This window comes from Pelomonas sp. Root405, from assembly GCF_001425165.1.
Classification (GTDB): Bacteria; Pseudomonadota; Gammaproteobacteria; order Burkholderiales; family Burkholderiaceae_C; genus Pelomonas.
This window is the reverse complement of the sequence record NZ_LMDU01000016.1, coordinates 220594-331916: the sequence shown is the minus strand read 5'-3', so window position 1 is coordinate 331916 and position 111323 is coordinate 220594. Positions and strand designations below refer to the sequence as shown.

General features: G+C 69.0%; 107 protein-coding genes and 2 pseudogenes (1 of these 109 running past the window's edge). 71 read left to right on the top strand and 38 right to left on the bottom strand.

Features of this window, described 5'->3' with window-relative positions; genetic code table 11:
- The 5 genes from ASC81_RS24360 to ASC81_RS24340 form a co-directional block, all read left to right on the top strand.
- On the top strand, nucleotides 1-182 hold the end of the coding sequence (locus ASC81_RS24360) for a hypothetical protein (RefSeq protein WP_056273327.1). The gene continues 625 nt to the left of window position 1, outside the view; only the last 182 of its 807 coding nucleotides appear in the window; the start codon falls outside the window, past its left edge; it ends in the stop codon at nucleotides 180-182.
- A 216-nt stretch (nucleotides 183-398) separates the two neighbouring features.
- A complete protein-coding gene (locus ASC81_RS24355) occupies nucleotides 399-998 on the top strand; it encodes a PEP-CTERM sorting domain-containing protein (protein ID WP_056273322.1) in 600 nt (199 codons plus the stop codon).
- Nucleotides 999-1400: 402 nt separating this feature from the next.
- Complete coding sequence (locus ASC81_RS24350; protein ID WP_056273319.1) at nucleotides 1401-1694, top strand: hypothetical protein; 294 nt, start codon at nucleotides 1401-1403, stop codon at nucleotides 1692-1694.
- Between the two features lie 11 nt (nucleotides 1695-1705).
- The gene (locus ASC81_RS24345; RefSeq protein WP_056273317.1) at nucleotides 1706-2539 is read left to right on the top strand and encodes a DUF692 domain-containing protein; all 834 of its coding nucleotides are present in this window, start codon (nucleotides 1706-1708) and stop codon (nucleotides 2537-2539) included.
- Nucleotides 2536-3303 (top strand): DNA-binding domain-containing protein, encoded by a 768-nt coding sequence (locus tag ASC81_RS24340; protein ID WP_056273314.1) that lies wholly within the window; start codon nucleotides 2536-2538, stop codon nucleotides 3301-3303. Before ASC81_RS24345 ends, ASC81_RS24340 begins: the two co-directional genes overlap by 4 nt.
- A gap of 203 nt (nucleotides 3304-3506) precedes the next feature.
- Here the strand turns inward: ASC81_RS24340 and ASC81_RS24335 are convergent, their stop codons facing one another.
- Both ASC81_RS24335 and ASC81_RS24330 read right to left on the bottom strand, forming a co-directional pair.
- A complete protein-coding gene (locus ASC81_RS24335) occupies nucleotides 3507-3827 on the bottom strand; it encodes a hypothetical protein (protein ID WP_056273311.1) in 321 nt (106 codons plus the stop codon).
- Between the two features lie 220 nt (nucleotides 3828-4047).
- Nucleotides 4048-5322, bottom strand: coding sequence for a DUF4010 domain-containing protein (locus ASC81_RS24330; protein WP_056273308.1), 1275 nt, complete (start codon nucleotides 5320-5322; stop codon nucleotides 4048-4050).
- 395 nt (nucleotides 5323-5717) lie between these two features.
- Between ASC81_RS24330 and ASC81_RS24325 the strand changes: the two genes are divergently transcribed.
- Nucleotides 5718-6083, top strand: coding sequence for a TraR/DksA family transcriptional regulator (locus ASC81_RS24325; RefSeq protein ID WP_056273306.1), 366 nt, complete (start codon nucleotides 5718-5720; stop codon nucleotides 6081-6083).
- A complete protein-coding gene (locus tag ASC81_RS24320; protein ID WP_156392407.1) occupies nucleotides 6080-6571 on the top strand; it encodes a c-type cytochrome in 492 nt (163 codons plus the stop codon). The genes ASC81_RS24325 and ASC81_RS24320 overlap by 4 nt, the downstream gene beginning before the upstream one ends.
- Before the next feature lie 28 nt (nucleotides 6572-6599).
- Here ASC81_RS24320 and ASC81_RS24315 read toward each other — a convergent pair whose 3' ends face one another.
- A complete protein-coding gene (locus ASC81_RS24315) occupies nucleotides 6600-6797 on the bottom strand; it encodes a DUF2892 domain-containing protein (RefSeq protein WP_056273443.1) in 198 nt (65 codons plus the stop codon).
- 156 nt (nucleotides 6798-6953) lie between these two features.
- Here ASC81_RS24315 and ASC81_RS24310 point away from each other — a divergent pair, with 156 nt between their 5' ends.
- The 3 genes from ASC81_RS24310 to adhP all read left to right on the top strand — a co-directional run bounded on the left by ASC81_RS24310 (nucleotide 6954) and on the right by adhP (nucleotide 12097).
- Complete coding sequence (locus tag ASC81_RS24310) at nucleotides 6954-9560, top strand: HAD-IC family P-type ATPase (protein WP_156392406.1); 2607 nt, start codon at nucleotides 6954-6956, stop codon at nucleotides 9558-9560.
- Nucleotides 9561-9691: 131 nt separating this feature from the next.
- On the top strand, nucleotides 9692-11047 hold the full coding sequence (locus ASC81_RS24305; RefSeq protein ID WP_056273440.1) for an MBL fold metallo-hydrolase RNA specificity domain-containing protein: 1356 nt from the start codon (nucleotides 9692-9694) through the stop codon (nucleotides 11045-11047).
- 27 nt (nucleotides 11048-11074) lie between these two features.
- Complete coding sequence (gene adhP / locus ASC81_RS24300) at nucleotides 11075-12097, top strand: alcohol dehydrogenase AdhP (protein WP_056273297.1); 1023 nt, start codon at nucleotides 11075-11077, stop codon at nucleotides 12095-12097.
- Between the two features lie 3 nt (nucleotides 12098-12100).
- Here the strand turns inward: adhP and ASC81_RS24295 are convergent, their stop codons facing one another.
- Together ASC81_RS24295 and ASC81_RS24290 are read right to left on the bottom strand one after the other, a co-directional pair.
- Nucleotides 12101-12688 carry an NAD(P)H-dependent oxidoreductase gene (locus ASC81_RS24295; RefSeq protein ID WP_056273294.1) on the bottom strand — a complete coding sequence of 196 codons (588 nt, stop codon included), beginning with the start codon at nucleotides 12686-12688 and terminating at the stop codon, nucleotides 12101-12103.
- Nucleotides 12689-12700: 12 nt separating this feature from the next.
- Complete coding sequence (locus ASC81_RS24290) at nucleotides 12701-13150, bottom strand: universal stress protein (protein ID WP_056273292.1); 450 nt, start codon at nucleotides 13148-13150, stop codon at nucleotides 12701-12703.
- Nucleotides 13151-13291: 141 nt separating this feature from the next.
- Here ASC81_RS24290 and ASC81_RS24285 point away from each other — a divergent pair, with 141 nt between their 5' ends.
- The gene (locus ASC81_RS24285) at nucleotides 13292-15949 is read left to right on the top strand and encodes a bifunctional acetate--CoA ligase family protein/GNAT family N-acetyltransferase (protein WP_056273436.1); all 2658 of its coding nucleotides are present in this window, start codon (nucleotides 13292-13294) and stop codon (nucleotides 15947-15949) included.
- A gap of 33 nt (nucleotides 15950-15982) precedes the next feature.
- On the opposite strand, the gene ASC81_RS24280 is transcribed toward ASC81_RS24285, so the two are convergent.
- Entirely contained in the window at nucleotides 15983-16480 is a 498-nt protein-coding gene (locus ASC81_RS24280; RefSeq protein WP_056273290.1) for a hypothetical protein, read from the bottom strand.
- A gap of 200 nt (nucleotides 16481-16680) precedes the next feature.
- On the opposite strand from ASC81_RS24280, the gene ASC81_RS24275 reads away from it, so the two are divergent.
- From ASC81_RS24275 to ASC81_RS24265, 3 genes are read left to right on the top strand one after another with little or no spacing between them, the layout of a single operon-like run.
- Nucleotides 16681-17460 carry a Crp/Fnr family transcriptional regulator gene (locus ASC81_RS24275; RefSeq protein WP_235533758.1) on the top strand — a complete coding sequence of 260 codons (780 nt, stop codon included), beginning with the start codon at nucleotides 16681-16683 and terminating at the stop codon, nucleotides 17458-17460.
- A gap of 51 nt (nucleotides 17461-17511) precedes the next feature.
- A complete protein-coding gene (locus ASC81_RS24270; RefSeq protein WP_082536782.1) occupies nucleotides 17512-19500 on the top strand; it encodes a bifunctional diguanylate cyclase/phosphodiesterase in 1989 nt (662 codons plus the stop codon).
- Nucleotides 19469-21079: a methyl-accepting chemotaxis protein gene (locus tag ASC81_RS24265; protein ID WP_056273285.1), complete on the top strand. Its 1611-nt coding sequence runs from the start codon at nucleotides 19469-19471 to the stop codon at nucleotides 21077-21079. The genes ASC81_RS24270 and ASC81_RS24265 overlap by 32 nt, the downstream gene beginning before the upstream one ends.
- On the opposite strand, the gene ASC81_RS24260 is transcribed toward ASC81_RS24265, so the two are convergent.
- On the bottom strand, nucleotides 21066-23159 hold the full coding sequence (locus ASC81_RS24260) for a PAS domain S-box protein (protein ID WP_056273283.1): 2094 nt from the start codon (nucleotides 23157-23159) through the stop codon (nucleotides 21066-21068). The two genes, ASC81_RS24265 and ASC81_RS24260, sit on opposite strands and share 14 nt — an antisense overlap.
- Nucleotides 23156-23905, bottom strand: a complete 750-nt coding sequence (locus tag ASC81_RS24255; RefSeq protein WP_056273280.1) for a winged helix-turn-helix domain-containing protein — start codon at nucleotides 23903-23905, stop codon at nucleotides 23156-23158. Before ASC81_RS24255 ends, ASC81_RS24260 begins: the two co-directional genes overlap by 4 nt.
- Before the next feature lie 158 nt (nucleotides 23906-24063).
- On the opposite strand from ASC81_RS24255, the gene ASC81_RS24250 reads away from it, so the two are divergent.
- On the top strand, nucleotides 24064-25086 hold the full coding sequence (locus ASC81_RS24250) for an alpha/beta fold hydrolase (protein ID WP_056273278.1): 1023 nt from the start codon (nucleotides 24064-24066) through the stop codon (nucleotides 25084-25086).
- Between the two features lie 14 nt (nucleotides 25087-25100).
- Here the strand turns inward: ASC81_RS24250 and ASC81_RS24245 are convergent, their stop codons facing one another.
- The gene (locus ASC81_RS24245; RefSeq protein ID WP_082536781.1) at nucleotides 25101-26612 is read right to left on the bottom strand and encodes a YdiU family protein; all 1512 of its coding nucleotides are present in this window, start codon (nucleotides 26610-26612) and stop codon (nucleotides 25101-25103) included.
- 436 nt (nucleotides 26613-27048) lie between these two features.
- Here ASC81_RS24245 and ASC81_RS24240 point away from each other — a divergent pair, with 436 nt between their 5' ends.
- Complete coding sequence (locus ASC81_RS24240) at nucleotides 27049-27417, top strand: hypothetical protein (protein ID WP_156392405.1); 369 nt, start codon at nucleotides 27049-27051, stop codon at nucleotides 27415-27417.
- Between the two features lie 203 nt (nucleotides 27418-27620).
- On the opposite strand, the gene ASC81_RS24235 is transcribed toward ASC81_RS24240, so the two are convergent.
- From ASC81_RS24235 to ASC81_RS24220, 4 genes are all read right to left on the bottom strand, one after another.
- Nucleotides 27621-29114, bottom strand: coding sequence for a tripartite tricarboxylate transporter permease (locus ASC81_RS24235; RefSeq protein ID WP_056273268.1), 1494 nt, complete (start codon nucleotides 29112-29114; stop codon nucleotides 27621-27623).
- A 12-nt stretch (nucleotides 29115-29126) separates the two neighbouring features.
- Entirely contained in the window at nucleotides 29127-29645 is a 519-nt protein-coding gene (locus ASC81_RS24230; protein WP_056273265.1) for a tripartite tricarboxylate transporter TctB family protein, read from the bottom strand.
- A gap of 151 nt (nucleotides 29646-29796) precedes the next feature.
- Nucleotides 29797-30759 (bottom strand): tripartite tricarboxylate transporter substrate binding protein, encoded by a 963-nt coding sequence (locus ASC81_RS24225; protein ID WP_056273262.1) that lies wholly within the window; start codon nucleotides 30757-30759, stop codon nucleotides 29797-29799.
- Between the two features lie 25 nt (nucleotides 30760-30784).
- On the bottom strand, nucleotides 30785-31804 hold the full coding sequence (locus ASC81_RS24220; protein WP_056273261.1) for a porin: 1020 nt from the start codon (nucleotides 31802-31804) through the stop codon (nucleotides 30785-30787).
- A gap of 126 nt (nucleotides 31805-31930) precedes the next feature.
- On the opposite strand from ASC81_RS24220, the gene ASC81_RS24215 reads away from it, so the two are divergent.
- From ASC81_RS24215 to ASC81_RS24195, 5 genes are all read left to right on the top strand, one after another.
- Nucleotides 31931-32614, top strand: coding sequence for a response regulator transcription factor (locus ASC81_RS24215; RefSeq protein WP_056273258.1), 684 nt, complete (start codon nucleotides 31931-31933; stop codon nucleotides 32612-32614).
- A 141-nt stretch (nucleotides 32615-32755) separates the two neighbouring features.
- The gene (locus ASC81_RS24210; RefSeq protein WP_056273430.1) at nucleotides 32756-34165 is read left to right on the top strand and encodes a sensor histidine kinase; all 1410 of its coding nucleotides are present in this window, start codon (nucleotides 32756-32758) and stop codon (nucleotides 34163-34165) included.
- Nucleotides 34166-34286: 121 nt separating this feature from the next.
- Nucleotides 34287-34832, top strand: a complete 546-nt coding sequence (phaR, locus tag ASC81_RS24205; protein WP_082536780.1) for a polyhydroxyalkanoate synthesis repressor PhaR — start codon at nucleotides 34287-34289, stop codon at nucleotides 34830-34832.
- Between the two features lie 27 nt (nucleotides 34833-34859).
- Nucleotides 34860-36257 carry a 30S ribosomal protein S12 methylthiotransferase RimO gene (gene rimO, locus ASC81_RS24200; RefSeq protein ID WP_056273256.1) on the top strand — a complete coding sequence of 466 codons (1398 nt, stop codon included), beginning with the start codon at nucleotides 34860-34862 and terminating at the stop codon, nucleotides 36255-36257.
- Nucleotides 36257-37444: a PLP-dependent transferase gene (locus ASC81_RS24195; RefSeq protein WP_056273254.1), complete on the top strand. Its 1188-nt coding sequence runs from the start codon at nucleotides 36257-36259 to the stop codon at nucleotides 37442-37444. Before rimO ends, ASC81_RS24195 begins: the two co-directional genes overlap by 1 nt.
- A 51-nt stretch (nucleotides 37445-37495) precedes the next feature.
- On the opposite strand, the gene smpB is transcribed toward ASC81_RS24195, so the two are convergent.
- The gene (smpB, locus tag ASC81_RS24190) at nucleotides 37496-37966 is read right to left on the bottom strand and encodes an SsrA-binding protein SmpB (protein ID WP_056273251.1); all 471 of its coding nucleotides are present in this window, start codon (nucleotides 37964-37966) and stop codon (nucleotides 37496-37498) included.
- Nucleotides 37967-38013: 47 nt separating this feature from the next.
- Here smpB and ASC81_RS24185 point away from each other — a divergent pair, with 47 nt between their 5' ends.
- Together ASC81_RS24185 and ASC81_RS24180 are read left to right on the top strand one after the other, a co-directional pair.
- The gene (locus ASC81_RS24185) at nucleotides 38014-38475 is read left to right on the top strand and encodes a type II toxin-antitoxin system RatA family toxin (RefSeq protein ID WP_056273248.1); all 462 of its coding nucleotides are present in this window, start codon (nucleotides 38014-38016) and stop codon (nucleotides 38473-38475) included.
- A complete protein-coding gene (locus tag ASC81_RS24180) occupies nucleotides 38465-38785 on the top strand; it encodes an RnfH family protein (RefSeq protein WP_056273246.1) in 321 nt (106 codons plus the stop codon). Before ASC81_RS24185 ends, ASC81_RS24180 begins: the two co-directional genes overlap by 11 nt.
- On the opposite strand, the gene ASC81_RS24175 is transcribed toward ASC81_RS24180, so the two are convergent.
- Entirely contained in the window at nucleotides 38786-39292 is a 507-nt protein-coding gene (locus ASC81_RS24175) for a DUF4124 domain-containing protein (RefSeq protein WP_056273242.1), read from the bottom strand. It lies immediately after the preceding gene.
- A 90-nt stretch (nucleotides 39293-39382) separates the two neighbouring features.
- On the opposite strand from ASC81_RS24175, the gene guaB reads away from it, so the two are divergent.
- The 8 genes from guaB to ASC81_RS24135 all read left to right on the top strand — a co-directional run bounded on the left by guaB (nucleotide 39383) and on the right by ASC81_RS24135 (nucleotide 49822).
- A complete protein-coding gene (gene guaB / locus ASC81_RS24170; RefSeq protein WP_056273424.1) occupies nucleotides 39383-40852 on the top strand; it encodes an IMP dehydrogenase in 1470 nt (489 codons plus the stop codon).
- 58 nt (nucleotides 40853-40910) lie between these two features.
- Nucleotides 40911-42143, top strand: coding sequence for a TCR/Tet family MFS transporter (locus ASC81_RS24165; protein WP_056273240.1), 1233 nt, complete (start codon nucleotides 40911-40913; stop codon nucleotides 42141-42143).
- A gap of 7 nt (nucleotides 42144-42150) precedes the next feature.
- Nucleotides 42151-43737 (top strand): glutamine-hydrolyzing GMP synthase, encoded by a 1587-nt coding sequence (guaA, locus tag ASC81_RS24160; RefSeq protein ID WP_056273237.1) that lies wholly within the window; start codon nucleotides 42151-42153, stop codon nucleotides 43735-43737.
- Nucleotides 43738-43803: 66 nt separating this feature from the next.
- Nucleotides 43804-46779 (top strand): tetratricopeptide repeat protein, encoded by a 2976-nt coding sequence (locus tag ASC81_RS24155; protein ID WP_056273234.1) that lies wholly within the window; start codon nucleotides 43804-43806, stop codon nucleotides 46777-46779.
- A gap of 79 nt (nucleotides 46780-46858) precedes the next feature.
- Complete coding sequence (locus ASC81_RS24150) at nucleotides 46859-47134, top strand: DUF1127 domain-containing protein (protein WP_056273233.1); 276 nt, start codon at nucleotides 46859-46861, stop codon at nucleotides 47132-47134.
- 97 nt (nucleotides 47135-47231) lie between these two features.
- A complete protein-coding gene (locus tag ASC81_RS24145; protein WP_056273230.1) occupies nucleotides 47232-48068 on the top strand; it encodes a class I SAM-dependent methyltransferase in 837 nt (278 codons plus the stop codon).
- Between the two features lie 66 nt (nucleotides 48069-48134).
- Nucleotides 48135-48629, top strand: coding sequence for a DUF3455 domain-containing protein (locus ASC81_RS24140; RefSeq protein ID WP_056273227.1), 495 nt, complete (start codon nucleotides 48135-48137; stop codon nucleotides 48627-48629).
- A 2-nt stretch (nucleotides 48630-48631) separates the two neighbouring features.
- A complete protein-coding gene (locus tag ASC81_RS24135) occupies nucleotides 48632-49822 on the top strand; it encodes a vanadium-dependent haloperoxidase (RefSeq protein ID WP_056273224.1) in 1191 nt (396 codons plus the stop codon).
- 10 nt (nucleotides 49823-49832) lie between these two features.
- On the opposite strand, the gene ASC81_RS24130 is transcribed toward ASC81_RS24135, so the two are convergent.
- From ASC81_RS24130 to ASC81_RS24120, 3 genes are all read right to left on the bottom strand, one after another.
- Nucleotides 49833-50777, bottom strand: coding sequence for a PEPxxWA-CTERM sorting domain-containing protein (locus ASC81_RS24130; protein WP_056273221.1), 945 nt, complete (start codon nucleotides 50775-50777; stop codon nucleotides 49833-49835).
- Nucleotides 50778-50847: 70 nt separating this feature from the next.
- Nucleotides 50848-54270, bottom strand: coding sequence for a BTAD domain-containing putative transcriptional regulator (locus ASC81_RS24125; RefSeq protein WP_056273218.1), 3423 nt, complete (start codon nucleotides 54268-54270; stop codon nucleotides 50848-50850).
- Nucleotides 54271-54286: 16 nt separating this feature from the next.
- Complete coding sequence (locus ASC81_RS24120) at nucleotides 54287-54499, bottom strand: hypothetical protein (RefSeq protein WP_156392404.1); 213 nt, start codon at nucleotides 54497-54499, stop codon at nucleotides 54287-54289.
- Nucleotides 54500-54648: 149 nt separating this feature from the next.
- On the opposite strand from ASC81_RS24120, the gene ASC81_RS24115 reads away from it, so the two are divergent.
- Nucleotides 54649-55122, top strand: coding sequence for a helix-turn-helix domain-containing protein (locus ASC81_RS24115; RefSeq protein ID WP_056273213.1), 474 nt, complete (start codon nucleotides 54649-54651; stop codon nucleotides 55120-55122).
- Between the two features lie 4 nt (nucleotides 55123-55126).
- Nucleotides 55127-56395 carry a type II toxin-antitoxin system HipA family toxin gene (locus ASC81_RS24110; RefSeq protein WP_056273209.1) on the top strand — a complete coding sequence of 423 codons (1269 nt, stop codon included), beginning with the start codon at nucleotides 55127-55129 and terminating at the stop codon, nucleotides 56393-56395.
- 14 nt (nucleotides 56396-56409) lie between these two features.
- Here the strand turns inward: ASC81_RS24110 and ASC81_RS24105 are convergent, their stop codons facing one another.
- Nucleotides 56410-56814 (bottom strand): DUF1761 domain-containing protein, encoded by a 405-nt coding sequence (locus tag ASC81_RS24105; RefSeq protein ID WP_056273206.1) that lies wholly within the window; start codon nucleotides 56812-56814, stop codon nucleotides 56410-56412.
- 84 nt (nucleotides 56815-56898) lie between these two features.
- On the opposite strand from ASC81_RS24105, the gene ASC81_RS24100 reads away from it, so the two are divergent.
- Together ASC81_RS24100 and ASC81_RS24095 are read left to right on the top strand one after the other, a co-directional pair.
- Nucleotides 56899-57948, top strand: coding sequence for a sensor histidine kinase (locus ASC81_RS24100; protein WP_056273203.1), 1050 nt, complete (start codon nucleotides 56899-56901; stop codon nucleotides 57946-57948).
- A 79-nt stretch (nucleotides 57949-58027) separates the two neighbouring features.
- Nucleotides 58028-58783, top strand: coding sequence for a LytTR family DNA-binding domain-containing protein (locus tag ASC81_RS24095; protein WP_056273200.1), 756 nt, complete (start codon nucleotides 58028-58030; stop codon nucleotides 58781-58783).
- Here the strand turns inward: ASC81_RS24095 and ASC81_RS24090 are convergent.
- From ASC81_RS24090 to nirK, 3 genes are read right to left on the bottom strand one after another with little or no spacing between them, the layout of a single operon-like run.
- Nucleotides 58761-59324 carry an SCO family protein gene (locus ASC81_RS24090; protein WP_056273197.1) on the bottom strand — a complete coding sequence of 188 codons (564 nt, stop codon included), beginning with the start codon at nucleotides 59322-59324 and terminating at the stop codon, nucleotides 58761-58763. The two genes, ASC81_RS24095 and ASC81_RS24090, sit on opposite strands and share 23 nt — an antisense overlap.
- A complete protein-coding gene (locus ASC81_RS24085) occupies nucleotides 59321-60037 on the bottom strand; it encodes a formylglycine-generating enzyme family protein (protein ID WP_056273194.1) in 717 nt (238 codons plus the stop codon). The genes ASC81_RS24090 and ASC81_RS24085 overlap by 4 nt, the downstream gene beginning before the upstream one ends.
- A complete protein-coding gene (nirK, locus tag ASC81_RS24080; protein ID WP_056273190.1) occupies nucleotides 60037-61476 on the bottom strand; it encodes a copper-containing nitrite reductase in 1440 nt (479 codons plus the stop codon). The genes ASC81_RS24085 and nirK overlap by 1 nt, the downstream gene beginning before the upstream one ends.
- 149 nt (nucleotides 61477-61625) lie before the next feature.
- On the opposite strand from nirK, the gene ASC81_RS27445 reads away from it, so the two are divergent.
- From ASC81_RS27445 to ASC81_RS24065, 3 genes are all read left to right on the top strand, one after another.
- On the top strand, nucleotides 61626-61841 hold the full coding sequence (locus tag ASC81_RS27445; RefSeq protein ID WP_162245958.1) for a hypothetical protein: 216 nt from the start codon (nucleotides 61626-61628) through the stop codon (nucleotides 61839-61841).
- Between the two features lie 4 nt (nucleotides 61842-61845).
- Complete coding sequence (locus ASC81_RS24070) at nucleotides 61846-62388, top strand: 2'-5' RNA ligase family protein (RefSeq protein WP_056273185.1); 543 nt, start codon at nucleotides 61846-61848, stop codon at nucleotides 62386-62388.
- Nucleotides 62389-62496: 108 nt separating this feature from the next.
- Entirely contained in the window at nucleotides 62497-62721 is a 225-nt protein-coding gene (locus tag ASC81_RS24065; RefSeq protein WP_056273181.1) for a hypothetical protein, read from the top strand.
- A 1-nt stretch (nucleotide 62722) separates the two neighbouring features.
- Here the strand turns inward: ASC81_RS24065 and ASC81_RS24060 are convergent, their stop codons facing one another.
- The 4 genes and pseudogenes from ASC81_RS24060 to pxpB all read right to left on the bottom strand — a co-directional run bounded on the left by ASC81_RS24060 (nucleotide 62723) and on the right by pxpB (nucleotide 65995).
- Nucleotides 62723-63706 (bottom strand): DUF72 domain-containing protein, encoded by a 984-nt coding sequence (locus ASC81_RS24060; RefSeq protein WP_056273422.1) that lies wholly within the window; start codon nucleotides 63704-63706, stop codon nucleotides 62723-62725.
- 5 nt (nucleotides 63707-63711) lie between these two features.
- On the bottom strand, nucleotides 63712-64434 hold the full coding sequence (pxpA, locus tag ASC81_RS24055) for a 5-oxoprolinase subunit PxpA (protein WP_369820876.1): 723 nt from the start codon (nucleotides 64432-64434) through the stop codon (nucleotides 63712-63714).
- Nucleotides 64391-65351 (bottom strand): annotated as a pseudogene (locus ASC81_RS24050) (biotin-dependent carboxyltransferase family protein); the annotation flags it as partial. The pseudogene ASC81_RS24050 and the gene pxpA, both read right to left, overlap by 44 nt.
- The gene (gene pxpB / locus ASC81_RS24045; protein WP_056273172.1) at nucleotides 65348-65995 is read right to left on the bottom strand and encodes a 5-oxoprolinase subunit PxpB; all 648 of its coding nucleotides are present in this window, start codon (nucleotides 65993-65995) and stop codon (nucleotides 65348-65350) included. The gene pxpB and the pseudogene ASC81_RS24050, both read right to left, overlap by 4 nt.
- Before the next feature lie 35 nt (nucleotides 65996-66030).
- Here pxpB and tadA point away from each other — a divergent pair, with 35 nt between their 5' ends.
- The 13 genes and pseudogenes from tadA to ASC81_RS23985 all read left to right on the top strand — a co-directional run bounded on the left by tadA (nucleotide 66031) and on the right by ASC81_RS23985 (nucleotide 81447).
- Nucleotides 66031-66576, top strand: coding sequence for a tRNA adenosine(34) deaminase TadA (tadA, locus tag ASC81_RS24040; RefSeq protein ID WP_056273168.1), 546 nt, complete (start codon nucleotides 66031-66033; stop codon nucleotides 66574-66576).
- Entirely contained in the window at nucleotides 66573-67535 is a 963-nt protein-coding gene (locus ASC81_RS24035; protein ID WP_056273165.1) for an LD-carboxypeptidase, read from the top strand. The genes tadA and ASC81_RS24035 overlap by 4 nt, the downstream gene beginning before the upstream one ends.
- A 149-nt stretch (nucleotides 67536-67684) precedes the next feature.
- A complete protein-coding gene (locus ASC81_RS24030; RefSeq protein WP_056273164.1) occupies nucleotides 67685-69880 on the top strand; it encodes an ABC transporter substrate-binding protein in 2196 nt (731 codons plus the stop codon).
- Complete coding sequence (locus ASC81_RS24025; RefSeq protein WP_056273160.1) at nucleotides 69880-70863, top strand: ABC transporter permease; 984 nt, start codon at nucleotides 69880-69882, stop codon at nucleotides 70861-70863. Before ASC81_RS24030 ends, ASC81_RS24025 begins: the two co-directional genes overlap by 1 nt.
- Before the next feature lie 7 nt (nucleotides 70864-70870).
- Entirely contained in the window at nucleotides 70871-72307 is a 1437-nt protein-coding gene (locus ASC81_RS24020; protein WP_056273158.1) for an ABC transporter permease, read from the top strand.
- Complete coding sequence (locus ASC81_RS24015; RefSeq protein WP_056273156.1) at nucleotides 72300-74132, top strand: dipeptide ABC transporter ATP-binding protein; 1833 nt, start codon at nucleotides 72300-72302, stop codon at nucleotides 74130-74132. Before ASC81_RS24020 ends, ASC81_RS24015 begins: the two co-directional genes overlap by 8 nt.
- Nucleotides 74133-74380: 248 nt before the next feature.
- Nucleotides 74381-74791 (top strand): annotated as a pseudogene (locus tag ASC81_RS28315) (TonB-dependent receptor plug domain-containing protein); the annotation flags it as partial.
- 333 nt (nucleotides 74792-75124) lie between these two features.
- Nucleotides 75125-77134, top strand: a complete 2010-nt coding sequence (locus ASC81_RS24010) for a TonB-dependent receptor domain-containing protein (protein ID WP_369820875.1) — start codon at nucleotides 75125-75127, stop codon at nucleotides 77132-77134.
- A 505-nt stretch (nucleotides 77135-77639) separates the two neighbouring features.
- The gene (locus ASC81_RS28205; RefSeq protein ID WP_056273151.1) at nucleotides 77640-78284 is read left to right on the top strand and encodes a hypothetical protein; all 645 of its coding nucleotides are present in this window, start codon (nucleotides 77640-77642) and stop codon (nucleotides 78282-78284) included.
- Between the two features lie 79 nt (nucleotides 78285-78363).
- Entirely contained in the window at nucleotides 78364-79188 is an 825-nt protein-coding gene (locus ASC81_RS24000; RefSeq protein WP_056273149.1) for a MotA/TolQ/ExbB proton channel family protein, read from the top strand.
- Between the two features lie 27 nt (nucleotides 79189-79215).
- A complete protein-coding gene (locus ASC81_RS23995; protein WP_056273146.1) occupies nucleotides 79216-79644 on the top strand; it encodes a biopolymer transporter ExbD in 429 nt (142 codons plus the stop codon).
- A 15-nt stretch (nucleotides 79645-79659) separates the two neighbouring features.
- Entirely contained in the window at nucleotides 79660-80097 is a 438-nt protein-coding gene (locus tag ASC81_RS23990) for a biopolymer transporter ExbD (protein WP_200946966.1), read from the top strand.
- A gap of 90 nt (nucleotides 80098-80187) precedes the next feature.
- Nucleotides 80188-81447, top strand: a complete 1260-nt coding sequence (locus ASC81_RS23985) for a hypothetical protein (RefSeq protein ID WP_156392402.1) — start codon at nucleotides 80188-80190, stop codon at nucleotides 81445-81447.
- Between the two features lie 65 nt (nucleotides 81448-81512).
- Here the strand turns inward: ASC81_RS23985 and ASC81_RS23980 are convergent, their stop codons facing one another.
- The 7 genes from ASC81_RS23980 to ASC81_RS23950 all read right to left on the bottom strand — a co-directional run bounded on the left by ASC81_RS23980 (nucleotide 81513) and on the right by ASC81_RS23950 (nucleotide 86205).
- The gene (locus ASC81_RS23980; protein WP_056273139.1) at nucleotides 81513-82271 is read right to left on the bottom strand and encodes a 3-hydroxyacyl-CoA dehydrogenase; all 759 of its coding nucleotides are present in this window, start codon (nucleotides 82269-82271) and stop codon (nucleotides 81513-81515) included.
- Between the two features lie 176 nt (nucleotides 82272-82447).
- Entirely contained in the window at nucleotides 82448-83101 is a 654-nt protein-coding gene (gene adk, locus ASC81_RS23975) for an adenylate kinase (RefSeq protein WP_056273138.1), read from the bottom strand.
- Nucleotides 83102-83211: 110 nt separating this feature from the next.
- Entirely contained in the window at nucleotides 83212-83949 is a 738-nt protein-coding gene (gene kdsB, locus ASC81_RS23970) for a 3-deoxy-manno-octulosonate cytidylyltransferase (protein WP_056273135.1), read from the bottom strand.
- Entirely contained in the window at nucleotides 83946-84152 is a 207-nt protein-coding gene (locus ASC81_RS23965) for a Trm112 family protein (protein ID WP_056273132.1), read from the bottom strand. Before ASC81_RS23965 ends, kdsB begins: the two co-directional genes overlap by 4 nt.
- Complete coding sequence (lpxK, locus tag ASC81_RS23960; RefSeq protein ID WP_235533757.1) at nucleotides 84152-85195, bottom strand: tetraacyldisaccharide 4'-kinase; 1044 nt, start codon at nucleotides 85193-85195, stop codon at nucleotides 84152-84154. Before lpxK ends, ASC81_RS23965 begins: the two co-directional genes overlap by 1 nt.
- Nucleotides 85161-85577, bottom strand: a complete 417-nt coding sequence (locus ASC81_RS23955) for a biopolymer transporter ExbD (protein WP_056273131.1) — start codon at nucleotides 85575-85577, stop codon at nucleotides 85161-85163. Before ASC81_RS23955 ends, lpxK begins: the two co-directional genes overlap by 35 nt.
- A 10-nt stretch (nucleotides 85578-85587) precedes the next feature.
- Nucleotides 85588-86205, bottom strand: a complete 618-nt coding sequence (locus tag ASC81_RS23950; protein WP_056273129.1) for a MotA/TolQ/ExbB proton channel family protein — start codon at nucleotides 86203-86205, stop codon at nucleotides 85588-85590.
- 362 nt (nucleotides 86206-86567) lie between these two features.
- Between ASC81_RS23950 and xseA the strand changes: the two genes are divergently transcribed.
- Together xseA and ASC81_RS28010 are read left to right on the top strand one after the other, a co-directional pair.
- Nucleotides 86568-87869 carry an exodeoxyribonuclease VII large subunit gene (gene xseA, locus ASC81_RS23945; RefSeq protein WP_056273416.1) on the top strand — a complete coding sequence of 434 codons (1302 nt, stop codon included), beginning with the start codon at nucleotides 86568-86570 and terminating at the stop codon, nucleotides 87867-87869.
- A 57-nt stretch (nucleotides 87870-87926) separates the two neighbouring features.
- Nucleotides 87927-88514 (top strand): superoxide dismutase, encoded by a 588-nt coding sequence (locus tag ASC81_RS28010; protein WP_056273126.1) that lies wholly within the window; start codon nucleotides 87927-87929, stop codon nucleotides 88512-88514.
- Nucleotides 88515-88697: 183 nt separating this feature from the next.
- Here the strand turns inward: ASC81_RS28010 and ASC81_RS23935 are convergent, their stop codons facing one another.
- The gene (locus ASC81_RS23935) at nucleotides 88698-89912 is read right to left on the bottom strand and encodes a polyhydroxyalkanoate depolymerase (RefSeq protein ID WP_056273122.1); all 1215 of its coding nucleotides are present in this window, start codon (nucleotides 89910-89912) and stop codon (nucleotides 88698-88700) included.
- Between the two features lie 103 nt (nucleotides 89913-90015).
- On the opposite strand from ASC81_RS23935, the gene ASC81_RS23930 reads away from it, so the two are divergent.
- Nucleotides 90016-90747 (top strand): glutathione S-transferase family protein, encoded by a 732-nt coding sequence (locus tag ASC81_RS23930; RefSeq protein ID WP_082536792.1) that lies wholly within the window; start codon nucleotides 90016-90018, stop codon nucleotides 90745-90747.
- A 1-nt stretch (nucleotide 90748) separates the two neighbouring features.
- Here ASC81_RS23930 and ASC81_RS23925 read toward each other — a convergent pair whose 3' ends face one another.
- On the bottom strand, nucleotides 90749-91201 hold the full coding sequence (locus ASC81_RS23925; protein ID WP_056273120.1) for a cupin domain-containing protein: 453 nt from the start codon (nucleotides 91199-91201) through the stop codon (nucleotides 90749-90751).
- A gap of 110 nt (nucleotides 91202-91311) precedes the next feature.
- Between ASC81_RS23925 and ASC81_RS23920 the strand changes: the two genes are divergently transcribed.
- The 9 genes from ASC81_RS23920 to ASC81_RS23885 are packed head-to-tail and all read left to right on the top strand — an operon-like array spanning nucleotide 91312 to nucleotide 98762.
- A complete protein-coding gene (locus ASC81_RS23920; RefSeq protein ID WP_156392401.1) occupies nucleotides 91312-93513 on the top strand; it encodes a cation-translocating P-type ATPase in 2202 nt (733 codons plus the stop codon).
- Nucleotides 93513-93662 (top strand): cbb3-type cytochrome oxidase assembly protein CcoS, encoded by a 150-nt coding sequence (gene ccoS, locus ASC81_RS23915; RefSeq protein WP_056273113.1) that lies wholly within the window; start codon nucleotides 93513-93515, stop codon nucleotides 93660-93662. Before ASC81_RS23920 ends, ccoS begins: the two co-directional genes overlap by 1 nt.
- 46 nt (nucleotides 93663-93708) lie before the next feature.
- Nucleotides 93709-95154, top strand: a complete 1446-nt coding sequence (ccoN, locus tag ASC81_RS23910) for a cytochrome-c oxidase, cbb3-type subunit I (protein ID WP_082536774.1) — start codon at nucleotides 93709-93711, stop codon at nucleotides 95152-95154.
- A 10-nt stretch (nucleotides 95155-95164) separates the two neighbouring features.
- Nucleotides 95165-95824 carry a cytochrome-c oxidase, cbb3-type subunit II gene (ccoO, locus tag ASC81_RS23905; RefSeq protein WP_056273109.1) on the top strand — a complete coding sequence of 220 codons (660 nt, stop codon included), beginning with the start codon at nucleotides 95165-95167 and terminating at the stop codon, nucleotides 95822-95824.
- Nucleotides 95811-95942, top strand: coding sequence for a cbb3-type cytochrome c oxidase subunit 3 (locus ASC81_RS27255; RefSeq protein WP_156392400.1), 132 nt, complete (start codon nucleotides 95811-95813; stop codon nucleotides 95940-95942). The genes ccoO and ASC81_RS27255 overlap by 14 nt, the downstream gene beginning before the upstream one ends.
- The gene (gene ccoP, locus ASC81_RS23900) at nucleotides 95939-96832 is read left to right on the top strand and encodes a cytochrome-c oxidase, cbb3-type subunit III (protein ID WP_056273106.1); all 894 of its coding nucleotides are present in this window, start codon (nucleotides 95939-95941) and stop codon (nucleotides 96830-96832) included. Before ASC81_RS27255 ends, ccoP begins: the two co-directional genes overlap by 4 nt.
- Nucleotides 96833-96840: 8 nt before the next feature.
- A complete protein-coding gene (gene ccoG / locus ASC81_RS23895; RefSeq protein WP_056273104.1) occupies nucleotides 96841-98232 on the top strand; it encodes a cytochrome c oxidase accessory protein CcoG in 1392 nt (463 codons plus the stop codon).
- An 18-nt stretch (nucleotides 98233-98250) separates the two neighbouring features.
- Complete coding sequence (locus tag ASC81_RS23890) at nucleotides 98251-98472, top strand: nitrogen fixation protein FixH (RefSeq protein WP_156392399.1); 222 nt, start codon at nucleotides 98251-98253, stop codon at nucleotides 98470-98472.
- Nucleotides 98469-98762, top strand: a complete 294-nt coding sequence (locus ASC81_RS23885; protein WP_056273098.1) for a hypothetical protein — start codon at nucleotides 98469-98471, stop codon at nucleotides 98760-98762. Before ASC81_RS23890 ends, ASC81_RS23885 begins: the two co-directional genes overlap by 4 nt.
- On the opposite strand, the gene ASC81_RS23880 is transcribed toward ASC81_RS23885, so the two are convergent.
- Nucleotides 98704-100059: an NAD(P)/FAD-dependent oxidoreductase gene (locus tag ASC81_RS23880; RefSeq protein WP_056273095.1), complete on the bottom strand. Its 1356-nt coding sequence runs from the start codon at nucleotides 100057-100059 to the stop codon at nucleotides 98704-98706. The two genes, ASC81_RS23885 and ASC81_RS23880, sit on opposite strands and share 59 nt — an antisense overlap.
- 144 nt (nucleotides 100060-100203) lie before the next feature.
- Between ASC81_RS23880 and ASC81_RS23875 the strand changes: the two genes are divergently transcribed.
- The 4 genes from ASC81_RS23875 to ASC81_RS23860 all read left to right on the top strand — a co-directional run bounded on the left by ASC81_RS23875 (nucleotide 100204) and on the right by ASC81_RS23860 (nucleotide 104134).
- Complete coding sequence (locus tag ASC81_RS23875; protein WP_156392398.1) at nucleotides 100204-101736, top strand: HAMP domain-containing sensor histidine kinase; 1533 nt, start codon at nucleotides 100204-100206, stop codon at nucleotides 101734-101736.
- Entirely contained in the window at nucleotides 101720-102169 is a 450-nt protein-coding gene (locus ASC81_RS23870; protein WP_056273093.1) for a hypothetical protein, read from the top strand. Before ASC81_RS23875 ends, ASC81_RS23870 begins: the two co-directional genes overlap by 17 nt.
- Complete coding sequence (locus ASC81_RS23865; protein ID WP_056273090.1) at nucleotides 102166-103584, top strand: sigma 54-interacting transcriptional regulator; 1419 nt, start codon at nucleotides 102166-102168, stop codon at nucleotides 103582-103584. Before ASC81_RS23870 ends, ASC81_RS23865 begins: the two co-directional genes overlap by 4 nt.
- A gap of 199 nt (nucleotides 103585-103783) precedes the next feature.
- Nucleotides 103784-104134: a BON domain-containing protein gene (locus ASC81_RS23860; RefSeq protein WP_056273089.1), complete on the top strand. Its 351-nt coding sequence runs from the start codon at nucleotides 103784-103786 to the stop codon at nucleotides 104132-104134.
- A gap of 61 nt (nucleotides 104135-104195) precedes the next feature.
- Here ASC81_RS23860 and ASC81_RS23855 read toward each other — a convergent pair whose 3' ends face one another.
- Entirely contained in the window at nucleotides 104196-104945 is a 750-nt protein-coding gene (locus tag ASC81_RS23855; RefSeq protein WP_056273407.1) for a helix-turn-helix domain-containing protein, read from the bottom strand.
- A gap of 113 nt (nucleotides 104946-105058) precedes the next feature.
- Here ASC81_RS23855 and hemN point away from each other — a divergent pair, with 113 nt between their 5' ends.
- From hemN to ASC81_RS23835, 4 genes are all read left to right on the top strand, one after another.
- Nucleotides 105059-106465 carry an oxygen-independent coproporphyrinogen III oxidase gene (hemN, locus tag ASC81_RS23850; protein ID WP_056273086.1) on the top strand — a complete coding sequence of 469 codons (1407 nt, stop codon included), beginning with the start codon at nucleotides 105059-105061 and terminating at the stop codon, nucleotides 106463-106465.
- A 162-nt stretch (nucleotides 106466-106627) separates the two neighbouring features.
- Nucleotides 106628-107254, top strand: a complete 627-nt coding sequence (locus ASC81_RS23845; RefSeq protein ID WP_056273083.1) for a sulfite exporter TauE/SafE family protein — start codon at nucleotides 106628-106630, stop codon at nucleotides 107252-107254.
- Between the two features lie 60 nt (nucleotides 107255-107314).
- The gene (gene icd / locus ASC81_RS23840; protein ID WP_056273080.1) at nucleotides 107315-108571 is read left to right on the top strand and encodes an NADP-dependent isocitrate dehydrogenase; all 1257 of its coding nucleotides are present in this window, start codon (nucleotides 107315-107317) and stop codon (nucleotides 108569-108571) included.
- Between the two features lie 57 nt (nucleotides 108572-108628).
- Nucleotides 108629-108904 carry a hypothetical protein gene (locus ASC81_RS23835; RefSeq protein ID WP_056273079.1) on the top strand — a complete coding sequence of 92 codons (276 nt, stop codon included), beginning with the start codon at nucleotides 108629-108631 and terminating at the stop codon, nucleotides 108902-108904.
- Between the two features lie 75 nt (nucleotides 108905-108979).
- On the opposite strand, the gene ASC81_RS23830 is transcribed toward ASC81_RS23835, so the two are convergent.
- Nucleotides 108980-111217, bottom strand: coding sequence for an NADP-dependent isocitrate dehydrogenase (locus ASC81_RS23830; RefSeq protein WP_056273076.1), 2238 nt, complete (start codon nucleotides 111215-111217; stop codon nucleotides 108980-108982).
- Nucleotides 111218-111323: the final 106 nt, after the last annotated feature.

Genomic DNA, 111323 nt, shown 5'->3' with positions numbered 1-111323 from the left:
AGGCCAGGCGCAAGCCGCTGGCGCAGGAAGACCAGGCGCCGGCAGACGATGCGGCGACTGGTGCAACGCCCGCGTCCGACGCCACGCTGGCATCGCTGCGCCAGCGTGTCGCAGCGCTGGAGCTTGAGAACGCGACGTTGCGGCTGGAGCTGTCGGCGCTGCGCGCGAGCGCGGGGCAGTAACGGCAGCAGGCGGCGCCGCGGTGCGGGCTTGTCGGGAATGCTTACAAGCCGCCGCGCGTAGACCACGTCGCCATTGAGCCTTGCACCGCACGCTGCGCCGGTATCCCATGGGCGAACCGCGCTCGATCCGGCGGCTTGGCGGGTGCTGTGGCTCGGATCGTGCTTCAACGCAGGTGCAAGTTCGCGCCGCGGACTGCGCCTGCAAAGGGAATTCCCATGTTGATGGCAAATGTCCGTTCGGCGCTGGTCAGCGCGCTGGTCCTCGCTGGAGCGTCTGCGACGCAGGCCGGCATCGTGTACTTGGAGATCGGCGATGCGGGCGGCACGTTCGCGACGGCGCAGAGCGCTTTCACGCCGGTCAGCCAGTCCCTGGACGCGATCTCGGGCACGCTCACCACGGGCGACGTCGACTACTTCCGCTTCCTGTACACGGGCGCCGGCGGGCTGACGATCGCCGAAGGTCCTTACGTGAACACGCCGTTCCCAGGCAACACCTTTCCGGCATTCGAGCTGTACTCCGGCACCGGTGTCGATCTGGGCGGATTCACGGGCATCGGTCCTTCAGGCTTCATCAGCTATGCCAACGCCACGGCGACGTTGAGCTATTTCGGGCTCATCAGCGGCAATGAATATGTACTCGCCATTGACGGCGCAGGCCAGGCCAACCCGCCCAATCCGCTTTACGTCGGAAACTATTCGATCCAGCTGAGCGGCGGCGCAGCGACCCTTGTGCCCCAGCCCTTGCCCGAGCCCGCCAGCCTGGCACTCGCTGGGCTGGCGTTGGCAGGCGTCTGGGTGGCGCGTCGCCAAAGGTAAGGCGTCGGTCTAGAACTGCTGCAGGGGTCGGGCGCTCCAGCGCTGGCCGCCACTCTGACGCTGCATCCGAGCTGGCCTCCCCGCCCGCGCGGGAGACACCGACGCTGGGCTTGTCCCGCGTCGCCGCCGTGCACTGCTATTGCATGCTCACGTTCGCACAACACCGGCCGTGTGCCCGCTAAGAAGGGCACAGCGCATTTGGCGCCTGGCTCCAGGCCCCGCCACCAATGTCTGCTGCGCCTGAGCTTGGTCGAAGAGCCGCGCGTGCGGCTGGGCGAGTTGAGCGGACTCCAACGCCGCCTGTAAGGAGTGCGCACCTTCGACGACTACCGTCTGCGGCCCTCAGCCGTCGCCAGCGCGGGCCACACGGTCTGCCGGTGCAACCCGCATGGAGTTACTCGCATGACCAAGACCCAATCCGCTGGCTCACTGGCCGCCGCCGCCGCCCTGTTCGCCCTGTCCGCCGCCGCTATCGCAGCCGCGCCGCCTGCTGGAAGCAGCGGCCTGGCCGTGGCCGCCAGCGACAAGGTGCATTGCTATGGCGTCCATGAGTGCAAGGGCAACAGCGACTGCAAGACGACCGAGAACGCCTGCAAGGGCCAGAACGCCTGCAAGGGCCATGGCTTCAAGGGCATGACGGCCAAGGAATGCCTGGGCAAGGACGGCACCATCGGCGACCTGGCCGCCAAGAAGTAAGGCGCGCCGCGATGATCTCCAGCGACAGCTTCGGCCTCGGGCTGCGGACGGCGCACTACGGTGCCTTCCTCGCCGCGCCCCAGCGCGTGGACTGGCTGGAGATCGTCAGCGACAACTACATGGTCCCCGGCGGCAAGCCGTTGGCCATGCTGGATGCGCTGCGTGAGCGCTATCCGATGGTGATGCACGGCGTGTCCCTGTCGATCGGCTCGGCGCAGGGCGTCGACCAGGGCTATCTGCAGACCCTGGCCGCACTGGCGCGGCGCGTGCAGCCGGCCTGGGTGTCCGACCACCTGTGCTGGACCGGCACCAACGGCCACCAACTGCATGACCTGCTGCCCTTGCCCTGCACGGATGAAGCGCTGCGCATCGTGGCCGGCAATGTGCGCCAGGTGCAGGACGCGCTGGGCCGGCGACTGGGGCTGGAGAACGTGTCCAGCTATGTCGAGTTCGAGCATTCGACGATGGACGAAGCGCAGTTCCTGAGCGCGCTCTGCGCCGAGGCGGATTGCGAGCTGCTGGTCGACATCAACAACATCCACGTCAGCGCCGTCAACCACGGCTTCGACGCGTTGGACTACTTGCGCCAGCTGCCGCCCGCGCGCGTGCGCCAGGTCCACCTGGCCGGCCACACCGACCATGGCGACCACCTCGTGGACACGCACGACCACCCGGTGGCGCCCGCCGTCTGGTCGCTGTACCGCGAGGCGCTGCGGCGCTTCGGCCCGGTGCCGACGATGATCGAACGCGACGACCACATCCCGCCGCTGCCCGAGCTGATCGCGGAACTGGACATCGCCCGCGGCATCGCCGCCGAGGTCACGGCTTGGCGTGATGCCGCATGACTTCGCTGGCACAACTGCAAGTGGACTTTCAGCGGCATTTGCTGACCGGTGACGCGGCCATTGCCACGCACATTCGCGCAAGCGGCATCGGCACCGCGCGCCGTTTGCACATCTATCACCATGCCTACCGCATGCGCCTGGTCGACACGCTCCGCGACAGCTTCGGCCACACGCTGCTCTACCTGGGCGACGAGCACTTCAACGCGGCCGCGCTCGCGCATGTCGAAGGCCATGCCTCGACGCATGCGAGCCTGCGTTGGTACGGTCACGACTTTCCCGACACGCTGGCCGCCCGCTTCGTCGAAGCGCCGCAGGTGGCCGAGCTGGCACAGCTCGACTGGGCCCTGCGCCGCGCCTTCGACGGGCCCGACGCACCGGTGCTCACGCTGGCCGACCTGGCGGCGCTCGCGCCCGAGCGCTGGGCCGATGTCGGGTTCAGCCTGCATCCCACCTATGCCCGCTTGCAGCTGCGTCAGAACACGCTGGCCATCTGGCAGGCGCTGGACCAGGACCGCGAGCCGCCCGAGGCGGAGCCGCTGGACGAGCCGGGCGAGCTGCTGATCTGGCGCCGCGGCCACCAGCCGCATTTCCGCAGCCTGCAACCGCTGGAATCCGCCGCGCTTGCGGGCCTGCACGCCGGCCTGGGTTTCGCCGCCGTATGCGCGGCAATGTCCGAGCAGTTCCCATCCGAGGACGCGGCCGCCGCCGTCGGCGGCCTGCTGCGGCGCTGGGTCGACGAAGAGTTGCTGAGTGCGGTGCGCTGAGGAAAGAGTGCATCGATCATGCCGCCGCCCGAGCTGTAGGCCTGCGGGCCGCGCGGTGAATCACGTTGCGAGCTGCCTCGTCGATGCCTCTCTGGGCCTCCTAGCGCTCAGCTCGCGATGCGTCGCTTCAAGCGCCTGCACCAGCCTTCCACGCTGCGCGGGTGGGCGTGGGATCATTGCGGTAGATACCGGCGAAGCTGCAGTCATAACTCAGCGTGTCGGCGGACACCGCGGGCGACAAAGGGCTTGGCGTCGTGGTCGGGGAGCAAACCTACAAACCAGGCGGTCAGGATCAGCGTGATGACACCCTCCTGGTCAGACGCCGAGGCCGAGCGCTCCAGCTTGCGGCGGTGCGTGAGCGCTAGGTTGGGTGAGTGATAGCCCAGGCCAGCGAGCTGCTGGCGCCGCAGGTCGGCCGATGTCCACGGCATCGTCGTCTTGAACCAGGGGTGGCCGCTGCCGGCGTAGAGGTGCATGGCGTACACGCCGCCGCTGAAGCGCGCCCGCGTGACGAGCCGCTTCAAGGAGCTGCTCGAAGCGCATGCTGACACCATCTGCCGCCTCATCACAGACGAGCACGGCAAGGTGCTGGCGGACAGACGCCCGGCATGCGCAACAGGAAGAAATCTTCGGCCCCGTGCTCGGCATCGTCCGCGTCGACAGCCTGCGGACCGCGGTGGTTTGTGTTGACGCTTCTGCGAAGAAACGCGTCAGACAGCAGGTCAGAGTTGGATCAAGCACGGCTCAGAGCCAGGCCCAAGCGGCACCGCCGCCGATGCTGCATATGACCACACTTGCCAGGGCCATGCTCCGGCGCACATCGCCGCGCGCAGCCAGCATCACCATGCCCATCTTCACCACCGTGTTGGCGAGCAGGGCGGCCAGCACGGCCCACGCGGTCAGGGCAGGCGTCGCGGCGGCGTCGTTCTGGCCGCTGAGAGACAGGACGATGGCGTCCACGTCTGCCGCGCCGGCAAGCGCCGAGACGGCGAGCAGGCCGCCGGCGGGGAACTGTTGCTGGGCCAGCTTCACGATGACCAGAACGACGGCAAACAGCGCGCCGAAGCGGATTGCCGCGCCCAGGCTGAACGGATTCTTCAGCGGTGCGGCAGTGGCCGTGCCCGTGCTCGCGACTGCAGCGCCGGCTAGGTAGTGCCGCAGGGCCAGTGCGCCGGAGACCACGCTCATCACGAGCAATGGCGACCAAAGGGCGGCAAGCAAGCTCCGGTTGAGCAGGGCGACGATGGTCGTCACGCGCAGGAGCATCACCAGCCAGGCGCACAGGATGCCGGCGGTGATGGCGCTGCCGTTGGCGGCGGCGCCGGCCCTGCGGCTGTCGCGCGCGAAGTTCAGCGTGGTGGCCGTGGACGACACCAGGCCGCCGGCCAGGCCGGTGATGGCGGCGCCTCGTGCAGGCCCCAGCCAGCGCATGCCGATGTAGCCAGCCAGCGAAAGCGCCAGGATCAGCACGACCATCAGCCACAGCTGGTAGGGGTTGAGGGCCTGCCAGGGGTCCATCGTCTCGTTGGGCAGCAGGGGCAGCACGATGACGGAGGCGATCAGCAGCTTGAGGCCCGCCAGGATGTCGTCGAGGCCCAGGCGTTCCACCAGCGCATGCAGCGGCTGCTTGAAGGCCAGCACCGCCGACAGCGTCACCGCCAGCGCGACGGCCAGCGCCTGGTTGCCTGTGGCCGCCATGCCGCCCAGCAGCACGACCAGCACGGCGGCGATCTGGCTGGTCATGCTGGGCGCGGCCTCGCGGCCGTCGTGGCGCCACAGCACATGGCGTGTGATGGCCATTGCGCCGACGGCGGCAAGCACCACGACGAAGAGCCACTGCAATTGCAGCGCCTGCCCCAGCCAGGCCGAGGCCGCACCCGCCAGTGCCAGCAGGGCATGGGTGCGAATGCCGCCGAGGGTGTCGGCGGGTCCGGCGGGTCGCCTCTTCTCCCGCTCGATGCCGACCAGGACGCCGATCAGCAGCGCGGCGAGGAAGCGGCCGGCGAGTTCGGGCGTCATGCCTGAAGCCGCCGCTTCAGTCGCGCGTGACGATGAGCAGGACGATGCGCAAGGCAAGCCACAGCCCGGCGACGGCAGCGCCCAGAACCAGCCAGATCGCGACTTTCATGTTGGCGGTCGCAGCGGCTCACCGGCGGGCCGGGCAGCGGTGCGTTGGTGGCGAGGCTGAGTTCAGCGGCATGGGCGGCTCCGGTCGAAGGGTCGGGCTGCGGGGCAGCCGTTGCGACGCGAATCTATGCGGCTTCGCTGGCAGCGTCGTTGATCTGAATCAGTCGGTGCTCGTCGCCGCTTACGCCGTTCGGCTTGATCCAGCGCAAGCCGGCCGCCATCGCACTGCCTAGCATGGGGCGACGCCGGAGTTCGGCGTTGCCGAGCCCAGCCGAGGACCGAACAAGATGGAACTCCAGACCCAAACCCACCTGCCCATGCTGCGGCAACTGCTGCTTCACCGCCAGACCGAGCTGCGCGCCGAGGTGCATGCCGCACAGCTGGCGCGTCAGGCCGAGCCGGATGGCAGCCCTGAGGTGAGCGACCTGAAGGACGGCGCCGAGCGGTTGCAGCGCCAGCAGACCGAGGACTTCCAGGCCGCGCGCGACCTGCAGGAGTTTCAGGACGTCGACGACGCGCTTGGCCGCCTGGATGCCGGCACCTATGGCGACTGTGCAGACTGTGGCGAGGCGATTGCGGACTCGCGTCTGCGCGTGCTGCCGTTTGTGCGCCTGTGTGCAGGCTGCCAGGCTGCCCGGGAGCGCCGGCCATGAGGGCGCGCCGTCGCCTTGCCCTCGCGTCGCTCAGCGCGGCTGCGCTGGTCGCCATGGCCGCGGGTTGCGCCGTGGAGTTGCAGAACATCAAGCCCGCGCAGGCGCTGGCGCGTGAGGCCCTGCCGGAGGGCGAGCGCTACATCGGCTGGCGGGTGTTCCAGCAGAAATGCGCCAGCTGCCATGGCGCGGCGGCGACCGGTTCGGCCGCCGCCCCCGACCTGCTGCCGCGGCTGCGCGAGATGGGCTCGCACCAGTTCGTCGGCCTGGTGCTCAGGCGCTACGACTGGATCCTCGCCGCCGCGGAATCCAACCCGCAGGCCGCCGGGCAGAGCGCCATGGTTGAAAAAGTCCTGCTGGGCCGGGAAGCCGCGCTGGTGATGCCGGCCTGGCAGGGCGACCCCACCGTCACGGCACACATCATCGACCTCTATGCCTACCTCGCGGCCCGCGCCGATGGCACCCAGGGGCCAGGCCGGCCGGCTCCCTAGCCAGCCAGCCAGCGGGAGGGCCCCGCAGTCATCGCCGGTCTTTCACCGCGCAGCTGCTGAACCCGAATGGCACATAGGCCGGGCAGGTGCCGACCAGCCCGGTCAGCAGCGGCAGCAGGCCGATCCAGCCCCAGCTGCCGACGACGCCCAACCAGGTGGCCGCGATCAAGCACAGCCCGATCAGCACGCGTGCGCTGCGGTCGATGAGGCCTACGTTCTTCAGCATGGCTTTCTCCTTGAAGTGCTGCCGATCTTCGGCAACCCGCGATGCACTGCCCTTGATCGGGATCAAACATGGGTGGCGGGCGCTGTTCATTGATGACGATCAAGGCGGGGGAATGGGGCGGCTGCTCTCATCGACTGAACGCTGAAGGAAAGCCGCATGCTGCAGGGACAGACCGCCCTCGCCAGTCCACCTGCATCTCCATCACCTCCACCATCCGCGCCGTTCGGGGGCCTTAGCGATGCCGAGGCCGTCCGGCTCTTGGCCAGCCATGGCGCCAACGACGCGCCGGATGAAGACGCGCACGGCTTGCTGACCACGCTGCGCAGCGTGGCCAGCGAGCCGATGTTCCTGTTGCTGCTCGCGGCGGCGGCCATCTACCTCGTACTGGGTGATCTGGGCGAGGGCCTGTTGCTGGCCTTCTTTGCCCTCGTCACGGTGGGACTGGTGGTGCTGCAGCAGCGGCGCAGCGAGCATGCGCTGGCGGCCCTGCGGGTGCTGGCGGCGCCGCAGGTGCGCGTCAGGCGTGGCGGGCAGGTGCGGCGCATCGCGGCGCGCGAGCTGGTGCCCGGCGACATCTTCCTGGTCGGCGAGGGCGAGCGGGTCGCCGCTGATGGCATCGTGCGCGAGACGGTGGGGCTGGCGGTCGACGAGTCGCTGCTGACGGGTGAGTCCGTTCCGGTCGGCAAGCGCCGCTGGCAGGCGCGGGACGGCCTGGCCATGCAGCCCCCCGCAGGCAATGACGGCGCCTTTGTCTATGCCAGCACGCTGGCAGTGTCCGGTCATGCCGTGATCGAAGTGCTCGGTACGGGGGGCGACACGCAGGTCGGTCGCATTGGTGCATCGCTTGCCGCCATCGAGGCGGCGCCGACGCCGCTGGAGCGGCAGCTGCGCCGCCTGGTGCGCAGCTTCGGCATCGCGGCGGCCGCGCTCTGCTGCGTCATCGTCATCGGCCACGGCCTGCTGCTCGGGGAGTGGATGCAGGGCTTGCTGTCGGCCGTCGCCATCGGCATGGCCATGCTGCCCGAGGAGTTTCCGATGGCGCTGGCCGTCTTTCTCGCCCTGGGTGCCTGGCGACTGGCGCGCATCCAGGTGCTGTCGCGGCGCCCGGCGGTCATCGAGGCGCTGGGCGCCGCCACCGTGCTGTGCGTGGACAAGACCGGCACGCTGACCGAGAACCGCATGAGCCTCGCCCGCCTGGTCACCGACGACGCCGACATCCAGGTCCAGCCCGGGCAGCCCCTGCCCGAGGCGGTGCAGCGGCTGCTGGCGTTCGGCATGCTGGCTTCGCGCCGCGACGGTGTCGACGCGATGGACCGGGCGCTGCTCGCGCAGGGCGACGCGGCACTGGCGGGCAGCGCGCATCTGCATGCCGACTGGCGCCTGACGCGCGAGTTCCCGCTCAGCCCCGAGCTGCTGGCCATGTCGCATGAATGGACAGATGCCGCGGGCCGGCGCCGCCTCGCCACCAAGGGCGCGCCCGAGGCGGTGGCGGAACTGTGCCGGCTGGGGCCGCAGCGCACCGAGGCGCTGCTGGGCCGGGTCAGGCAGTTGGCCGACCTGGGCCTGCGCGTGCTGGCGGTGGCCGAGGGCAGGGTGCCCGGCAGCGGCAACGTCGTCGACCAGCGCGACCACGACTTCAATCTGCTGGGCCTGGCCGCATTCCAGGACCCGCTGCGCGCCAGCGTGCCCCTGGCTGTGGCGCAGGCGGGCGAGGCCGGCATTGCGGTGGCGATGATCACCGGCGACCACGCTGCCACGGCGCTGGCCATTGCCAGGCAGGCCGGCATCGACGTCGACGCCGGCGTGCTGACCGGCGCCGACCTTGAGGGCATGGACGATGCCGCGCTGGCGCGCGCGGTGCGGCGGGTGCGCGTGTTTGCCCGCGTGATGCCGCAGCAGAAGCTCCGCCTGGTGCTGGCGCTGCGCGGCAATGGCGAGGTCGTGGCAATGACGGGCGACGGCGTCAACGACGCACCCGCGCTGAAGGCCGCCCACATCGGCATTGCGATGGGCGTGCGCGGCACCGATGTCGCGCGCGAGGCCGCCGGCCTCGTGCTGCTGGACGAAGACTTCGGCCGCATCGTTGGCGGCGTGCGCATGGGCCGGCGCATCTTCGACAACCTGCGCAAGGTCATGACCTACATCACTGCCATCCACGTGCCGGTGGCCGGGCTGGCACTGCTGCCGCTGCTGTTCGGCCTGCCGCCGCTGCTGTTGCCGGTGCATGTGGTGCTGACCGAGATGGTGATCGACCCGATCTGCTCGCTGGCCTTCGAAGGGGCCGCCGAGGCGCCGGGCCTGATGCAAAGGCCGCCGCGCCGCAGCGACGACGGCATGGTCGGCTGGCCGATGCTTTGGCAGGGCCTGCTGCAAGGCGGCTGCCTGCTGGTGGCGACCCTCGGCATCTACCTGCTGGCGCTGCAGGCCGGCCGCGGTGCCGACGTGGCGCGCACGCTGGGCGTCATCGGTCTGACGGTCGGCAACCTGCTGCTGGTGGCGACGAACCTGGCGATGGGCAGCGGCTGGCGCGTGCTGACGGGTGCCAGCACGCGGGCTTTCTGGGCCGTGGCCGGCGTGGCCACCGCGGCGCTCGCGACGGCCGTGCTGCTGCCCGGACCCCGGCGCCTGCTGCACTTCGGCCTGCCGCTTTACGGCGACCTGATGTTGGCGGTGTTCGCTGTCGCCGCCGCGGCGGGCCTTGGCGCCTCGCTCAGCGCAGGCCTGCATGCGCGCCACGTTGTCGCCGTTCGCAGCGCAGCTTGATCTCGCGCAAGGCCACGCGACAGGTCGCTGGCTAGGCTGGTGCCACTGAGCAAGGAGACCTCGATGCCGATCACGCCGCGACATGAGCCAACAGCGCTTCACCGGGCGGGCGCATGAGCGCGCCGGACGGGCTGAGCCTGCGCTTTCTGGGCGCCACCGGCACGGTGACCGGCTCGCGCTACCTCGTCGAATGGCAAGGCCGCCGCCTGCTGGTCGACTGCGGCCTGTTCCAGGGCCTCAAGCAGCTGCGCCTGCGCAACTGGGCACCCTTCGCCGTGCCGGCGGCGTCCATCGATGCGGTCGTGCTGACCCATGCCCACATCGACCACAGCGGCTACCTGCCGCGCCTGGTCAGCGAGGGCTTTCGCGGGCCCATCCATGTCACGCCCGGCACGGCCGAGCTGCTGTCCATCCTGCTGCCCGACTCGGGCCGGCTGCAGGAGGAGGACGCGCGCTATGCCAACCGCCATGGCTTCAGCCGCCACACGCCGGCCCTGGCGCTTTACACCGAAGCGCAGGCCTTGCAGAGCCTCAAGCAGGTGCGCCGGCACGAGTTCGGCCAGGGCTTCGAGCCGCTGCCGGGGCTGACCGCGGTCTTCAGCCATGCAGGCCACATCATCGGCGCGGCCAGCGTGCAGCTGGCGACCGCGGCGGGGTCGATCAACTTCTCTGGGGACCTGGGGCGGCCCGACGACCCGGTGATGCTGCCGCCTGCGGCTGCGCCGGATGCCGACATCGTCATCATCGAATCGACCTATGGCGACCGGCGCCACGCCGGATCACCCAACGCCGATGCGCTCTGCGACGTGGTCGCCCGCACGGCCGCGCGCGGCGGCACGACGCTGATCCCGGCCTTTGCCGTCGGTCGGTCGCAGGCCATCCTGCATGCGCTGCTGCGCCTGAAGGCTGAGCGCCGCATTCCCGATCTGCCGCTTTACCTGAACAGCCCGATGGCCACGCAGGTCACGCGGCTGGTTCAGACCCATGGCGATGAGCATCACCTGACCGAGGCCGACCGGCGTGACCTGGTCGAGAAGGTGCATTACGTTCGCACCGAAGACGAATCGCGCCGGCTCAACCGGCCGTCCTACCCCAGCGTCATCGTCGCGGCCAGCGGCATGGCCACGGGCGGCCGGGTGCTGCACCACCTCGAAGCCCTGGCCCCCGACCCGCGCAACGCCGTCGTCTTCGTCGGCCACCAGGCCGCCGGCACGCGCGGCGCCACGCTGCTGGGCGGGGCCGAAAGCATCCGCATGCACGGCAAGTGGGTACCGGTGCGCGCCCAGATCGCCGCCATCGACGGCATGTCCTCGCATGCCGACCAGGCGCAGCTGCTGGACTGGCTGGCCACGCGCAAGCGCCCACCCCGCCATGTCTACGTGACGCACGGCGAGCCGCAGTCCGCCGACGCCCTGCGCCAGGCCATCGAAGAGCGCTTCGGCTGGCCCGCCTCGGTGCCCGACTACCTCGACACCGTCACCCTCTGAGCCCATTGCCCGCCCCAAGGAGTTGCCATGCCCACCATGAAGGCCGCTGTCGTCCGCGCCTACCGTGAACCGCTCAGCCTGGAGGAGGTGGCCATTCCGGATGTGCCACCCGGCCAGATCCTCGTCAAGGTTGCCGCCTGCGGTGTCTGCCACACCGACCTGCATGCGGCCGACGGCGACTGGCCGGTCAAGCCGCCGCTGCCCTTCATTCCAGGCCACGAGGGCGTCGGCCACGTGGCGGCGCTGGGTGCGGGCGTCAAGGGCATCCGCGCGGGCGACCGTGTCGGCGTGCCCTGGCTGCACACCGCCTGCGGCCATTGCGAGCATTGCCTGACCAGCTGGGAGACGCTCTGCGACGAACAGCAGATGACGGGCTACACGGTCAATGGCAGCTTTGCCGAATACGTGCTGGCCGACCCGGCCTATGTCGGCCATCTGCCGGCCAACGCTTCGTTCGAGGCACTGGCCCCCATCCTCTGCGCCGGCGTCACGGTCTACAAGGGCCTGAAGGTGCTGGACGTGCGCCCGGGCCAGTGGGTGGCCATCGTCGGCGTGGGCGGGCTGGGCCACCTGGCCGTGCAATACGCGCGTGCCATGGGCCTGCACGTCGTCGCCGTCGATATCGACAGCGCCAAGCTCAAGCTCGCCGCCCAGTTGGGCGCGGAGCTGTGCATCAACACCGCCGAGGAGGACCCGGTAGCCCTGCTGCAAAAGCAGCTGCGCGGCGTGCACGGCGCCCTCGTCACCGCGGTGTCGCGCGAGTCCTTCGGCCAATCGCTTGGCATGCTGCACAAGCGCGGCACCATGTCCATGGTCGGCCTGCCGCCAGGCGACTTCGCGTTGCCGATCTTCGATGTCGTGCTGAACGCCAAGACCGTGCGCGGCTCCATCGTCGGCACGCGCCAGGACCTCGCGGAAGCGCTGCAGTTCGCCGCCGAAGGCCTCGTGCATGCGACCACGACGACGTACCGGCTGGCAGACATCAACCGCATCCTCGACGGCCTGCGCCACGGTCGCATCGAGGGCCGCGCGGTGTTGAGCTTCGCCTGAACTTCAGTCGGCTTTCGCGCCGCTGCGGCGCATCTGCCGCAGCCACTTCGCGACGCCGGCCTCGCCGAGCGCCTCGACCGAGCCGACCAGGGTCTCGCGGACCGGTGCGAAGCCGACGAAGCCGAGGATGTTGCGCTCCAGCGACTTCAGGCTGTGGGCGCGGAAGTACCAGCGGTAGACCAGGGCCGGCATGCCCATCGTGACGACCACCCGCGCGGAGCGCCCCTTGAGCAGCTTGCCGCCCAGGCCGCCCTCGCCCGGCTTGCCAAGCGCAAAGCCTGGCCGGGCGACCTGTTCCAGGAAGCCCTTCAGCAGCGCCGGCATGTCGCCCAGCCACAACGGGAAGAACAGCACGACATGGCCGGCCCAGAGGATGTCCTGCTGCGCCGGCAACAGTGCGGCGGGCGCACTGCCGTGGTCCCAGTCGTCCTTGCTGCGCAGCAGCGGGAAGTCCAGCGCCGCCACGTCTATCACGCGCACCGCGTGGCCGGCGGCGCGCGCGCCGTCGGCATAGGCGTCGGCCAGCGCGTGGCAGAGGTGGCGCCGGGCGCCGTCGGGGTGGCCGAGGATGAGCAGGATGCGGTTTGGCATGGCGTCGGGGTTTCAGCGCGCGACCAGCACCGGCAGTCGGGTCAGCGCCAGCACGGCGGCCGACTGGCTGCCCAGCAGGCCGGCAAGCCGGCCACCCATGCCGTGGGACGCCATGACGATGAGATCGCAGCCCTCGCGTTCGGCCGTTGCCAGGATCTCGTGGCTGGGCGAGCGGTCGCTCAGCACCACGCGCTGCGCGATGCGCCCGGCGTCGCCGCCGGCCCGCGCGATGGCCTCGCTCAGCCGCTGCCGGCCCTCGGTGACGATGGCTTCGCGCAGGCCCTTGGCGTCGACCGGGTGGCCGCATGCCGCCCGCAGGTATTCGGGCAGGCCGTAGTCATGCACCACCAGCAAGGCGGTCATCGGCGCAGCGGGGGCCACGCGCAGCGCCAGCTTGATCGCCTCGTCGGCCAACAAGGAGCCGTCGGTGGCCACCAGCAGATGTTTGAATTCAGCAGCCATCTCGGGCACCTCCGGCTTTCACGCGAACACCGCCCATCCTGCGGTTGCGTTGGCGATACCGACTTGCGCTCGATCAAAGGCGCACGCATCCGATTGATGCTGCGCAAGGCGCAGGCCCGCGCTTGTCGCGACGATGTGCCGATGACCCAACGCCACCTCGACCGCCTGCTCACGCCACAGTCCGTGGCCGTTTTCGGCGCCTCCGACAAGCCCGGGCGCGTCGGCACGACGGTGTGGCGCAACCTGGTTGCCGGCGGTTTCAAGGGGCCGGTGGCGCCGGTGAACCCGCGGGTGCAGCGCCTGGACGGCGCGCCTTGCTATCGCGACGTGGCCGAGCTGCCTTTCACGCCCGACCTGGCCGTGCTGTGCACGCCGCCGCACGGCATCGCCGCGCTCGTGCGCCAGCTCGGCGAACGCGGCACGCGGGCCGTCGTCATCGTGACCGCCGGCCTGAGCCCGCAGCAAAAGCAGGCCGCGCTGGACGCCGCACGGCCGCACATGCTACGGCTGCTCGGCCCCAACTGCATCGGCCTGCTCAGCCCGCACATCGGGCTGAACGCCAGCTTCACGCAGGCGGCCGCGCTGCCCGGCGAGCTGGCCCTGGTGTCGCAGTCCGGCGCGCTGGTCACGGCCTTGCTCGACTGGGCCAATGCCGAGCGCATCGGTTTCTCCCACCTCGTCTCGCTGGGCGAGCATGCCGACGTCGACTTCGGCGATCTGCTGGACCACTTGGCCACCGACAGCCACACCCGCGCCATCCTGCTTTACGTGGAGTCCATCAGCTCGCCGCGCAAGTTCATGTCGGCGGCGCGGGCGGCGGCGCGCGCCAAGCCGGTCATCATCGTCAAGGCCGGCCGTGCGCCGGCGGGCATGCGGGCGGCGGCCTCGCACACCGGTGCGCTGGCAGGTGAGGACATCGTGTTCGACGCCGTCATCCGGCGCGCCGGCATGCTGCGGGTGGACACTCTGAAGGACCTCTTCATCGCCGCGGAGACGCTGGCGCGCTTTCGGGACAACCGCAGCGACGAGCTGATGGTCGTGACCAACGGCGGCGGCGCGGGCGTGATGGTGGCCGACGCCACCGCCGCGCTCGGCGTGACGCTGGCGCGACCGGGCTGCGCGCTGATGCAGCGGCTCAACGCCGTGCTGCCGGCCAACTGGTCGCACGCCAACCCCATCGACATCATTGGCGACGCGCCGGTGCAGCGCTATGTCGACGCGCTGACGGCCCTGCTGGCGGCGCCCGAGGCGGGCGCGCTGCTCGTCGTGCACGCGCCGACGGCCATCGTCGCCAGCGAGGACATCGCGCGGGCCTGCGCGCCTCTCATCGCGGCGCGCCCGGGGCGGGTGCTGAGCTGCTGGCTGGGGGGCGAGACGGTGGCGCCGGCGCGGCGCATCTTCGAGGCCGCCGGCATCGCCAGCTACGACACGCCCGAGGAGGCGGTGCGCGCCTTTGCGCTGATGCAGACCTACCGGTGCAACCAGGTGGCGCTGCGGCAGACGCCGTCGGCCAGCAGCAATGCCGAGCCCGACCGGGCCCGCGCGCGACGGGTCGTCGACGCCGCACTGGCCGCCGGCCGCGAATGGCTGGACGAGGTCGATGCCAAGGAGGTGCTGGCCGCCTATGGCATCCCGGTCGTGGCGACCTTGCGCGTGGCGGCGTCGCCCGATGCGGCGGCCGACGCGGCGCGTCGCATCGACGGGCCCGTGGTGCTCAAAGTGGTGTCGCCCGCCATCCTGCACAAGTCCGACGCCGGCGGCGTGCGCCTGGACCTGCACGGCGAAGCGGCCGTGCGCACGGCCGCGCAGCAAATGCTCGCCCACCTGCAGGCCACCCGGCCGGAGGCGCGCGTCGAAGGCTTCAGCGTGCAGGCCATGGTGCGGCGGCCGCATGCGCAGGAGCTGATCGTCGGCGCCCATATCGACGCCATCTTTGGGCCGGTGCTGCTGTTCGGTCAGGGTGGCACGGCGGTGGAGGTGCTGGGCGACCGCGCCGTGGCACTGCCGCCGCTGAACCGCACGCTGGCGCGCGACCTCATCGGCCGCACCCGCGTGGCGCGCCTGCTGGGCGGCTACCGCGACCACCCGCCGGCGCGCATCGACGCGCTCTGCGACGCGCTGATCGCAGTGGCGCAGATGCAGGCCGACCTGCCCGAGCTGGCCGAGCTGGACATCAATCCGCTGTTGGCCGATGAACAGGGCGTCGTCGCCCTGGATGCGCGACTGCGCCTGTCGGCGCTGGCGCCATCCGGCGTGGCGCGTTTTGCGGTGCGGCCCTATCCCGCCGAATGGGACCGCCCGCTGTACTGGCAGGGCCAGCCGCTGCGCATGCGGCCGATCCGGCCCGAGGACGAGGCCTTGCACCGCACCTTCCTGGAGGCCTGCAGCCCCGAAGACCTGCGCATGCGCTTCTTCCAGGCGCCGCATCCGCTGACGCATGACGATCTGGCCCGCTGGACGCAGATCGACTACGAGCGCGAGATGGCCTTCGTCATCGTCGACGAGGCCTGCGCCGACGGGCCCTGCTCGCTGGGCGTGGCGCGGCTGGTGCGCGACTCCGACAACATCGACGCCGAATTTGCGGTCATGGTGCGCAGCGACCTCAAGCGCCGGGGCTTGGGGCGCGTGCTGATGCAGGCGCTGCTGGGCTATGCCGTCGCGCGCGGCACGCAGCGCCTCGTCGGCCATGTGCTGCACGAGAACGGCGCCATGCTGCATCTGCTGGCGTCGCTGGGCTTCGAGCGCCAGGCCGGGCATGACCAGCCGGACGTGATCACCATGAGCCGCCGCACGGCATGACGCCGCGGCCACGCACGGCTCAGGGCCGCTTGCTCACCGGTTCACGGCCAGCAGCAGGGCCGCCTGCAGGATGCAGCCTCGCCTGACGGCCAGCGGCAGGCTGCCGTCCAGCTGGCCGGCCAGGACAGCGGTCGGGTGGCCGGGGAGGGCCAGCCCGAGGAAGACAGGAATGCCCGTGCTTCGGGCGATGTGGCGTACGAGAGTCTCGGGCAGGTGCTGGCATTCGACGGCGTCGTAGAGATGGCTGAGCAGCCCCGCCACGGCGTCGATCTGCGCCGCGCTGCTGCTTTCGTCCAGCCCCGGCGCGACGAGGGACACCTGCGCGCCCAAGGCGATGGCGGCGGCGTTGAAGTCGCGCTGACCTTCATCGCCCGACATGGGCGACAGCAGTGCCAGGCGCCTGCCGTGCAGGGGCTTCAGCGTCCGAGCATCTGGATCGGCCAGGGCGCAGGCCTGCGCCACCAGCGCGGCGGCGGTTTCAGGCGCGGTGAGATCGGCGCTGAAGGCGCGATGACGGGCAAGGGAACACATGTGGCGTCAGCGTAGCGAAGGCCATTGCGTTCGCCTTGATCAGCGTCAACCCGCTTGAATCTCGTTCCGTGCTGAACTTCTGCGACCGTTCGTTCACCGAGTGTTACGCACCGCGACGCACTGAGGCGGCGCATTGCTACGGCATTGGCGTGGGCTTCCTAGCATGCACTGCATCGAGCCACACACCACGAAAGAGCGCCATGCAGACGACCGCAGCACAACTCGCCACCCCGACCACCAAGCGGCATGACATCGCCGCCGTCGCGGGCCTCGGCATGCCAGCCGCGCTGCCGACGAGCGCCGGCCAGCGCATCGCCGAGCGGCTGCGGTTGATCGAGACGGTGCTGGGCCCGAAGCGCCGCGTCGTGAAGGCAGGCGATGTGATCTACCGCTCGGGCGAGGCCTTCTCCCACCTTCACGTGCTGAACTCTGGCTTCTTCAAGCTCATCAGCGTGTCGGCCGACGGCCGCGAGCAGGTGGTGGGCCTGAAGTTCCGCGGCGACTGGCTGGGCTTCGGTGCCATCGCCCGCAACGCCCATGCCTGCGACGCCGTGGCAATGGACACGGCCGAGGTTTGGTCGGTGCGCTACGAAGACCTGCTGCGTGCGTGCGCTGCGCATCCCGCACTGATGGAGATGGTGCACGAGGCGATGAGCAGCGAGATCATGCGTGACCGCGAATCGATCATGGCCATCTCCACGCTGCCCGCCGACGCGCGCGTGGTCGCCTTCCTGCACTACTGGGCCGACTCACTCGCCGTGCGCGGCCTCAGAGCTGACCAGTTCAGCCTGCGCCTGAGCCGCGCCGAGATCGGCAATTACCTGGGGCTGACGCTGGAGACGGTCAGCCGCGTGCTGTCCAAGTTGGTCCGCGCGCGGCTGATCGCATTCAACCAGCGCAGCCGCCGCGACATCTGCATTCCGGACTTCCATGCGCTGGAGGCCTTCGTCCAGCGCCGCACGGCACGCGACCTTCATTGAGTTGTCCAACGCCCGCACGAGGCGGACATCAGAGCAGGGAGAAGAAGATCCATGAAAAACATGCTTCACAGCGCGGCCACGCCCATCGCCATGGGTTATGCAGCATTCGGGCTGACCTGGATCGTCGTGTCCGACCGACTGCTGCAATGGGCGGTGCCCAACGCAGCGACGCTGTTCGCAGTCGGGCAGGGCAAGGGCATCGCGTTCGTGCTGGCCACCAGCGGCTTGATCTACATGATCGCCCTGCGCGCCCAGAAAAAAGCTGCGGAGGCCGCCGCATCGCTGCACTTCTCGCAGGACATGCAGCGACATCTGCGCCATTGGGCCACCGCCTTCGAGAACATCCGCGACGGGGTCGTCATCACCGACGCGCAGGGCTGCATCCGTTCCGTCAACGTTTCGTTCACGACCATCACCGGCTACACCGCCCAGGAGGCTATCGGCGCCACCATACAGCTGCTGCACTCGGGTCGACATGGCGCGCCGTTCTATCGGCAGATGTGGGCCGCACTCGGCATGGACGGCCATTGGCAGGGCGAGATCTGGAATCGCCGCAAGGACGGCACGACCTACCCCGAGTGGCTGACGATCAGCGCCGTGCGCGACGACAACGCGGCGGTCACCCATTACGTGGGCGTGTTCACCGACATCAGCCGCCTCAAGAACAGCGAGGCGCAGACGGACTGGCTGCTCCACCATGACCCGCTGACGCGCCTGCCCAACCGGGCGCAATTGCAGCAGCGGCTGGAAGCGACGCTCGCACGGGCGCAGCGGCGCGAGTGCAGCGCGGTACTGCTGGTCATCGACCTTGACGGCTTCAAGACCGTCAACGACAGCCTGGGGCACCCGGCCGGTGACGAGCTGCTGGTCTGCGTGGCCGGCCGCCTGCAGGCGCGCCTGCGACATGAGGACTTCCTGGGCCGGCTGGGCGGCGATGAGTTTTTGGTGATCCTGGAGAGCAGCACCGACAGCGCCGGCGTCGCCGTGCTGGCGCGCCACCTGCTGGCGGCCGTCTCGGCGCCGATGGTGCTGTCGGGCGGGCAGGAGGCCTACCTGACGGCCAGCATCGGCATCAGCATCTTTCCCGAGCAGGGCCACCCGACGGCGGTCGAACTGCTGCGCGATGCCGACGCCGCCATGTACCGCGCCAAGGAGCAGGGCCGCAACCAATTCTGCTTCTACACGGGCGACATGAACGCAGAGGCCCGCACCCGGCTGGAACTGGAGGCGGCACTGAGCCGCGCCATCGAGCGCCAGGAGCTGCTGCTGCACTACCAGCCCAAGGTCGATGCGCGCAGTGGCGCCATCGTTGGCGCCGAGGCCCTGCTGCGTTGGCAGCGCAGCGGCAGCGGGCTGGTGTCGCCGGCCCAGTTCATCCCGCTGGCCGAGCGCAGCAGCCTGATCCTGGACATTGGCGCCTGGGTCGTGGACGAGGCCTGCCGCCAGGTGCGCGCCTGGCAGGATGCCGGCCAGCCGGTGGTGCCCGTGGCCGTCAATGTGGCGGCGCGGCAGTTCGCGGCGGGTGACCTCGACCAGGTCGTGGCGCGCGCCCTGCAGCGCCACCGCGTCCACCCGCAGTGGCTGGAGATCGAGATGACCGAGGGCATGCTGATCGTCGAGCCGGGCGCCGCGATCACCATGCTCAAGCGGCTCAAGGCCCTGGGCGTGAAGCTGTCGCTCGACGACTTCGGCACCGGCTACTCCAGCCTGGCCTATCTGCAGCAGTTCCCCATCGATGCTCTGAAGATCGACCAGTCCTTCACCCGCCGCATCGGCGACCAACCCGACGGCGAAGCGCTGGTCGACGCCGTCATCGCGCTGGCGCACCGGCTGAACCTGCGCGTGGTTGCCGAGGGCGTCGAGACCGCGCAGCAAGGCGACTACCTGCGCCAGCAGGGCTGCGACGAGATGCAGGGCTACCACTTCGCACGGCCCATGTCGGCCGATGCACTTCAGCTCGGCCTGGCCGCCCCCGGCGCATGGAACCAACAAAACTACCGGAGAGATCATGCGCAGCAATCTGCCTGTCACCCAGCGTGAATACCTGCTTCCCACCGACCAGAACCTGGTCTCGACCACCGACCTCAAGGGCCGCATCCTGCATTGCAATGCCGCCTTCGTGGCCGCGAGCGGCTTTGCACGCGACGAGCTGCTGGGCCAGCCGCACAACCTGATCCGCCACCCCGACATGCCGCCCGAGGCCTTCCGCGACCTCTGGGCCACGGTCGGCGCCGGCCGACCCTGGTCGGGGCTGGTCAAGAACCGCCGCAAGGATGGCGACCACTACTGGGTGCTGGCCAATGTCACGCCGCTGATGGAGGAAGGGCGGCCGGTGGCCTTCCTGTCGGTGCGCTCGCGCGCCGGCCGGCCGCAGATCGAAGCCGCCGAGGCCCTCTATGCGCGCATGCGCGACGAGCAGCGGTCCGGCAAGCTGGTGCATGCGCTCGACGGCGGCCAGCTGCAGCGGCGCGACTGGCGCGGGCGGCTGGCCGGCGCGCTGGCGCGGCTGTCGTGGCTGAGCCGGGCCCCGGGCTATGCCGCCATCGGTGCCGTGGGTCTGATGCTCGCAGGCCAGGGCACTTGGCTCTCAGGCTTGGCGGTGCTGCTTGCTGCGGCCGTGGCCGCGGCGCTGGCCCAGCAGCGCCAGGGCCAGGGCCTGGCCCACGTCGAGCGCTATGCCAACCAGCTGGCCGCCGGCGACCTCAGCCGCAACCTCGAACCCAGCGGCAGCCGCCACAGCCGCGCGCTGGAGAGGGCGCTCGCGCAGCTGGCCGTCAACATCCGCTCGCTGGTGGCGGACACGCGTGTCGAGCTTGAGCAGATGAACCGTGTCAGCCGCGAGATCGCCCAGGGCAACCAGGACCTCGCCCAGCGCACGGAGTCGCAGGCGGCCAGCCTGGAGGAGGCGGCGGCCAGCATGGAGGAGATCACCGCCACCGTGCGACAGAGCACCGACACGACCCACAAGGCCAGTGGCGTGGCCGGCGAACTCAGCGAGGTGTCGCGGCGCAGTGCCGAGGTGGTGCATTCGGTCACCGGCACCATGGGTGGCATCACGCGCTCGTCGCAGCAGATCGCCGAGATCATCCAAGTCATCGACAGCATCGCCTTTCAGACCAACATCCTGGCCCTCAACGCCGCTGTCGAGTCGGCCCGTGCGGGCGAGCACGGCCGGGGTTTTGCGGTGGTGGCGGGCGAGGTGCGTGCGCTGGCGCAGCGCAGCTCCACCGCGGCCCGCGAGATCAAGCAGCTGATCCAGGCCTCCACCGAGCAGGTGCAGGCGGCCGAGCGCCAGACTGGCAGCGCCAGCGCCAGCATCGACACGACGCTGAAGTCGGTCGAGAGCTTCACGGTGATGATTGGCGACATCGACCGGGGCGCGCAGGAACAGCTGCTGGGCATCTCGCAGATGCACGAGGTCATCCAGCAGATGGACGGCTTCACGCAGCAGAACGCCGGCTTGGTGGAGCAGCTGGCCGGCTCGGCGCAGCAGATGGTGGCGCAGTGCGACGAGGTGAGCGCGGCGCTGCGCGTGTTCCGGCTGGAGCGCCGGGCCGCCGCGGCGGCTCAGCCCGATGCGGTCGCGCTGCGGCGCGCCGCGAAGCTCAGCGCGGCTTAGGACTGCCTTCAGCCGCCAGCACGCGCGCAATTGCCTGTGCGAGCTGCCCACGGCTGTAAGGCTTGGGCAGCAGCTCCCAGCTCGGTGGCGAGTAGCGGTCGGCGTCGAGCAGCTCGGCCGAGAAACCCGACATCAGCAGCACGGCCAGCCCGGGCTGGCGGGCCTGCGCCAGCCGCGCCAGCTCGGTGCCGCGCATGCCGGCGCCCAGTGCGATGTCGGTCAGCAGCAGGTCGAAGCGGGCCTCCGGCGTCAGCAGGAGCAAGGCCTGTTCGCCGGTGGGGCTGGCGGTGACTTGGCAGCCCAGCGTGCCGAGGAACTGCCGCGCCACGGCGCGCACTTCGGCATCGTCTTCCACCAACAGCACCTTCAAGCCGGCAGGGACCACGTCAACGTCGCGCGCTGACTCATCGGCGTCGATCCGTTCGGTCCATGGGCGCGGCAGGTAGAGCGAGATGGTCGTGCCGGCGCCCGGCGCCGACTCGATGGCCACCGCGCCGCGCGACTGCTTGGCAAAGCCGTAGACGGTGCTGAGCCCGAGGCCTGTGCCGCGGCCGGCCTGCTTGGTCGTGAAGAAGGGTTCGAAGGCGCGCTCCCTGACTTCCTCGGGCATGCCGGTGCCGGTGTCGGCGATGGCGATGCGCACGAAGCGCTCGTCCTGGGCGCTGGCGTCGTCGATCTCGCGCCGGACCTCGGCCGGCAGCGTGCCGGCCAGCGCGGCCGTGAAGCGCAGCGTGCCGCCCTCGGGCATGGCGTCGCGGGCATTGATCGCGATGTTGAGCAGGGCTGCTTCGAGCTGGCCGGGGTCGGCCAGCGCGGCCGGGCAACCGTCGGGCAGCTCGACGCTGATCGCGATGCGCTGGTCCAGCGTGCGGCGCAGCATGTCCGACAGTGACTGCAGCAGCGCCCCCACGTCGACGGCGGTGGGCTGCAGCACCTGGCGGCGCGAGAAGGCCAGCAGCTTGCCCGTCAGCTCAGCGCCGCGGCGCGAGGCGCGCGTGGCGGCGCTGACGAGCTGCTGGGCGAACTCCGCATTCGCCAGCGCCGGCAGTTCCTCCAGCACCTGCAGATTGCCCTGGATGACGGTCAGCAGGTTGTTGAAGTCGTGGGCGATGCCGCCGGTCAACTGGCCTACGCTCTCCAGGCGCTGGGCGTGGTTGAGGGCTTCCTCGCTCTGGGCGCGCTGCAGGCAGGTGGCCAGCAGGTTGGCCATCGATTCGAGAAAGCGTGTCTCGTCCTGGCTGAACTGCCGGGCACTGCGCGACTGCACCGCCAGCACGCCCACCATGCGGCCGCGGTCGGACAGCGGCACGGCCAGCATGCTGACGATGCCCGCGTCGAGATAGACCTGCGGCACTTCGAAACCGCCCTCCTGGCCCAGGTCGTCGACGACGACCGGGCGGGCGGCCGACAGCACATGGCCGGCAGGCGTGTCCGGGCGGTTGGCCATGCGCGTGCCGACCTGCGCACCGGCAATCTCGCCAAAGCAGCCCACCACCTTGAACTCCAGCCGGTTAGCTTCCATCAGCAGCACGCTGGCGAAATCGACTTCGAGGGCCTGGGCCGCGATGGCCGGGCCCTGCATCAGCAATTGCTGCGGGTCGCGCTCGTCGACAGCGATGCGGCCAAGCTGCGCCAGGTGCTCGCTGTGCCGGGCGCGCTGCAGTGCCTGCCGCACGCGCGGATAGGCGCCGATGTCGCGGATGGCCGCCACGACGAAGGGCAGGCCCTGGTTCTGCAGCGGGCTCAGGGCGATCTCGACCATGACCTCGCTGCCGTCGCGCCGCTTGGCGACCAGCTCCATCTGCGTGCCCATCGGCCGCGAACGCGGCGCGCCGCCGTAGGCCTGCCGGTAGGCGGCATGGCGTGGGCGAATGCTGTCGGGCACCAGCTCGTCCACGCCCAGGCGCATCAGCTCGTCGATGGAATAGCCCAGCAGCTTGGTAGCGGCCGGGTTGGCCAGCACGATGCGGCCGTCAGCGTCCACCAGCAGCAGCGCGTCGGGGTAGGCGGAGAACAGCGAGCGGTAGACGGTCAGGTCGTCCACGGCGCTCGTCGGCTCATTGGGGGCTGATGTCGTCACGGCACCGCCTTGGCCGGCGTGACCGGCGGGATGAAGATGTAGCCGGCGCCGCGCACCGACTTGATGATCTGCGGATTCTCGGCATCCGCTTCCAGCTTTTTGCGCAGCCGCCCGATCTGGACGTCGATCGTGCGGTCGAAAGGCGCCGCCTCGCGGCCGCGCGTCTGCTCCAGCAGGAAGTCGCGCGACAGCACGCGCCCCGGGTTCTGAACGAGCGTGGCCAGCAATTCGAACTCGCCGGTCGTCAGGCGCACCTCGTTGCCATCAGGCCCGTCCAGGCGGCGGGCGGCCAGGTCCAGCTGCCAGCCCAGAAAGCCCACGCAATGGCCGCCGGCCGGCGGGGCCGCCGCAGCGGCCGGGGCAGCCGGCGCAGATGCGGCCGGCGCGACGCGCCGCAGCACGGCCTTGACGCGTGCGACCAGCTCGCGCAGGTCGAAGGGCTTGGTGACGTAGTCGTCGGCGCCGATCTCCAGGCCCACGACCTTGTCGACGGCGTCGCCCCGGCCGGTGATGATGACCAGACCGCAGCGCCAATGTTCACGCAGCTGCCTGGCGATCACGAACCCGTCCTCGCCGGGCAGCCCCAGATCCAGCAGCACCAGCTCGGGCGGGTCGCTGGCCATCAGCGCCATCAGGTCGCGGCCCGAATGGCGCTGCGTCACACGAAAGCCGTGGCCCGCGAAGTAGTGGGCCAGCAGTTCGGTGATGGCCGACTCGTCATCGACAACGGCAATGTGCTGTGGCATCGCGGCGTCGGCTGAGCCGACGTGTTGTGGCGTTAGAGGGATTCTCACACCGTATCCGAGCCGACCCGGGGTTCGCATCAGGCTCGCAATCGCCCGCAAAACGCGGACTGGGAACGGTCTTTGCCGCGAAGCGCTGCTCAGCTGCAAGGAACTGCCCGATGTACCGCCTGCCCTCAACACCACCTCCTGCCAGGGCCTCGGCCTGGCCCCTGCTGCTCGGTGCAGCTGCCCTGCTCGGCGCCTCCGCCTGGGTGTCGCGCCGCATGGTGCGACGCGCCCAGGCCAGACACCCGGCCCGTGGCAGCTTCGTGCTTGTCGACGACGTGCGCCTGCACGTCACCGTGCACGGCCAGACCAGCAACCCGCCGCTGGTGCTGCTGCACGGCAACGGCGGTTCGGCCGACGAGATGGCATTGAGCGGCCTGGTGGAGGCGGCGTCCGAGCGTTACTGCGTCTACGTGTTTGACCGCCCCGGCTACGGTCATAGCGCGCGGCCAGCTCATCGCGCCTTCACGCCCGACGCGCAGGCGGGGCTGTTCCTGCATGCGCTGCGGCTGCTGCAGGTGCGCCAGCCCATCGTGATGGGGCACAGCTGGGGCTCGCTGGTGGCGCTGGCCATGGCGCTGCGCGAGCCGGAAGCCGTGCGCGCGGCGGTGCTGGCGTCCGGCTACTTCACCCCCAGCCTGCGGCTTGACACGCTGCTGACGTCTCTGCCGGCGCTGCCTGTCATCGGCACCTTGATGCGCCACACGCTGTCGCCGCTGATCGGGCGGCTGATCTGGCCGCTCATGCTGAAGCGCGTGTTCGCGCCGGCCCCCGTGCCTGAACGCTTCCGCAGGGGCTATCCGGTGTGGCTGTCTCTGCGGCCGCTGACCTTGAAGGCCAGCGCGGCCGAGTCCGCCATGATGCAGTGGCAGGCGACGCGGCTGCTGCCTCGCGAGAAGGCCGTGGCTTTGCCGGTCGTCGTGGTGGCGGGCGAAAGCGACCATCTGGTCATGACGAACTGGCACTCCCGTCGCGCGGCAAGGCGCATTCCCAACGCCCTGTTGACGACGGTGCCGGGCGCCGGGCACATGGTTCATCACACGGCCACGCGGGAGGTGCTTGCAGCCATCGACAGTGCAGCGCGACGCGCCGGCCTGCCGATGCACGCACACCCCTCACCCCCCGAGGGGGCGTAGCGACTCGCGGCGGCTCAGGTGCCGCAGAAGGTGCGATATCCCGCGGTCACGTCCGTCGCGGCGGGTGCCGCATAGCGGGTCAGCAGGGCGGCTTCATCCCAGGGGTTGCGCAGCACGGCCAGCAGCGCTTCGAAGGGCGCCAGGTCGCCCGCGGTGGCGGCGGCCAGCGCTTCTTCGACGAGGTGGTTGCGCGGGATGATGGCCGGGCTGGCGCGGCGCATGCGCTGTGCGCGCTCGGCGCCCGGCATGCCGTCGCTTGCGCAGCGCGCCTGCCAGCGTGCCAGCCATGCGTCCAGCGCGGCGCGGTCGGCGAAGCGGTCCCGCAGCGGCTCGGGCTGCCCTTCGGCGGCGGACGCCAGCAGGCGCCAGGCCAGCGTGAAGTCGACCGCCTGGGTGTGCAGCAGCGTGAGCCAGTCGGCTGCCAGCGCGGCGTCGGCCGCGTCATCGGCTGGTGTTGCAGCAAAAAGGCCGAGCTTGTGTCGCTGGCCTGCCAGCAACGCGCCGTCCAGCGCTGTGGGGAAGGCGTCGATGACTTCCATGGCGTCGGCCACCGCGCGCTCGATGGCCGGCTCGTCGTCGGCGTCTGCCATCAGTGGCAGCAGGGTTTCAGCAAAGCGCGCGAGATTCCAGTGCGCGATGGCCGGCTGGTTGGCATAGGCGTAGCGGCCGTTGTGGTCGATGCTGCTGAACACGGCGGCCGGGTCGTAGGCTTCCATGAAGGCGCAGGGGCCGTAGTCGATGGTCTCGCCCGACAGCGCCATGTTGTCGGTGTTCATCACGCCGTGGATGAAGCCCACGTTCAGCCATTGCGCCACCAGCCGCGCCTGGCGCTCGGCCACCGCGCGCAGGAAGCCCAGTTGACGATCAGGCGCGCCGATGAGGTCGGGGTCGTGGCGCGCGATGGTGTAGTCGGCCAGGCGGCCCAGCATGTCGAGTTCGCCGCGCGCCGCGAAGAACTGGAAGCTGCCCACGCGCAGGTGGCTGGCGGCCACGCGGGTCAGCACGGCCCCCGGTAGCGCGGTCTCCCGGCGCACCAGCTCACCGGTGGCCGCCACGGCCAGGGCCCGCGTCGTCCGAATGCCCAGGGCGTGCATGGCCTCGCCCATCAGCACCTCGCGCAGCATCGGGCCGACGGCGGCCTTGCCGTCGCCGCCGCGCGAGAAAGGTGTTCGGCCCGACCCCTTGAAGGCGATGTCGCGGCGCTGGCCGGCGCGGTCGATCAGCTCGCCCAGCAGCAGCGCGCGGCCGTCGCCCAGCTGCGGCGAAAAGCCGCCGAACTGGTGCCCGGCATAGGCCTGGGCGATGGGCTCGGCGTCGGGCGGCAGCAGATTGCCGGCAAACAGCGCCGCGGCATCGGGGCCTTGCAGCACCTCGGCCGGCAGGCCGAGTTCCTCGGCCAGCGCGAGATTGGCGAACAGCAGCCGCGGCGCGGGCGCCGTGGCGGGCTTGCCGGGCGCGTAGGTGCCCGGCAGTTCGCGGGCGTAGGTGTTGTCGAAGCCAAAACTTTGCATGGGTATCTCTGCCATGAGCGGTGTGCCAGTGTGCGGGCAATCGGGGCATGTGGCGGGCGACTAACGGGCAATCGGCGGGCCGACCGCCGGCAGCGGCTGCTGCTGTAACAGCGGCCCGGAACGGAATTCTTTACCTCGTCCAGATTCACAACAGCCGTCATGTAAGCGGCACAACGTCCTACATTGGCAGGCGCAGCGTCATTGCATCGTTGCGTTAGCGCACAAGGTCGTGCGAGTCGAGCCGCCGGTATGAGATACCCCTTCAGATTTGCAGTGCCGAACTGGTTCGGCGAGTCGGACCCAGCGCTGGTCGGCCAGCGCGCCGTGCCGCGTCCGCTGTGGCGCCGTGCCTTCGGTCGCTCGCGTGCAGCATCGTGGGTCTGTCATCGAGCGCCGGTCCACGCCCAGCCCAAGGCTGGCTAGCCGCCCCGAGCGACCCGGCAAGGCAGGCATGAGTTTCTGGATTTCCACGCCGTTCTCTCAGGAACCCAGGATCGTGCTCGTCCGGTGGCGGGCCTGGGAAGTACAGGTGCCAAACTACGACGCGCCGACCTGGCATCTGGTGGGCTACCTGGTCGAGGAGCACTGCGCCAAGGTGTCGTCGGCGGTTGCCTTTGTGCACGCGGACACCGAGGAAGTCACCACCAAGACCGGCCGCACCTATGCGCTCAGCGGCTCACCCGGCGTCGATCCCGATGTGGCCGCGCTATGGGAATCCTGGCAGCGGACGCACGCCGTCGTCGTGCTGCGCGAGGTGACGACCGACATCCTGGACGGGCGCCAGCCGGTGCCGGTGAACCTGATCCGCGCCTCCGGTTAGAAGCCGGGGCGCCGGCTCTGCGCGGCCTGCCTTGTTTTAGGGCACCGGGATGCCCGCCCTTTGAGAACAACGGCTTAGCCGCCAGTCAGCGCAGTTATCAACAGACTTGCCCACGGTTCGGGCGGAGAACATTGGCCTGCGATAACCGGCTTGTAGGCCGCACGGTGGGCCGAAACCTGTTATGGCGTGCGGGCTGATGGGTCCTACCCGCGCACCGCCGTGCGCCAGCGCCACAGGCGGGGCAGCACCAGCACGGCGGCCAGCACCGCCAGCAGGCCCAGCGACAGCGGCCGCTCGACGAACACGCCCCAGTTGCCGCTGCCGATGGACAGGGCATTGCGACCCTGGGCCTCGGCCAGGGGCCCGAGGATCATGCCGACGACGACGGGCGCGGTCGGGAAGTCGAAGCGCCGCATGACAACGCCCATCAGCCCCAGCCCCAGCATCAGGAAGAGGTCGAAGGCGCTCTGCCGCATGCCGTAGACGCCGACGGTCGCGAAGATCAGGATGCCCGCATAGAGCTGCGGCTTGGGGATCTTCAGCAGCTTCACCCACAGGCCCACGAGCGGCAGGTTCAGCACCAGCAGCATCACGTTGCCGATGTAGAGCGAGGCGATCAGCGCCCAGACCAGCGTCGACGAGGTCGTGAACAGTTGCGGGCCGGCCTGGATGCCGTAGTTCTGCAGCGCGCTGAGCAGGATGGCCGCCGTCACCGAGGTCGGGATGCCCAGGGTCAGCAGCGGTACCAGCGTGGCCGTCACGGCGGCGTTGTTGGCGGCCTCCGGGCCGGCCACGCCCTCGATGGCGCCCGTGGTGCCGAACTCATCCTTGTGGTCGCTGAGCTTGCGCTCCGTTGCGTAGCTGAGGAAGGTCGGGATCTCGGAGCCACCCGCCGGAATGGTGCCGAAGGGAAAGCCGATGACCGTGCCGCGCAGCCAGGCGGGGATGGAGCGCTTCCATTCCTTCTTGGTCATGTGCACGCTGCTGAGCTTGTTGATCTCGGCCTTGCTGCGGCCTTCGTAGAGCGCCATGTAGAGCGTCTCGCCGACGGCGAACAGGCCGACGGCGACCAGCACGGTCTCGATGCCGTCCATGAATTCGGGCACGCCCGCGGTGTAGCGCACCTGGCCGGTGATCTGGTCCAGCCCGACCAGGCCCAGGCCCAGGCCGATGAAGAGCGACGTCATGCCGCGCAGCGTGCTCTTGCCCAGCACCGCGCTGACGGTGGTGAAGGCCAGCAGCATCAGCAGGAAGTATTCCGGCGGGCCCAGCGTCACGGCGAAGTCGGCCACCACGGGCGCGAACAGCGTGACCAGCACCGTGGCGATGGTGCCCGCCACGAAGGAGCCGATGGCCGCCGTGGCCAGCGCGGCACCGGCGCGGCCGCTCTTGGCCATCTTGAAGCCCTCCAGCGCCGTCACCATCGTGCCGGTCTCGCCGGGCGTGTTGAGCAGAATGGAGGTCGTCGAGCCGCCATACATCGCGCCGTAATAGATGCCGGCGAAGAAGATCATCGAGGCCGTGGGCTCGACCTGCGTGGTGATGGGCAGCAGCATGGCCACCGTCACCGCGGGGCCCAGGCCGGGCAGCACGCCGATGGCGGTGCCGATCACGCAGCCGAGGAAGGCCCACAAAAGATTGACGGGCGTGCCGGCGGTGGCAAAGCCGCCCATCAGTTGGTTCCAGAGGTCGAGCATGGGATGCCTTGTTTACAGCCAGCCGGTGGACGTCAGCCCGGGCAGGTTGATGGCCAGCAGCTTGCTGAACATCCAGAACACCGGCGCCGAGATCGCGATACCGGTCAGCAGGTCGTTCAGGCTGCGCCGCAGCCCGCCGCCGGCCTTGCCCTCTGCCATGCGCAGGCCGCGCACGGCGAGTGCAAAGCACAGCGCGCAGGACAGGATGAAGCCGATGGTCGTGATCAGGCTGGCGTTGGCCACGACGCCGGCCACCACCCACGCCACTGCCCGCCAGTCGCCGCCGGCGGCACCCGAGGGCGCTTCCAGCTCGCGATAGCCGCCGCTGCGCGCCTCATACACCAGCCAGGCGCCGCAGATCATCAGCACGACCGACACCAGCCAGGGCAGGGCGTTGGGGCCGACGCCGGCATAGCCGGCCTCCGACGGGATGAACGTGGCGCCCCAGGCCATCACGGCACCGATGAGCAGGACGCCGATGCCCACCACTGACTGGCTCTGCGTAGAAGAAGGACTGCTCATCGAGGGCATCTCCGTGTTGATTTCGGGCCGAGCGCCGGGCCGCTCCCAAGCCGGCCCATTTGGCGATGTGCTTGGCGGTCGATCCGCCAAGCATCGCCGTCCCCTCGGGGGACCGACCAGGCTTGCCGGCGTTCAGCCGAAGCAAGACTGGGCGAGGGGCTCAAATCATCCCGGACTTGACCATGACAGCCCGCAGCGTCGCGAACTCGCGGTCGACGAAGGTGTCGAACTCGGGCCCTGCCAGCAGCGCTGGCGTCCAGCCGTTCTTCGCAATGGACTCTGCCCAGCTCTTGCTTTTGGTCGCCTGCACGACCGCGTCGGTCAGCGCCTTGCGCTGCTCGGCGCTGATGCCCGGTGGCGCGTAAACGCCGCGCCAGTTGCCGATCTCGACGTTGATGCCAAGTTCCTTCAGCGTCGGTGCGTCCAGGCCCTTGATGCGAGCGGGTGACGTGACGGCAATCGCGCGCATCTTGCCGCTCTCCAGGTAGGGCTGGAACTCGCTGAAGCCGCTGCCGCCGATGGTGACGTTGCCGCCCAGGATGGCGGCTGTCGCCTCGCCGCCGCCGCGGAAGGGCACGTAATTGATCTTGGCCGCGTCCACGCCCACGTCACGGGCGATCATGGCCGCGGCGATGTGCTCGGTGGCGCCGCGCGAGCCGCCGCCCCACTTGACGCTGCCGGGGTCTTTCTTGAGCTGCTCGACGACGTCCTTCATCGTTTTCAACGGTGAGGCCGCATGCACGACGAAGACGTTGTATTCGCTGATCAGCCGCGCAATCGGCGTGGCCTGCGACAGGCTCACCGGCGGCTTGCCGGTGATGATCCCGCCCAGCATCACGGCGCCCATGACGAGCAGCGCGTTCGGGTCGCCCTTGCTGGCGTTGACGAACTGGGCCAGCCCCAGGGCGCCGGCCGCGCCGCCCTTGTTCTCGTACTGCACCGAGGACGCGGCGCCCGCGTCCTGCAGCGCCTTGCCGAAGGCGCGGCCGGTGGTGTCCCAGCCGCCACCCGGGTTGGCGGGAATCATCAGTTTCATGGGCACCCCGGCCGCCTCCGCCGCCAGGGGCAAACCACCGGTGGCGGCGAGGGCCGCGAGGGACTTCAGGAATGTGTCGCGACGCATGGTTGTCTCCGTGTCGTCTTGAAGATTAGAACGAGTGATAGATGCCGGCCTCGACGCCACTCGAACCCTGTCCGGGCGTGATCGTCGAACCGCCAGGGATCAGGAAGCGGCCGGTCGAGCTATTGTTCACCTTCGACAGCGTCGTGTAGAGCGAGGTGCGCTTGGACAGGTTGTGCACATAGCCGATGGCGTAGAGCTTGCCCGTGTAGTCCTGGCCGTTGGCGCTGTTGCTGGAATGCGCGTTGACGAAGCTGGCGCGGATCAGACCGGAGCCGACGGCGTAATGCGCGCCGACGACGTAGTTCTTCTGCTCGCGCGTCGTCAGCTTGCTGATGTGCACCAAGCCCAGCAGCTTCAAGGCGCCCATCGTGTAGCTGCCGCCCAGGTTGGTGACCTTGAACTTGTCGCCGCCATTCGTGTTGACCGTCTCCGACACCGCCACGGCGACGTCCACGCCGTTGCCTGCATAGCCGATGCGCCCGCCGACGTAGCGGCCGGTCGTGCCCTCGCCGGCGGCAACCATGGCCTGGCCGTAGACGCCGCCCAGGCCGTCGGGGAGGAAGTAGCCGACCGAGTTGTCCGAGCGGATCACCGTCTTGGACGTGCCCGACACGCCGTCGAAGCCGTAGACCAGGTTGCTGGCTGCGCCGACGCCGTTGGTGCCGAAGGCGTTGAAGCGGCTGATGCTCCAGAAGGTGGGGGTGTAGTCGCGGCCCAGGCGCAGCTCGCCCGCGGTCTTGCTGGCCAGGCTGACCGTCGCCCGGCGGCGCCAGTCGCCGCCGGCGCCGACGTCGGGGCCGATGGCGCCTTCGAGGTGGAAGCTGGCGCTCAGGCCGTTGCCCAGGTCCTCGCGGCCGCGGAAGCCCAGGCGGCTGGTCTGCATGCCGTCGATGCTTTCCAGGTTCAGGGTCTTGTCGCCGTTCTTCAGTCGCTGCACGCCGACGTCGAGCACGCCGAAGATGGTCACGCTGGAGGTCTGGGCCGCGGCCAGCGCCGATGCAGCCGCCAGTGCGGCAGCGGTGAGCAGCTTCACTTGGAAGTTCATGCTTGTCTCCTGTCTTATTGATTGGGAAGTCCATGCTCGACAGCGAGGCTGTCAATCCGCTGTCGAATCCGTCGGGGTAAACCTCAGCTCCGGCAACGGCCCACCCCGGTGCTAGCCTGCCGGCCCATGAAGCTGCTGGTCATCGAAGACAACGCCGCGATGCAGACCACGCTGCAGCGCTCCTTCGAGCGGCGCGGCTTTCGCATCGTCATCTGCGACGACGGCGCCAAGGCGCTGAGCCGCTGGCGCGCGAGCGTGCCAGACGTCGTGTTGCTGGACCTGTCCATGCCGGGGCTGGACGGCCTGGATGTGCTGGGCCTGGCGCGGGCGGAAGGGCTGACCACGCCGGTCATCATCATCACGGCGCGCGGCACGCTGGGCGACAAGATCCTGGGCCTGAACACCGGGGCCGACGACTACCTGCCCAAGCCCTTCGACCTTGATGAGCTGGAGGCGCGCATCCGTGCGCTGGTGCGCCGGCAAGGGCAGGCGAGCGAGGGCTTCAAGCCGCTTGATGCGCCGAGCTTCTGCGGCCTGCGCGCCGACCTGGAGAGCGGCGCCGTCTACCACCATGACCAGCCCCTGGACCTGCCACCGCGCGAGGCCGCGCTGCTGCGTGCGCTGCTGGTGCGGCCGGGCCAGGCGGTGGCCAAGGACAAGCTCTTCGACCTGGTGTTTGCCGATGCCGCCGACGCGCTGCCCGACGCGATCGAGGTGGTGGCCTACCGGCTGCGCAAGCGCCTCGCAGCGAGCGGCGCCAAGCTGGTGACGCTGCGCGGCCTCGGCTATCTGCTGCAAGCCGATGACTGAAGCCCCTCGCCCAAGGAGTACCTTGGTCGGTCCCCGGCGGGGACCGCGATGCACGCGGCATCCAGCCGCATGCACATCGCCAGCGCGGGCCGGCTTGGGAGCGGCCCGGCGCTCGACCCGCATGATGAACGTGCCACCAGCATGAGCGGATACCTTGCGGGCGTGTCCATGCGCAGCCGGCTGCTGCTCGGCATCTTGCTGCCGGTCGGCCTGTTGATCGCCATCAACACGGTCAGCCTCTACCGCGAGACGCTGCGCGCCGTCGACACGGCCTACGACCGCACGCTGCTGGCCTCGGCCAAGGCCATCGGCGAGCTGCTCGGCGTGGACGGCAGCGGCGAGCAGGCGCGCCTGGTGGCGGCGGTGCCCTATGCCGCGCTGGAGGCCTTCGAGACCGACAGCCGCAGCCGTCTTTACTTCAAGGTTCGGGGCTTCAAGGGCGAGATGGTCTCCGGCTACGAGGACCTGCCCGACTGGCAGGGCAAGCTGCCCGACCAGAGCGCGTATGCCGCGTTGGTCGACTTCTACGACGACCGTTTCCGTGGCGAGCCGGTGCGCATGGCCGTGCTGCTGCAGCCTGTCTCGGGGCAGACCGGCATGGGCCTGGCCACCATCCAGGTCGCCGAGACGCTGGATCTGCGCCGCAGCCTGGCGCGCCAGGTGCTGTTGCACACCGTGTGGCGGCAGGCGGCACTGCTGGCTGTCATCGCCATCGTCGTCTGGGCCGTGGTGCAGCGCGCGACACGGCCGGTGCGCGAGCTCAGCGCGGCGCTGCAGGCCCGCGACGCCGAGGACCTCAGCCCACTGCAGGCCCCGGAGATGCCAGCCGAGCTGGCGCCTCTGATCGTCGCGACCAACGACGCGCTGGCCCGCCAGGCCCGGCTGCTGGAGCACCAGAAACGCTTTGTGCGCGACGCCTCCCACCAGCTGCGCACGCCGCTGGCCGTGCTGAAGGTGCAGGTGCAGTCGGCCCGCCAGGGCGACGTGGAACCCATGCAGGCGCTGGCCGAGATCGACACGACGGTGGCCCGCGCCACCCAGCTTGCCAACCAGATGCTGGCCCTGGCGCGCGCCGAGCAGATGCGCCAGCAGGGCGAGGCCATGCCGACGCAGGACTGGGCCGAAATCGTCCGCGCCGTGGCGCTGGACCTGGCGCCGCTGATCGCCAAGCAGGGGCTGGACTTCGACATCCGCACCGAGCCCGCCGCGATTGACAGCCATGAATGGGCGCTGCGCGAGCTGACGCGCAACCTGCTTCACAACGCCATCCAGCACACGCCGGCCGGCGGGCGGCTGGACATCGGGCTCAGCGTGGACGCCGGCTGGGCGCGGCTCGTCATTGCCGACGGCGGACCGGGGCTGACGCCACAACAGCGCGACAGGCTCTTCCTGCCCTTCTCGGCCGGCGAGTCCGGCGGCGGCTCCGGGCTGGGTCTGGCGATCTGCCAGGCGCTGGTGCACTCGCTGGGCGGGCAGATCGAGCTGAGCAACCGCCTCGACGGCAACCGCATCGCCGGCCTGGATGCGGTCGTGCGGCTGCCGCTGCGGTGACGGCAGGCGAACGCAGGGCGCGGCTGCAATCGCCCTCGGCCCCCTAGGCTCAAGGTAAACCCGTCCGACGGTGGCGTCAGGCGTCTGCCAGAATTTGCTGCACTGCACAGGAGATTCCCGCATGGCGACTGCCCGCAAGAAAGCGGCAACGACGACTGACCAAGCCGGCGATGCCACGCCCGGCCTGCGCATCCTCAAGAAGTACCCCAACCGCCGCCTCTACGACACCCAGACCAGCAGCTACATCACGCTGGCCGACGTGAAGGCCATGGTGCTGGACGGCACCGCCTTCGAGGTGCACGACGCCAAGACCCACGAGGACCTGACCCGCGCCATCCTGCTGCAGATCATCCTGGAGGAGGAAACTGGCGGCGTGCCGATGTTCTCGGCCAACTCGCTGGCGCAGATCATCCGCCTGTACGGTCATGCGATGCAGGGCGTCATGGGCGGCTTGCTGGAGCGCCAGATGCAGGCCTTCACCGACATGCAGCAGCGTTTCACCGAGCAGACGCCCGGCGGCATGCCCTTCACGCCCGAGGCCTGGACGGGCCTGATGGGCGGCTACGCCGAGCAGAGCAAGTCGCTGATGACGCAGTGGCAGGAACAGCTGAAAAATGCCGGCGTGATCTTCCCTTTTGTCGCGCCGCCCGGCCCCAAAAAGCCCTGATGCGGTGACATCGCCGAAAATGCGGCGATGAATGAACCTGTCACCCTCGCCGCGCCAGCCGCGGCGCCCAAGATCGGCTTTGTGTCGCTGGGCTGCCCCAAGGCCCTCACCGACTCCGAGCTCATCCTCACGCAACTGCGCGCCGAGGGCTACGAAACCTCCAAAACCTTCGCCGGCGCCGACCTGGTGATCGTCAACACCTGCGGCTTCATCGACGACGCGGTCAAGGAGAGCCTGGACACCATCGGCGAGGCGCTGGCGAAGAACGGCAAGGTCATCGTCACCGGCTGCCTGGGCGCCAAGGCCGGCGCCGCCAGCAGCGATGCCGGCAGCCTGGTGCGCGAGATGCACCCGAGCGTGCTGGCCGTCACGGGCCCGCATGCGACCCAGGAGGTCATGGACGCGGTGCACATCCATGTGCCCAAGCCCCACGATCCCTTCGTCGACCTGGTGCCCAGCTACGGCGTCAAGCTGACGCCCAAGCACTACGCCTATCTGAAGATCAGCGAGGGCTGCAACCACCGCTGTTCCTTCTGCATCATCCCGAGCATGCGCGGCGACCTGGTGTCCCGTCCGATCGGCGACGTGCTCAACGAGGCCCGCGCGCTGTTCGAAAGCGGCGTGAAGGAGTTGCTGGTCATCAGCCAGGACACCTCGGCCTATGGGGTGGACGTGAAGTACCGCATGGGCTTCTGGGATGGCAAGCCGGTCAAGACGCGCATGCTGGACCTCGTCGCCCAGCTCGGCGAGATCGCCAAGCCCTTCGGCGCCTGGGTGCGCCTGCACTACGTCTACCCGTATCCGCATGTGGATGCCGTGCTGCCGATGATGGCTGAGGGGCTGGTGCTGCCCTATCTGGACGTGCCTTTTCAGCATTCCCACCCGGACGTGCTCAAGCGCATGAAGCGCCCCGCCAATGGTGAGAAGAACATGGAGCGCATCTTGCGCTGGCGCGAGAGCTGCCCGGAGCTGGTCATCCGCTCGACCTTCATCGCCGGCTTTCCCGGCGAGACCGAGGCCGAGTTCCAGCATCTGCTGGATTTCATGCATGAAGCGAAGATCGACCGTGCGGGTTGTTTCGCCTATTCGCCCGTGGAGGGCGCCAGCGCCAATGACATTCCCGGCGCGCTGCCGACGGAGGTCCGCGAGGAGCGCCGCGCACGCTTCATGGCGGTGGCCGAACAGGTGTCGGCCGCCAAGCTGCAAAGCCGTGTCGGGCAGACCTTGCAGGTGCTGGTCGACGCCGCGCCCGCCCTCGGCCGCAAGGGCGGCGTCGGCCGCTCCTACGCCGATGCGCCGGAGATTGACGGCACCGTGAAGATCCTGCCGCCCGAGAAGGCCAGCAAGACGATGAAGGTGGGCGACTTCGTGCGTGCGCGCGTCGTGGCGGCGGATGGACATGACCTCGTGGCAAGCTTGGTCTGATGAGTAAGAAAGCACTCAGCACCACATTGATCCACCACCCCTACCGCGCGCCCGAAGGCTGGGACGCGGTGCCCGTGCCGGTGGCCAAGGCGTCGACCGTGCTGTTCAAGAACACGGCCGACCTGCACAAGCCGCGGCCACGAGACGGGCTGACCTACCGTTACGGCCTGCATGGCACGCCGACCAGCTACACGCTGGCCGCGCGCATCGCGACGCTGGAGCACGCCGAGCATTGCCTGCTCGTGCCCAGCGGCCTGGCCGCCGTGACGCTGCCGTCGCTGGCCGTGCTGCGCCCAGGCGACGAGGTGCTGGTGCCAGACAACGTCTACGGGCAGAACCGCTACCTCACCGAGTCCTGGCTGCCGCAATGGGGCGTCACGCACCGCTTCTACGACCCGCTGACGGTGCCGGCGCTGCGCGACAACACCAAACTGGTCTGGCTGGAGGCGGCGGGTTCCATCACGCTGGAGTTCCCCGACCTGCTCGGCACGCTGGCGGCCTGCCGCGCGCGCGGCATCACCACGGCGCTGGACAACACCTGGGGCGCGGGTCTGGCCTTCAACGGCTTCGAGCCGGCGCCGGCGACACACCCGGGCTTGGGCGCCGACATTGTCATGCAGGCGCTGACCAAATATCCCAGCGGCGGTGCCGACGTGCTGATGGGTTCGGTCTGCACGCGCGACCGCAAGTTGCACGACAAGTTGAACCATGCGCATGAGCACCTGGGCTACGGCCTGGGCCAGAACGACGTGGAACTGGTGCTGCGCGGCCTGCCGACGCTTCAACTGCGCTACGAGGCGCAGGACCGCGTCACACGCGAGCTGGCGAGCTGGATGGCCGCCCGGCCAGAGGTGGCGCACGTCTTCCATCCCGCGTTGCCGGATTCGCCGGGGCACGAGCATTGGCTGGCTGTCGGTGGCGCAGGCGCTGCCTGCCTGTTCTCGGCTGTCTTCAAGCCCGAGTACAGCGCTGCACAGGTGGACGCCTTCGTCGATGCCTTGCAGCTGTTCGGCATCGGCTACTCGTGGGCCGGCCCGATGAGCCTGGCCGTGCCCTACGACATGGGCCACAGCCGCAATCTGCCGCTGCCCTTTGACGGTGGCACGCTCGTGCGCTTTGCCATCGGCCTGGAAGACGGTGCCGACCTCATGGCAGACATCGAGCAGGCGCTGTCAGCTCTTGTTTGACACCTTGTGCCGCATGAGCTGGCCACGTTGGCGAAAGTGCCAACGCGCCGCTTACGCGTCTCGGGCCTTGCGGCCGGTTGCTGCGTGCCGCATCAACTGGCCCTTTTCCCGTTCCCAGTCGCGCTGCTTCTCGGTGTTGCGCTTGTCGTGCTCGGCCTTGCCCTTGGCCAACGCGATGTCGGCCTTCACGCGGCCGCCCTTGTAGTGCAGGTTCAGCGGCACGAGGGTGAAGCCGCGCTGCTCGACCTTGCCGACCAGCCGCTTGATCTCGGCCTTGTGCATCAGCAGCTTCTTGGTGCGGTCGGCTTCGGGCGTGACGTGGGTGGAGGCGCTCCGCAGCGCGTTGATGCGGCAGCCGATCAGGAACAGCTCACCGTTCTTGATCATCACGTAGCCATCGGTCAGCTGGACCTGGCCGGCGCGGATGGCCTTGATCTCCCAGCCCGAGAGCACGACACCGGCCTCGAACTGTTCTTCGATGTGGTAGTCGTAACGGGCGCGGCGGTTCTCGGCGATGGACATGGGGTCGCAAATGGGGGCGATGCCCCTCAATACAATTTGTGGATTCTATGAAGCAGGTCAAAAAGTCAGTTCTGCTCTGGTACACGCCCCGCGAGATGTACGAGCTGGTCACCGCGGTGGAGCGCTATCCCGAGTTCCTGCCCTGGTGCGACAAGGTCGATGTGCTGGGGCGGGAGGGTGACGCCGTCACGGCCCGGTTGCACCTGGCCTATGCAGGCGTGCGCCATGCCTTCACCACGCGCAATCGCAATGATGAAGCGGCGCTCAGCGTCGACATGGAACTGGTCGACGGCCCCTTCTCGCATCTCGACGGCGTCTGGCAATTCCTGCCGCTGAACAAGCCCGGCACGGAAGGCGAGCCGACCGCCTGCAAGATCGTCTTCGAGCTGAAGTACGCTTTCAGCAGCGGCGCATTGGAGGCCGTCGTCAGCCCCGTGTTCGACCGCATCGCCAACACCTTCGTCGACAGCTTCGTGCAGCGCGCGGAAAGCCTCTACGGTGCGCGTTGAGCTGGTCTGGAGCTTGGCAGCAGGCGATGTTCAGCACCACTGGCTGGAGGTGGGGGAGGGCGCCACGCTGGAGTCCGCGCTGCGGGGCTGTGCCGACTTCATGGCGGCCTACGGGAATGGCCCGCCGCTCGATCAATTGCGCATCGGCATCTGGGGCCGCGTGCGGCCGCTGCAGACCGCCTTGCGCGAACGTGACCGCATCGAGCTTTATCGCCCGCTCACCGTCGACCCGATGGAAGCGCGCCGGCTCCGCTATGCCAAGCGCGGTGAGCGCATCGTGTCGCGCCACCGGCCCAAGCATTCAGGCTGATCAGCGGCACTCGCTGGTGATGACGTCTCGCGCACGGGCCACCTCGACGGAGAGCTGGGATTCATCCATGAAGACGCGCTCACCCTTGTCGTTGGTGCGCGTGATGCGCTGGCCGCTCTGCAGGTCGCGCAGATTGGCCTGAGCGCGCGCGCAGTTCTCGCGGCGCTGCGCGGCGATGCGGCGCTCCTCTTCCTTGCGCTTGGCGGCCTCGCTGTCCTGCTCTTGCTTCTGACGCGCGGCGGCTTCCTGCTCGGCCTTGGTGGGCGCGCTGGCGGCCGGCTTGGGCGCTGAGGCGGCAGCCCCTTGCTGGCCCGGTGGCGCAACGACGATGGTCGGCCGGTTGGCCGCCGCTGGGCGCTGCAGGATGTCCTTGTCCGGCGTGCCGGGCGGCGGCGGCAGGTCGCTGTACTGGACGTTGCCGCGGGCGTCGCGCCACTTCCATTGGGCCTGGGCGGACGCGGCCAGAGCCAGGCCAATCAGCGCGATGAAGAGGGGCTTGAGACGCATGCCGGCAGTTTAGGGCCTGTTGATCCAAGGGCAACGGGCGCTCCTGAGGCCATCCGTATAATGCCGCTTTGCGTCTGGAGCTTCTCCATCATGCGCCTTCTCGGCAAAGCGCTCACCTTCGACGACGTTCTGTTGGTGCCAGCGTTCTCCCAGGTGTTGCCCCGCGACACCAGCCTTGCGACCCGACTGTCGCGCAACATTCCCCTGAACCTGCCCCTGGTGTCCGCTGCCATGGACACGGTGACCGAAGCCCGCCTGGCAATCGCCATCGCGCAGGAAGGCGGCATCGGCATCGTGCACAAGAACCTCAGCGCCGAAGCGCAGGCGCGTGAAGTCGCCCGGGTCAAGCGCTATGAGAGCGGCGTCGTCCGCGAGCCGCTGACCATCGGCCCCAATGCCACCGTGCGCGAGGCCGTGGAACTGACCCGCCAGCACGGCTTCTCCGGCTTCCCGGTCGTCGAGGGCAAGCGCGTCATCGGCATCGTCACCGGCCGCGACCTGCGCTTCGAGACGCGCATGGACGCCCGCGTCAGCGAGATCATGACGCCGGCCGAGAAGCTCATCACCGTCAAGGACGGCGCGTCCACCGACGAGGCCAAGGCGCTGATGCACAAGCACAAGCTGGAGCGCGTCGTCGTCGTCAACGACGCCTTCGAGCTGCGCGGCCTGATGACCACCAAGGACATCACCAAGCAGACCAGCTTCCCGAACGCCGCCCGTGACAGCCACGGCAAGCTGCGCGTCGGCGCGGCGGTCGGCTTCGGCGACGACACCGAGCAGCGCGTCGAACTGCTGGTGCGCGCCGGCGTCGATGCCCTCATCGTCGACACCGCCCACGGCCACAGCGCCGGCGTGCTGGAGCGCGTGCGCTGGGTCAAGAGCCAGTATCCGAACGTCGATGTCATCGGCGGCAACATCGCCACCGGTGCTGCGGCGCTGGCGCTGGTGGAAGCCGGCGCCGACGGCGTCAAGGTCGGCATCGGTCCCGGTTCCATCTGCACGACGCGCATCGTCGCGGGCGTGGGCGTGCCGCAGATCACGGCCATCGACAACGTCGTCACGGCCCTCAAGGGCACCGGCGTGCCGGTCATCGCCGACGGCGGCGTGCGCTATTCCGGCGACCTGGCCAAGGCCATCGCCGCCGGCGCCGACTGCGTGATGATGGGCGGCGCCTTCGCCGGCACCGAAGAAGCGCCGGGCGAGGTCATCCTCTACCAGGGCCGCACCTTCAAGAGCTACCGCGGCATGGGCTCCATGGGTGCCATGGCCAAGGGCAGCGCGGACCGCTATTTCCAGGACACGTCGGCCAACAACCCGAACACGTCCAAGCTGGTGCCCGAGGGCATCGAAGGCCAGGTGCCCTACAAGGGCTCGGTGGTGCAGGTCATCTTCCAGATGGCCGGCGGCCTGAAGGCCTCGATGCATTACTGCGGCTGCGGGTCCATCGCCGACATGCAGGAGAAGGCAGAGTTCGTCGAGATCACGACCGCGGGCATGCGCGAGAGCCATGTCCACGACGTGCAGATCACGAAGGAAGCACCGAACTACCGCAGCGAGTGAGCTGCCGACCGGGACAACGGGGCGAGCCGATCGCCCCGTTTCTCTTTTCAGAAGCGCAATGAGTTCACCATCCCCCCGCACCCCGGCCATGGGCTTCATCATGGCCGCGGTGCTGATCGACATGATCTCCATCGGGTTGATGGTGCCGGTCCTGCCGCACATCGTGGGCACCTTCACGTCGAGCAACGACGAGCAGACCGCCGCCTTCCTGGTCGTGTCGATGGCCTTCGGCATCGCCAACTTCATCGGCTCGCCCATCCTCGGCGCGCTGTCCGACCGCTTCGGCCGCCGGCCCGTGCTGCTGATCGGCTTTGCCGGCCTGGGCCTGAGCTTCTTCGTGACGGCGATGGCGACGGCGCTGTGGATGCTGGTCGTCGTGCGGCTGTTCTCGGGTGCGATGCAGGCCAACATCGCGATTGCCAACGCCTACGTCGCCGACATCACGCCGGCCGAGGACCGTGCGCGCCGCTTCGGCCAGCTGGGCGCCATGTTCGGCGTCGGCTTCATCCTCGGCCCGGTCATCGGCGGCTGGCTGGGGCACTACGACATCCACTGGCCCTTCATCGCGGCCGGCTGCATGGCCGTCCTGAACTGGTGCTACGGCTTCTTCGTGCTGCCGGAATCCCTGCCGCCCGAACGGCGCACCGCCTTCAACTGGCGCAAGGCCAACCCGGTCTCGGCGCTGCGCGGCCTGGCGGCGCTGAAGGGCGTCGGTTCGCTGGTGGTGGTGATTGCGCTGGCGTCGCTGTCGCAGTTCATGCTGCACATGACCTGGGTGCTCTACACCAAGTTCAAGTTCGGCTGGGGGCCGCTGGAGGTCAGCTGGTCGCTGTTCGCCGTCGGCATCGTCTCCGTCATCAGCCAGGGCGTGCTGCTCAAGCCGCTGCTGGCGCGCTTCAGCCCGCAACGCATCGCCCTCATCGGCATGGGCTCGGCCACGCTCGCCTATCTGGGTTTCGGCCTGGCCACCGAGGGCTGGATGATGTACGCCGTCATCGCCTTCAACCTGCTCGGCGGCGTCGCGACGGCGGCTGTGCAGAGCATCATCTCCAACGCCGCGGGCGCCAACAGCCAGGGTCAGGCCATGGGGGCGGTGTCTTCGCTGAACAGCCTGACGGCCGTGCTCGCGCCCATCATCGGCCTCACGCTGCTGGGCTGGGTCTCGCACCTGCCAGCCGAGGACCCGCGCATGGGCCTGCCCTTCTTCACCTGCGCGGCGCTGCAACTGATCGGCCTGGTCCTTGCCTACCGCTTCTTCCATCGCCAGCGCACCGCCTTGCAAACTGCGTGAGAACCACATGCAACACGACAAAGTCCTCATCCTCGACTTCGGCTCACAGGTCACCCAGCTCATCGCGCGCCGCGTGCGCGAGGCGGCGGTCTACTGCGAGATCCACCCGAACGACGTGTCCGACGACTTCATCAAGTCGTTCGCGCCCAAGGCCATCATCCTGAGCGGCAGCCACGCCTCGACCTACGAGGACCACGAGCTGCGCGCGCCGCAGACGGTGTGGGACGCCGGCGTGCCGGTGCTGGGCATCTGCTACGGCATGCAGACCATGGCCGTGCAGCTGGGCGGCACCGTCGAGTGGAGCGACCACCGCGAGTTCGGCTACGCCGAGGTGCGCGCCCACGGCCACACCAAGTTGCTGGAGGCCATCCAGGACTTCGAGACCCCGGAGAAGCACGGCATGCTCAAGGTCTGGATGAGCCATGGCGACAAGGTCACGGCGCTGCCGCCGGGCTTCACGCTGATGGCCTCGACGCCGAGCTGCCCCATCGCCGGCATGGCCGACGAGGCGCGCGGCTTCTACGCCTTCCAGTTCCACCCCGAGGTCACGCACACGCTGCAGGGCGCCGCCATCCTGACCCGCTTCGTGCGCGACATCGCCGGCTGCAAGGGCGACTGGGTCATGGGCAGCTACATCGACGAGGCCGTCGCCCGCATCCGCGAGCAGGTCGGTGACGAGGAGGTCGTCCTCGGCCTGTCGGGCGGCGTCGATTCATCGGTGGCCGCGGCCCTGATCCACCGCGCCATCGGCGACCAGCTCACCTGCGTCTTCGTCGACCACGGCCTGCTGCGCCTGAACGAAGGCCAGATGGTCATGGACATGTTCGTCGGCCGCCTGCATGCCAAGGTGATCCGCGTCGATGCCAGCGAAGTGTTCCTCGGCAAGCTGGCCGGTGTGACCGACCCCGAGCGCAAGCGCAAGATCATCGGCGCCGAGTTCGTCGAGGTGTTCCAAGCGGAGGCCTCGAAGCTGAGGAACGCGAAATGGCTGGCCCAGGGCACCATCTATCCTGACGTCGTCGAGAGCGGTGGCACCAAGACCAAGAAGGCCACGACCATCAAGAGCCATCACAACGTCGGCGGCCTGCCCGAGACGCTGGGCCTGAAGTTGCTGGAGCCGCTGCGCGAGCTCTTCAAGGACGAGGTCAGGGCGCTGGGCGTGGCCCTGGGCCTGCCGCCCGACATGGTGTACCGCCACCCCTTCCCGGGTCCAGGCCTGGGCGTGCGAATTCTGGGTGAAGTCAGGAAAGACTTCGCCGACCTGCTGCGCCGTGCCGACGCCATCTTCATCGAGGAGCTGCGCAGCACGCTCGACCCGATCACTGGCAAGAGCTGGTACGCGCTGACCAGCCAGGCCTTCGCCGTCTTCCTGCCCGTCAAGAGCGTGGGCGTCATGGGCGACGGCCGCACCTACGACTACGTGGTGGCGCTGCGCGCCGTGCAGACCAGCGACTTCATGACCGCCGACTGGGCCGAGCTGCCCTATGCGCTGCTGAAGAAAGTGTCCAGCCGCATCATCAACGAGGTGCGTGGCATCAACCGCGTGACCTACGACGTCAGCAGCAAGCCACCGGCGACCATCGAGTGGGAATGACGGCGCGATAGCGCTTTGCAGGAGCCGTTCCTTGGACGCGCCCCGCCGGTGCTTTCACAATGCCGCATGAGCACCCGCATCCTGTTGTTCGGCGCGCCGTCCGTGGTGTTGGATGGCGTTGCCACTGCGTTGCCGCGCGAGCGTGGCAGCCAGTTGCTGGTACTGCTCGCGCACCGGCGCGGCTGGGTGGCGCGGCACGAGCTGGCGGCGCTGCTCTGGCCCGACCATGAGACCAAGCTCGCGCTGACCAACCTGCGCAAGGCGCTGTTCCGCTTGCAGGAACGCCCCTGGGGCGCCGCGCTGGAGGTGCTGCCGGGAACAGTGCGGCTGGATGCTGACACGGACGTTGCTGCCTTCGATGTGGCGGTGCAGGCCGGCCGGCATGCTGAGGCGCTCGCGCTGCGCCGTGGCGAATGGCTGCAGGGCTTCGACGACGATGCCAACGAGGCGTGGACGGCCTGGCTGCATTTCGAGCGCGATCGCCTGCGCGCCGCCTGGCGGGCCGCCGCGCTGGACCACCTGGCCGGTGAAGCGAGCGACGCGGCGGAAGGCGTCGCGCTGGCGTCACGCCTGCTCGACGCCGATCCGCTGGACGAGGCGGCCCTGCGCGCGCTGATGCAGGCGCTGGCGCGCAGCGGTCAGGCGGCGCGGGCGCGCCAAGCCTATCGCGAGTTCACCGCACGCATGGCCGATGAACTCGGGCTGGCGCCGGGCGCGCAGCTGCAGGCCCTGCACGACGAGCTGGGCACAGCCAGCACCGCCACGGTGTCACCGCTGCCGGCACTGGGCCTGGCCGGCTTCATCGGCCGCGCCGGCGAGCGGCGGCGCATTGCCGAGCTGCTGGCGCGCGACGACGTGCGCCTGGTCAGCCTCACCGGCCCGGGCGGCATGGGCAAGACCAAGCTGGCGCGCTGCGTGCTGCACGACCTGGCGCCGGCACATGGCAATGATGTGGCCTTCGTGCCGCTGGAAGATTTGTTGACTCTGCAGGACGTGGCCACGCGGATCGCGCGCGAGCTCGGGCTGGTGCTGCAGGGTCGCGCGCCGCCGCTGGAGCAGCTGAGCGCCGCGCTGCGTGATCGCCGCACGCTGCTGGTGCTGGACAACTTCGAGCAGCTGGTGGACGTGGCGCCGCCGCTCGACGCCCTGCTGACTGGCTGCCCGCGCATCAAGCTGCTGGTCACCTCGCGTGTGCGGCTGGGCCTGGCCGGCGAGCAGCTCTACCCCCTCGAAGGCCTGCCATGCCCGGAGCTGGAGGACGCCGACCGGCTGGAGGCCTTTGACGCGGCGCGCCTGTTCGTCGCCGCGGCGCACCAGGTCCAACCTTCGCTGGTGCCCGCAGCCGAGGCCGGAGCCATCGTCGACATCTGCCGCCAGCTCGACGGCATGCCATTGGCGCTCGAGCTGGCCGCTGCCTGGACACGCCTGCTGCCGTGCGCCGAGATCGCGGCCGAGTTGCGCGCCGGCACCGACCTGCTGCGCGCCGATGGCGCGACCCACCCGCCGCGCCACGCCAGCATGGAGCTGGTGTTCGAGCATTCGTGGCAGCGGCTGGTGCCGGCCGAGCGCGACACGCTGGCGCGGCTGTCGGTGTTCCGCGGCGGCTTCCAGGTCGAGGCCGCGCGCGCTGTGGCCGAAGCGGCGTTGCCGGTGCTGAGCGCGCTGGCCGACAAGTCACTGCTGCGCAAGGACGGCCCGCGCTTGGCCCTGCACCCGCTCGTTCAGCAACTGGCGGCGCACAAGCTCAGCGAAGCCGGCTACCAGGCGGCGCGGGCCGCGCACGCCGCCTACTTCCAGCATCGCCTGGTCCAATGCCAGGCGGCGGTCGAGGCCGGCGAGCGCGCCAGCCTGCGGGCCATCGACGCCGACCTGGAGAACCTCCGCCTGGCCTGGCAGTGGGCGCTCGAAGCCGGTCCGACCGAGGCGATGCCGGGCTGCGCCGCTGCGCTGCTGGCCTATTTCGACCACCGCGGCCTGATCGAGGACGGCCTGCGCTGGATGCGCGAAGCCGTCGACGCGCCGCGCGTGCAGGGCGACGCCGCGCTGCACGTGCTGCTCGAAAGCCGCCTGTCGCACCTGTGCTATCGGCTGGACCGTTATGCAGAAGCCGAGGGCCTGGCCGCGCATGCGCTGGAGCGCATCGACCGCGAGGAGCCCGAAAGCGTGGCGCGCATCCAGGCCTTGACCGTGCTGGCCGCCTGCGCGTTGCGCTTTGGTCGGCTGGATGAAGCGCAGCGGCGCTACGAGCAGTTGCTCGCGCGCGTGCGTTCGGAGGGCCGGCCGCCGCAGATCGCCGGCACGCTGGACAACCTCTCGCTGGTGCACAAGCGGCTCGGCCACTACGACGAGGCGCTGCGCCTGTCGCTCGAATCGCTGGAACAGCACCGCCGCATCGGCCATGTCGCCGGCATCGCGCTGTGCCTGAACAACCTCGGCTCGCTCTACATCACGCGCGGCGAGCCGGCCGCAGCGCAGGCGCCGCTGCGCGAGGCGCTGGCGCTTTGCGAGCGCGACGGCCTCGTCAACACGGCGGCCCTGGCGCACGCCAACCTGTCGCAGACGGCGATGTACCTCGGTGACCTGCCCGCCGCGCGCCAGCATGCGCAGCGCAGCAGCGAGAGCGCCCTGGCCAGCGGCAACCGCAGCATCGGAGCCTGGACCCGTTCGTACCAGGCGCGCCTGGCGGTGCGCGAAGGCGCTTTTGCCGAGGCGCGCACGGCGCTGGCCGAGGGCCTGTCGGCGGCGGTCAGCCTCGGCGCGCCATCTTTGCTCGCGCCGGGCTTGATGGCCTTCGCCGAGCTGCTGGACGCGCAGGGCCACGCCCTGCTGGCCCGCCGCTGCCTGGCCTTCTTTGGCGAGCTGCCGGAGCTGACGCAGTCCGACCGCGACGAGATGCTCGGCAAGCTGGCCCATTGGGGCGGCCTGCCATCTGACGCCGCGCCCTGGCCCGGCATGGCCTTGCCCGAGCTGCTGCAGCGCATCGCCACCGAAGCGCCGCTGCAGCATGCGGCCTTGATCTCGCTGCTGGATACGTCGCACTGATCCGGCGCCCGCCGGGCGTGGAACGCTCGCGGAACGCCCCCTTTTGCACAGTTCGTTTCCTCACAGGGACAGACGAACGATGCACATCACCACCATCCCCCTCAGGCCCGGCCTGATCACCCAGGCGCACCGGGCCTTACAAGGCGCGGCACTCGGCCTGGGCCGCCTTTTGCACCGCCGCCTGCGCGCCCACCAGGCCCAGGCGACCGCCCGCGTGCTGAGCCAGCTTGATGACCGCGTGCTGCGCGACCTCGGCTTGAGCCGCAGCGAGCTGCTGTCGGCCGCCGCAGAGCTTCACGGTCTGGCTGCCCGCGACCGCCGCCCCAGCCTGTTCGGCGCGCTGCTGCCGCGCTGACGCGCCGCCCCCTTCACCAGCCCCCTGCTTCGGCAGGCCATTTCCGTGCGGCCGTTGGCTGCGCTTCTTTCAGAAAACCACCTCCATCGAGATCCTCATGAACACCGTCACCGACCCCATCAAACCCCAGACCCCCGACTACACCGCCATCAAGCAGCGCCAGCAGGCCGCCTGGTCCAGCGGCGACTACGCCGTCGTCGGCACCACGCTGCAGATCGTCGGCGAGAACCTCGCCGAAGCGGTCGACGTGCGTGCCGGCGAACATGTGCTGGACGTGGCTGCCGGCAACGGCAACGCCACGCTGGCCGCCGCCCGCCGACTCGCCCAGGTCATCTCCACCGACTACGCCCCCTCGCTGCTCGACAAGGGCCGTGCCCGTGCCGAGGCCGAGGGCCTTGCGGTCGAGTTCCAGGTCGCCGACGTGGAAGCGCTGCCGTTTGCCGATGGCAGCTTCGACATCACGCTGTCGACCTTCGGCTCGATGTTCGCCCCCGACCATGAGCGCACGGCCAGCGAGATGCTGCGCGTGACGCGCCCGGGCGGCCGCATCGGCCTGGCCAGCTGGACGCCGGACAGCTTCATCGGCCGCCTGTTCAAGGTGATCGGTGCCCACGTGGCGCCGCCCGCCGGCGTCAAGCCGCCGTCGCTGTGGGGCAGCGAGGAGCACCTGCAGGTGCTGTTCGGTGCGCAGGCGACGCAGATCCACTGCCAGCGGCGCGTCTTCAACTTCCGCTATGCGTCGCCAGCGCATTTCGTGCAGGTCTTTCGCGACTACTACGGCCCGACGCACAAGGCCTTCGCCGCGCTCGACGCCGCTGGCCAGCGCGCGCTGGAGCGTGACCTGACCGCGCTGATCGACTCGATGAACACGGCCGGCGCTTCGTCGCTGATCGTGCCCAGCCACTACCTCGAAGCTGTCATTACCAAGCGCTGATCGCGCGTGGGCGTGGGCCGTGCGATCCACGGTGCCACTCCCTCCATTTCCTAGGGATAGAACAACATGAACCTGAGAACCTTACTCGCCGCGGCAAGCCTGGCCCCCGCGCTGGCTGCCTGCAGCGCCATGCCCGACGCGCTGCACCCCGGCCCGGGCGCCACGCTGGCGCTGACCGCCAGTGCGCGTGGCGTGCAGATCTATGAATGCCGTGCCGGCCAGTGGGCCTTCGTCGCGCCCCAGGCCGAGCTGTTCGACAGCGCCGGCCGCGCCATGGGCACGCACGGCGCCGGCCCGTTCTGGCAGGCCGCCGACGGCAGCCGCATCGTCGCCAGCGTCACCGCCCGCGCCGATGCGCCCGCGGCCGGCGCGATTCCGTGGCTGCTGCTGGCAGCCCGCCCGGCCCCAGACAGCCCCGTGACACACGGCCTGCTGGTGGGCGTCACCCACATCCAGCGCGTCAACACCGCCGGCGGCAGCGCGCCCACCGGCGCCTGCCAGCCGCAAGGCCACCCGCTGCGCGTGCCCTACCGCGCCGACTACCACTTCTACAAGAGCTGACCATGAAGATGAACCGTACCCCCCTCGTCATCGGCATCCTGTCGATCGCCGCTGCCTTCGCCACGCCCCAGGTGCGTGCCGATGCCGTCACCGACTGGAACACCAAGTCCGGCGAACTGATCACCGAGGCCAAGATGGGCACGCCGCCCGCCGTGCGCGTGATGGCCATCGTGCAGACCGCTGCGCTGCAGGCCGTCGACGCCGCACAGAAGGCCAACGCCTCGCCCGAGGCCGCGCTGGCCGCCGCGCACCGGGTCTCGCTGACCAGGCTGATGCCAGCGCAACAGCCGGCCATCGACGCCGCCTACCAGGCTGCGCTGAATGGCGTCGCCGATGGCGCCGCCAGGACCCAGGGCATCGCCACCGGCGAGGCCGCCGCCCAGGGCGTGCTGGCCGCGCGCCTTGACGACGGCGCCGCCACGCCCGAGGCCTACCGGCCCAAGACCAGCCCGGGCGCCTACGTGCCGACGGCGCCGGTCGCCGTGTCGCAATGGGCGCAGCGCAAGCCCTGGCTGCTGAGCAGCGCGGCGCAGTTCCGCCCGGCCCCGCCGCCGGCGCTGAACAGTGCCGAGTGGGCGCGCGACTTCGACGAGGTGCGCACACTGGGCGCCAAGGCGGCCAGCCGCCGCACGGCCGAGCAGACCGACGCCGCGCGCTTCTGGGACTACTCGCTGCCGGCGATCTACCACGGCGTGGTGCAATCGGTGGCGAAGCAGCCGCAGCGCGACCTGGCGCGGAACGCCCGGCTGTTCGCGGCGGTCGCGCAGGCGATGGACGACGCCTTGATCGCCGTCATCGAGGCCAAGTACCACTACCAGTTCTGGCGCCCGGTCACGGCCATCCGCAACGGCGACATCGACAGCAACGATGCCACCACGCGCGACCCGGCGTGGACGTCGCTGATCGACTCCCCGATGCACCCCGAGTACCCCAGCGGCCACAGCATCCTGGCTGCCTCGGTGGCCACGTTGATCGACGCCGATGCCAAGGGTGGCGCAGTGCCGGAGCTGTCCACGAGCAGCCCGACGGCCAAGGGCGCGACGCGCCGCTGGCAGCGCACCGACGACTTCGTTCGCGAGGTATCGGACTCACGCATCCACGGCGGCATCCACTTCCGTTCGGCCACGAACGCGGCCGAGGCCATGGGCCGACGCATCGGCGCGTTGGCGGCGCAGCGCCTGCTGCAACCCTGACCGAGGCGGTTCAGCGCCCGCTGTGCCGCCGGGCCAGGCGGCCCACCAGCGCCAGGCCCAGCAGCAACAGCGCCCACGTGCCGGGCTCAGGCACGGCGGCCACGGTCCAGTCAATGCCGCTGGCGGCCACGATCTGTTCGTTGTGATACGCCACGCCGCCGATCAGCACGCCCGCGGAGCCGCCGTAGCTCAGCGTGTGCAGGAAGTCGGCGTTGGACGAGACCATGGTGTCCAGGCTGGGTGTCCAGGCCGCAATGCCAGCCTGGGTGGTGGCGTAGACGCCCCAGACGAAGGACTGGCCCAGCGTGACGGGCACGGCGAAGGTGACGGTGTCGTCGATGCTGCGGTTGCCGCTGCGCGACACGCCCCAGACGACGCGCTGGCGGTCGGTACCCAGCGGGTCCGAGCCGCCGGGGTTGAAGCCGGGCGTGTAGAGGCTCACCTCGTCGTTGCCCTTGTAAACATTCGCCATCACCTGGGCACTGCCGCCGCCGGCCGAGAGCAGGCCGGTGGCGTCGACCGTGAACAGCCATGTCGCCGCCTCGCCCTCGTGGCCGGGCACGTTGACCGTCATCGTTTCCGACCAGCCGCCGCCGGCTGCGGCGACCGGGAACTGAACGTTGATGCGGGCCGTGTTGCTCGAAGCCAGGTGGATTTGCCCCATGCGGGCCTGGATGGACGCCTGGTTGGTCGCATTGGGCGCGTTCCACTGCGCGGTGGCGGCGGCCTGACCGGCGGCGCCGGTGAAGTCCTGGCTTTGGCAGCTGAAGTGTCCGGTCCAGCCGCTGAAGGCCGCGGTGATGTCCAGCCCCGGCGTGTAGCCCACGCCCGCGCTGAGGTCGCTGGCACAGGCGCTGGCGAAGCCGCCTGGCTTGCTCACGCTGCCGACGCTCGAGCCGGCGTGGGCGAGGCTTGCAGCCAGCAGGCCGGCGGTCAGGGAGGCGATCAGTTTCATGGCGTGCTCCGCGCTGTTGTGGGGGAGTTGCCACGGTAGAGCGGGGCCGTTGCCGCGCCGTTGCGGCGGCTCAGCGCCAGGTGGCGACGAAGCTCGCGCGGACGGCGGGCCAGTCGGCCAGTGTCGCGCCCAGGCGTTCGGTCCACGCGGCGAGCGCCGTGCCGCCGAGGGCGCTCGCCAGCTCGATGGCCGCACTCGCATGCGTGCGCGGATCAAGCAGCGCGGCCCCCGCGAGGGCCACCGCCGCCGGGTCGCCAGCGGCTCGGCAGCGCACCGCCAGCATGCGCAGCCGAAGTTCGTCATTCAGCCCGGGCGCATCGTCCGGGGCGAGCAACGCGAGCGCGCCAGCCAGGTCCCCTTCCTGACAGCGGTGCTGGGCATCGACCAGCGCCAGCCGCAGCCGCACGCGCGGGTTCGCGATCGCGTCGGGCGGGCCCAGGCGCTGCAGCCAGCCGCGCGCTTCGTCCACATCACCGCGCAGCACCGCCGCCACGGCGCAGGCCAGCCAGACCGGGTGGCCGGCTTGCGGCGACTGCGCCAGCGCGTCATGATTCAGCGCCGCCAGCAGCGGTGCCGCGCGCGGCCACTGGCCCAGCATGGCCATCGGCTCCAGCACCGCCATCGCGATGCCGGCGATGGACATCGGCTGGCCGATGGCGATGACCTCCGCGATGGCCGGCTCGATGTGCTCCCAGGCGCGGTCCCAGTCGCCCACCATGAAATAGGCGTCGACGAACAGCGCACGGAACATCGTCCGCGCTTCGCTGCCCGGCTGTTCGGCACACAGCGCCCAGCCTTCATCGATGACCGGCAGCGCGTCGCCGGCACGCGTCTGCTGCAGAAAGGTGACGGCCAGGTTGTAGAGCGCGAACAGCTGCGTCGGCCGGTTGCCGAAGCGACCGGCCAGCGCCGCGGCTTCGCGCAGATCGGCCTCGGCGATGTCCAGGTTGCCGCGCTCGGCCTCGAAGGCACCGCGCAGCTGCAGGCTGCGGGCGATGAGCATGCCGTCGCCACGCTGCCGGCTCGCGGTGACGAACAGGTTGGCCCGCTCGACGGCGGCATCGAAGCGTGCGGCTGAGAACTCCAACATTGCCAGCGAGGCCAGCATCTCCGCGCGTTCCGGGTGGGCCGGGTGGATGAGCGCCAACGCCTCTTCGCCCAGTGCGCGCGCCTCGTCGATGCGGCCGTGCTGCTGCAGCGCGTCCATGCGCAGCGACAGCCGGCGCAGGCGCTGGCTGTCATCGGTCGGCGGCGGCAAGGTGTCGAGCACGGCCAGCGCCGCCTGTGCGCTCTTGCCGCGCACGAGGTAGCGCGCCAGCGCATGGCCCGCCTCGACCTCGACCTCCGGCGGCAGCGCGGTGCCGGCGCGCAGGTCCTCCAGGCGCTGCCGGCAGGCCTCTGCCTCGGCGTGGCGGCCGAGGCCGTGCTCCGCCTCCAGCAGCCGCGCCAGCAGCGAGGCGGCTTGCGGCGGGGTCGGGTCGTCGCCCAGGCCGAGCTGCCAGTGACGCGCCGCTTCGCCCAGCGCGGCCAGCGCTCGGGCGGCGTCGCCGGCGGCCAGCCGGTGGGCGACGGCGCGGCGCGGCTCGCCACAGGCCTCGAAGTGGCGCGCGGCCTCGGCGCTGGCGCCCAGCGCTTCGGCACCCAGCGCCAGCCGGTGATGCACCAGCCGGCGCCGCACCGGCTCCAGCGCCGAATCCAGCGCCTGTCGGGCCAGGTCATGCGTCCAGGCATAACCGCCGGCCGCGTGGGCGCGCACGAGCTGGGCCTGCGCGGCCTGTTCCAGCGCCTGCACCACTTCCAGCTCCGACAGCGCGCAGGCCGATGCCAGCCAGGCCGCGCCAAAAGGCTCGCCGGCCAGCGCCGCGGCTTCGAGCAGGCGGGCCGTCGGCGCGTCCAGGCGCCGCACGCGCGCCAGCACGGCGTCTCGCACGCTGGCGGGCATCGGCAGCTCGCGGTAGTCCTGCGTCACGGCGTCGAAGGGCGTGCGCCAGCGGCCGTGCTCGTCGACATCGAGCACCGCGGTCTCGGCCAGGTCGCGCAGTGTTTCGGAGATGAAGTACGGATGGCCGCCGGTGGCGCTGCACAGGCGCTCGGCAAAACGCGCCGGGTCGGCCGCACCCGACAGCTGGCGCATTAGCTCGTAGACCGCTTCCGCCGGCAGTGGGCCGAGCGCGATGGTCTCGGCGGCAAGGACCGCGCTGAAGCCCGGCAGCTCGGCGTCATCGGCCGCGCCGCGCCAGCACACCAGCTCGACGGCGCCCTCGGCGCCCGCCTCGCGGCGGCGCGCCGCGACCCGGGCCAGCAGCGTGCGGCTGGCGGGGTCGGCCAGCTGCCAGTCGTCCAGCACGAGGGCGTCGAAGGCACCGCGCGACAGCGCCAGCCAAGCCTGGATGCAGGCCTCGTCGAAGCGCAGCTGCTCGGCCTGCGTGCGCAGCGGCGCAGGCGCCGGGCCCAGCTCGGGCAGCAGCCGCGCGACCTCGGTCACGATCCAGTCGTCCAGCCCGCGCAGGTCCGGCGGGTCACCGGCCAGCACGCGCAGCACGCGGGCGCATGCGCCGAAGGCGATGTCGCGGTCGCCGCTGCGGCAGCGCACCAGCGCGTAGGCACCCTGCGAGGCGGCGAAGTCGGTCGCGAGGCGCGTCTTGCCCACCCCGGCCTCGCCGACGATGACGACCGCCGTGCGCCGCAGCCACGCGCCCTGCAACCGCGCCACCTCGGCGGCGCGGCCGACGAAGGGCAGGCGCTCCGGCCAAGCTCTCTGCGGGAGTGCCAATGCAACGGCGGCCGGCGCTGCCGTGCCGCGCAGCGACTGCGCGAGCGCCACGGTCTCGGGCATGGGTTGCAGTCCCAGCTCGGCCGCCAGCACGGCCCGGCAGCGCTCGAACTGGCGCAGCGCCGCCTCGCGCTGGCCGGTGGCGGCCAGCAGCCGCATGGCCTGGCGGTGGTGGCGCTCCTGCAGGCCGTCTTCGTCGAGCAGGGCGTGCACATGGGCGAGCGCGGTGGCCAGGTCGGCGCGCGCCTCGGCTGCGGCGGCGGCGGCTTCCAGCGCGCTGAAGCGCAGCCGCAGCGCGCGTTCGCGGGCCGCGCTCAGCCAGGGGGCGAACAGCGGCGCGTCGTCCAGCTGCAGGCCGTCCGCCAGCTCGCCCCGCCAGGGCGCGAGCGCCAGTTCAGGCTTGGCTTCGGCGCGTAGCAGGTCGCAGCTCAGCGTGTCGCCGGGGTGCAGATAGTCGTCGTCGACGCGGAAGGCCTCGGGCACGCCCGCCTCGCGCAGCCGCGCCAGCTCGCGGCGCAGGTTGCGGCGCGCGCTGGGCTCATCCAGGTCCGGCCACAGCAGCGTGCACAAATGCGGCCGGCTGGCACCGCCGTCCAGCGCCAGCACCAGCAGCAGCGCTTGCGTCTTGCGGTTGGTCAACGCGACAGGCGCGCCGCTGCGCGACAGGCGCACGGGCCCCAACACCCGCAGCTCCAGCACGGCACCCGACGGTTCTTGCATGCGCGGATTGTGCGAGTCAGCGCAGGCCGGTCGACGTGGCCGGCGCGTTCGACATAGGGATGCCGAGGAAGCGCGCCAGCTCGAACGGGCTGTCGAAGTCGAGCAGCCGGCCGTCCTCCAGCACCACCCGCGCACTGAACTCGCCCGGCGCCGCCGACCACCAGGTCAGCAGGCAACGGCGCGGCGGCGCGTGGGTCCGCAGGTGGGCGGCGTTGTCGTCCATGGTCATGCCGGCGAGTCTGCCGGCGGGGCGTTGCGGCCGCGTTGCGTGACGGGTTGACCCGATGCCGGCAGCAGCAGCCGCAAGCGTTGGTGGCTGGCCAGTAGTGTAAATATTGTGGCTATTTGGTCCGTTAAAAACCTAGAATATTGGCTGCCATGGCAAAAAAGACCGCCCCTTTGCTCCCCGCCACCGATGAAGTGTTGAGGCAGTTCGGCGGCCGCCTGCGCCTGGCGCGGCTGCGTCGGCGGCTCTCGGCCAAGCAGGTGGCCGAGCGCGCCGGGATGGCGCCCATGACACTGCGCAGCCTGGAGCGCGGCGGGTCGGGGGTGACCATGGGTGCTTACCTTGCCGTCATGCAGGTGCTGGGCATCGAGAAGGACCTCGACCTGCTCGGCAAGGCCGACCCGGTCGGTCGCGAGCTTCAGGATGCGCAGTTGCCAGCGCCCAGCAAGACACCACGCCCCGGGCTGTCAGTGCAGCGGCTGGTTGCGCCCAACAACGCGATCAAGAAGCCGCTCAAGCCTGCCGAGGACGCGCGGGACTGGATCAAGCAGAGCGGCTTCGCCAGCGCCGATGCACTGGCTGGCTTGATCGAGCCGTCGGCAGCGCTGAAGAAGAAGGGGCGTTGAAGCCATGGCCGCAGCCGTTGCCGTCTACGCGGACTGGGTGGGCCTCGCGGAGCCGCTGCGGCTGGGGTGGTTGCACGCCAGGCGCGGCGCGGGTCGGGAAGTTTTTGAGTTTGAGTTCGATGCTGCGGCGCTGGCCCATCCCGCCACCGGGAACTTGCATCTGGACCCGCGATTGAGCCTCTTCGGCGGCCGGCAGCACCCGCCGCAGGGCCACGAGACCTTCGGTGTGTTCGCCGATGCGAGCCCGGACCGGTGGGGCCGGTTGCTGATGCGCCGCCGGCTGGAACGGGCGCAGCGGGCAGGGCAGGTGGGCAAGGCCGTTCGGCTGCACGAATCGGACTACCTGCTGGGCGTGCACGACGCCTACCGTTCCGGGGCGCTGCGCTTGCGCCTCGATGACGCGGGCGACTTTTTGGACAACCAGCACGGCACGGCCGCACCGCCCTTTGTTCAGCTGCGCGAACTGGAAGCGGCCAGCCTGGCGCTGGAGCGCGATGAGGACAACACTGCGGCGGCGGGCGACGACTGGCTGCGCCTGCTGATCGCTCCCGGCGGCTCGCTCGGCGGCGCGCGGCCCAAGGCCAGCGTCGTTGATCCGCAGGGGCAGTTGTGGATTGCCAAGTTCCCCAGCGTGCGCGACGAGCACGATGTGGGCGCCTGGGAGCTGGTGGTGCAGACCCTCGCGAAGGGCTGCGGCCTGGCCGTGCCGCAAAGCCTGGCCCGCAAGTTCGCGAGCCGGCAGCACAGCTTCCTGGTCAAGCGCTTCGACCGCACGCCCGCTGGCAGGCTTCATTTCGCCTCGGCGATGACGCTGACCGGCCACCTGGACGGCGACGATGCGTCGACAGGCGCGAGCTATCTGGAGATCGCCCGCGTGCTGATCGACCACGGTGCGAACACCGCCGCAGACCTGCGTGAGCTGTGGTCGCGCATCGTCTTCAACATGCTGGTCTCCAACACCGACGATCACCTGCGCAACCACGGATTCATCCTCGTGCCGGGCAAGGGCTGGCGCCTGTCCGATGTCTACGACATGAATCCGGTGCCCGGGTCGCAAGGCCTGAAGCTCAATGTCAGCGAGGTCGACAACGCGATGGACCTCGACCTCGCGCGTTCGGTGGCGCCGTACTTCCGAGTCCCTCGGAAGCTGGCCGACGAGATCGTCGCGCGCAGCCAGGCCGTGGTGAAGCAGTGGCCCAAGATCGCTGCCAGCCTGAAGCTTCGTGCCCGGGAGCAGGAGTGGATGGCGGCGGCGTTCCGCCTCGCTGGCTGATCGCCGCGAGACCGTCAGCGCCAGGCGCCGAGGATGGCGCCCATGGCCGTGAAGGCCACGACCTGATAGCCACTGTTGATGAGCCACAGCTTCAGCGAGCGCTGCTCGAACAGGTAGATGACGCCCAGCGCCATCGCCACCCAGCCGATGCCGGTGGCCGCACCGGCGAACAGGCCGAAGCTGAAGCTGGCCTTGGCGCCGAGGAAGGCCGCGAGGTTGAACGACATGACCAACGCGGCCAGCGCCGACAGCCCGAAGATGCGGCCCAGCGGCGGCTGCTGCAGCTGCGCTTCGGTCATGCCGGCCTCGCGTGCCCAGGCCTTGGCGAACAGGATGGGCGAGTACCAGAGCCCGCCGATGGCGAAGTAGACAAGGGCTGCGGCGGCGATGGCCAGATAGTTAAAGTGAAGGTCTTCCATGCGGGGCTCCGTGGTTGGTGGCCGCGATGCTGGCCGCCGGCAGTCGCCGCCGCCAGGGGCCGAGCGCCCAAACAGGACATCCGCTTGCCGAACCCCGACCTGGATACGCTGAACCCGCAGAGTCCGGTCAGGCTGGACGACCGTCTCGTCATGACGGTCGGCAGCCTGGGCTTCGGCCTGGCCATTCCGTGGCTGACCGGGCTCTACGGGCCGTGGGGGCCGGGCGACGGCGTGTTCTGGGTCGGCTTCGTCGGCTTCATCGCGCTGGCCACCGCCATCTGGGGCGGCAACCGCTGGCTGCTGTTCAAGCAGCGCGAGCACTTCGACTGGTTCCAGCGCCCGCTGCGCAAGCTGCTGATGCTGGTGGTCGCCAACGTGCTCTACACGGCGCCCATCACCGTGCTGGGCCTGCTTGCGTGGTACTTCGTCGCCGGCATGCCGGTGGACCGCAGCACGCTGCAGATTGTCACGCTGACCAATGTCATCTGCGTGTTGTTCGTGACGCATGGCTACGAGACGCTGTTCCTGATCCGCGAGCGCGAGTCCGACCTGATCCGCGTCGAGCGCTCGGAGCGGCTGCGTGCGCAGGCCGAGCTGGGCGCGCTGAAGGCGCAGGTCGACCCGCACTTCCTGTTCAACAGCCTGAACACGCTGGGCCACCTGATCCAGTCCGAGCCGGTGCGCGGCCGCGAGTTCTGCGACGCGCTGGCGGAGGTCTACCGCTATGTGCTGGACAGCCGCCAGCGCGACCTCGTGCCGCTGGCCGAGGAGCTGGCCTTCCTGCGCCGCTATCACCGGCTGCTGGAGTTGCGTTTTGGCGCGGCCGTGCCGCTGGAACTGGAGGTCCAGGCCGACGGCTGGCGCATCGTGCCGATGGCCTTGCAGACGCTGCTGGAGAACGCGGTCAAGCACAACCAGGCGAGTGCCTCGGAGCCGTTGGCGGTGCGCTTGTCGTTGGCCGATGCGACCGTGACTGTCAGCAACGACATCCGCCCGCGCCGCACCGCGCTGCCCTCGGCGGGCGTGGGCCTGGCCAATCTCGACGAACGCTGCCGGCTGCTGACCGGCCGCGCGCTGGTCGTGCGCGAGGCCGATGGGCGTTTTGAAGTCATCGTGCCCCTACAGTCCGCTTGATGTCGAAGCCCCCACGCTCGCCTTGCTCGCTGCCCCCCGAGGGGGCGCTTCAGCACTTTCGGGCGGCCGTGCAGTGCTGATGAAAGTCTTCATCGCCGAGGACGAGCCGCCGGCCCGTGAGCGCCTGGTCGAGGCGCTGGCCCGCGTCGCGCCGCAGGTCCGGGTTGTGGGCCATGCCGACAGCGTGAGGGCGACGGCTGAATGGCTGGCCACGCAGCCTCCGCCCGACCTGCTGCTGCTGGACATCCAGCTCGGCGACGGCCTGTCGCTGGAGCTGTTCGACGGCCGAAACGGCAATGAGCTGGCGGTGCCCGTCATCTTCACGACCGCCTTCGACCAGTTCGCCATCGCCGCCTTCCGCGCGCTGGCGGTGGACTATCTGCTCAAGCCGGTCGACGAGGCCGCACTGGCCCAGGCCATCGCCAAGGCCGAGCGGCTGCGGCGCGGCTTCGGCAGCGACGTGATGGCCGTGCTGGCCGAACTGCAGCGCCCGCGCTGGCGGCAGCGCCTGCTGGGCCGCAGGGCCGCCGCATTCCAGGCTTTCGACGTGGACGAGCTGGCCTACGTCGTGTCGCTAGACAAGCTCAGCCACGCCGTGCTGCACGACGGCAGCCGGCTGCTGCTGGAGACGCCGCTGGCGGAGCTGGAAAGCCAGCTGGACCCGGCGCAGTTCTTCCGCGCCAACCGCCAGACCCTGCTGGCCGCGCGCGCCGTGGCCGGCTTCGCCGCGGCGGGCAAAGGGCGGCTCAAGCTGCAGCTGCGGCCGGCACTGGCCGGCGAGCTGTTCGTCAGCCAGGAGCGGGCGGCGGAGTTCAAGGCCTGGCTGGAGCGCTGAGCTGCTTGCGCAGGGCCGCCACCACGCGCGCATCCGCGCCCGCCAGCATGGCCGTGCGCGCCGCGATGCGGCCTTCGCCGTCGAGCAGGATCAGCTCGGCGCTGTGGTTGAACTCACCATCGGGCAGGGCGCGGTACTGGAACTTCAGCAGCGCGGCGATCTTGCGGGCGGTGGCCGGGTCGGTGCGGGCCAGCGTCCATTGCGATGCGTCCAGGCCACGCTCCCTGGCCATGGCGGCCAGTTTGGCCGGTGTGTCGCGCACCGGGTCGAAGCTGATCAGCAGCACCTTGACGCGGCGGCGCTCGGCCTCGGGCAGCGCGGCCTGCGTGTCTCGTGCGGCGTCAATGAGCATGGGGCAGACGAACTGGCAGCTCGTGTAGAACATGCTGACCAGCACCGGCTGGCCGCGCGCCGCGTCGAGCTGGACGGGCTGGCCGCGCTGGTCGGTCAGCGTCGCGGCGAGCTGGTAGACGGAATCGCCGGGCAGCGCCGATACCGCGCCGGCGAATGTGACCCAACTCAGCAGCAGGCGCCGCTTCATTTCCGCACCTCACGCGCGCAGCGAAAGCCCAGGCTGCCGGTGCTGTCCGCGCCGCTCAGCGAGGACAGCAGCGCCACGCGCATCAGCACCGCGTAGTTCTGCCGGTCCTGCAGGTCGATGGCGCCGGCGCCGCAGAACTTCAGCCGGTCGGGGTCGCTGGCGCTGCGGCTGTCGGCATTGACGAGCAGGGCGTTGAAGTCGTCCACCCATTCCCACACCAGGCCGTGCAGGTCGCGCACGCCATAGACATTGGCCGCGCCGCCCACCGCCGGCAGCGGACCATTGGCGGGGCGGGCATACCAGCCGAGGATGCGCGCCAGCCAGGCGGGGTCGCTGCGCGCATCGGTGCGCGTCGCGTCGGCGGCCGCGGCGTACTCCCATTCATGCCAGGTTGGTAGCCGGCCGCCCTCGGCCTCGCAGTAGGCCTGGGCCGCAAACCAGCTGACTGCAGTGACCGGGGCGTCACCGTCATCGACACCTTGCTGCAGATAGCCCGCGCTGGCGAAGGCCGCCGGCACGCGGCCCGGCCGCCACTCGGCATGCGTAGCCAGGAAGCGGCGGAACTCGGCACGCGTGACCGGCGTCTCGCGCAGCTCGAACGCGGCGATGCGGGTCGGCTCGCGGTCGGTGTCGCGCGCCAGCACGCTGTTCAGCGTGCCGGCCGGCATGGCCACATAACCGGCCAACAGCGCGACAGCGGCAGCGGTGCTCATCAGTGCCCTGCCTGGTTGGTCGTCGCCGGCTTGGCGGCGCGCTCCTTCTTCACGTCGGCGGCCGAGATGCTGCCGCCCGCGTTGCCCCAGCTGTTCAGCACATAGGTCAGGATGTTGGCGACCTCGTCGTCGTTGAGCTGGTTCATCGGCGGCATGACCGAGTCGTAGTCCTTGCCGTTGACCTTCATCTTGCCGGACAGGCCGTGCAGCACGGCGCCGATGGCGCGTTTCGGATCCTGGCCGAACCAGTCGGACTTGGCCAGCGGCGGGAACACGCCGGCCAGCCCGGCGCCATTGGCCTGGTGGCAGACCGAGCAGGTGCCGGCAAACAGCGCCTGGCCGGCGGCGATCTGGTCCTTGGGTGTCAGCGTGCCGGCGGCGGCTGCCGTCGTCGCCGTGGCCACGGCCTTCAGGTTGGGGGCTGCGCGGTCGCCGAGGTAGACGGAGTCGACCTCCTTGCCCGAATAGATGGACTTGTCCTCGGGCCCGTCGATCTTCAGGATGGCCAGCGCGCCCTTGTTGAAGGCGCGGAAGATGGAGTGATCCACCAGCACATAGCTGCCCGGCACGCGTGCCTTGAAGTCGACGATGGCCGCACCGCCGGCGGGGATCAGCGTCGTCTGCACGTTCTTCTGCGCCAGCGTGCCGCCCTCGAAGCGCACGCTGTCGAAGATGGCGCCGATGACGTGGAAGCTGGACACGAGGTTCGGCCCGCCGTTGCCGACGAACATGCGCACCGTCTCGCCCACCTTGGCCTGCAGCGCGCGCTCGCCCGTCAGCGCGCCTTCTGCGCCGTTGAACAGCACATAGGTGGCTTGCTCGGCGATGGCCTTCTCCATGTCGAAGGGCTGCAGGCCTTTCTCGCGGTATTTGCCGGTCGTGTAGAAGTCGCCCTGCATGACGTAGAACTCGTGGTCGACCTTGGGCAGGCCTTGCGGCGGCTCGACGAGGATGAGGCCGTACATGCCGTTGGCCACGTGCATGCCCACCGGCGCGGTGGCGCAGTGGTAGACGTAGATGCCCTCGTGCAGCGCCTTGAACGTGAACTGCGAGGCATGGCCCGGCGCGGTGAAGCTGGACGCCGCGCCGCCGCCCGGGCCGGTGACACCGTGCAGGTCGATGTTGTGCGGCATCTTGCTGCTCGGGTGGTTCTTCAGGTGGAACTCCAACGTGTCGCCCTGGCGCACGCGGATGAAGCTGCCCGGCACCGTGCCGCCAAAGGTCCAGAAGGTGTAGCTGACGCCTTCGGAGATGGGCATGTCCTTCTCGATGACCTCCAACTCGACGATGACCTTGGCGGGCGCCTTGCGGCCCGTGGGCGGCGGCACGAAGGGCGGGCTGGTCAGTTTGGCTTGCACGACCGGCAGCACCTTGTCGGGCGCGCCGAAGGCCAGCGTGGACGCGGTGAGGGCGGCGAGCAGAAGCAGGCGCTGCAGCATGGGGTTGTCTCCCGTTGTCGTAGGTGCCGCAAGCGATATGACCCGAGGCGAGCCCATGCTAGACAGCAGGTGCGCGACCCACTTTGCGCTGGATCAAGCGCATCGGTGGCGGCTATGCTCTTCTGCAACCCAACCAAGTCACGACTCCCATGCGAGCCGCTTTCAGCCTTCTGGGCCTCGTCATCGTGGCCGCCATCGTGTTGTCACTCGTCAAGAAGCAGGCCACGGCCTTGAAGCCACCGGCGGGCGCGCCGGCGGCCAGTGCCGCGCTGCCGGCGCCGCAGGCGGTGGGCCAGCAGGTGCAGGGCGCCGTCGACGACGCCGCCCGGCGCACAGCCGAGGCAGCGTCTGCCGCCACGAACTGAGGCGGTGACCGACCACAAGCTGTTCTTCGCGCTGCGGCCGGACGAGGAGACGGCCGAGCGCATCGCCCGCTTCGCCGCCGCCGAGCATGAGGCGCGTGGGCTGGCGCCGCGGCTGCGCCCGAGCCGCATCTTCCACATCACGCTGCACTACTTTGGTCGCTTCGACGGCGAGCCGGACGCGCGGTTCGTGGAGGCCGCGATGCGGGCAGCCTCCGAGGTCGTGCGGCCGGCCTTCGACGTCGGCTTCGAGCGGTTTGCCAGCTGGGGCCGCGCGGACGCCCGCCAGCATCCCTTCGTTCTGACAGGCGGCCAGAGCCTGGAGGCGGTGCGCGAGTTGCGGGATGCGCTGGCAGATCGGCTGATTGCCCATGGCCTGCCGGCCAGCAAGGACTACGAGCCGCATTTGACGTTGCGCTACGACAAGCGTCCTGCGCCCGGCTGGGAGGTCACGCTGCCAGGCTGGACAGCCAGCGAGTTCGTGCTCGTCAGCAGCCCGCAGGGCATGACCCGGCATGAGGTGATTGCCCGCTGGCCCCTGCAAGGTTGAAAGCCGCTGCGCCGCCGAGGCCCGCTCCTACAGCGGAGCCAGCGTCCGGCCGACGAGCGCATGGCGGCGCAGCGGTGAGCATCCATCAACCTCGCCAAGGAGCATCACATGATCATCAAGGTCGCCATTGCACTCGTCGCCACTTCGGCGCTCGCCATGAAGCTGGTGCAGCGCTTGAGCCACGGCCAGCAACTGCGCCGCGCGCGGGACGACGGCAAGCGTCACAGCGACGACGTCAGTCGCTGGGAAGCCGAAGGTGGCAATCCGCCGGAGGCCAAGGAACCGGTGAAGCGCTCGTCCCGGCGCGCCGCCAAGCCGGCGACCGAAAGCTGAGTCAGGCCTCGGCGATGGCCTGGGACAGCGCCCGCACACTCAGCGGCGCCGAGCCCTCGGCCTTGTTGGAGATGGTGACGAAGGCGTCCTGCCCGGCGCCGGCCGTGCCGCGGATGATGCGGGCCAGCTCGGTGCGGGTCTCGACATCGGGGTCCATCAGTTCGTTGAACTCGCCGTAGCGCTTTTCGGCGGCTTCGTAGCCGTAGGCGCCGTGCAGGCGGTTCAGGTTCCAGCGCACCACCAGCGGCCCCGGCCACAGTGCGCGCAGCAGCGGCAACTGTTCTTGCAGCGGTGGCAGCTTGGGATGCAGGCCGACGCAGTAGCGCACGCCGGTGTCGCGCAGCAGGGCGACCAGATCGGGCGTCAACCAGGCCGCGTCGCGCACTTCCACCGCAATGACGCCGGCAGGCGGCTTCGGCAGGGCCAGCAGCAGCGCATGCAACTTGTCGAACTGCTCGCCCATGCGCGCCAGCAACGGGCCGGGCAGCGGGCTGATCTGGAACACCAGCGCGCCGATGTGCGAGCCCAGGCCTTCGTAGGCCGGGGCGATGAAATCCTGCAGCGCGAGTGTGGGGTCCAGGAAGAGCGGGTTCAGCTCATGCCCCCGGCCGTCCTCGTTGCGCAACATGGCATCGGTCACCAGGCTGGGCGCCTTGACGGTGAAGCGGAAGCCCGCGGGCACCTGCTGGGCATGGCGCTCGAACTCACTGGCGGCCAGCGGCCGGTAGAAGCCGCGGTCGATGCCGACGGCGCGCAGCAGCGGGTGGGCAGCGTAGGCGGGCAGGCCGGTCTTGGACAGCGTCTGCTCGCTGTGCTTGCCGGCCCAGACCTGGCCCTGCCAGCCCGGATAGCTCCAGGTCGAGGTGCCCAGATGGATGTGCGGCGACAGCGCCGCGGCGAGGGCGATGTCCGCGGCCAGCGGCGGCACCGCTTGAACACCCCGTGGTCGCTGGACGGGCGCGTCGAGTCCGAAGAGGTCCTGCATCGTCATCAGGGCCGAAGTTCTATGCCGGCCGCCGTCAGCGCCGCATGGATGGCGCGGGCGAAGGCGAGGGCGTGCGGGCCGTCGCCATGCAAGCAAATGGTCTGCGCCTGTAGCGGCACGGTCTCGCCGGTCACGGCCTGCACGACGCCCTCTCGCACCATGCGCAGCGTCCTTGAGACGGCCACGGCCACGTCGTCCACATGCGCGCCCGGCTCGCTGCGCGGCACCAGGCTGCCGTCGGCGCGATAACCGCGGTCGGCAAACACCTCGGCCACGGCGCGCAGGCCGGCGCGCTCGGCTGCGCGAAGCAGCTCACCGCCGGCAAGGCCGTAGACCGCAAGGCCAGGGTCGACGGCGCCCACCGCCGCGGCGACCGCATCGGCCAGCACCGGGTCGCGCGCGGCCTGGTTGTAGAGAGCGCCGTGCGGCTTGACGTGATGCAGCCGGCCGCCCGTCGCGCGCACGAGGGCGTGCAGCGCGCCGATCTGGTAGATCAGGTCTGCCTTCACGTCTGCGGGTGCCAGCTGCATCTCGGTGCGGCCGAAGTTCTCGCGGTCGGGGTAGCTCGGGTGGGCGCCAATGGCCACGCCGCGCGCCAGCGCCGCACTCACGGTGGCCTGCATCAGCCGCGCATTGCCGGCATGCCAGCCGCAGGCGATGTTGGCGGAGCTGACCAGGGTCAGCAGTTCGGCGTCGTCGGGCGCGCCTTCGCCGAGGTCGGCATTCAGATCGACATTCACAGCGCTCCCCTCAGTTCGTCGAGCCTTTGCCTTTGTGCCCGCAGTGCGGCGATGGCCTCGTCCTGCGTGCAGGGCACGAAGCGCAGCGTGGCGCCCAGGCGCAGTTGCGCCAGCTTCCACAGGTCGGCCCGGATGACGACGCCGATATTGGGATAGCCGCCCGTCGTCTGCGCATCGGCCAGCAGCACGATGGGCTGGCCCGACGGCGGCACCTGGATGACGCCGGGCAGCACGCCGTGCGAGGCCAGCTCCGTGCCGCGGGGGCGCACGAGGGTGGGGCCGGCCAGGCGATAGCCCATGCGGTTGCTTTGCGGCGTGACGCGCCAGTCGGCGCCCCAGAAACCTTCGGCGAAGTCATCGTGTTCGGGGCCGGGCAGCACGCGCACGCAGGCGCTCCAGTCCGGCGGGCGCAGGCCGATGGCGCGCGTGGGCACACTGGTCGGCGGGTCAAGCGGCAGGCGGTCGCCCTCGCGCAGCGCCCGGCCGTGCAGGCCACCGAAGCCGGCCTTCAGATCGGTGCTGCGCGACCCGAGCGTGGGCGGCACGGCGATGCCGCCACTGATGGCGACATAGCTGCGCATGCGCGCATGCGGCGCGGCGAGCTGGAGGGTCTGGCCGGCGCGCACGCGTTGGCGCCACCAGGGCCGCAGCGGCTGACCGTCGAGCCGCGCCTCGGTGTCGGTGCCGGTCACGGCGATGCAGCAGTCGGCGTCAATACGCAGGCTGGCCGGGCCGAGGGTGAACTCCAGGCCGGCCGCGTCGGCCGCGTTGCCGACGAGCAGATTGCCCCACTGAAGCGCGAGGTCGTCCAGCGCGCCGCAGCGGCTCAGGCCAAGGTCGCGCCAGCCGGGGCGGCCCAGGTCCTGCACCGTCGCCAGCGGCCCGGCGCGCAGTATCTCGATCATTCGTTGACCGCCACAAAGCGCACGCGGTCGCCCGGCGCCAGCAGCGTGGGCGGCTCGGCCTGCGGGTCGAACAGCGCCAATGTTGTCCCGCCGATCAATTGCCAGCCGCCCGGCGTGGCCAGCGGATAGATACCGGTTTGCGCGCCGCCGATGCCGACGCTGCCGGCCGGCACCGCCACGCGCGGCTCGGCGCGGCGCGGCGTGTGGAGGGCCTCGTCCAGCCCGCCGAGGTAGGCGAAGCCGGGCTGGAAGCCGATGAAGTAGACGACGTACTCGGCCTGGGTGTGGCGCTGCACGACCTCGTCGGCGCTCATGCCGCAGTGCGCTGCCACGTCATCCAGATCAGGTCCTGCCGGGCCGCCATAGCGGACCGGAATCTCCACCAGTCGGCCGAGGCGCCGGCTGCCCGGTGGCTGTGCCCACAGCTTGTGCACCGCCTGTTCGAGCGTGCTGGCCTCGGTGCACAGCGGGTCGAAGACCAGCGTCAGGTTGTTCATGCCAGGGATCAGCTCCTGCACGCCGTCGACCTTGGCCAGGCCGGCCGCGAGCTGCCAGATGCGCTGCTGCTGCGCCAGCGACAGGGGCGCCGGCAGCGTGCAGCACAGGGCACTTTCGCCGAGGGGATGGACGGACAACGCGCTCATGGGCCAAGCATGCCATGGGTAAACTGCCGCCCCTGATGACCGAGCCCCTCTTCACGCCCGCCGACGAGTACGCGATGCGGCTTGCGCTGGACCAGGCCCAGAACGCCTGGCTGGTGGGCGAGGTGCCGGTGGGCGCCGTCATCACGCGTGGCGGCCAGGTCGTTGCGACCGGCTACAACCGTCCGATCACCACGCACGACCCGACGGCCCACGCGGAGATCGTCGCCCTGCGCCACGCCGCCACGTTGCTGGAGAACTACCGGCTGCCGGAGTGTGAACTCTTCGTGACGCTGGAGCCCTGCGCGATGTGCGCGATGGCGCTGATGCATGCGCGCTTCAAGCGCGTGGTCTTCGCGGCGCGTGACCCCAAGACGGGCGTGGCCGGCTCGGTCATCGACCTGTTCGGCCAGCCCCAGCTCAACCATCACACGCGCGTCGAGAGCGGGCTGCTGGCCGATGCGTCGGCCCAGCTGCTGCGCGACTTCTTCAACGAGCGCCGCGAGGCCGCCCGTGCGCGCCGCGCGGAGCGACAAGGGCTGATCCCGACCGGCGAAGCCACGCACCTGGACGACACCGCATGACCTCCCTGACGCTGTTCACCCCCGCCGGCGCGCTTGCCAGGGCGGGGAACCTGAAGCGCGCCGCCAAGCGGCTCGCGCAGTTCGGCTTCGAGGTCGAGACCGACACCGATGCGCTCGCCCGGCACCAGCGCTTTGCCGGCGACGACGCCACGCGCCTCGCGGCCCTGCACCGCATCGCCGATGCCGCGCCGTCCATCGCGTTGGCCACGCGCGGCGGCTACGGCATGACGCGGCTGCTGGACCAGATCGACTGGGCCCGCATCGCCCGCAGCGTCGAGCATGGCACGCGCTGGGTCGGCTACAGCGACTTGACCGCGCTGCAGAACGGCTTCATCGCACGCCACAAGGGCTTGTCGATGTGGGCCGGCCCGCTGGCCTGCGACGACTTCGGCCGCAGCGACGCCGAGGGCGGTGTCGACGAGGTCACGCGCGACTGCTTTCTGGAGGCGATGAGCGGCGCGCTGGAGGCGGTGGGTTTCCGCGAACCGACGGGCGGCTTCGACGGCCTGGAGGCGCGCGGCCGGCTCTGGGGCGGCAACCTGACGGTGCTGTGCTCGCTGCTGGGCACGCCGCACTGGCCCAAGGTCAAGGGCGGCATCCTGTTCCTGGAAGACATCAACGAGCACCCCTACCGCGTCGAGCGCCAACTCCTGCAGCTGCAGCAGGCCGGCGTCATCGATGCGCAAGCGGCGGTGCTGCTGGGTGATTTCAGCGGTGCGGCCAAGTCGCCGCTGGACCGCGGTTATGGCATCAAGGACGCGGTGGCCGCGCTGCGCGCCCGCACGAAGACGCCGGTGCTGACGGGCCTGCCCTTCGGCCACATCCGCACCAAGGTCTGCCTGCCGGTGGGCGGCATGGTGGAGCTGTACGTGCAGGGCCGCGAGGCCATCGTCGGCTGGCAGTCGGACCCGCGCCTGGCGCACGCTGGGCACGACCACCACGACCACCACCATCACTGAAGTCACACCGGGTTTTCCACGCCGCCTCATGCGGGTGTGGTGACCTTGTATAGACGAGTTGCGCGTCTATGATCCGGCCCCTCGCCTCGGCCTGCGCCGGGGCGCTTGTTTTTCGAGGGCGCAGTGTGGCGGCAGTTTTCGCATGGACGGTGAGGGGCTTGGGCGCGCTGGCGTTCACCCTGCTTGCCGGTTGCAATAACAGCCCGCACCCCCTCGGCGCCGAGCGCGAGAACACGCTCTACATGGCATTCGCGGAGCGCTCGCCGCGCTACCTGGACCCGACCTCGTCATACACCGCGCCCGAGAGCACCTATGTCTACGAGATCAGCGAGCCACCCTACGGCTACCACCCGCTCAAGCGTCCCTACACGCTGATCCCACGCGCGGCGTCGGCGCTGGCCAAACCCTACTTTCTGGATGCACAGGGCCGGCGCCTGCCCGACGATGCGCCGGACGAGCAGATTGCGCAGGCGGTCTACGACGTGCCCATCCGCCCCGGCCTGAGATGGGCGCCGCACCCGGCCTTCGCCAAGGACGCAAAGGGCCGCTACCGCTATCACCAGCTCAAGCCCGGTGAGCTGGGCGACAAGCGCAGCCCGTTGGCTTTCGAGCACCAGGGCACGCGCGAGGTGGTGGCCGAGGATTTCGTCTATGCGCTCAAGCGCCATGCCAGCCCGCGCCTGGAGGCGCCGGTGGCGGCGGTGTTCTCGGAGCATGTGGTGGGGCTCAAGGACTACATCGCGCTGCTCAAGCGTGAGAGCCAGAAACAGCTGACTGGCCTGCCGGAGAACCTGGCCGACAAGCCCTTCCTGGATCTGCGCCGCTGGCCGCTGGCCGGTGCCGAGGCGGTGGGCGATCACCTGCTGCGCATCCGGCTGAAGGGCCGCTATCCGCAGTGGCAATACTGGCTGGCCACCGCCTTCACGGCGGCCATCCCCTGGGAGGTGGATGCCTTCTACGCCCAGGCCGGGATGGCCGCCAACTCGCTGAGCTGGAACCGGTGGCCCGTCGGCAGTGGCCCCTTCATGATGACCGAGTACGTGCAGGACCGCCGGCACGTGATGAGCCGCAACCCGAACTACCGGGTTGAGACCTACCCCTGCGACGGCAGCCCCGGTGACGCGGAGGCCGGGCTGCTGGCCGACTGCGGCAAGCGCCTGCCTTTTGTCGACAAGGTCGTGGCGATCAACGTGAAGGAGAGGGTGCCGATCCGGGAGTTGTTCATGCAGGGCTATCTCGACCTGCCTGAGATGGACCGTGCGGACTGGGGCGTGACCCTGGGCGTGGACCGCGACGACTCGGACGAGGTCAGGGCCTTTTATGAGCGGCGTGGCTTCAAGCTGCCGATGGATGTCGACATCTCCAACTGGTATCTCGGCTTCAACTGGCTGGACCCCGTCGTTGGCCAGGGCGACACGCCCGACCAGCAGCGCCGCAACCGCGCGCTGCGCCAGGCCATCTCCATCGCCATCGACTGGGAGGAGGGCTATGGCCGCATCTTCCGCGACAAGGGTGGCGACGCGGCCCACGGGCCCATCCCGCCGGGCGTGTTCGGCTCGCGCGAGGGCCAGGCCGGCGAGTTCAACCCGGTCACGCACCGGCTCGTCGACGGCAAGCCGGTGCGCCGGCCCATCGCCGACGCACACCAGTTGATGATCGAAGCCGGCTACCCCGGCGGCCGCGACGTGAAGACCGGCAAGCCGCTGGTGCTGAACTACGACTTCCAACGCGTCGTCACGCCGGAACTCAAGGCCGAGAACGACTGGCTGGTGCGCCAGTTCGCCAAGCTCGGCATTCAGCTGGACATCCGCGCCACCGACTTCAACCAGTTCCAGGAAAAGATCCTCAAGGGCAAGCACCAGATCTTCTGGTGGGGCTGGTTCGCCGACTACCCCGATGCGGAGAACTTCCTCTTCCTGCTCTACGGTCCGAACGCCAAGAGCCTGCACGAGGGCGAGAACACGGCCAACTACGCCAACCCCGAGTTCGACCGGCTCTACCGCAAGCTGCAGTCGCTGGAAGACGGGCCCGAGAAGGCCCGGGTGATGGCGCAGATGAACGACATCGCCCGCCAGGACGCACCCTGGGCCTGGGGCTACTGGAGTTATTCGGCGATGGCCTTCCAGCGCTGGGTACACAACGGCAAACCGGGCGTCGTCGTGCGCGACCGGGCGCGCTACCTGCGTGTCGACACCGAGGACCGCGCGCGCAGCATCGCCGAGTGGAACCGGCCGGTCTGGTGGCCGCTGCTCGCGCTGGCCGCCGGCGGCCTGGCCATCTTCATCGCCACCCGCCGCGCCTGGCGCGCGCGCGAAACGGCCACTGCCCTGGGAGGCGGGCGCTGATGCTCGGCTTCGTCATGCGCCGTCTGGCCTATGGCCTGGCCATCCTGGTCGGGGTCAACCTCTTCACCTTTGTGCTGTTCTTCTCGGTCAACACGCCGGACGACATGGCGCGGCTGAACATCGGCGGCAAGCGCATCACGCAGGACCAGATTGAGACCTGGAAGCAGGAGCGCGGCTATGACAAACCGCTCTACTTCGACGCCAGCAAGGCCGGCGCCGAGCAGTTCACTCACACCATCCTGTGGGAACGCTCGGTCAGCCTGTTCGCGCTCGACTTCGGCAAGAGCGATGCGCGCCAGGCCGTCAACATCGGCCACGAGGTGAAGGTACGCATGGGCGTGAGCCTGGCGCTGGCGCTGCCGCTGTTCATCCTGCAGGTCATCGTCAGCGTGGCGTTCGCGCTGCTGCTGGTCTTCTTCCGCAACAGCCGGATCGACTTCTGGGGCGTCGTGCTGTGCGTGCTGATGCTGTCGATCAGCAGCCTGTTCTACATCATCGTCGGCCAGTTCCTGTTCGCCCGCGTGCTCAAGCTGGTGCCCATGAACGGCTTCGCGCCGGGGCTGGATGCGGTGCGCTTCCTGGCCCTGCCCATCCTGCTGTCGCTGCTGTCGCGGCTGGGTGGCGAGGCGCGGCTGTACCGGGCCATGTTCCTGGAAGAGATGGGCAAGGACTATGTGCGCACCGCGCGTGCCAAGGGCCTGTCCGAGGGCCGCGTACTCAGCCGTCATGTGCTGCGCAATGCCCTCATCCCCATCATCACCAGCGCCGGCAGCTATCTGCCCTATGTCTTCCTCGGCAGCCTGGTATTCGAGAGCTTCTTCGGCATACCCGGCCTGGGCGCCTTCGTCATCGAGGCCATCACGGGCCAGGACTTCGCCATCGTGCGGACCATGGTCTTCCTCGGTGCGCTGCTCTACATCGCCAGCAATGCGCTGATCGACATCGTCTACACGTGGGTTGATCCCCGTGTCCGGTTGCAGTGAGCCTGCAATGAAGCTCGTCCTGCTCTGGACCGACCTGGCGCTGTGGCTGATGGTGGCGGCCATCGCCGCATATGCGTTGCGGGTACGACGCCAGCCGCATCTGCGTGCGACCTGGGAGCGCGTGCTGCGCGACCCGATCGCCGCCAGCGCCGGTGTGGTGATGGCCGCGTTCTTGCTGGTCACGATGATCGACAGCGTCCATCTGCGCCGCGCGCTGCCTGTGGCTGCCGGGGAGGCCGCCGTCTACGACACGCGCACGCTGTCCACGCTGGACCTGCTGCTGGAGCGCCAGATCGGCATGCGCGAGGTCAGCTATTCGCTGCCGCTGGGCACGCATGGCTTCAACAAGGAAAGCGTCGTTGAGCCGGACGGCAGCGTTCGCCGTGACTATCCGCGGCTGAAGTTCGCCGGTGCGCACCTGAGCGACCCGGCCACGCAATGGGCGCGCGATGTGGCGATGCGCGCCGGCAGCGGCCTGGCCGCGGGCCTGGGCGTCGCGCTGCTTCTGGTCGTGCTGAGCGCGGGGCTGCTGGCGAGGCGACACGGCGGTTGGCGTGCCGCGCTGGCTGACCTGGCCGCCGACCGCACGGTCTATCCGCTGCGCGCCATCCTCGTCACGCTGACGGTCCTGCTGCTGCTGGCCGGTGCCGTCGTCGCGCTGATGCCCTGGTACCACGTGTTTGGCACCGACCGCACCGGCAACGACGTTCTCGTGCAGGCGCTCAAGAGCGTGCGCACGGCCTTTGTCGTCGGTGCGCTGTCGACGCTGGCGACGCTGCCTTTCGCGCTGCTGCTGGGCGTGCTGGCCGGCTACTACAAGGGCTGGGTCGACGACGTCATTCAGTACCTCTACACGACGCTGAGCTCGGTGCCCAATGTGCTGCTGATCGCCGCCTGCGTGTTGATGGTGCAGGTCTACTTCGACAAGAACCCCGACGCCTTCGAGACCGCCGTGGAGCGCTCGGACGTGAAGATGCTGATGCTCTGCCTCATCCTCGGCCTGACCGGCTGGGCCGGGCTGTGCCGACTGGTGCGGGCTGAGACCCTGAAGCTGCGCGAGCTGGACCATGTGCAGGCGGCAACGGCCTTTGGCGTCGGCGACCTTCGCATCATGGCGCGCCACATCGTGCCCAATGTGATGCACCTGGTGCTGATCACGGTGGTGCTAAGCTTCTCCGAGCTGATCCTGTATGAAGCGGTGCTGACCTATGTCGGCGTCGGCGTGGACCCGGTGATGAACAGCTTCGGCGGCATGATCAACCTGGCCCGCTCGGAGATGTCGCGCGACCCCGTCGTGTGGTGGAGCTTCGCGGCGGCCTTCGGTTTCATGGTGAGCCTGGTGCTCGCGGCCAACCTGTTCGCCGACGGTGTGCGCGACGCCTTCAATCCCAAGGCGCGCTCGACGCGTCCCCGCGTCTTGCAACGCAGGGCCAACCATGCTTGAGATCGACGACCTGCAAGTGGCCCTGGATGCCGACGCGGGCCTGGTGCGCGCCATCGACGGCATGCGACTGAGCCTGTCCCGCGGCGAGACCTTTGCCCTGGTCGGCGAGAGCGGCTGCGGCAAAAGCATGACGGCGCTGGCGCTGATGCGGCTGCTGCCCGAGAACGGCCGCATCACGGCGGGCGCCGTGCGACTCGATGGGCAGGACCTGCTGGCCCTGCCCGAGGGCCGCATGCGCGAAGTGCGGGGTGGCCGCATCTCGATGATCTTCCAGGAGCCGTCGACCAGCCTGAACCCGATCATGCGCGTCGGCGACCAGATCGTCGAAGCCATCGAAGCGCACACGCCGCTGCGTGGTGCTGCAGCCCGGGCCAAGGCCATCGACTGGCTGACGCGGGTCGGCATCCCCGAGCCGGCGCGGCGCATCGACGACTACCCGTTCCGGCTGTCCGGTGGCCAGAAGCAGCGCGTGATGATCGCCATCGCGCTTGCCGCCGAACCGGACTACCTGATCGCCGATGAACCCACGACCGCGCTGGACGTGACCATTCAGGCGCAGATCCTCGACCTCATCCGCGACCTGCAGCGCGAACGCCAGCTCGGGGTGCTGCTGATCACGCACGACCTCGCCGTGGTCAGCGGCATGGCGCATCGGGTCGCGCTGATGTATGCCGGCCAGATCATCGAAGTGGCGCCGGCGGCGCAGTTCTTTGCGGCGCCCAGGCACCCCTATGCGCGCCTGCTGCTGCAGGCCCTGCCCGATGCCGCACGGCGCGGCCAGCCGCTGGCAGCGATTGCCGGCACGGTGCCACCGCTGTGGCTGGACTTCGCCGGCTGCCGCTTCTGGCCGCGCTGCGACAAGGCCATGGGCCATTGCGCCGGCACGGCGCCCCAGTTGACCGAGGAAGGCCCGCAACACCAAGTGCGCTGCCTGCTCTACAGCCAGCCGGGTGAGGCGCTGCCGCGAGCCGCCGCTGTGCCCAAGGCCTTGCCGTCCATGCCGCCAGGGCAGGGTGCGCCGCTGCTTGACGTGCGCGATCTGCGCGTGCGTTTCATGTTGAAGGCGCCGCCGTTCGCGCGCGGCCCGCGGCACTTCGACGCGGTTGACGGCATCGGCTTCCAGCTGCATGCGGGCCGCACGCTGGCCCTGGTCGGCGAATCCGGCTGCGGCAAGACGACGTCGGGCAAGGCCATCGTGCAGCTGCTGCGGCGCCAGGCCCGCATCAGCGGGCAGGCGATGTTCGAGGGCCGGGATTTGTTCAAGCTGGATGGCCAGGCGCTGCGCCAGGCGCGACGCCAGGTCCAGATCATCTTCCAGGACCCGTTCGGGTCGCTGAACCCGCGCATGCGCGTGGCCGAGGTGCTGCAGGAGGGCCTCATCGCTTTGCGCCCCGACCTGGATGCGGCGCATCGCCTGGCCCGGCTGCACGTGCTGGTCGACCAGGTCGGCCTGCGTCGTGACGCGCTGGAGCGCTGGCCGCACGAGTTCTCCGGCGGCCAGCGCCAGCGCATCGCCATCGCCCGGGCCCTGGCCGTCGAGCCGCGCCTCATCGTCTGCGATGAACCGACGTCGGCGCTGGATGTGTCCGTGCAGGCGCAGATCCTGAACCTGCTGCGTGAACTGCAGCGCGAGCAAGGCCTGGCCTATCTCTTCATCACGCACAACATTGGCGTCGTCGAGTACATCGCCGATGACATCGCGGTGATGCAGGCCGGGCGCATCGTCGAACACGGCGGCTGTGCAGCGGTGCTTGCACAGCCGCGCGAAAACTTCACACGCCAGCTGCTGGCGGCGGTGCCGCGGTTGCTTGTTCCTGCGCTGTAACCACGTCGCGTGGCGACAACGTTGCAGCTTCGCCTCTAGGGGGTGGTGCCAATACTTAGTTAGCCAAATCAACGAGTTACATAGGCATGCGGTTTGGCTAGGGACTTTCCGGGGGCTGGGGTCATGTTGCGCCCGCACAAACTCGCCGCGCCCGGAATCTGAGCCTATCGCTCAGCCACGGATTGGCCCCATCGGGCCAGCACCGCCGCCGCGTATCACGGCGGGTCCCTACTCTTCGAGGAGTCTCAATGTTCAAAAAAACTACCGTCACGTGCGCCATCCTGGCCCTGGTCGCCAGTTCCGTTCTGGCCCAGGAGGCCCAGAAGCTGGAACGCATCCAGATCACCGGTTCCAGCATCAAGCGAGTCGAATCGGAAACCGCATTGCCGGTGACGGTCATTTCGCGGGACGCCATCGAGAAGTCCGGCGCGACGAACATTGAGGACATCCTGCGCCGCCTGTCGGTCAATTCGGCCCAGCTGTCTGACTCGACGCAAGGCGCTGGCTATGCGACCAGCAACGCCAATCTGCGTGGCCTCGGCGCCAACTCGACACTCGTTTTGTTGAACGGCCGCCGCCTGGCCGGCCACCCCTTCGGGTCCATCGGCGGCTCGGTCGCGGTGGACCTGAACAGCATCCCCTTTGCCGCCATCGAGCGCATCGAGGTCCTGCGCGACGGCGCCTCCGCCGTCTACGGCACCGATGCCGTTGCTGGCGTCATCAACTTCATCACGCGCAAGGACTACGACAAGGGTGAACTGACGCTGCGCTACGGCCAGCCCGAAAAGAATGTCGGCGGTAAGGAGCATGGCGGTTCGCTGGCCTTCGGCACCGGCAACCTCGACAAGGACGGCTACAACTTCCTCGTCACGGCCAACATCAAGGAGCAGACCCGCATCGAGGCGGCAAAGCAGGGCTGGTACTGGCGTCATGAACAGGAAGTGCCGGGTTCCATCCCGCCGACCTCCTTTCGCGCGTACCCTGGCCGGCTGATGGAGATCGGCATCACGCCGGGGGCCTATTCCAACCCCGGCGCAAGCATGGCGGCGTGCGATCCGGCCAACTCAGTCGTACAGGTCGCCGGCAAAACGCCGAACGGCGCGGATGACGTGAAGCGTTGCCGCGCTGTCTACGCGGCCATGCTTGACAACCTGCCCGACAGCACCAAGACCGATCTGTTCGCGCGTGGAACCTTCAAGATCGACGCCGACAACCAGTGGTTTGTCGAGGCCTCCGCCGCACGCAATCACACGACCGGTCGCGCGGCGCCCACTCCCATCGACGGCACCGCAATGAAAGTGCGCGCTGACGGCACCTACCCGTTGGTGCTTATGCCGACGAACAGCAAGTACTTTCCGACAGCGCTGCTGACCCGCCTGGGCTACACCCCGGCGCACTACACCTCCTTCACCGACCCGGTCTCCGGACAGGCCTTCACGGATATCTCCTACCGCTCACTGGACCGTGGCAACCGCGTCAGCGACAACACCAATGAGCAATACCGCGTCGTCGTTGGCGCGACCGGCCTGTTCTCCGGCTGGGACTACGACATCGGCCTGAACCTGGCACAGGCCCGCGGCACGCTGAACTACAGCGGCTATCTGCTCGAAGAGCCCTTCCTGGCCGCGATGCGGACTGGCAACGTCAACCCCTTCGGTCCCAACGATGCGGCAGGTGTGGCGTTGCTGGATGGCGCTTCGCTGGAGGGCAAGGTTCGCCAGTCGAAGGGCACGACGCTGGTTTTGGACGCCAAGGCCAGCCGTGAGCTGATGCCGATGGCCGGCGGCATGATGGCCATCGCCGTGGGTATCGACCTGCGTCGAGAGAAGGCCGACGACAAGCCGACCAATGCCGAGTACTCCAAGGGGTCGCACATCGGTGGCGAAGGCTCGGTGCCTGCCACCTCTGCCAGCCGCAGCATTTCGGCGGTCTACAGCGAACTGTCGCTGCCGTTCGCGAAGGGCTGGGAGGCTTCCGTCGCCGCGCGTTATGACCGCTACAGCGACTTCGGCAGCAGCTTCAACCCGCGTGTCGCATTGCGTTTCCAGCCGAGCAAGGAAATGCTGTTCCGCGCCAGCGCTGGAACCGGCTTCCGCGCCCCCACGCTGTGGGACGTGAACAGCCCCGTGTCCAACACCAACACGGCCGACCCTCAGGTCGATCCGGAATGCCCGGCCAGCGCACAGCCTGACGATCCGCGTTGCAACACCCAGTTCAACGTGCGCCTGTCCAGCGACAAGAGCCTGAAGGCAGAGAAGAGCCGCCAGTTCGCACTGGGCGCGGTCTTCGAGCCGATGCGTGATCTCAGCATCGCAGTCGACTATTGGAATATCCAAAAGCGTGACCAGATCGGCGTGATCAGCGGCGACACGCTGATGGCCGAGCCCGGCCTTTACACCCGCTACAAGGCGCGCGTGAAGCGCTCCCCAACCACCGGCTTCATCTCCTACATCGAAACGCCGGTCGAGAACCTGGGCGAACTCAAGACCGCCGGCTTCGACATCGACGTGCGGGCTGCGCTGCCGCTCGGCGATTGGGGTCGACTCGGTTTGGGCTTTGCTGCCACCCGTACCTTGAAGTACGAGTTGCAGAACGGCAAGGACCTGCCCTTCACCGACTACGTTGGCAAGTCGCTAGGCGGCAACCCGCCGGTGCCCGATTGGCAGCACACGCTGTCCTTCGACTGGACGTTGGGTTCCTGGAACGTCGCGCTGGAGAACGTGTTCACCAAGGGCTGGCAGGAATCGGCGGCCGTGGTCAATACCAACCTCGGGGTCGACGCACCTTACGACGTGAAGGACACAAGCCGCTGGAACCTCGCTGTCAGCTACCGCGGCTTCAAGGACCTGCGCCTGACGCTCGGCGCGCGCAACGCCTTTGACCAGGATCCGCCGTTTGTCGCGTCGTCGAGCTACGGGTCGCATGCTGCAGGCTTTGCCGGCTCCTTTGCCGATCCGCGAGGCCGGTTCATCTACGGCACCGTGACGTATCAATTCAAGTGATTGGCGCGTCGTCCGCAACCGTGCCGACATGAGTCGTCGCATCGGTTGATGTCGGCGACTGGCCAGGCCGGGGAGTGTGTCAAACACGTTCCCCGGCAGTTGTTCACGAGTCTGCTGTAGTTGCGTCTTGCGTTCGGCGCTGTAATCAGTCTGTTTCCTCTTTCCGGGTTAGCCCCAAGAGGGGGGGCGAATCACGGGGCTAAGATGCTCGCATGGCCAGTTTTGGCCGGTGGTGTAGTGTTTTTTTGCACCAGGTTCGTGGCGATGAAACGCGTGCCCGACGGCCTCAGCCACCGGGCGTTTTTTTTGGCCAGAACGGGTGTAAAGATAGCTTGCGCCCCCGGCGGACTGCGTGTTTTCGAAGAAGCCGGATCCTTACTTCCGCGATCTAGAATGCACGTCCTTTGGGAACTCGTTGACGGCAGGAGCGCAACTTCCGCCGGACGTGGCCGCTTTGCTGGAAGAAGTCATTGACTGTGATTTGTAGTTGCAAGAAGGAGCGCGCATGAATTTTGCGCAGGAGAAGCAGGGCGCGTCCCGGTTCACGGGCTTCGGTGTCGTGATCCTGATCCACGTCGTGGCCATCTGGGCCCTGGCCAGTGGCCTGGCTCGCGACATCGTCAAAAAGGTCAGCGGCCCCATCGATGTCAAGGTGATCGAGGAGAAGGTCAAGCCGCCGCCGCCGCCCGAGAAGGTCGTGCCGCCGCCGCCGGACCTCAAGGCGCCGCCGCCGCCGTTCGTGCCGCCGCCCGAGTTCCAGGTGACGGCGCCCGCGCCGCCGGCTCCGGCTATCCAGTCCACCCAGGTGGCCCCCCCCGCCGTGGCCGAGATCCGTCCGGCCCCGCCGCCGGCCCCGGTGGCACCGCCCGCAGCACCCCGGCCGACCAAGGTTACCGCCGGCATGGTCTGCACCAAGATGAGCAAGCCTGAAGTGCCGTCGGTCAACTGGAGCGGCGAAGCCCTCTACAAAGCCGTTGCCACCGTCAAGGCCGGTCGCGTGACGGCCGTCGAGATCACCTCGCTGCGTGGTGGCGTGGACCGCAAGGCGCAACGCGCCCTCGTCCAGGCCATCGAAGCGACGCTGCGGGACACCTACGAATGCCCAGGCGATCACGTGTTCGAGCAGGAGTTCCAGTTCAAGATCGAATAAGAGACCTCGCTTCGAACCCGGCGCCAGACCGGCGCTTCCAGAACCGCATAAACCAGAATTTTTCCTAGGAGTTGACTCCATGATTTCTCGCATCACCGGCTTCCTGGCCGCTATCGCCATGGCCGCGACCTTGGCCGTTTCGCCCGTTCAAGCACAAGACCAAACGCCGGCTGGCGCCGCTTCGGCGGCCGTGGTTGACGCCGCCGCTGCTCCGGCCGCCGCCGCCTCGAAGCCTCAAGATAATCCCTACAGCCTGGCCAATATCGCGGCGCACGGAAACGTCGTCGACCAGGTCGTGTTGGTCATCCTGGCCCTGATGTCCATGGGTTCCTGGTACATCTTGGTTGTCCGCCTGTGGGACACCAGCAAGCTGCAATCGGAAGCCAAGGAAGTCCGCGCCACCTTCTTCAAGAAGGCCAGCCTGGCTGACGGCATCAAGAGCCTGAAGGAAGAAAGCGCCTTCCGCTACATCGCCACCACGGCCATCGAGGCCTCGGAGCATCACGAAGGCGCCCTGACCGAGAACATCGACCACAGCAGCTGGGTAACGATGAACGTCGACCGCGCCGTCGCCGACGTCAGCACCAAGATCTCTGCCGGTCTGGGTTTCCTGGCCACCGTTGGTTCGACCTCTCCCTTCATCGGCCTGTTCGGTACGGTGTGGGGCATTCTGAACGCGCTGACTGCCATCGGTCTGGCCGGCCAGGCGTCCATCGACAAAGTTGCCGGCCCCGTGGGTGCCGCACTGATCATGACGGCTCTCGGCCTGGTGGTCGCCGTGCCGGCGGTGCTGGGCTACAACTGGCTGGTCAACCGCAACAAGGCCGTCATGAGCCAGGTCCGCGCCTTCGCGGGCGACCTGCATGGCGTGCTGATGGGTAACCGCTCGGTCGCCAAGCGCTAAGCCCGGCCGCTCACAGGAGCCAATGCCATGGGCATGAATGTCGGATCCTCTTCCGGCGAGGACGAAGTTAACTCCACCATCAACACCACGCCCCTCGTGGACGTGATGTTGGTGATGTTGATCATCTTCCTCATCACCGTGCCGGTGGTGACGCAATCGATCGCGTTGAATCTCCCCAAGGAGACCAACCAGGTCCGCGTCACCAAGCCGGAAAACATCGAACTCTCGGTCGCCAAGGACGGCGAAGTCTATTGGGGTGCCAAGCTGGTTCCTGACATGGAGGAGCTGGTCAAGCGCCTCGGCAAGGAATCGGTCAAGAACCCGCAACCCGAGGTGCACATCCGCGGCGACGACAAGTCACGCTACGAGTCGGTCGGTCGTGTGATCTTCGCCTGCCAGCGCGCCGGCATCATGAAGATCAACTTCGTCACCGAGCCGCCGTCGCGTGGCGGTTGATCTCAGGAGCCGAGTATGGGAATGAATGTTGGAAGTTCTTCGGGGAGCAGCGAACCCGAAGTCATGATGGACGTCAACACGACGCCGCTGATTGACGTGATGCTGGTCCTGCTGGTGATGTTGATCATCACCATCCCGATTCAGTTGCATACCGTCAACCTGGACATGCCGCCGCCGAGCTCGAACCCGCCGACGGAGGAGCCGGTCGTGCACACCGTCATGATCGACTTCGACGGCACGATCTATTGGGACGCCGAAGCGCTGCCCAACCAGGCCGCCGTCGACGCCAAGATGCAGGAGATCGGCGCGTTGCCGGTCAGCGGTCAACCGGAAATCCACATCAAGCCGAACAAGCTCGTGGATTACGGGGTGGTCGCTGCTGTCATGGCCTCAGCCCAGCGCAACAGCGTCAAGAAGATGGGCATGGTTGGTAACGAGCAATACGTCAAGTGACGTGGATCCCGGTCAGCACCAAGGCACGCTGAAACGTTGAATGCGCGCTGCCCGAAAGGGCGGCGCGTTTTTGCTTTGCAGGAGAGCAAGTTGAAGATTTTGAAAACCATGGTTGCCGTCGCCGTTGGCGCTCTCGCACTGTCGCTCAATGGTGCACCCGGCGCGGAGTTCGGATTCAGCCAGGCGGCTGCCCAAGACAGCGTGCGCAAGGAAGTCGGCACGCCATTGACCGAGGCCAGCAGGCTGGTCAAGGGTGGCAAGTACAAGGAAGCGCTGGCCAAGCTGCGTGAAGCCGAGGCTGTCGGTGGCCGCACGGCTGGCGAGACCAATGCCATCGAGGGCGTGCGCTTTTCCGCCGCCATGGGCGCCAGTGATCCCGACACGATGGCGCGTTCCTTTGACGTCCTGAAGGGCGCCGGCAAGCTGTCGCAAGCCCAGCAGCTGCAATACATGGAAGCCATCGCCGGCACCTACCTGCGCAACAGGGACAACGGCAAGGCCCTGAACTGGGCGCAGCGCTACTTCAAGGAAGGCGGCAACAGCCCGACCATGAAGCAGGTGCAGCAGAACGCGCAGTTCCTGTCGGGCGACATGACCTCCACCATCAAGGACACGCTGGACGAGATCGCCGCCGACGAGCGCGCCGGCCGTGCGCCTTCCAAAGACAAGCTCAACCTGCTGCTGTTCGCGGCGCAGAAGAAAGGCGATGCCAACGCCGAAAGCGTCGCGACCGAGAAGCTGCTGAACTACTACCCCGATCCCAAGCTCTGGGCACAGATCCTCGGCGGCCTGCCGCAGAAGAAGAGCTTCGACAGCAACCGCTTCCAGCTCGACCTCTACCGGCTGCGCCTGGCCACCGGCAATATGTCGCGGGGCGCCGAGGACTACATGGAGATGGCGCAGTTGGCCGCCCAGGCCGGCTATCCCGAAGAGGGCAAGCAGGTCGTCGACAAGGGCTTCGCGGCCGGCGTGCTGGGCCAGGGTGCCGAAGGTGCCCGCCACAAGCGATTGGCCGACCTGATGACCAAGAAGATCGCAGAAGGTAAGGCCGCGGCAGCAGCCAACGAGAAGGCGGCCGAGGAGGCCAAGGACGGCAACGCCTTCGTGACGCTGGGCCTGGCCAACGCCTTCGGCGGCAATGCCAAGAAGGGCATCTCGCAGATCGAACAAGGTATCGAGAAGGGCAACCTGAAGCGTCCCGAGGACGCCAAGCTCTATCTCGGCCTGGCGCACATGCTCGCGGGTGAAAGTGCCAAGGCGCAAGCCGCCTGGCGCTCGGTAAAGGGCACGGACGGTGCGGCCGACTTGGCGCGCCTGTGGGTCATCCAGTCGCGTTCCGCGAAGCGTTGATCGACTGACCTTGAAATGAAAAGGGCCTGGCGCGAACCAGGCCCTTTTTCATTGCGAGCGCAGAGTCATTTCGGCGCCAGCCGGATCGCGCCGTCCAGGCGGATGACCTCGCCGTTGAGCATGTCATTCGTGACGATCTGATGCACCAGCTTGGCGTAGTCGCCGGGGGTGCCCAGTCGGCTCGGGAAAGGCACGCTGGCGGCGAGCGCGTCCTGCACCTCCTGCGGCATGCCGAACAGCATCGGCGTGCCGAAGATCCCGGGCGCGATGGTCATGTTGCGGATGCCATTGCGCGCCAGGTCGCGAGCGATGGGTAGCGTCATGCCGACCACGCCGCCCTTGGACGCCGCGTAGGCGGCCTGGCCGATCTGACCGTCGTAGGCCGCGACGGAAGCTGTCGATATGAGCACACCGCGCTCGCCGGTGGCTTCCGGCGCGTTCTTGGCCATGGCCTCGGCGGCCAGGCGGATCATGTTGAAGCTGCCGATCAAGTTGACCGTGATGGTCTTGCTGAAGGCCGCGAGCGGGTGGGCGCCCTCCTTGCCGACCGTCTTGATGGCGGGCGCAATGCCGGCGCAGTTGACGAGGCCCACCAGCTTGCCCAGACCGGTGGCGGCAGCCACGGCGGCCTGGCCGTCCGCCTCCTGGCTGACATCGCACTTGACGAAGACGCCGCCGATCTCCGCCGCCACCGCCTGGCCACGCTCGACCTGCAGGTCAGCGATGACGACCTTGGCGCCATTGGCGGCCAGCATGCGGGCCGTGCCTTCGCCGAGTCCCGAGGCGCCGCCGGTGACGATGAACACCTTGCCTGCAATTTCCATGATGAGGATCTCCTGGGTTGATTGACGTAAACGTCAATTGTGGCCGAGGAAGGCGACCCTCTCGGTCAACCACGAGCGCTTGATCGATACCGCGGGCGCGCTTCGTCCTAGGGCTGCGCGGAGACAAAAAAGCCGCAGGGCCCTAAGGCGCCGCGGCTTGGTACGGGACAGGCGGATCAGGCCAGCGCAGCCAGCGCCTTCTTCATGATGTCGTCCACTGAACCGACGCCTTCGATGCGGCGGTACTTGGGCGCATTGGCGTCGCCGGTGGCGGCCCATTGCGAGTAGTAGTCGACCAGCGGTCGCGTCTGCGCGGAGTAGACATCCAGGCGCTTCTTGACGGTCTCTTCCTTGTCGTCTTCGCGTTGGATCAGGTCCTCGCCGGTCTCGTCATCCTTGCCTTCGACCTTCGGCGGATTGAACGTGACGTGATACGTGCGGCCCGAGGCCACGTGCACACGGCGGCCGCTCATGCGCTCGATGATGGCGTCGAAGGGCACGTCGATCTCGAGCACGTAGTCCAGCTTGACGCCGGCCGCCTTCATGGCATCGGCCTGAGGAATGGTGCGCGGGAAGCCGTCGAACAGGAAGCCCTTGGCGCAGTCGGGCTGTGCAATGCGTTCCTTGACCAAGCCGATGATGATGTCGTCGCTGACCAGGGCGCCCGAATCCATGACGGCCTTGGCGGCCAGACCCATCTGCGTGCCGGCCTTGATCGCCGCGCGCAGCATGTCACCGGTGGAGATCTGCGGAATACCGAATTGCTTGCAGATGAAGGCAGCTTGGGTGCCTTTGCCGGCGCCCGGGGCGCCCAGAAGGATCAATCGCATGGGTCTCCTCGTCCTATTTTTCCCATGAACGGGCTGTTAAAAAGGCCCGCTCGGGTCAGCGGTCGAGTATCGCACGCGGCCTTTCTGCGGCCTGACGGGGGAGCGGGCGCTCAGGCCTGGATCAGCCGCCGCACGCGCTCCAGATCCTCGGGCGTGTCCACGCCCGGGCCGGGACGCTCGTCACTGACATGAACCGCGATGCGTTCGCCATGCCAGAGCACGCGCAGCTGTTCCAGCGACTCGATCTGCTCCAGCGGGCTGACCGCCAGCGTCGGGAAGCGGCGCAGGAAGCCGGCCCGGTACGCATACAAGCCGACATGGCGCAGCGCCTGGTTCGGCTGGCCGGTGCCATCGCGCCACCAGGCGATGGGAGCGCGCGAAAAGTAGAGGGCACGCCCGGCCTTGTCCGTTACCAGCTTGACCACATTGGGGTTGGAGAACTCCGCGGCGTCGATCAAGGCATGGGCAACGGTGGCCATCACGCAGTCCGGCTGCGCGACCAGCGTCGCCGCGCACGCGTCGATCATGGCCGGCGCGATCAGCGGCTCGTCACCTTGTACGTTGACGACGACGGCATCGTCGGCCAGGCCCAGTTGCTCGACGGCTTCGGCGAGGCGGTCGCTGCCGGACGGGTGGTCGGCCCGCGTCATCAGTGCCCGCACGCCATGGGCAGCGCAGGCGGCGGCCACCTCGGGCGCATCGGTGGCGACAACGATCTGCCCAGTGGCTGACAGCGCGGCGCGCCTGGCCACGCGCACGATCATCGGCAGGCCGGCAATGTCTGCTAGCGGCTTGTTCGGCAGCCGCGTCGACGCCAGACGCGCCGGAATGATGACGGTAAAGCTCACGGCGCCAGCACGACCGGCGGCTTGGGCGCTTCCGGGTCCCACGGCTTGGCCTCGCTTTCCAGCATCAACGGGATGCCGTCGCGGATCGGGAAGGCCAGGCGGTCCGGGCGGCAGGCCAGCGCTGGCAGTTCACCCTCGCGCAGCAGCGTCAGCGGCCCCTTGCACAGCGGGCAGACCAGCATTTCGATGAGGCGGTGATCCATCAGGCGAGCAGGGAGAGTTTTTGCAGTTGTCCGTCCAGCGCGGCCTCGAAGCCGGCGCCGGGCGAGAAGTCTAGCGCCACCACCCAGACGGGTAGGGCGCCGACCCGGCGCGGCGGCAGCTTCACGGCGTCCTTCTCGGTCAGCACGACGCCGGCTGTGTCGGCAGGCCAGGGTAGCGTTGCGAAGTCGGCGTGGTCGGGCAGGGCCAGGGTGGTCAAGCGCAGGCCGAGGCCGTGCAGCATGTCGAAAAAGCGCTGCGGCCGCGCGACGCCGGCGACGGCCAGCAGGCCCGGCCGTGCACGCAGCGCCAGCAGCGTGTCCATGCTGGCCGGCTTGCCGGCCCACCAATCGGCCAGCGTCACCGCACCGGCCAGGCGGCGCTCGGCCACAAAGCCGGGCAGGGCCGTGCTGGGCTGGGCGGCGTTGTAGACCACCAGTTGATTGGCCAAGAGCGGTGCCGGCGGCTGGCGCAGCGGCCCGGCCGGCAGCAGGCGACCATTCCCCAGGCCGCGTTCATCAAACACCAGCACGCTCAACTGGCGCGGTAGGCGCCAGTGCTGCAAACCGTCATCGCTGACCAGCAACTGCAGCCCAGGCTCGGCGGCCAGCAGCGCCCGCGCCGCGGCAACGCGGTCTCGGCCGACGGCCACCGGCACGCGGCCGCGCAGATGGATGAGCAAGGGCTCGTCGCCGACCTCGCGCGCCGTCGATACCCGGGTGACGAGGTGCACGCCATCACCATCACGCCCATAGCCGCGCGACACGACGCCGGCACGCAGGCCGCGTGCGCGCAGCAACTCCAGCAGGGCCAGCGTGGTCGGTGTCTTTCCGGCTCCGCCGACAATCCAATTGCCGACGACGACGACGGGCACCGGCAACTTCTGGACATGTGTCAGCCCAGTCTGGTAGGCCAGCTGACGCAGCGCCAGCAGCGCGCGGTAGAGCCAGCTCAAGGGCAGCAGCGCGGCAGACAGCCCGCCGCCGCTCAGCCACTGCGCTTGCAGCCGATCAGCGAGCGTCGGTCTGCGCGGCGAAGGTGACACGCGTCAGGCCGACGCGGCGCGCGGCGTCCATCACGTTGACGACGGCCTGGTGCGGCGTGGCGGCGTCGGCCGAGATGATCAGCGATGCCTCCGCATTGCCGCCGGAGGCCTGGCGCAAGGCGCCGATGAGGATCTCGACTGAGCGGCCCTCCACGGCCTGGCGGTTGACGACGAAGCGGCCATCGGCCGCAATGCCGACGATGACCTCCTGCGGCCTGTCCTTGAGCTGCTCCGCGTCCGCCGAGGGCAGCGTGATCTGCAGCTCGGTGAACTTGGAGTAGGTCGTCGACAGCATCAGGAAGATCAGGATCACCAGCAGCACGTCGATGAAGGGGATCAGATTGATCTCCGGCGGCTCGGTGTGTGGGGAGCGGAAGCGCATGGGCTAGCCCTCAGGCTGTGTAGCGGCGCAACTGGCCCAGCAGCCGGTCGGCCGCGGCTTCGAGTTCGAGCACGTACTCTTCGATGCGGCCCCGGAAGTAGCGATGGAACATCAACGCGGGAATGGCGATCATCAGGCCGAAGGCGGTGTTGTAGAGCGCGATGGAGATGCCATGCGCCAGCTGCGCCGGGTTGCCGCTGCCGGGTGTCTGGCTGCCGAAGATCTCGATCATGCCGACCACCGTGCCCATCAGGCCCAACAGAGGCGCGGCCGTGGCGATGGTGCCAAGAGTGTTCATGTAACGGTCCAGCTGGTGCACGGCGCGGCGGCCCGCAAACTCGAACACCATGCGCAGCTTGCCCTCGGGCATCTGGGGCTCGGCCGTCACGGCGCGCAGACCGGAGGCCAGCACCTCACCGAGGATGGAGTTCTCGGCCAGGCGGTCGACCATGTCGGGCGCGGGCAGTTGCTGGGCGCTGACGTTGAGCACGTCTTCCAGCAGGCGCGGCGGCATGATGCGACTGGCCCGCAGGCTGGACAGGCGCTCGATGATCAGGGCCAGGGCCACCACGGAGCACAGGAGCAAGGGCCAGATCGGCCAACCGGCGGCTTGTATGATCGAAAACAAGGGCGTCCCCGTCGAGAAAGTCGAGTTGAGCGGCCGCGAACGGCCCGGCTAAGTGCGCGGGATTATGACCCCAGCCTCAGCCCATGCCGGGGCTTGCGGCGGCCTCTTCAGGCGTCTTCCCACAATCCACCGTTACTGTGGATAACTTTGTGGGCAAGGCCCCGGCGTCGGCTCGCAGAGGCCGGTAAATCAAGGCCTTGGACAACTTGCCTCAAGTTTGAGCAGCGGACTTTCGAATTGAAAAACAAGGCCTTATGTGCTCATGACGGTGCCGTGACAGCTGAAATGAGCTGCGATCGCCCGCCAGCCCAGCATTGGCGCGGCTGTGGACTTCCCGGCCCGCGCCGGTATTGGGTTTGCGCGTGATTGAGCCTCGCGAGACCGCATCCAGCCGACGTGTCTGGGGTGTTGCCGGCCTGCTGGAGGCGGTGAGCCAGAGCCTGGCCGAGCGCTTTTCCGTCGTTGCCGTGGGCGGCGAGATCACCGGCTTCACGCGCGCCGCCAGCGGCCACTGCTACTTCGGGCTGAAGGACGCCGACGGCCAAGCCGCCAGCCTGCGCTGCGCGATGTTCCGCCGCGCGGCGGCCATGCTGGACTTTGCGCCGGGCGAGGGTGTGCTGGTGGAGTTGCGCGGGCGCGTTGCCGTCTACGAGCCGCGGGGCGAGCTGCAATTCATCGTCGAGGCCATGCGCCGTGCGGGCGCCGGCACGCTGTACGAGCAGTTCCTGAAGCTGCGCACGCGGCTCGCCGCCGAGGGGCTGTTTGACGCCGAGGCCAAGCGCCCGCTGCCCAGCCACCCCCGGCGGATCGGGGTGATCACCTCGGCGGCCGGCGCGGCCCTGCATGACGTGCTGACCGCGCTCGCGCGTCGCGCGCCGCAGGTCGAGGTTGTCGTCTATCCCAGCCCTGTGCAGGGCGCGGAGGCGCCGCCAGCCCTGGTCAACGCTCTGCGCATCGCCAACGAGCGAGCGGAGGTCGACGTGCTGCTGCTGGTGCGCGGCGGCGGCTCGCTTGAAGACCTCTGGGCCTTCAACGACGAGCGCGTCGTGCGCGCCGTGGCTTCGTCGGGGCTGCCGCTGGTCTGCGGTGTCGGCCATGAGACGGATGTGACGCTGTCCGACCTGGCGGCCGACCTGCGTGCGCCGACGCCCACCGCCGCCGCCGAACTCGCGGCGCCGCCGCGCGACGGGCTGCTGCAGCAACTCGCCGCTCTGGAGCGGGCGCTGGTGCTGCGCATCGACCACCGTCTCCAATCGCTGGCCCAGCGCCTGGACCGCCTCGCGCTGCGCCTGGCCCGCCCCAGTGACGCACTGGCTCGCCAACGGCGCATGCTCGAACTGCTGGCCCAACGCGCCGCTGCTGCGCCGCAGCGCCGTGTCGAGCTGCAAGGCCAGCGGCTGGCGCATCTTGAGCAGCGCCATCAGCGCGCCTGCCGCGACATCCTCGCGCGCCAGGCCACGCGGCTCGACGCCCTGCATGCCCGCCTGCAGGCGCTGGACCCGCAGCATGTGCTGGCGCGCGGCTACGCCTGGCTGGACGACGGCGCCGGTGGCGCGGTGACTTCCGTGCACGGTCTGCTGCCGGGCGCCGAAGTGCGCGCCGTGCTGGCCGACGGCAGCCTGGACTTGCGCGTTCTGGGGGTAACGCCATCAACCCAGGGGTGATCCTCGCTCCCTACAATCTTTCGGTTCGCCTTTCCCCCCAACACAGAGGACTCCACGATGGAACACACGCTGCCCCCGCTGCCTTACCCGATTGATTCGCTGGCCCCGCACTACAGCCAGGAAACCCTGGAGTTCCACCACGGCAAGCACCACAACGCCTACGTCGTGAACCTCAACAACCTGCAGAAGGGCACCGAGTACGAGGCGCTGTCGCTGGAAGAGATCATCAAGAAGGCACCGAACCCGGGCCCGGTCTACAACAACGCTGCGCAGATCTGGAACCACACCTTCTTCTGGAACTGCATGAAGCCGCAAGGCGGCGGCGAGCCCAGCGGCGCGCTGGCCGACGCGATCAACGCCAAGTGGGGCAGCTACGCCGCCTTCAAGGAAGCCTTCGTCAAGAGCGCCGTCGGCAACTTCGGTTCGGGCTGGACCTGGCTGGTCAAGAAGGCCGATGGCTCGGTCGACATCGTCAACACCGGCGCCGCCGGCACGCCGCTGACCGGCGCCGACAAGGCCCTGCTGACGGTCGACGTGTGGGAGCACGCCTACTACATCGACTACCGCAACCTGCGCCCCAAGTTCGTCGAGACCTTCCTGAGCAACCTCGTCAACTGGCAGTTCGCTGAGAGCAACTTCGCCTGATCGGTTTCGCTCCGATGCAAAGGCCGGCTGATGCCGGCCTTTGTCATTGCCCCACGGAGCGCAGGCGGGCGGGCAGACCTGCTGCTGCGTGTCCTCCGGCTGCTGCGCAGCCTCCTCCTTTACCTTCGCATCAGGCCTGCCCACCCGCCTGCTCGGAGCGTCGGCTGCAGAGCAAAGGCAGGCTCACTGCGAGACTTGAATGACGTGCCGCACCAGCGGATAGACCTGGTGCTGCCAACGCCGTCCGCTGAACACGCCGTAGTGGCCGACGTTGGGCTGGATGTAGTGGGTGCGCATATAGGCCCGCAGGCTGCTGGCCAGGTCTTGCGCGGCCAGTGTCTGGCCGACCGCGCAGATGTCGTCACGCTCGCCTTCCACCGTCAGCAGCGCCGTGCGGCGGATGGCCGCTGGATTCACGCGGCGGCCCTTGAAGAACATTTCGCCGCGCGGCAGGTCATAGGTCTGGAAGACGCGCTCGACCGTCTCCAGGTAGAAGTCGGCTGCGAGGTCGGCGACGGCCAGGTACTCCTCGTAGAACATGCGCGTGATCTCGGCCTTGTCGAACTCGTCGGCCACGAGGTGGCGGTAATAGTCCTTGAAGGCATTGCTGTGCCTGTCCTTGTTCATGCTCATGAAGGCCGACAGCTGCACAAAGCCCGGATAGACGCGCCGCCCCGCGCCGGCGTGCTGCCAGGGCACATGGCTGATCAGGTTCTTCTTGAACCAGCTGATCGGCTTGCTGGTCGCCAGCGTGTTCACCGCCGTCGGGCTGACGCGGCAGTCGATGGGGCCGGCCATCAGCGTCAGGCTGGCAGGCGTGGCCGGATGGTCGTCTTCCGCCATCAGCGCGACGGCAGCCAGCGCACTGACGCAGGGCTGGCAGACGGCCACCACGTGGGCTTGCGGGCCGATGGCAGCCAGGAAGTCGATCAGGTGGCCGGTGTACTCGTCCAGACCGAAGTTGCCCGCCGCCAGCGGCACGTCGCGCACGTTGTGCCAGTCGGTCACGTAGACATCGTGGTCCTGCAGCAGCGTGCGCACCGTGTCGCGCAGCAGCGTGGCGAAGTGGCCCGACATCGGCGCCACCACCATCACCTTGGGCTGCTCGGGCGCGCCGGCCTTTCGAAAGCGCAGCAGCGTTGCGAAGGGCGTGACCAGCGTCGCCTCCTCGGTGACAGGCCAGCGCTCGTCGCCGCTGACGACCTCGCCAATGCGCCAGGGCGGGCGGGTGTGGGTGACCTGGGCCAGCTCGAAGAGCTTGCCAGCCGCCGACATCTGCCGGGCCGGCAGCCAGCCGCCGTGCGCCGCGCCCGGTTGGTCAAGGAAGGGAAGGGCCAGGCGTGTGGCGGCTCGCAGCGGCCACAGCAGATCGGCGTGGGCCTGGTAGGCGGGGTACATGGACGTTCCTGCGAAGCCGACGATGCACCAGCAACGCAAGGAGCGCGCCAGCATGGCATGGGCCTTGCGTCGATCCCTCTGCCACGACCGCGAAGGAAACGCCATGCCTGTTGCCACGCCAACCCGCCCAGCCAGCAAAGTGGCCAAAGCCGCGCCCGCGCGAAAGGCCAAGGCAGTGGCGCCCGCCGCCACGCTGACGCTGAGCAGCAAGAACTATTCGTCCTGGTCGCTGCGCGGCTGGCTGCTGACGCGTTTCGCCGGGCTGGCTTTTGAAGAGGTCATGCTGCCACCCGATGACGAGGACGCGCGCAAGGAGCTGCTGCTGCTGGCGCCATCCATCCGCGTGCCCTGCCTGCGCCATGACGGTGTGACGGCCTGGAACACGCTGGCCATTGCCGAGTACCTGGCCGAGAGTTTCCCCAAGGCCGGCCTGTGGCCCACCGACCGCATCGCCCGTGCCCATGCCCGTGCCGTCTGCGGCGAGATGAACTCTGGCTTCGCCAACCTGCGCGCGGCGCTGCCGATGAACCTCAAGGGCCACTTCCCGCGCCACAAGATCTGGGCCGGTGCCCGGCCGGACATCGAGCGCATCACCGAGATCTGGACCGACTGCCTGGCCCGCTACGGCGGGCCCTACCTGTTCGGCGCCCGGCGAAGTGCGGCCGACGCGATCTTTGCGCCGGTGGTCACGCGCTTCCTGACCTATGACGTGCCGCTGAACCCCGCCTGCCTGGCCTATTGCAAGACCATCAGCGCGATGCCGGAGCTGCAGGAGTGGACCGCGGCGGCGAAGTTGGAGCCCGACGAAATCGAGCAGCTGGACATGGACTTCTGATTCAGTCCCACGGCGCGGGCACCGGCACCTCGCAGGGTGCCGGCGCGTCCACCGTCTTGAAATCGGCCGGCGAGACGATCTCCAGGTACTCCATGTCCGGCGAGTAGTCGAACAGGTAATGCACGATGCCGGGGCGCTGGTGCACGCAGTCGCCGGCCTCCACCAGCGTCACCTGGTCGCCGTACATGAACTTGGCCCAGCCCTTGGTCATCAGCACGATCTGGAACTCCGCCTCATGGCGGTGCCATCCGGTGCCCTTTTCCGGGGCCATGTTCGCCTTCACAAGGTGCGCGATGACTTTCCCGCCCGTGGCTTCGGCCACGCCGAGGTCGCGGTAGAGGAAGAAATCCCTCAAGCCGTCGGGGCGCCAGGGCGTGTCCCCGGGCTTGACGTGGGAGAACTGCGTGGCGGACGCGTCGTTGGCGGCGTCCACGGGTATCGACAGATCCGACATGAGCTGGCCTCCTGAAATGCTGCAGGCCCGCGAACACACGCAATATGCGTTCCTGCAATCGCTTGACGCAGGTCATGGCGGAGATCGTGCATGCCACCTAGATTGCAGCCGTGAGCGCTTCCCCCCCTGGCTTGCACGCGGCCGATGCCGACGCGCGCCTCCTCGCCCCTTTCACCACCTGGCCCGACGGCGCGGGCGGCGTGGCGCTGTCACAGTTCCAGGTGGCCGGCATGCATTGCGCGGCCTGTTCCGGGCTGATCGAGGCGGCGCTGCTGAAGCTGCCTGGCGTGCAGGGCGCCGGCGTCAACCCGGCATCGGCCCGGCTGTCGCTGCGGTGGCGGCCATCGCAGCTCGCCCTGGCTGATGTGCTGGCCGCGTTGCAGGCTGCCGGCTACCGCGCCACGCCCGATGTCGCGGCGCCTGCGCGCGAGCTGCGCCGGCAGGAGCGGCGCCAAGCGCTGTGGCGCCTGTTCGTGGCCGGCTTTCTGATGATGCAGGTCATGATGCTGGCGACGCCGGCCTATGTGGCCGAGGCGGGCGAGCTCTCCAGCGACCTGGACCGCCTGCTGCGCTGGGGCAGCTGGGTATTGACGCTGCCTGTCATGGCGTTTGCGGCCGGCCCCTTCTTCAGCGGCGCCTGGCGGCAGTTGCGTGCCGGTCGGCTCGGTATGGATGTGCCGGTGGCGCTCGGTATTGCCGTCACCTTCGTGGCCAGCACCGGCGCGCTGTTCGACCCGGGCGGGCTGCTGGGCCATGAGGTCTATTTCGATTCGCTGACGATGTTCGTCGCGCTGCTGTTGCTGGCGCGCTGGTTCGAGGTGGGTGCCCGGCACCGTGCGGCGGAGGCGCTCGAAGCTGTCGCAGGCGCGCTGCCGATGGCGGCGGAGCGGCTGCTGGAAGACGACAGCAGCGAGCGCGTGCCGCCCGAGGCGCTGCGTGTCGGTGACCGCATCCGCGTGGCGGCCGGCGAGGCGTTCGCGGCGGACGGCTGCGTGCTGTCCGGCCAGGGCTTCGTCAACGAGGCGCTGCTGACGGGCGAATCCGCGCCGGTGGCCAAGACCGTGGGCGATGCGGTCGTGGCGGGCAGCATCAACCTCGACGGCTCGCTGGTCGTCGGCGTGCAGCGCGTGGGCCAGGACACGACGGCCCAGGGCATCGTGCGGCTGATGCAGCAGGCGCAGAGCCAGCGTCCTTTCGTCCACGGGTTGCTGGACCGCGTGGCCGCGGGCTTCACGGCCGTCGTGCTGCTGCTGGCGCTGTCCGCCGGCCTGGCCTGGTGGTGGGTCGATCCCGCGCGCGCGGTCGCCGTGGCGGTGGCCGTGCTCATCGTGACCTGCCCTTGCGCGTTGACGCTGGCCGCGCCCGCCGCGTGGCTGACCGCCAGCGGCGCGCTCGCCAGGCGAGGGCTGCTGCTGGCCGACCTGTCGGCGCTGGAGCGGCTGTGTGCGGTGAACACCGTCGTTTTCGACAAGACCGGCACGCTCAGCGAAGACCGCTTGCAATTGCGCAGGCACTGGACCCGGGGTGCTGACGCCGACGCGCTGCTGGCCGTGGCGCGCAGCCTGGCGGCGTTGTCGCGCCATCCGCATGCACGTGCACTCGCCGATGGCCGCGGTGCCGGCACCTGGGCCGACTTGCGCGAGGTGGCGGGCCATGGTGTCGAGGCGCGCGATGCGACGGGGCGGCTCTGGCGCCTGGGCGCACCCGACTGGGTCAGTGAGCAACCCGACCCTGCCGCACGCTTGGCCTTCGGCTGCGGCGACTGTGTGCTGTGGCTCGACCTGGCCGAAGCGCCGCGCGCCGATGCGGCCGCGGCCGTCGCTGCGCTGCAGGCGCAAGGCCGGCGGGTGCGGCTGTTGTCGGGCGACCAGCCGGCCGCCGTCGCGCACATGGCCGCGGTGCTGGCCATCGACAATTGGCAGGCCGGCGCCACGCCCGGGGCCAAACTCGCCGCGGTGCGCGGTTGGCAGGCTGCAGGCGAGCGCGTGCTGATGGTGGGCGACGGCATCAACGACGCGCCGGTGCTTGCCGCGGCCGATGTGCGCATCGCAATGGGGCAGAGCGCGATGCTGGCTCGCAGTGCGGCGGATGCGCTGCTGGTGTCCAACCGGTTGATGGCCGTTCCGCAGGCGCTGGCGCTGGCCCAGAAGACGCGCCGGGTACTGCGCCAGAACCTGGCCTGGGCAGCGCTCTACAACGCCGCCTGCGTGCCGCTGGCGCTGACGGGCTGGTTGCCACCGCTCGCCGCCGGCATCGGCATGGCGGCCAGTTCGCTGTTCGTCGTGTTCAACGCGCAACGCCTGAATCGCTGATGGACATCCTCTACCTCCTCATCCCCTTCTCGGTCGTGCTGGTGCTGCTGATCGTGGCGGTGTTCGGCTGGGCCGTGAACGACGGCCAGCTCGATGGCTTCGATCAGGAGGCAGAACGCATCCTGCTTGACCGGGATCAAGGCGCCTGAGGCCGCCCCCTAGAAGAATCGTTCGCATCAGACTGGAGGAGTCGCGATGGCGAATGAAAGAGTCCCGGGCCAGCCCGGGATGACATACGAGGACGGGCCGGTGCGGGCATTCGCGCTGGCCGCCGTGCTCTGGGGCGTGGTGGGCATGGCGGTGGGCGTGTTCATCGCCGCGCAGCTGGCTTGGCCGGAGCTGAACTTCGGCATCTCATGGCTCAGTTATGGCCGCCTGCGGCCGCTGCACACCAACGCGGTCATCTTCGCGTTCGGCGGCTGCACGCTCATGGCCACCAGCTACCACGTCGTACAGCGCACCGGCCAGACGCGGTTGTTCGCGCCCATGCTGGCCTGGTTCCACTTCTGGTCCTGGCAGGCGGTCATCGTCGGCGCGGCGATCACCCTGCCGCTGGGCATCACGCGCGGCAAGGAATACGCGGAGCTGGAGTGGCCCATCGCGCTGCTGATCGCCGTGTCCTGGATCGCCTATGCCATCGTCTTCTTCGGCACCGTGGGGCGCCGCAAGATCCGCCACATCTATGTCGCCAACTGGTTCTTCGGTGCCTTCATCCTCGCCGTGGCGCTGCTGCACATCGTCAACGGCGCGGTGCTGCCGGTCAGCTTGTGGAAGAGTTACTCGGCTTATGCCGGCGTGCAGGATGCGATGGTGCAGTGGTGGTACGGCCATAACGCCGTGGGCTTCTTCCTGACCGCCGGCTTCCTCGGGATGATGTACTACTACATCCCCAAGCAGGCCGAGCGGCCGGTCTACAGCTACCGCCTGTCCATCGTCCACTTCTGGGCGCTGATCTTCACCTACATGTGGGCGGGCCCGCACCACCTGCACTACACGGCGCTGCCCGACTGGGCGCAGAGCGTGGGCATGATCTTCAGCCTGGTGCTGCTGGCGCCGAGCTGGGGCGGCATGATCAACGGCGTCATGACCCTGTCGGGTGCCTGGCACAAGCTGCGTGACGACCCGATCCTGAAGTTCCTGATCGTGGCGCTGTCCTTCTACGGCATGGCCACCTTCGAGGGGCCGCTGATGTCGATCAAGACGGTCAATGCGCTGTCGCACTACACCGACTGGACCGTTGGCCATGTGCACGCCGGCGCGCTGGGCTGGGTGGGCCTCATCTCCATGGGCTCGCTCTACCACCTGATTCCGCGCATGTACGGCCGCACCGAGATGCACTCCAAGAGCGCCATCGAGCTGCACTTCTGGATCGCCACCATCGGCATCGTGCTCTACATCGCCGCGATGTGGATCGCCGGCGTCATGCAGGGCCTGATGTGGCGCGCGGTCAACCCCGACGGCACGCTGGTCTACACCTTCGTCGAGAGCGTCAAGGCCACCTGGCCGTTCTACGTGACGCGGCTGGTGGGCGGGCTGATGTACCTGGCCGGCATGCTGGTGATGGTCTGGAACGTGGTGAAGACCGTGCAGGCCGGCAAGCCGCAGCAGGTGCGCATCCCCACCGTGCTGGCTCACGCTTGAAGAGGTCGACATGAGCAACAACAACACTGAACGAGTCACTGGCCATCAGCGCATCGAGACCAGCAACCTGCTGATGATCGTGCTCGTGCTGCTGACGGTCTTCGTCGGCGGCTTCGTCGAGATCGTGCCGCTGTTCTTCCAGCGCTCGACGACGCAGGCGGCGCCGGGCCTCAAGCCCTACACGGCGCTGCAGGTCGCAGGCCGCGACATCTATGTGCGCGAGGGTTGCTACAACTGCCACTCGCAGATGATCCGGCCGCTGCTGGCCGAGACGCTGCGGTACGGCGAGTATTCCAAGGCCGGCGAGTTCGTCTACGACCGCCCCTTCCAGTGGGGCAGCAAGCGCACCGGGCCGGACCTGCACCGCGTGGGCGGCAAGTACAGCGACGACTGGCACCGCCTCCACCTGATCAACCCGCGCGACCTGGTGCCCGAGTCCAACATGCCGGCCTACCCCTGGCTGGCCACCACGTCGGTCGACGGCGCGGCGCTGCCGGCCAAGATGAGCGCATTGCGCACGCTGGGCGCGCCCTACAGCGACGCCGAGATCAAGGACGCACCGCAGGCCGCCACCGGCAAGACCGAGCTGGATGCGCTCATTGCCTATCTGCAGGTGCTGGGCACGGCCGCAGCAACGGCGAAGAAGGAGGCTTCCAGTGGGAGTCAATGAACTGCGCGTGGCCGTGACCCTCGTGTCGCTGGCCGTCTTCATCGGCATCGTCGTGTGGGCCTGGCGCGGCCACTTCGACGCGGCGGCCGAGCTGCCCTTGCAAGGGGATGATCAATGAGCGACTTTTTCAACGGCGGCTGGTCGATCTTCATCGCCGCAGCGACGGTGCTCGGCCTGGTGGCCTGCATCGTGCTGCTCGTCATCGCCAGCCGGCGCCAGCCCGCGGCGGCCGACAACACCACCGGCCACGTCTGGGACGAGGACCTGCGCGAGCTGAACAACCCGCTGCCGCTGTGGTGGATGGGCCTGTTCGTGCTGACGGTCGTGTTCGCCGGCATCTACCTGGCGCTGTACCCGGGCCTGGGCAGTGTGGCCGGTTCGCTAGGCTGGTCGAGCACCGACGAGCATGCCGCCGACGTGGCCCAGGCGCGCGCTGCCATGGCGCCTGTCTACGCCGGCTTTGCCGGGCAGGCGCCCGAGCAACTCGCCAAGGACCCTCAAGCCCATGCCATCGGCGAGCGGCTGTTCGCCAACAACTGCGCCACCTGCCACGGCTCCGACGCCAAGGGTTCCAAGGGCTTTCCCAACCTGGCCGACAAGGACTGGCTGTGGGGTGGCAGCTTCGAGACCATCAGCCAGACCATCACCCAGGGCCGCGAGGGCAACATGCCGCCGATGGCTGCGGCGGTGGGCAGCAGCGAGGACGTGCGCAACCTCGCGCATTACGTGCTGTCGCTTTCGGGCAGCCCGCACAACTCGCTGTATGCGCAGTTCGGCAAGCCCAAGTTCACGGCCTGCGCGGCCTGCCACGGGGTGGGCGGCAAGGGCAACCCGGCGCTGGGCGCACCGAATCTTTCCGACAAGGTCTGGCTGCATGGCTGGGGTGAGTCCGCCGTCGTCGCCATGATCAACGGCGGCAAGCACAACCAGATGCCGGCCCATGGCGAACGGCTGACGCCTGAGCAGATCCGCGTGCTGGCGGCCTATGTCTGGGGCCTGTCCCAATAGACCAACCCATGGCCGATTCCGAAGCCGTCATCCGCCTTTACAAGTCGGAAGACAAGATCCACCCGCGCAGCGTGCGGGGACGGTTCACCAACCTGCGCTGGGCCATGGTGGCCCTGACGCAGCTCGTGTTCTACGGCCTGCCCTGGCTGACCTGGGGCGACCGCCCAGCGGTGCTGTTCGATCTGGCCGCGCGGCGCTTCTACGTGTTCGGCTTCGTGCTGTATCCGCAGGACTTCGTCTACCTGACGGCCCTGTTGCTGATGTCGGCCTATGCGCTGTTCCTGTTCACGGCCGTGGCCGGGCGCGTCTGGTGTGGCTATGCCTGCCCGCAGACGGTCTACACTGAACTCTTCGTGCTCATCGAGCGCTGGTTCGAGGGCGACCGCAACGCACGCCTCAAGCTGGACAAGGCGCCCTGGTCGCGGAACAAGCTGTGGCGCAAGGGCGGTAAGCAGCTCGGATGGATCGCGCTGGCGCTGTTCACCGGCTTCAGCTTCGTCGGCTACTTCACGCCCATCCGTGAGTTGCTGGGTTTCTCGCTCGGGCCGTGGGAAGCCTTCTGGGTGCTGTTCTACGGCTTCGCCACCTACGGCAACGCCGGTTTCATGCGCGAGCAGGTCTGCAAGTACATGTGCCCGTACGCGCGCTTCCAGAGCGCGATGTTCGACCACGACACGCTCATCGTCACTTACGACCCGGCCCGCGGCGAGCCGCGCGGCAACAACGCGCTGCGCAAGAAGAAAAGCGAGGCACGCAGCCAGGCCGTGGGCGACTGCATCGACTGCGGCCTGTGCGTGCAGGTCTGCCCGACCGGCATCGACATCCGCAAGGGCCTGCAGTACGAGTGCATCAGCTGCGCCGCCTGCATCGACGTCTGCGACGGCGTGATGGACAAGATGTCCACGCCGCGCGGCCTGATCCGCTATGACACCGAGAACGGCATGGCCCGGCAGCTCACGCCCGCCCAGCGCCGGCGCCGCATCTTCAGGCCGCGCGTGCTCATCTACGGCACCCTGCTGCTGGGCTTGAGCACTGCCGTACTGTGGAGCCTGATGAGCCGGCACGACTTCCGCGTCGACATCGTGCGCGACCGCGCCACGCTGGCCCGACAGGTCGAGGACGGCTGGATCGAAAACCTCTACCGCCTGCAGCTGATGAACGCGACCGAGGCGCCGCAACAGCTCAGCGTCGAGGCCGACGGCCTGCCCGGCTTGCAGCTCAGTCGCGCCACCAGCATCTCGCTGGGCCCGGCCGAAGCGCGCTGGGTGACCGTCGCGCTGCGCCTGCCGCCCGAGGCCGCGCAGCAGCTCAAGGCCGGCGCCCAGCCCATCAGGTGGCGCGTGACCAGCGCGGCCGGTGACAGCGTCGCCGAGAAATCCACCTTCGTCGTGCCGCGTTGACGCGGCGGGAAAGTCACCATGTCGAATCCAGCAACTCCCTCATCCGCCTGGCGCGAGCCGATGGTCTGGCTCGTCGTGTCGGGCCCCGTCGCCGTCATCCTGGCCAGCATCGTGACCGTGACGCTGGCCATCCGCCACCCCGACCCGCCGCTGGTGACGCGGGCGACGACCGATGCTGCGCCCGCCCAGGCGGCACGCAACCATGCCGCCACCGGCGTGGTGCCGGGAGCCAAGAGGTGACCGGCACGCCGGGGCCGTCGCGCATCGCCCGCTATGCGATGGCGGTGGCCTGGTCGTCCTTCCTGTCGGCCGGTGTGCTTGAGGCGCTGGTGTTCGCCGTCGTCGACCCGCACGAGCTGCGCTGGTTTGGCGCCGCGCCGGTGGAGCTGTCGGCGCAGGCGATCTACACGGTCAGCTTCCTGATCTTCTGGGGCGTCATCGCCTTTGGCGCCAGCCTGGCGCTGCTGCTCGTCAACCTGCCGGCCGACGAGCCGAAGCCGCAGCGGCGCTCGCCGGGCTGGCCTCGCTGAGCCCGTCGCCAGCGACCACCCGCGCGTTGCGGTCATGCGTCCAGTACGCCCAGGCCCAGTCGACCAGCACGACGAAGCGGTTGCGAAAGCCGATCAGGAACCAGACGTGCGCGAACAGCCAGAACAGCCACGCGAAATAGCCTGAAAAGCGCAGCGGCCCGGCCGGCGTGTCCAGGTCGACGACCGCACTGTTGCGGCCGATGGTGGCCAGGTTGCCGTAGTCGGTATAGCGAAAGGCCTGGGTGGCCTCGCCGCGCAGGCGGCGCTGGATGTTGGCGGCGGCGCAACGGCCCATCTGCTTGGCGCCCGGCGACACGCCCGGCACCGGCCGCGGCTCGTGGCCCGGCTTGTGGCTCTGCGCAGCGGCCAGGTCGCCAATGACCTGGATGGCGGGGAAGCCCTTCAGGCTCAGGTCGGGCTCCACGACAACGCGGCCGGCCCGGTCCAGCGTGCAGCCGGTGGCATCGGCAAGCGCCAGGCCCAGCGGTGACGCCGCCACGCCGGCCGCCCAGACGACACAGCGGCTCTGCAGGCGCTCGGCGCCAGCGGCGGTCGTGATGTCCAGCCCGTCGGCGTCGATGCCAGTCACGCGTGCCCCCAGCCGGACCTCCACGCCCAGCGCCGTCAGCTGCTTGCGGGCGCTTTCGCTCAGGGCCTCGGGCATGGACTGCAGCACGCGCGGGCTGCCTTCCACCAGCAGCACCTTGGCCTGCCGTGGGTCGATGCGGCGGAACTCACCCGGCAGCGTGTGGCGTGCGATCTCGGCGAAGGTGCCGGCCAACTCAACACCGGTCGGCCCACCGCCGATGACGACGAACTGCAGCAGCGCCGCGCGCCTGGCCGGGTCGTCCTCCCGCTCGGCCGCCTCGAACGCCATCAGCACGCGGCGGCGGATCTCGAAGGCATCGTCCAGCGTCTTCAGCCCAGGTGCGTGTGCCGCCCATTCATCGCGGCCGAAGTAGCTGTGCGTGGCGCCGGCAGCAACGATCAGGTGGTCCCAGAGCAGCCGCGCCCCGTCCTTGAACACCGCCGTCTGCGCCTGCGCATTGACGGCGACGACCTCACCGAGCAGCGTCGTCACATTGCGCTGGCGGCGGAACAAGTGGCGCACGGGCGCCGCGATCGACGGCGCCGACAGCCCGGCGGTGGCCACCTGGTACAGCAGCGGCTGGAAGAGATGGTGGTTGGTCTTGTCGACGATGGTGATGTCGACATCGGCCGAGCGCAGGGCCCGCGCCGCCTCCAGGCCGCCAAAACCGCAGCCGACGATGAGCACTTGAGGACGCATGCGGGCCATCCTACGCCTGGTTTTGGTGCGCTGCAGCATTGGCGGTTTTCGGATGGCGGCGTGCCGGTTGCATCGTGATGCAAAGCCGGCCACGCCTCCGGGCCGTCCGACCGGTTGGCGCCCTAGCATGCGGCGCCTTCGCGCAGCTGCACGATGCCTTCGCACACCCTGGACTCCGCACTCACGCCGCCCCACCCGACCGAGCCCGCGCCTCACCCCGACTCGGCCCGGCAGCGCCTGCGCGGCCTGTCCTTCCACCAGTGCCTGCTGGCCGCGTTCCTGCTCATCACCGCCTTGCTGGGCGGCGCGGCGGTGCAGGCCATGTTCGCGCTCGGCGATGTGGCCGAGCAGGGCCGCCAGGCGTCGCAGGACGCTGCTGCGCTGACCGCCCAGGGCCAGCGCCTGGCCGAGCGCACCGTCGCCATGGAGCGCAGCGCGCGCCAGTTCCTGGTGCTGGATGACGCCAGCCTGCGCGACCGCTATGAGCTGGCCTGGCGGGACGCCCAGGCCACGCAGTCGGTGCTGTCGGATTTGATGCCCGAGGCCGCCTCGCAAAAGCTGTTCGCCGAGTGGGAGACGCAGGCCCAGGCCGCCTGGCGCGTGCTGCAGAACCCTGGCCTGCCCCGCACTCGCGCAACCGCGCTGAAGCGCCTGACGCCGGTGTTCACGCGCCTGCACAACGTCAACGAGACGCTGGCAGAACATGGCCAGCAGGCCATGGATCGGCGCAGCGATGCGCTGCTGACGGAACTGGAGCAACAGCGCCGCCTGATCAGCGCGCTGGTGCTGGGGGCGATTGCGCTGGCCATCCTGTTGGCGCTGGGCTTTGGCCACTGGCTGCTGCGGCCGCTTGCCGCTGTCGAGGCGGCCATCGGCCGGCTGGGCGACAACCGCTTCGACCAGCCGGTGGAGGTGGGTGGCCCCGCCGACCTGCGCCGCCTCGGGCGCCAGCTCGAATGGCTGCGCCAGCGCCTGGCGACGCTGGAATCCGACAAGACGCGCTTTGTCCGCCACATCTCGCACGAGCTCAAAACGCCGATGGCCTCCATCCGCGAAGGTGCGGCCCTGCTGCGCGAGGGCGTGGCCGGCCCGCTGACGCCGGACCAGACCGAGATCGTGCGCATCCTCGGCGACAACAGCGCGGCGCTGCAGGGCCAGATCGAGGACCTGCTGCGCTACCAGACGTTGGCGTCCGACTCCCAGCAACTGCGGCGCCGGCCCGTCGACCTGAAGGACCTGCTGGCCCGAGTCGTCGACGACCAGCGCCTGCTGTGGCAGGCCCGCGGGCTGACCGTCCACATCGATGCCCAGTCTTGCAGCGCGATGGCCGACGGCGAGAAGCTGGGCATGGTGCTGGCCAACCTGCTCGTCAACGCCCTGCGCTTCAGCCCGCCGGGCGGGACCATCAGGCTGGCGTTGGTATGCGACGGCGGCAAGGCGCGCATCGACTGCATCGACGCCGGTCCCGGCGTGGCGGCCGAAGACGTCGAGCGCATCTTCGACCCCTTCTACCAAGGCCGGAACCAGGCGCCCGGCGCGCGCCGTGGCAGCGGCATCGGCCTGTCTATCGTGCGCGAGATCGTGCAGGCGCACGGCGGCAGCTGCCGCCTGATGCCCAGCGAACGCGGCGCCCACTTCCGGATCGAGATTCCTGATGCAGATGAAACGAATGAAGCGACTGTTTGAGATCGTCGTGCTGCTGTTGCTGGCGGGCTGCCAGACGCCCATGCCCATGCCGCCGCCAGCGCCCCACCCCACCCCAGCTGCGCCCGTCTGCCCCGAGCCGCCCGCACCGCCGGTCGATCAGCTGGGCGCGGTGACCGCCTATGTCGAAGACCTGCGCAAGGCCCTGACTTTGAGCCAGGGTCGCGGCAGCGCCGACCTGGCGCAGGCGGCCGCGCAGATCGAAGTGCTTGCAGGCGCCACCGACGCGCCGACCGAACCACTGAGGGCCATGGCCGCGCTGATCTCGGCCCGCCTGGCCGAGCAGCGGCGGCTGCAGGACAACGTCGACAAGCTGACGCTGCAACTGCGCGACAGCCAGCGCCGCAACGAGCAACTCAACGAGAAGCTCGAAGCATTGAAGGCCATCGAGCAAACCCTGCCCGCAAAACGATGAGTACACAAGCCACCATCCTCCTTGTCGACGACGACGCCGACCTGCTGCGCCTGATCACGATGCGCTTGACTGCTGCGGGCCATGCCGTGCAGGCCGTCGCCAGCGCGGAGGCGGCCCTGGCGCACCTGGCCGTTCGCTTGCCGTCGCTCGTCATCACCGATGTGCGCCTGCCGGGCCTGGACGGCCTGGCGCTGTTCGACGAGGTGCGCAGCCGGCACCCGTCGTTGCCGGTCATCCTGCTGACGGCCCACGGCAGCATTCCCGATGCCGTCGAGGCGACGACGCGGGGTGCCCACGCTTACCTGACCAAGCCCTTCGACGGCAAGGAACTGCTGGGCAAGATCAACCAGGCGCTGCGCGTCAACGCGCCCGGCCTGGCGCCGGTGGGCAGCAGCACCAATGGCGACGCCTGGCGCAGCGAGATCATCAGCCGCAGCCCGCGCATGGCCGAGGTGCTGGCCGAGGCGCGGCTGGTGGCGGCGACGGACGCGAGCGTGTTGATCTGCGGCGACAGCGGTACCGGCAAGGAACTGCTGGCGCGAGCCCTGCACAAGGCCAGCGCGCGCGCCGACAAGCCCTTCATCGCCGTGAACTGCGGGGCCATCCCCGAGGCGCTGCTGGAGTCCGAGCTCTTTGGCCACGTGAAGGGTGCCTTCACCGGCGCTCAAGGCCATCGCCAGGGACTGATCCCGGCCGCGCACGGCGGCACGGTCTTCCTCGACGAGATCGGCGACATGCCGCTGGCTTTGCAGGTCAAGTTGCTGCGCGTGCTGCAAGAGCGCATGGTGCGCCCGGTCGGCAGCAACGAGGCGGTGGCGGTCGACGTGCGGGTGCTGTCGGCGACGCACCGCGACCTGGAGCTGGCGATGAGCGAAGGCCAGTTCCGCCCCGACCTGTTTTACCGGCTCAACGTCGTCAAGCTGCGCCTGCCGCCGCTGTCCGAACGGCGGGAGGACATCGCGCTGCTGGCCCAGCATTTCTTGCAAACGCTGGCCGCGCGGCATCGCAAGCCCGTCAAGGGTTTTGCGCCGGACGCGCTGGAGGCGCTGGTGACAGCGCCCTGGCCGGGCAATGCGCGCCAGCTCTACAACGCCGTCGAACAGGTCTGCGTGCTGGCCACGGCGCCGCTGGTGTCGCTGGCCCAGGTGCAGCGGGCGCTGCAGATGCCGTCGCTGGAAGTGCTGAACTACCAGCATGCCAAGCAGCGTTTCGAGCGCGACTATCTGAACCAACTGCTCAAGCTCACCTCTGGCCACGTGGCCGACGCCGCGCGCCTGGCGGACCGCAACCGCACCGAGTTCTATCGGCTGATGCAAAAGCACGGGCTGGACCCGCAACTGTTTCGCGCTGAAGCGGGCGACGCGCTGGCGTCGGGTTCAGGCGACAAGAAGATGTCAGGTGAATCAAGCACTTAGGCCGCAGCGGCGCCAAACTGTCGCCGCGTGGCGACAAAACATGCGGCGCCATCGGGTCGGCGCCTCCCGCTGGCGCGTGAAAAACTTCACAAGTCATTGATTCACAACATGAAAGCAGAGCTGGCACAGGCCTTGCGCTAAGCCTGTCCGTGGTGCCGCCCGGTACCGCTTTTGATTCACGCTTCTTCAGGAGATCTGCATGCAACACACATCCACCTTCGCCCGACTGCTGTCTGCTGCTTTGATGGCAGGTGCCGCTGGTGCTGCCTTCGCCGCCGACCCGGCGCCGGCGACTGCTCCGGCCGCTCAGGCTCAGCAGGGTGCGCAGGCGCAAACCGCTGGCGACGCTGCCCTGACCAGCCAGGTCCAGGCCGCGCTGCAGCAGGACAAGGACTTGTCCGCTCTGCCGCTGACCGTCAGCAGCACCAGCGCCGGTGTGATCGTCGTCAAGGGCGCCGCCCCCAGCGCCGAGATGGCCCAGAAGGCCGTCCAGCTGGCCCAGGCCGTGCCGGGCGTGAAGGAAGTTCGCAACGAGATCAAGGTCGGCTAAAGCTCCGTCGTTCCTCGATCTCAGGCCCCGCGCGCCCCCGCGGGGCCTTTTTTGTATGGCTTCAACAGCGACTGTTGTTGACGAGAGCTTCTAGGCCGGCCTGATCCAGGATGCGCAACTGGCGTTGCTTGACCTCCATCAGCCCGTCTTCCTGGAACTTGGAGAAGGTGCGGCTGACGGTCTCAAGCTTCAGGCCCAGGTAGCTGCCGATTTCCTCGCGCGTCATGCGCAGCACCAGGCTGGACGCCGAGAAGCCGCGTGCCTGCAGCCGTTTTGTCAGGTTGAGCAGGAAGGCGGCGAGGCGCTCCTCCGCGCGCATATTGCCCAGAAGCAGCATGACGCCGTGGTCACGCACGATCTCGCGGCTCATGATCTTGTGAAAGCCGTGCTGCAGCGAGCTGAACTCGCGCGAAAGGCCTTCGAGTTGGTTGTAGGAGATGACGCAGACGGATGAGTCCTCCAGCGCAACTGCGTCGCAGTGGTGCTGGTCGCTGCTGATGCCGTCCAGCCCGAGCAGCTCGCCGGCCATCTGGAAGCCCGTCACCTGGTCGCGCCCGTCCTCGCTGCCGACGCACGTCTTGAAGAAACCGGTGCGCACCGCGTACAGCGCCTCGAAGCGCTGGCCGTTGCGGAACAGGTGCTCGCCGCGCGGCACGCTGCGTCGCTTGTCCACCAGGCCATCAAGCTGGCCCAGGTCGGCGGCACTGAGCCCCACGGGCAGGCAAAGCTCGCGCAGGTTGCAGCTTGCGCACGCGACCTTGAGCGGCTCCATGGTGGGGGCGGCGGTGGACACGTCGGGGGTGCTCGGCATGTTCATCGCGCGGGGCAGGGTGGTCAGCATGGCGCTGATTCTTTGCTGGATGACCCGCGCCGTCGTTGACCTGGATCAAGGCCCGACCGCCGCGCCCTCGGCACAGTGCGGCCATGGCTGCTGTGACCGAACGCCCCCTCGATGCCGACCTGCTTGACGCCAACATCCGGCGCCACGACGTGGTCGGGCCGCGCTACACCTCCTACCCGACGGCCGACCGCTTCGTCGAGGCCTATCAGGGCGCCCAGCACCTGCAGGCGCTGCGCCAGCGCGGCACGGCCCAGCCGCTGTCGGTCTACGTGCACATCCCGTTCTGCGAGCAGCTTTGCTACTACTGCGCGTGCAACAAGATCATCACCAAGCACCACGAGCGCGCCGCGCCCTACCTGGCCGCGCTGAACATGGAAATGGACCTGGTGGCCGAGGCGCTCGGCGCGGGTTCCGGAGGTGTTGCGCCGGTGTCGCAGCTGCACCTGGGTGGTGGTTCGCCGACCTTCCTGTCCGACGCCGAGCTGAGTGCGCTGATGGACGCGCTGCGCCGCCGCTTCAAGCTGCTGCCCGGTGCCGAACTGTCCATCGAGGTCGACCCCCGCACCGTGGACCTGCAGCGCCTGACGCACCTGCGCCTGCTGGGCTTCAACCGCCTGTCCTTCGGCGTGCAGGACTTCGATTCCGCCGTGCAGAAGGCGGTGCACCGCGTGCAGCCGCTGGAGCAGGTCGCCAGGCTGATGCAGCAGGCCAAAGAATTGGGCTTTGCGTCCACCAATGTCGACCTGATCTACGGCCTGCCGCTGCAGACGCCCCAGAGCTTCGCCCGCACCATTGCCCAGGTGGCCGAGCTGCGGCCCGACCGCATCGCCATGTATGCCTACGCCCACCTGCCGCAGCGCTTCAAGCCGCAGCGCCGCATCGTGGCCGAGCTGCTGCCGCCGGCGGGCGACAAGCTGGCCATGCTGTCGGGCGCCATCAGCGCGCTGCTGGGCGAGGGCTACACCTTCATCGGCATGGACCATTTCGCGCTGCCCGACGATCCACTGGCCGTGGCCAAGCGCCAGGGCCTGCTGCACCGCGGCTTCCAGGGCTATTCAACGCAACCGGATTGCGACCTCGTCGGCCTGGGCGTGTCGGCCATCAGCCGCGTAGGCGCGACCTATGCGCAGAACGCCAAGACGCTTGAAGAGTACGAGGACGCGCTGAAGCTGCAGCAACTGCCCGTGCAGCGCGGCCTGGCGTTGACGCGCGACGACCTGCTGCGCCGGGCGGTCATCATGGCGTTGATGTGCCAGGGTCGGGTCGAGTTCGAGTCCATCGCGGCCTCCTACCTCGTCGACGTGCCGACCTACTTCGCGCCGGAGCTGACCCGGCTTACTCAGCTGGCGGAGCAGGGGCTCGTCACGCTGGAGCCGGGCGCCATCCAGGTCACGCCGCTGGGCTGGTATTTCGTGCGCGCCGTCGCGCTGGTGTTCGACCGCTACTGCCAGGCCGACGCGAGCCGCGAGCGCTTCTCGAAGATCATCTAGAGAAGCTGTGAACGAACTCTGCACGCCCGCTCATCCCGCGGCAGCACCGCCACTCTGCGTTGCAAATGCTCGCCGTAGCCCGAGCTACGGCTGTGCTTTGCGCCTTGATTGGCGGCACTGTCGCGGTCTGCTCGGACGCGCCGAGCCCCTTCGCAGCTTCTGATGGCCTTGGACGCCGCGCTGATCGCGTCCGCCACGCTGATGGGTCTGGCGGGCCTACCGCATTGCGCGGCCATGTGCAGTGCGCCTTGTGCGCTGGCCAGTGGCAAGCGCCCGGCGCGGCTGCTTGCCGGTCGACTGCTGGGTTATGCGGCGGGCGGGGCGGTTGCGGCGGCCTCGGCCGAGGCGCTGGCGCGGGCCGCGCAGGGCATGAGCTTTCTTCAACCGGCCTGGGCGCTGCTGCAGGCGGCGCTGCTGCTGCTGGGCCTGAGCTTGCTCGTGCGGGGCCGCGCGCCGGCCTGGCTGGGTGCGGTGAGCTGGCGCCCCCAGCCCCGCCATTCGTTCGCCACCGGCATGGCCTGGGTGGCCATGCCTTGCGGGCTGCTGCATGCGGCGCTGCTGCTGGCAGGGCTGTCGGGCTCGCCTTCAAGCGGTGCGGCGGCCATGGCGGGCTTTGCGCTGGCCAGCACGCCCGGCCTTGTCATCGCGCCGCTGTGGCGGGCGCGGCTGCTCAAGCGCGGCGGCGACGGCGCCACGCCGGCCCTGCGCCTGGCCGGCCTCGCGCTGGCCGCGGGCGCCGCCTGGGGCCTGGCGCACGGCGTGTGGGAACGCCTGCTGCTGGCCTGCTGACGCGGCCATAAACTCGCGAGGTTTCGTCTTGAATCGCCTTTGCGCGAAAGCCCACACGCCATGTACCAACACATCCAGGTGCCCGAAGGCGGCCAGAAGATCACGGTCAATGCCGACTTCTCGCTGAACGTTCCCGACCAGCCCATCATTCCCTACATCGAAGGCGACGGCACCGGCCTGGACATCACGCCGGTCATGCTCAAGGTGGTCGACGCCGCCGTCGCCAAGGCCTACGGCGGCAGCCGCAAGATCCACTGGATGGAGATCTATGCCGGCGAGAAGAGCACCAAGGTCTACGGCCCCGATGTGTGGCTGCCGGAAGAGACGCTCAAGGTCCTGAAGGAATACGTCGTGTCCATCAAGGGCCCGCTGACCACGCCGGTCGGTGGTGGCATCCGTTCGCTCAACGTCGCGCTGCGCCAGGAGCTGGACCTCTACGTCTGCCTGCGCCCGGTGCAGTATTTCGACGGCGTGCCCAGCCCCGTGAAGGAGCCGCACAAGGTCAGCATGGTCATCTTCCGCGAGAACTCGGAAGACATCTACGCCGGCATCGAATACGAAGCCGAGAGCGACAAGGCCAAGAAGCTGATCAAGTTCCTGCAAGAGGAAATGGGCGTCAAGAAGATCCGCTTCCCGGACACCTCCGGCATCGGCATCAAGCCGGTCAGCCGTGAGGGTACCGAGCGCCTGGTGCGCAAAGCCATCCAGTACGCCATCGACAACAACAAGCCCAGCGTGACCATCGTGCACAAGGGCAACATCATGAAGTACACCGAGGGTGGCTTCCGGGACTGGGCCTACGCACTGGCGCAGAAGGAGTTCGGCGCCGAGCCCATCGACGGCGGCCCGTGGTGCAAGTTCAAGAACCCGAAGACGGGCAAGGACATCACCATCAAGGACAGCATCGCCGACGCCTTCCTGCAGCAGATCATCCTGCGCCCGGCCGAGTACAGCGTCATCGCCACGCTCAACCTCAACGGCGATTACATCTCCGACGCGCTGGCGGCGCAGGTGGGCGGCATCGGCATCGCCCCCGGCGCCAACATGAGCGACTCCATCGCCATGTTCGAAGCCACCCACGGCACCGCCCCCAAGTACGCCGGCAAGGACTACGTGAACCCCGGCTCCGAGATCCTGTCCGCCGAGATGATGCTGCGACACATGGGCTGGAAGGAAGCGGCCGACCTGATCATCAGCTCGATGGAAAAGTCGGTGCTGAGCAAGAAGGTCACCTACGACTTCGCGCGGCTGATGGACGGCGCGACGCAGGTGTCCTGCTCCGGGTTCGGTCAGGTGATGATCGACAACATGGACTGACGCCACCGGGGCGGCGCATCATTGGCCGTCGGCCGATTCAACGTCTGGAGCCCGAGCATGCCGGAGTACCTCACTACCTATGTGGCCGAAGACCAGTTGCTGGTCTATCAGGGCGCGGACTTCGACGAAGTTCGCCTGGCGGATCGGTCGGGTCAACTGGGCGCGGAAGTCTGGTGCTGGACGCGGCGCGAGGCCGACCGCAGCAAAGCCGCCTGGCTTCGGCTGGTCGTGTCGGTTGATGACAAGGACTCGCCGGCCACGGTCGAGCGCGTCCGGGACGCCTTGAAGCCGCAGCCCCCCGTGGATGCGAACCGCAAGGTCTGGATGCATTGAGTTCGCTCGTTACCGGGACGGTCGCGAAAGCAAAACGGGGCGCCGATGGCGCCCCGTTTCATTGGCGCAGCTTGGTCAGCTCGCCAGCGACTCCAGCGCCGCGTTGAACGTCGCGCTCGGGCGCATCACCTTGTCCAGCTTGGCCACGTCCGGCAGGAAGTAGCCGCCGATGTCGGCCGGCTTGCCCTGGACTTCCTTGAGCTCCGCCGTGATCTTGGCCTCATTGGCCGTCAGCGAGTCCGCCAGCGGCTTGAAGCGCGCGGCCAGCTCGGCGTCCTCGGTCTGCTCGGCCAGGGCCTGCGCCCAGAACATCGTCAGGTAGAAGTGGCTGCCGCGGTTGTCGATCTCGCCGGTCTTGGAGCTGGGGCCTTTGGCCCTGTCCAGCAGTTCGCCGGTGGCCGTGTCCAGGGCCTTGGCCAGCACTTTGGCCTTGGCGTTCTTGGTCTTGATGCCGACGTCTTCCAGGCTCACGGCCAGGGCCAGGAACTCGCCCAGCGAGTCCCAGCGCAGGTGGTTTTCCTCCACCAGCTGCTGCACATGCTTGGGTGCTGAACCGCCAGCGCCGGTTTCGTACATGCCGCCGCCGGCCATCAGGGGCACGATGGACAGCATCTTGGCCGAGGTGCCCAGCTCCATGATGGGGAAGAGGTCGGTCAGGTAGTCGCGCAGGATGTTGCCGGTGGCGCTGATGGTGTCCAGGCCGCGGATGACGCGCTCCAGCGTGTGACGCATCGCGCGCACCTGGCTCATGATCTGGATGTCCAGCCCGGTCGTGTCGTGCTCATGCAGGTACATCTTGACCTTGGTGATGAGCTGCGCCTCGTGCGGGCGGTAGGCGTCCAGCCAGAAGACGACCGGCATGCCCGAGTTGCGGGCGCGCGTGACAGCCAGCTTGACCCAGTCGCGGATGGCCGCGTCCTTGCACTGGCACATGCGCCAGATGTCGCCCTGCTCGACGTTCTGGCTCATCAGCACTTCGCCGGTGGCCAGGTCGGTGATGTTGGCCACGCCGTCTTCGGGGATCTCGAAGGTCTTGTCGTGGGAGCCGTACTCCTCGGCCTGCTGGGCCATCAGGCCGACGTTGGGCACGGTGCCCATCGTGCGCGGGTCGAAGGCGCCATGCCATTTGCAGAAGTTGATGATCTCCTGGTAAATGCGGGCGAAGGTCGACTCGGGCATGACGGCCTTGACGTCCTTGAGGCGGCCGTCGGCACCGTACATCTTGCCGCCGCTGCGGATCATGGCCGGCATGGAGGCGTCGACGATGACGTCGTTGGGCGAGTGGAAATTGGTGATGCCCTTGGCCGAGTCGACCATGGCCAGCTCGGGACGGTGCTCGTGGCAGGCGTGCAGGTCGCGCTTGATCTCGTCCTGCTTGCTCTGCGGCAGCGTGGCGATCTTGGTGTAGAGGTCCACCATGCCGTTGTTGACGTTGACGCCCAGCTCGTCGAACAGCTTGGCGTGCTTCTCAAAGGCCTCGCGGTAGAAAATGCGCACGCAGTGGCCAAAGACGATGGGGTGGGACACCTTCATCATCGTGGCCTTGACGTGCAGGGAGAACATCACGCCGGTCTTGCGCGCGTCCTCGATCTCCTTCTCATAGAAGGCCAGCAGCGCCTTCTTGCTCATGAACATGGAGTCGACCACCTCGCGGTCCATCAGCGACACCTTGGGCTTGAGCACGATGGCCTTGCCGCTCTTGGTGATCAGTTCCATCTTCACGTCGCGCGCGCGGTCCATGGTCATGGACTTTTCACCGTGATAGAAGTCGCCGTCATGCATGTGCGAGACGTGCGAGCGCGAGGCCTGGCTCCACTCGTCCATGCGGTGCGGGTTCTTGCGTGCGTATTCCTTGACCGCCTTGGGCGCGCGGCGGTCGGAGTTGCCTTCGCGCAGCACCGGGTTCACGGCCGAGCCGATGCACTTGTTGTAGCGCGCGCGGATGTCCTTCTCTTCATCCGTCTTCGGCGCCTCGGGGTAGTCGGGGATCTTGTAGCCCTTGTCCTGCAATTCCTTGATGGCTGCCTTCAGCTGCGACACCGAGGCGCTGATGTTGGGCAGCTTGATGATGTTGGCCTCGGGCCGGATCGTCAGCTTGCCGAGGGCGGCCAGGTTGTCGGGCACGCGCTGCTCTTCGGTCAGCGGCTCGGGGAACTGGCCCAGGATGCGGCCGGCCACCGAGATGTCGCTGGTGACGACATCGATCCCAGCTTGCGCCGCGAAGCGCTGGACGACCGGCAGCAGCGAGGCAGTGGCCAGGCGCGGTGCTTCATCGGTCAGGGTGTAAACGATCTGGGTCTTTTCGGCGGTCATGAACGTGGTCCGGTGAATGGGTAATCCGTGCTGCGCGCTGCGGCTAGGCGGCTGCGCGCAGGGCATCAACTCTAGCAAGCCGGTCGACGGCATGGCGCCCGCACCT

Bases quoted from the DNA above. Each gene is read 5' to 3' on its own strand.
- ASC81_RS24110 (WP_056273209.1), top strand. From the start codon at position 55,127: ATGGCCGCAGCCGTTGCCGTCTACGCGGACTGGGTGGGCCTCGCGGAG.
- adk (WP_056273138.1), bottom strand. From the start codon at position 83,101: ATGCGATTGATCCTTCTGGGCGCCCCGGGCGCCGGCAAAGGCACCCAA.
- ASC81_RS24245 (WP_082536781.1), bottom strand. From the start codon at position 26,612: ATGGCAGAGATACCCATGCAAAGTTTTGGCTTCGACAACACCTACGCC.
- ASC81_RS24345 (WP_056273317.1), top strand. From the start codon at position 1,706: ATGATCTCCAGCGACAGCTTCGGCCTCGGGCTGCGGACGGCGCACTAC.
- ASC81_RS24090 (WP_056273197.1), bottom strand. From the start codon at position 59,324: ATGAAGCGGCGCCTGCTGCTGAGTTGGGTCACATTCGCCGGCGCGGTA.
- ASC81_RS24315 (WP_056273443.1), bottom strand. From the start codon at position 6,797: ATGCTGAAGAACGTAGGCCTCATCGACCGCAGCGCACGCGTGCTGATC.
- ASC81_RS24230 (WP_056273265.1), bottom strand. From the start codon at position 29,645: ATGCCCTCGATGAGCAGTCCTTCTTCTACGCAGAGCCAGTCAGTGGTG.
- ASC81_RS24250 (WP_056273278.1), top strand. From the start codon at position 24,064: ATGTACCGCCTGCCCTCAACACCACCTCCTGCCAGGGCCTCGGCCTGG.
- ccoP (WP_056273106.1), top strand. From the start codon at position 95,939: ATGAGCGACTTTTTCAACGGCGGCTGGTCGATCTTCATCGCCGCAGCG.
- ASC81_RS24235 (WP_056273268.1), bottom strand. From the start codon at position 29,114: ATGCTCGACCTCTGGAACCAACTGATGGGCGGCTTTGCCACCGCCGGC.
- ASC81_RS24280 (WP_056273290.1), bottom strand. From the start codon at position 16,480: ATGTGTTCCCTTGCCCGTCATCGCGCCTTCAGCGCCGATCTCACCGCG.
- ASC81_RS24000 (WP_056273149.1), top strand. From the start codon at position 78,364: ATGATTTCTCGCATCACCGGCTTCCTGGCCGCTATCGCCATGGCCGCG.
- ASC81_RS24290 (WP_056273292.1), bottom strand. From the start codon at position 13,150: ATGGCTGCTGAATTCAAACATCTGCTGGTGGCCACCGACGGCTCCTTG.
- ASC81_RS24220 (WP_056273261.1), bottom strand. From the start codon at position 31,804: ATGAACTTCCAAGTGAAGCTGCTCACCGCTGCCGCACTGGCGGCTGCA.
- ASC81_RS24185 (WP_056273248.1), top strand. From the start codon at position 38,014: ATGAAGCAGGTCAAAAAGTCAGTTCTGCTCTGGTACACGCCCCGCGAG.
- ccoO (WP_056273109.1), top strand. From the start codon at position 95,165: ATGAGCAACAACAACACTGAACGAGTCACTGGCCATCAGCGCATCGAG.
- ASC81_RS24150 (WP_056273233.1), top strand. From the start codon at position 46,859: ATGCACATCACCACCATCCCCCTCAGGCCCGGCCTGATCACCCAGGCG.
- ASC81_RS24025 (WP_056273160.1), top strand. From the start codon at position 69,880: ATGCTCGGCTTCGTCATGCGCCGTCTGGCCTATGGCCTGGCCATCCTG.
- ASC81_RS24145 (WP_056273230.1), top strand. From the start codon at position 47,232: ATGAACACCGTCACCGACCCCATCAAACCCCAGACCCCCGACTACACC.
- hemN (WP_056273086.1), top strand. From the start codon at position 105,059: ATGGCTGCTGTGACCGAACGCCCCCTCGATGCCGACCTGCTTGACGCC.
- ASC81_RS24355 (WP_056273322.1), top strand. From the start codon at position 399: ATGTTGATGGCAAATGTCCGTTCGGCGCTGGTCAGCGCGCTGGTCCTC.
- ASC81_RS28010 (WP_056273126.1), top strand. From the start codon at position 87,927: ATGGAACACACGCTGCCCCCGCTGCCTTACCCGATTGATTCGCTGGCC.
- ASC81_RS24035 (WP_056273165.1), top strand. From the start codon at position 66,573: ATGACCTCCCTGACGCTGTTCACCCCCGCCGGCGCGCTTGCCAGGGCG.
- ASC81_RS24265 (WP_056273285.1), top strand. From the start codon at position 19,469: ATGCGCAGCAATCTGCCTGTCACCCAGCGTGAATACCTGCTTCCCACC.
- ASC81_RS23955 (WP_056273131.1), bottom strand. From the start codon at position 85,577: ATGCGCTTCCGCTCCCCACACACCGAGCCGCCGGAGATCAATCTGATC.
- ASC81_RS23845 (WP_056273083.1), top strand. From the start codon at position 106,628: ATGGCCTTGGACGCCGCGCTGATCGCGTCCGCCACGCTGATGGGTCTG.
- ASC81_RS23855 (WP_056273407.1), bottom strand. From the start codon at position 104,945: ATGCCGAGCACCCCCGACGTGTCCACCGCCGCCCCCACCATGGAGCCG.
- ASC81_RS23990 (WP_200946966.1), top strand. From the start codon at position 79,660: ATGGGAATGAATGTTGGAAGTTCTTCGGGGAGCAGCGAACCCGAAGTC.
- pxpB (WP_056273172.1), bottom strand. From the start codon at position 65,995: ATGAGCGCGTTGTCCGTCCATCCCCTCGGCGAAAGTGCCCTGTGCTGC.
- ASC81_RS24125 (WP_056273218.1), bottom strand. From the start codon at position 54,270: ATGCAAGAACCGTCGGGTGCCGTGCTGGAGCTGCGGGTGTTGGGGCCC.
- icd (WP_056273080.1), top strand. From the start codon at position 107,315: ATGTACCAACACATCCAGGTGCCCGAAGGCGGCCAGAAGATCACGGTC.
- ASC81_RS24120 (WP_156392404.1), bottom strand. From the start codon at position 54,499: ATGACCATGGACGACAACGCCGCCCACCTGCGGACCCACGCGCCGCCG.
- ASC81_RS23865 (WP_056273090.1), top strand. From the start codon at position 102,166: ATGAGTACACAAGCCACCATCCTCCTTGTCGACGACGACGCCGACCTG.
- ASC81_RS23860 (WP_056273089.1), top strand. From the start codon at position 103,784: ATGCAACACACATCCACCTTCGCCCGACTGCTGTCTGCTGCTTTGATG.
- ASC81_RS24135 (WP_056273224.1), top strand. From the start codon at position 48,632: ATGAAGATGAACCGTACCCCCCTCGTCATCGGCATCCTGTCGATCGCC.
- tadA (WP_056273168.1), top strand. From the start codon at position 66,031: ATGACCGAGCCCCTCTTCACGCCCGCCGACGAGTACGCGATGCGGCTT.
- ASC81_RS23995 (WP_056273146.1), top strand. From the start codon at position 79,216: ATGGGCATGAATGTCGGATCCTCTTCCGGCGAGGACGAAGTTAACTCC.
- ASC81_RS24020 (WP_056273158.1), top strand. From the start codon at position 70,871: ATGAAGCTCGTCCTGCTCTGGACCGACCTGGCGCTGTGGCTGATGGTG.
- ASC81_RS24165 (WP_056273240.1), top strand. From the start codon at position 40,911: ATGAGTTCACCATCCCCCCGCACCCCGGCCATGGGCTTCATCATGGCC.
- ASC81_RS28205 (WP_056273151.1), top strand. From the start codon at position 77,640: ATGAATTTTGCGCAGGAGAAGCAGGGCGCGTCCCGGTTCACGGGCTTC.
- ASC81_RS24060 (WP_056273422.1), bottom strand. From the start codon at position 63,706: ATGCAGGACCTCTTCGGACTCGACGCGCCCGTCCAGCGACCACGGGGT.
- ASC81_RS24255 (WP_056273280.1), bottom strand. From the start codon at position 23,905: ATGCCACAGCACATTGCCGTTGTCGATGACGAGTCGGCCATCACCGAA.
- ASC81_RS23870 (WP_056273093.1), top strand. From the start codon at position 101,720: ATGAAGCGACTGTTTGAGATCGTCGTGCTGCTGTTGCTGGCGGGCTGC.
- ASC81_RS24240 (WP_156392405.1), top strand. From the start codon at position 27,049: ATGAGTTTCTGGATTTCCACGCCGTTCTCTCAGGAACCCAGGATCGTG.
- ASC81_RS24350 (WP_056273319.1), top strand. From the start codon at position 1,401: ATGACCAAGACCCAATCCGCTGGCTCACTGGCCGCCGCCGCCGCCCTG.
- ASC81_RS23875 (WP_156392398.1), top strand. From the start codon at position 100,204: ATGCCTTCGCACACCCTGGACTCCGCACTCACGCCGCCCCACCCGACC.
- ASC81_RS24325 (WP_056273306.1), top strand. From the start codon at position 5,718: ATGGAACTCCAGACCCAAACCCACCTGCCCATGCTGCGGCAACTGCTG.
- ASC81_RS24295 (WP_056273294.1), bottom strand. From the start codon at position 12,688: ATGCCAAACCGCATCCTGCTCATCCTCGGCCACCCCGACGGCGCCCGG.
- ASC81_RS24195 (WP_056273254.1), top strand. From the start codon at position 36,257: ATGAGTAAGAAAGCACTCAGCACCACATTGATCCACCACCCCTACCGC.
- ASC81_RS27445 (WP_162245958.1), top strand. From the start codon at position 61,626: ATGCGAGCCGCTTTCAGCCTTCTGGGCCTCGTCATCGTGGCCGCCATC.
- ASC81_RS23930 (WP_082536792.1), top strand. From the start codon at position 90,016: ATGCCTGTTGCCACGCCAACCCGCCCAGCCAGCAAAGTGGCCAAAGCC.
- ASC81_RS23965 (WP_056273132.1), bottom strand. From the start codon at position 84,152: ATGGATCACCGCCTCATCGAAATGCTGGTCTGCCCGCTGTGCAAGGGG.
- guaA (WP_056273237.1), top strand. From the start codon at position 42,151: ATGCAACACGACAAAGTCCTCATCCTCGACTTCGGCTCACAGGTCACC.
- nirK (WP_056273190.1), bottom strand. From the start codon at position 61,476: ATGCTGCAGCGCCTGCTTCTGCTCGCCGCCCTCACCGCGTCCACGCTG.
- ASC81_RS23880 (WP_056273095.1), bottom strand. From the start codon at position 100,059: ATGGCCCGCATGCGTCCTCAAGTGCTCATCGTCGGCTGCGGTTTTGGC.
- ASC81_RS24130 (WP_056273221.1), bottom strand. From the start codon at position 50,777: ATGAAACTGATCGCCTCCCTGACCGCCGGCCTGCTGGCTGCAAGCCTC.
- ccoG (WP_056273104.1), top strand. From the start codon at position 96,841: ATGGCCGATTCCGAAGCCGTCATCCGCCTTTACAAGTCGGAAGACAAG.
- ASC81_RS24330 (WP_056273308.1), bottom strand. From the start codon at position 5,322: ATGACGCCCGAACTCGCCGGCCGCTTCCTCGCCGCGCTGCTGATCGGC.
- ASC81_RS23925 (WP_056273120.1), bottom strand. From the start codon at position 91,201: ATGTCGGATCTGTCGATACCCGTGGACGCCGCCAACGACGCGTCCGCC.
- ASC81_RS24010 (WP_369820875.1), top strand. From the start codon at position 75,125: ATGGAGATCGGCATCACGCCGGGGGCCTATTCCAACCCCGGCGCAAGC.
- ASC81_RS24225 (WP_056273262.1), bottom strand. From the start codon at position 30,759: ATGCGTCGCGACACATTCCTGAAGTCCCTCGCGGCCCTCGCCGCCACC.
- ASC81_RS24015 (WP_056273156.1), top strand. From the start codon at position 72,300: ATGCTTGAGATCGACGACCTGCAAGTGGCCCTGGATGCCGACGCGGGC.
- ASC81_RS24105 (WP_056273206.1), bottom strand. From the start codon at position 56,814: ATGGAAGACCTTCACTTTAACTATCTGGCCATCGCCGCCGCAGCCCTT.
- ASC81_RS24065 (WP_056273181.1), top strand. From the start codon at position 62,497: ATGATCATCAAGGTCGCCATTGCACTCGTCGCCACTTCGGCGCTCGCC.
- smpB (WP_056273251.1), bottom strand. From the start codon at position 37,966: ATGTCCATCGCCGAGAACCGCCGCGCCCGTTACGACTACCACATCGAA.
- ASC81_RS24175 (WP_056273242.1), bottom strand. From the start codon at position 39,292: ATGCGTCTCAAGCCCCTCTTCATCGCGCTGATTGGCCTGGCTCTGGCC.
- ASC81_RS23835 (WP_056273079.1), top strand. From the start codon at position 108,629: ATGCCGGAGTACCTCACTACCTATGTGGCCGAAGACCAGTTGCTGGTC.
- ASC81_RS23890 (WP_156392399.1), top strand. From the start codon at position 98,251: ATGTCGAATCCAGCAACTCCCTCATCCGCCTGGCGCGAGCCGATGGTC.
- ccoS (WP_056273113.1), top strand. From the start codon at position 93,513: ATGGACATCCTCTACCTCCTCATCCCCTTCTCGGTCGTGCTGGTGCTG.
- ASC81_RS24115 (WP_056273213.1), top strand. From the start codon at position 54,649: ATGGCAAAAAAGACCGCCCCTTTGCTCCCCGCCACCGATGAAGTGTTG.
- ASC81_RS24155 (WP_056273234.1), top strand. From the start codon at position 43,804: ATGAGCACCCGCATCCTGTTGTTCGGCGCGCCGTCCGTGGTGTTGGAT.
- ASC81_RS24215 (WP_056273258.1), top strand. From the start codon at position 31,931: ATGAAGCTGCTGGTCATCGAAGACAACGCCGCGATGCAGACCACGCTG.
- ASC81_RS23980 (WP_056273139.1), bottom strand. From the start codon at position 82,271: ATGGAAATTGCAGGCAAGGTGTTCATCGTCACCGGCGGCGCCTCGGGA.
- adhP (WP_056273297.1), top strand. From the start codon at position 11,075: ATGCCCACCATGAAGGCCGCTGTCGTCCGCGCCTACCGTGAACCGCTC.
- ASC81_RS24320 (WP_156392407.1), top strand. From the start codon at position 6,080: ATGAGGGCGCGCCGTCGCCTTGCCCTCGCGTCGCTCAGCGCGGCTGCG.
- ASC81_RS23830 (WP_056273076.1), bottom strand. From the start codon at position 111,217: ATGACCGCCGAAAAGACCCAGATCGTTTACACCCTGACCGATGAAGCA.
- ASC81_RS24095 (WP_056273200.1), top strand. From the start codon at position 58,028: ATGAAAGTCTTCATCGCCGAGGACGAGCCGCCGGCCCGTGAGCGCCTG.
- ASC81_RS24340 (WP_056273314.1), top strand. From the start codon at position 2,536: ATGACTTCGCTGGCACAACTGCAAGTGGACTTTCAGCGGCATTTGCTG.
- ASC81_RS24310 (WP_156392406.1), top strand. From the start codon at position 6,954: ATGCTGCAGGGACAGACCGCCCTCGCCAGTCCACCTGCATCTCCATCA.
- ASC81_RS24275 (WP_235533758.1), top strand. From the start codon at position 16,681: ATGCAGACGACCGCAGCACAACTCGCCACCCCGACCACCAAGCGGCAT.
- ASC81_RS24210 (WP_056273430.1), top strand. From the start codon at position 32,756: ATGAGCGGATACCTTGCGGGCGTGTCCATGCGCAGCCGGCTGCTGCTC.
- ASC81_RS24140 (WP_056273227.1), top strand. From the start codon at position 48,135: ATGAACCTGAGAACCTTACTCGCCGCGGCAAGCCTGGCCCCCGCGCTG.
- ccoN (WP_082536774.1), top strand. From the start codon at position 93,709: ATGGCGAATGAAAGAGTCCCGGGCCAGCCCGGGATGACATACGAGGAC.
- phaR (WP_082536780.1), top strand. From the start codon at position 34,287: ATGGCGACTGCCCGCAAGAAAGCGGCAACGACGACTGACCAAGCCGGC.
- rimO (WP_056273256.1), top strand. From the start codon at position 34,860: ATGAATGAACCTGTCACCCTCGCCGCGCCAGCCGCGGCGCCCAAGATC.
- ASC81_RS23935 (WP_056273122.1), bottom strand. From the start codon at position 89,912: ATGTACCCCGCCTACCAGGCCCACGCCGATCTGCTGTGGCCGCTGCGA.
- ASC81_RS24285 (WP_056273436.1), top strand. From the start codon at position 13,292: ATGACCCAACGCCACCTCGACCGCCTGCTCACGCCACAGTCCGTGGCC.
- guaB (WP_056273424.1), top strand. From the start codon at position 39,383: ATGCGCCTTCTCGGCAAAGCGCTCACCTTCGACGACGTTCTGTTGGTG.
- ASC81_RS24270 (WP_082536782.1), top strand. From the start codon at position 17,512: ATGAAAAACATGCTTCACAGCGCGGCCACGCCCATCGCCATGGGTTAT.
- ASC81_RS24085 (WP_056273194.1), bottom strand. From the start codon at position 60,037: ATGAGCACCGCTGCCGCTGTCGCGCTGTTGGCCGGTTATGTGGCCATG.